107 protein-coding genes and 3 pseudogenes (2 of these 110 running past the window's edge) are annotated in these 113,811 nt (G+C 64.6%); 47 read left to right on the top strand and 63 right to left on the bottom strand.

Annotated elements, in window-relative coordinates; genetic code table 11:
* A protein-coding gene (locus PGN27_RS02330; RefSeq protein ID WP_335324642.1) for a fatty-acid--CoA ligase crosses the window boundary here: on the top strand, window positions 1–16 show its 3' portion. The gene continues 629 nt to the left of window position 1, outside the view; 16 of the gene's 645 nt are visible here — the last part of the coding sequence; the start codon falls outside the window, past its left edge; it ends in the stop codon at window positions 14–16.
* A gap of 30 nt (window positions 17–46) precedes the next feature.
* On the opposite strand, the gene PGN27_RS02325 is transcribed toward PGN27_RS02330, so the two are convergent.
* The 10 genes from PGN27_RS02325 to PGN27_RS02280 form a co-directional block, all read right to left on the bottom strand.
* Window positions 47–1,810: an ABC transporter substrate-binding protein gene (locus PGN27_RS02325; RefSeq protein ID WP_335324641.1), complete on the bottom strand. Its 1,764-nt coding sequence runs from the start codon at window positions 1,808–1,810 to the stop codon at window positions 47–49.
* Window positions 1,811–1,907: 97 nt separating this feature from the next.
* Entirely contained in the window at window positions 1,908–2,900 is a 993-nt protein-coding gene (locus PGN27_RS02320; protein WP_335324640.1) for an ABC transporter permease, read from the bottom strand.
* Window positions 2,897–4,414: a sugar ABC transporter ATP-binding protein gene (locus PGN27_RS02315; RefSeq protein WP_335324639.1), complete on the bottom strand. Its 1,518-nt coding sequence runs from the start codon at window positions 4,412–4,414 to the stop codon at window positions 2,897–2,899. The genes PGN27_RS02320 and PGN27_RS02315 overlap by 4 nt, the downstream gene beginning before the upstream one ends.
* An 8-nt stretch (window positions 4,415–4,422) precedes the next feature.
* The gene (locus PGN27_RS02310; RefSeq protein ID WP_335324638.1) at window positions 4,423–5,415 is read right to left on the bottom strand and encodes a sugar ABC transporter substrate-binding protein; all 993 of its coding nucleotides are present in this window, start codon (window positions 5,413–5,415) and stop codon (window positions 4,423–4,425) included.
* Window positions 5,416–5,484: 69 nt separating this feature from the next.
* On the bottom strand, window positions 5,485–6,324 hold the full coding sequence (locus PGN27_RS02305) for a polysaccharide deacetylase family protein (RefSeq protein WP_335324637.1): 840 nt from the start codon (window positions 6,322–6,324) through the stop codon (window positions 5,485–5,487).
* A gap of 47 nt (window positions 6,325–6,371) precedes the next feature.
* Window positions 6,372–7,259, bottom strand: a complete 888-nt coding sequence (locus PGN27_RS02300; protein WP_335324636.1) for a nitrilase-related carbon-nitrogen hydrolase — start codon at window positions 7,257–7,259, stop codon at window positions 6,372–6,374.
* 32 nt (window positions 7,260–7,291) lie between these two features.
* Entirely contained in the window at window positions 7,292–8,005 is a 714-nt protein-coding gene (locus PGN27_RS02295) for an SDR family NAD(P)-dependent oxidoreductase (RefSeq protein WP_335324635.1), read from the bottom strand.
* A gap of 23 nt (window positions 8,006–8,028) precedes the next feature.
* A complete protein-coding gene (locus tag PGN27_RS02290; protein WP_335324634.1) occupies window positions 8,029–8,745 on the bottom strand; it encodes an SDR family NAD(P)-dependent oxidoreductase in 717 nt (238 codons plus the stop codon).
* 215 nt (window positions 8,746–8,960) lie between these two features.
* Window positions 8,961–9,710 (bottom strand): HAD family hydrolase, encoded by a 750-nt coding sequence (locus tag PGN27_RS02285; RefSeq protein WP_335324633.1) that lies wholly within the window; start codon window positions 9,708–9,710, stop codon window positions 8,961–8,963.
* Between the two features lie 24 nt (window positions 9,711–9,734).
* A complete protein-coding gene (locus PGN27_RS02280) occupies window positions 9,735–10,811 on the bottom strand; it encodes an NAD(P)H-dependent amine dehydrogenase family protein (protein WP_335324632.1) in 1,077 nt (358 codons plus the stop codon).
* A gap of 103 nt (window positions 10,812–10,914) precedes the next feature.
* Here PGN27_RS02280 and PGN27_RS02275 point away from each other — a divergent pair, with 103 nt between their 5' ends.
* The 3 genes from PGN27_RS02275 (at window position 10,915) to PGN27_RS02265 (ending at window position 13,267) form a co-directional block, all read left to right on the top strand.
* The gene (locus tag PGN27_RS02275; RefSeq protein ID WP_335324631.1) at window positions 10,915–11,658 is read left to right on the top strand and encodes a glucose 1-dehydrogenase; all 744 of its coding nucleotides are present in this window, start codon (window positions 10,915–10,917) and stop codon (window positions 11,656–11,658) included.
* Window positions 11,659–11,736: 78 nt separating this feature from the next.
* Window positions 11,737–11,961, top strand: coding sequence for a hypothetical protein (locus tag PGN27_RS02270; protein WP_335324630.1), 225 nt, complete (start codon window positions 11,737–11,739; stop codon window positions 11,959–11,961).
* A 25-nt stretch (window positions 11,962–11,986) separates the two neighbouring features.
* On the top strand, window positions 11,987–13,267 hold the full coding sequence (locus PGN27_RS02265) for a competence/damage-inducible protein A (RefSeq protein WP_335324629.1): 1,281 nt from the start codon (window positions 11,987–11,989) through the stop codon (window positions 13,265–13,267).
* A gap of 17 nt (window positions 13,268–13,284) precedes the next feature.
* Here the strand turns inward: PGN27_RS02265 and PGN27_RS02260 are convergent, their stop codons facing one another.
* Genes PGN27_RS02260 through PGN27_RS02250 form a run of 3 tightly spaced genes read right to left on the bottom strand, consistent with a single transcriptional unit; the run spans window position 13,285 to window position 15,414 of the window.
* Entirely contained in the window at window positions 13,285–14,145 is an 861-nt protein-coding gene (locus tag PGN27_RS02260; RefSeq protein WP_335324628.1) for an LLM class F420-dependent oxidoreductase, read from the bottom strand.
* A 14-nt stretch (window positions 14,146–14,159) separates the two neighbouring features.
* A complete protein-coding gene (locus PGN27_RS02255; protein ID WP_335324627.1) occupies window positions 14,160–15,080 on the bottom strand; it encodes an alpha/beta fold hydrolase in 921 nt (306 codons plus the stop codon).
* Window positions 15,081–15,135: 55 nt separating this feature from the next.
* Window positions 15,136–15,414 carry a WhiB family transcriptional regulator gene (locus tag PGN27_RS02250; protein ID WP_141863561.1) on the bottom strand — a complete coding sequence of 93 codons (279 nt, stop codon included), beginning with the start codon at window positions 15,412–15,414 and terminating at the stop codon, window positions 15,136–15,138.
* Between the two features lie 102 nt (window positions 15,415–15,516).
* Between PGN27_RS02250 and PGN27_RS02245 the strand changes: the two genes are divergently transcribed.
* Window positions 15,517–16,143 carry a TetR/AcrR family transcriptional regulator gene (locus tag PGN27_RS02245; RefSeq protein ID WP_335324626.1) on the top strand — a complete coding sequence of 209 codons (627 nt, stop codon included), beginning with the start codon at window positions 15,517–15,519 and terminating at the stop codon, window positions 16,141–16,143.
* 77 nt (window positions 16,144–16,220) lie between these two features.
* On the top strand, window positions 16,221–16,886 hold the full coding sequence (locus tag PGN27_RS02240) for a GNAT family N-acetyltransferase (RefSeq protein WP_335324625.1): 666 nt from the start codon (window positions 16,221–16,223) through the stop codon (window positions 16,884–16,886).
* Between the two features lie 47 nt (window positions 16,887–16,933).
* On the opposite strand, the gene PGN27_RS02235 is transcribed toward PGN27_RS02240, so the two are convergent.
* The 4 genes and pseudogenes from PGN27_RS02235 to yaaA all read right to left on the bottom strand — a co-directional run bounded on the left by PGN27_RS02235 (window position 16,934) and on the right by yaaA (window position 21,597).
* Window positions 16,934–17,917: a hypothetical protein gene (locus tag PGN27_RS02235; protein ID WP_335324624.1), complete on the bottom strand. Its 984-nt coding sequence runs from the start codon at window positions 17,915–17,917 to the stop codon at window positions 16,934–16,936.
* Window positions 17,918–18,163: 246 nt separating this feature from the next.
* A pseudogene (locus PGN27_RS02230) lies at window positions 18,164–19,532 on the bottom strand (WS/DGAT/MGAT family O-acyltransferase).
* A 44-nt stretch (window positions 19,533–19,576) separates the two neighbouring features.
* Window positions 19,577–20,770, bottom strand: a complete 1,194-nt coding sequence (locus PGN27_RS02225; RefSeq protein ID WP_335324623.1) for an esterase family protein — start codon at window positions 20,768–20,770, stop codon at window positions 19,577–19,579.
* Window positions 20,771–20,850: 80 nt separating this feature from the next.
* On the bottom strand, window positions 20,851–21,597 hold the full coding sequence (yaaA, locus tag PGN27_RS02220) for a peroxide stress protein YaaA (RefSeq protein ID WP_335324622.1): 747 nt from the start codon (window positions 21,595–21,597) through the stop codon (window positions 20,851–20,853).
* Between the two features lie 515 nt (window positions 21,598–22,112).
* Here yaaA and PGN27_RS02215 point away from each other — a divergent pair.
* A complete protein-coding gene (locus tag PGN27_RS02215) occupies window positions 22,113–22,367 on the top strand; it encodes a hypothetical protein (protein WP_335324621.1) in 255 nt (84 codons plus the stop codon).
* Between the two features lie 4 nt (window positions 22,368–22,371).
* On the opposite strand, the gene PGN27_RS02210 is transcribed toward PGN27_RS02215, so the two are convergent.
* A complete protein-coding gene (locus PGN27_RS02210; RefSeq protein ID WP_335324620.1) occupies window positions 22,372–23,040 on the bottom strand; it encodes a FadR/GntR family transcriptional regulator in 669 nt (222 codons plus the stop codon).
* 48 nt (window positions 23,041–23,088) lie between these two features.
* On the opposite strand from PGN27_RS02210, the gene PGN27_RS02205 reads away from it, so the two are divergent.
* Window positions 23,089–24,336, top strand: a complete 1,248-nt coding sequence (locus PGN27_RS02205) for a CynX/NimT family MFS transporter (RefSeq protein ID WP_335324619.1) — start codon at window positions 23,089–23,091, stop codon at window positions 24,334–24,336.
* A gap of 7 nt (window positions 24,337–24,343) precedes the next feature.
* Here the strand turns inward: PGN27_RS02205 and PGN27_RS02200 are convergent, their stop codons facing one another.
* Window positions 24,344–24,865, bottom strand: coding sequence for a C40 family peptidase (locus tag PGN27_RS02200; protein ID WP_418888515.1), 522 nt, complete (start codon window positions 24,863–24,865; stop codon window positions 24,344–24,346).
* A gap of 318 nt (window positions 24,866–25,183) precedes the next feature.
* On the opposite strand from PGN27_RS02200, the gene PGN27_RS02195 reads away from it, so the two are divergent.
* The 3 genes from PGN27_RS02195 to PGN27_RS02185 all read left to right on the top strand — a co-directional run bounded on the left by PGN27_RS02195 (window position 25,184) and on the right by PGN27_RS02185 (window position 27,846).
* Window positions 25,184–25,720 (top strand): Rv1352/Rv1906c domain-containing protein, encoded by a 537-nt coding sequence (locus PGN27_RS02195; protein ID WP_335324618.1) that lies wholly within the window; start codon window positions 25,184–25,186, stop codon window positions 25,718–25,720.
* A 160-nt stretch (window positions 25,721–25,880) separates the two neighbouring features.
* Window positions 25,881–27,059 carry an acyltransferase family protein gene (locus tag PGN27_RS02190; RefSeq protein ID WP_335324617.1) on the top strand — a complete coding sequence of 393 codons (1,179 nt, stop codon included), beginning with the start codon at window positions 25,881–25,883 and terminating at the stop codon, window positions 27,057–27,059.
* Between the two features lie 109 nt (window positions 27,060–27,168).
* On the top strand, window positions 27,169–27,846 hold the full coding sequence (locus tag PGN27_RS02185; RefSeq protein ID WP_418888546.1) for an Rv0518 family GDSL lipase: 678 nt from the start codon (window positions 27,169–27,171) through the stop codon (window positions 27,844–27,846).
* A gap of 1 nt (window position 27,847) precedes the next feature.
* Here PGN27_RS02185 and PGN27_RS02180 read toward each other — a convergent pair whose 3' ends face one another.
* Window positions 27,848–28,507 carry an MOSC domain-containing protein gene (locus tag PGN27_RS02180; protein WP_335324616.1) on the bottom strand — a complete coding sequence of 220 codons (660 nt, stop codon included), beginning with the start codon at window positions 28,505–28,507 and terminating at the stop codon, window positions 27,848–27,850.
* 22 nt (window positions 28,508–28,529) lie between these two features.
* On the opposite strand from PGN27_RS02180, the gene PGN27_RS02175 reads away from it, so the two are divergent.
* The 3 genes from PGN27_RS02175 to PGN27_RS02165 are packed head-to-tail and all read left to right on the top strand — an operon-like array spanning window position 28,530 to window position 31,878.
* Window positions 28,530–29,684 (top strand): alkaline phosphatase family protein, encoded by a 1,155-nt coding sequence (locus PGN27_RS02175; protein ID WP_335324615.1) that lies wholly within the window; start codon window positions 28,530–28,532, stop codon window positions 29,682–29,684.
* Between the two features lie 12 nt (window positions 29,685–29,696).
* Window positions 29,697–30,623 (top strand): enolase C-terminal domain-like protein, encoded by a 927-nt coding sequence (locus PGN27_RS02170; protein WP_335324614.1) that lies wholly within the window; start codon window positions 29,697–29,699, stop codon window positions 30,621–30,623.
* Between the two features lie 4 nt (window positions 30,624–30,627).
* A complete protein-coding gene (locus PGN27_RS02165; protein ID WP_335324613.1) occupies window positions 30,628–31,878 on the top strand; it encodes a cytochrome P450 in 1,251 nt (416 codons plus the stop codon).
* Between the two features lie 13 nt (window positions 31,879–31,891).
* On the opposite strand, the gene PGN27_RS02160 is transcribed toward PGN27_RS02165, so the two are convergent.
* Window positions 31,892–33,454, bottom strand: coding sequence for a DUF222 domain-containing protein (locus tag PGN27_RS02160; RefSeq protein ID WP_335324612.1), 1,563 nt, complete (start codon window positions 33,452–33,454; stop codon window positions 31,892–31,894).
* Between the two features lie 143 nt (window positions 33,455–33,597).
* Window positions 33,598–34,491, bottom strand: a complete 894-nt coding sequence (locus PGN27_RS02155; RefSeq protein ID WP_335324611.1) for an aminoglycoside phosphotransferase family protein — start codon at window positions 34,489–34,491, stop codon at window positions 33,598–33,600.
* Between the two features lie 52 nt (window positions 34,492–34,543).
* Here PGN27_RS02155 and tpx point away from each other — a divergent pair, with 52 nt between their 5' ends.
* Both tpx and ripD read left to right on the top strand, forming a co-directional pair.
* Complete coding sequence (gene tpx, locus PGN27_RS02150; protein ID WP_335324610.1) at window positions 34,544–35,035, top strand: thiol peroxidase; 492 nt, start codon at window positions 34,544–34,546, stop codon at window positions 35,033–35,035.
* A gap of 261 nt (window positions 35,036–35,296) precedes the next feature.
* Window positions 35,297–35,926, top strand: a complete 630-nt coding sequence (ripD, locus tag PGN27_RS02145) for an NlpC/P60 family peptidoglycan-binding protein RipD (RefSeq protein ID WP_335324609.1) — start codon at window positions 35,297–35,299, stop codon at window positions 35,924–35,926.
* Window positions 35,927–35,944: 18 nt separating this feature from the next.
* Here ripD and PGN27_RS02140 read toward each other — a convergent pair whose 3' ends face one another.
* Entirely contained in the window at window positions 35,945–36,499 is a 555-nt protein-coding gene (locus PGN27_RS02140; protein ID WP_036460809.1) for a DUF4334 domain-containing protein, read from the bottom strand.
* A gap of 72 nt (window positions 36,500–36,571) precedes the next feature.
* On the opposite strand from PGN27_RS02140, the gene PGN27_RS02135 reads away from it, so the two are divergent.
* From PGN27_RS02135 to PGN27_RS02120, 4 genes are all read left to right on the top strand, one after another.
* Window positions 36,572–36,952, top strand: a complete 381-nt coding sequence (locus tag PGN27_RS02135) for an NYN domain-containing protein (RefSeq protein ID WP_335324608.1) — start codon at window positions 36,572–36,574, stop codon at window positions 36,950–36,952.
* Window positions 36,953–37,180: 228 nt separating this feature from the next.
* Window positions 37,181–37,384, top strand: coding sequence for a cold-shock protein (locus tag PGN27_RS02130; protein ID WP_030135345.1), 204 nt, complete (start codon window positions 37,181–37,183; stop codon window positions 37,382–37,384).
* Between the two features lie 169 nt (window positions 37,385–37,553).
* Entirely contained in the window at window positions 37,554–39,143 is a 1,590-nt protein-coding gene (locus tag PGN27_RS02125; RefSeq protein ID WP_335324607.1) for a threonine/serine exporter family protein, read from the top strand.
* Window positions 39,144–39,269: 126 nt separating this feature from the next.
* Window positions 39,270–39,899, top strand: coding sequence for a hypothetical protein (locus PGN27_RS02120; protein ID WP_335324606.1), 630 nt, complete (start codon window positions 39,270–39,272; stop codon window positions 39,897–39,899).
* 3 nt (window positions 39,900–39,902) lie between these two features.
* Here PGN27_RS02120 and PGN27_RS02115 read toward each other — a convergent pair whose 3' ends face one another.
* The 5 genes from PGN27_RS02115 to PGN27_RS02095 all read right to left on the bottom strand — a co-directional run bounded on the left by PGN27_RS02115 (window position 39,903) and on the right by PGN27_RS02095 (window position 43,475).
* A complete protein-coding gene (locus PGN27_RS02115; protein ID WP_335324605.1) occupies window positions 39,903–40,268 on the bottom strand; it encodes an Hsp15 family ribosome-associated heat shock protein in 366 nt (121 codons plus the stop codon).
* Between the two features lie 35 nt (window positions 40,269–40,303).
* On the bottom strand, window positions 40,304–41,026 hold the full coding sequence (locus PGN27_RS02110; RefSeq protein ID WP_335324604.1) for a cutinase family protein: 723 nt from the start codon (window positions 41,024–41,026) through the stop codon (window positions 40,304–40,306).
* 119 nt (window positions 41,027–41,145) lie between these two features.
* A complete protein-coding gene (locus tag PGN27_RS02105; RefSeq protein WP_335324603.1) occupies window positions 41,146–41,814 on the bottom strand; it encodes a cutinase family protein in 669 nt (222 codons plus the stop codon).
* Between the two features lie 78 nt (window positions 41,815–41,892).
* Window positions 41,893–42,627, bottom strand: a complete 735-nt coding sequence (locus PGN27_RS02100; RefSeq protein ID WP_418888514.1) for a cutinase family protein — start codon at window positions 42,625–42,627, stop codon at window positions 41,893–41,895.
* 128 nt (window positions 42,628–42,755) lie between these two features.
* Window positions 42,756–43,475, bottom strand: a complete 720-nt coding sequence (locus PGN27_RS02095; protein WP_335324602.1) for a cutinase family protein — start codon at window positions 43,473–43,475, stop codon at window positions 42,756–42,758.
* A 155-nt stretch (window positions 43,476–43,630) separates the two neighbouring features.
* On the opposite strand from PGN27_RS02095, the gene PGN27_RS02090 reads away from it, so the two are divergent.
* Window positions 43,631–44,305, top strand: coding sequence for a Crp/Fnr family transcriptional regulator (locus PGN27_RS02090; RefSeq protein ID WP_335324601.1), 675 nt, complete (start codon window positions 43,631–43,633; stop codon window positions 44,303–44,305).
* A gap of 9 nt (window positions 44,306–44,314) precedes the next feature.
* Here the strand turns inward: PGN27_RS02090 and PGN27_RS02085 are convergent, their stop codons facing one another.
* The gene (locus tag PGN27_RS02085) at window positions 44,315–44,950 is read right to left on the bottom strand and encodes an FKBP-type peptidyl-prolyl cis-trans isomerase (RefSeq protein WP_418888545.1); all 636 of its coding nucleotides are present in this window, start codon (window positions 44,948–44,950) and stop codon (window positions 44,315–44,317) included.
* A 139-nt stretch (window positions 44,951–45,089) separates the two neighbouring features.
* Between PGN27_RS02085 and PGN27_RS02080 the strand changes: the two genes are divergently transcribed.
* Both PGN27_RS02080 and PGN27_RS02075 read left to right on the top strand, forming a co-directional pair.
* Window positions 45,090–45,332, top strand: coding sequence for a hypothetical protein (locus PGN27_RS02080; RefSeq protein ID WP_335324600.1), 243 nt, complete (start codon window positions 45,090–45,092; stop codon window positions 45,330–45,332).
* A 75-nt stretch (window positions 45,333–45,407) separates the two neighbouring features.
* Window positions 45,408–45,836 (top strand): type II toxin-antitoxin system Rv0910 family toxin, encoded by a 429-nt coding sequence (locus tag PGN27_RS02075; protein ID WP_335324599.1) that lies wholly within the window; start codon window positions 45,408–45,410, stop codon window positions 45,834–45,836.
* 14 nt (window positions 45,837–45,850) lie between these two features.
* On the opposite strand, the gene PGN27_RS02070 is transcribed toward PGN27_RS02075, so the two are convergent.
* Window positions 45,851–46,702 carry a phosphotransferase gene (locus PGN27_RS02070; protein ID WP_335324598.1) on the bottom strand — a complete coding sequence of 284 codons (852 nt, stop codon included), beginning with the start codon at window positions 46,700–46,702 and terminating at the stop codon, window positions 45,851–45,853.
* Window positions 46,703–46,937: 235 nt separating this feature from the next.
* Here PGN27_RS02070 and PGN27_RS02065 point away from each other — a divergent pair, with 235 nt between their 5' ends.
* From PGN27_RS02065 to PGN27_RS02045, 5 genes are all read left to right on the top strand, one after another.
* Complete coding sequence (locus PGN27_RS02065) at window positions 46,938–47,831, top strand: manganese catalase family protein (protein ID WP_335324597.1); 894 nt, start codon at window positions 46,938–46,940, stop codon at window positions 47,829–47,831.
* A 24-nt stretch (window positions 47,832–47,855) separates the two neighbouring features.
* The gene (locus PGN27_RS02060; protein WP_335324596.1) at window positions 47,856–48,440 is read left to right on the top strand and encodes a hemerythrin domain-containing protein; all 585 of its coding nucleotides are present in this window, start codon (window positions 47,856–47,858) and stop codon (window positions 48,438–48,440) included.
* A 195-nt stretch (window positions 48,441–48,635) separates the two neighbouring features.
* Window positions 48,636–49,067 (top strand): Fur family transcriptional regulator, encoded by a 432-nt coding sequence (locus tag PGN27_RS02055; protein ID WP_335324595.1) that lies wholly within the window; start codon window positions 48,636–48,638, stop codon window positions 49,065–49,067.
* Window positions 49,068–49,119: 52 nt separating this feature from the next.
* Complete coding sequence (gene katG / locus PGN27_RS02050; protein WP_335324594.1) at window positions 49,120–51,360, top strand: catalase/peroxidase HPI; 2,241 nt, start codon at window positions 49,120–49,122, stop codon at window positions 51,358–51,360.
* 94 nt (window positions 51,361–51,454) lie between these two features.
* Entirely contained in the window at window positions 51,455–51,748 is a 294-nt protein-coding gene (locus PGN27_RS02045; protein WP_335324593.1) for a hypothetical protein, read from the top strand.
* A gap of 1 nt (window position 51,749) precedes the next feature.
* On the opposite strand, the gene PGN27_RS02040 is transcribed toward PGN27_RS02045, so the two are convergent.
* Window positions 51,750–52,631, bottom strand: coding sequence for a sialate O-acetylesterase (locus PGN27_RS02040; RefSeq protein WP_335324592.1), 882 nt, complete (start codon window positions 52,629–52,631; stop codon window positions 51,750–51,752).
* Between the two features lie 119 nt (window positions 52,632–52,750).
* Between PGN27_RS02040 and PGN27_RS02035 the strand changes: the two genes are divergently transcribed.
* Window positions 52,751–53,218, top strand: a complete 468-nt coding sequence (locus tag PGN27_RS02035) for an SRPBCC family protein (protein ID WP_335324591.1) — start codon at window positions 52,751–52,753, stop codon at window positions 53,216–53,218.
* 62 nt (window positions 53,219–53,280) lie between these two features.
* Here the strand turns inward: PGN27_RS02035 and PGN27_RS02030 are convergent, their stop codons facing one another.
* The 5 genes and pseudogenes from PGN27_RS02030 to PGN27_RS02010 form a co-directional block, all read right to left on the bottom strand.
* Window positions 53,281–53,490, bottom strand: coding sequence for a DUF3072 domain-containing protein (locus PGN27_RS02030; protein WP_335324590.1), 210 nt, complete (start codon window positions 53,488–53,490; stop codon window positions 53,281–53,283).
* A gap of 69 nt (window positions 53,491–53,559) precedes the next feature.
* On the bottom strand, window positions 53,560–53,985 hold the full coding sequence (locus PGN27_RS02025) for a hypothetical protein (RefSeq protein ID WP_335324589.1): 426 nt from the start codon (window positions 53,983–53,985) through the stop codon (window positions 53,560–53,562).
* Window positions 53,986–54,080: 95 nt separating this feature from the next.
* Complete coding sequence (gene thiD / locus PGN27_RS02020; RefSeq protein ID WP_335324588.1) at window positions 54,081–54,938, bottom strand: bifunctional hydroxymethylpyrimidine kinase/phosphomethylpyrimidine kinase; 858 nt, start codon at window positions 54,936–54,938, stop codon at window positions 54,081–54,083.
* Between the two features lie 71 nt (window positions 54,939–55,009).
* Window positions 55,010–55,573 (bottom strand): TetR/AcrR family transcriptional regulator, encoded by a 564-nt coding sequence (locus PGN27_RS02015; RefSeq protein WP_335324587.1) that lies wholly within the window; start codon window positions 55,571–55,573, stop codon window positions 55,010–55,012.
* Window positions 55,542–57,083: pseudogene (locus PGN27_RS02010) on the bottom strand (MFS transporter). The gene PGN27_RS02015 and the pseudogene PGN27_RS02010 overlap by 32 nt, the downstream one beginning before the upstream one ends.
* 99 nt (window positions 57,084–57,182) lie before the next feature.
* On the opposite strand from PGN27_RS02010, the gene PGN27_RS02005 reads away from it, so the two are divergent.
* Window positions 57,183–57,833, top strand: a complete 651-nt coding sequence (locus PGN27_RS02005) for a TetR/AcrR family transcriptional regulator (RefSeq protein WP_335324586.1) — start codon at window positions 57,183–57,185, stop codon at window positions 57,831–57,833.
* 53 nt (window positions 57,834–57,886) lie between these two features.
* Window positions 57,887–59,083, top strand: coding sequence for an acyl-CoA dehydrogenase family protein (locus PGN27_RS02000; RefSeq protein WP_335325195.1), 1,197 nt, complete (start codon window positions 57,887–57,889; stop codon window positions 59,081–59,083).
* Here PGN27_RS02000 and PGN27_RS01995 read toward each other — a convergent pair whose 3' ends face one another.
* On the bottom strand, window positions 59,084–60,784 hold the full coding sequence (locus tag PGN27_RS01995) for a sensor domain-containing diguanylate cyclase (RefSeq protein WP_335324585.1): 1,701 nt from the start codon (window positions 60,782–60,784) through the stop codon (window positions 59,084–59,086).
* Window positions 60,785–61,035: 251 nt separating this feature from the next.
* Here PGN27_RS01995 and PGN27_RS01990 point away from each other — a divergent pair, with 251 nt between their 5' ends.
* On the top strand, window positions 61,036–62,004 hold the full coding sequence (locus PGN27_RS01990) for an aldo/keto reductase (protein ID WP_335324584.1): 969 nt from the start codon (window positions 61,036–61,038) through the stop codon (window positions 62,002–62,004).
* Window positions 62,005–62,020: 16 nt separating this feature from the next.
* Here the strand turns inward: PGN27_RS01990 and PGN27_RS01985 are convergent, their stop codons facing one another.
* Genes PGN27_RS01985 through PGN27_RS01970 form a run of 4 tightly spaced genes read right to left on the bottom strand, consistent with a single transcriptional unit; the run spans window position 62,021 to window position 67,928 of the window.
* Window positions 62,021–62,830: an LLM class F420-dependent oxidoreductase gene (locus tag PGN27_RS01985; RefSeq protein ID WP_335324583.1), complete on the bottom strand. Its 810-nt coding sequence runs from the start codon at window positions 62,828–62,830 to the stop codon at window positions 62,021–62,023.
* A 56-nt stretch (window positions 62,831–62,886) separates the two neighbouring features.
* Window positions 62,887–64,572 (bottom strand): GMC family oxidoreductase, encoded by a 1,686-nt coding sequence (locus PGN27_RS01980; RefSeq protein ID WP_335324582.1) that lies wholly within the window; start codon window positions 64,570–64,572, stop codon window positions 62,887–62,889.
* Window positions 64,569–67,448, bottom strand: coding sequence for an MMPL/RND family transporter (locus PGN27_RS01975; protein ID WP_335324581.1), 2,880 nt, complete (start codon window positions 67,446–67,448; stop codon window positions 64,569–64,571). Before PGN27_RS01975 ends, PGN27_RS01980 begins: the two co-directional genes overlap by 4 nt.
* A 60-nt stretch (window positions 67,449–67,508) precedes the next feature.
* On the bottom strand, window positions 67,509–67,928 hold the full coding sequence (locus tag PGN27_RS01970) for an MmpS family transport accessory protein (RefSeq protein ID WP_335324580.1): 420 nt from the start codon (window positions 67,926–67,928) through the stop codon (window positions 67,509–67,511).
* Window positions 67,929–68,041: 113 nt separating this feature from the next.
* On the opposite strand from PGN27_RS01970, the gene PGN27_RS01965 reads away from it, so the two are divergent.
* Entirely contained in the window at window positions 68,042–68,605 is a 564-nt protein-coding gene (locus PGN27_RS01965; protein ID WP_335324579.1) for a TetR/AcrR family transcriptional regulator, read from the top strand.
* Between the two features lie 33 nt (window positions 68,606–68,638).
* On the opposite strand, the gene PGN27_RS01960 is transcribed toward PGN27_RS01965, so the two are convergent.
* Entirely contained in the window at window positions 68,639–69,553 is a 915-nt protein-coding gene (locus tag PGN27_RS01960) for a LysR family transcriptional regulator (protein WP_335324578.1), read from the bottom strand.
* An 87-nt stretch (window positions 69,554–69,640) separates the two neighbouring features.
* Here PGN27_RS01960 and PGN27_RS01955 point away from each other — a divergent pair, with 87 nt between their 5' ends.
* On the top strand, window positions 69,641–70,486 hold the full coding sequence (locus PGN27_RS01955) for an SDR family oxidoreductase (RefSeq protein WP_335324577.1): 846 nt from the start codon (window positions 69,641–69,643) through the stop codon (window positions 70,484–70,486).
* A gap of 49 nt (window positions 70,487–70,535) precedes the next feature.
* On the opposite strand, the gene PGN27_RS01950 is transcribed toward PGN27_RS01955, so the two are convergent.
* On the bottom strand, window positions 70,536–70,745 hold the full coding sequence (locus PGN27_RS01950; protein ID WP_335324576.1) for a hypothetical protein: 210 nt from the start codon (window positions 70,743–70,745) through the stop codon (window positions 70,536–70,538).
* Between the two features lie 137 nt (window positions 70,746–70,882).
* On the opposite strand from PGN27_RS01950, the gene PGN27_RS01945 reads away from it, so the two are divergent.
* Window positions 70,883–71,275 (top strand): VOC family protein, encoded by a 393-nt coding sequence (locus PGN27_RS01945; protein WP_335324575.1) that lies wholly within the window; start codon window positions 70,883–70,885, stop codon window positions 71,273–71,275.
* Window positions 71,276–71,304: 29 nt separating this feature from the next.
* On the opposite strand, the gene PGN27_RS01940 is transcribed toward PGN27_RS01945, so the two are convergent.
* Entirely contained in the window at window positions 71,305–72,252 is a 948-nt protein-coding gene (locus PGN27_RS01940) for a helix-turn-helix transcriptional regulator (protein WP_335324574.1), read from the bottom strand.
* 9 nt (window positions 72,253–72,261) lie between these two features.
* Between PGN27_RS01940 and PGN27_RS01935 the strand changes: the two genes are divergently transcribed.
* Window positions 72,262–72,987 (top strand): TIGR03086 family metal-binding protein, encoded by a 726-nt coding sequence (locus tag PGN27_RS01935; protein WP_335324573.1) that lies wholly within the window; start codon window positions 72,262–72,264, stop codon window positions 72,985–72,987.
* Between the two features lie 9 nt (window positions 72,988–72,996).
* On the opposite strand, the gene PGN27_RS01930 is transcribed toward PGN27_RS01935, so the two are convergent.
* Window positions 72,997–73,602 (bottom strand): TetR/AcrR family transcriptional regulator, encoded by a 606-nt coding sequence (locus PGN27_RS01930; protein ID WP_335324572.1) that lies wholly within the window; start codon window positions 73,600–73,602, stop codon window positions 72,997–72,999.
* 107 nt (window positions 73,603–73,709) lie between these two features.
* Here PGN27_RS01930 and PGN27_RS01925 point away from each other — a divergent pair, with 107 nt between their 5' ends.
* Complete coding sequence (locus PGN27_RS01925) at window positions 73,710–74,960, top strand: alpha/beta hydrolase family protein (protein ID WP_335324571.1); 1,251 nt, start codon at window positions 73,710–73,712, stop codon at window positions 74,958–74,960.
* Window position 74,961: 1 nt separating this feature from the next.
* Here the strand turns inward: PGN27_RS01925 and PGN27_RS01920 are convergent, their stop codons facing one another.
* Complete coding sequence (locus PGN27_RS01920) at window positions 74,962–75,522, bottom strand: PadR family transcriptional regulator (protein ID WP_036460780.1); 561 nt, start codon at window positions 75,520–75,522, stop codon at window positions 74,962–74,964.
* 119 nt (window positions 75,523–75,641) lie between these two features.
* Here PGN27_RS01920 and PGN27_RS01915 point away from each other — a divergent pair, with 119 nt between their 5' ends.
* From PGN27_RS01915 to PGN27_RS01885, 7 genes are all read left to right on the top strand, one after another.
* Complete coding sequence (locus PGN27_RS01915) at window positions 75,642–76,049, top strand: nuclear transport factor 2 family protein (RefSeq protein ID WP_030135388.1); 408 nt, start codon at window positions 75,642–75,644, stop codon at window positions 76,047–76,049.
* A gap of 29 nt (window positions 76,050–76,078) precedes the next feature.
* Window positions 76,079–77,290: an acyl-CoA dehydrogenase family protein gene (locus tag PGN27_RS01910; RefSeq protein ID WP_335324570.1), complete on the top strand. Its 1,212-nt coding sequence runs from the start codon at window positions 76,079–76,081 to the stop codon at window positions 77,288–77,290.
* Window positions 77,291–77,321: 31 nt separating this feature from the next.
* Window positions 77,322–77,846: a MarR family winged helix-turn-helix transcriptional regulator gene (locus PGN27_RS01905; RefSeq protein ID WP_335324569.1), complete on the top strand. Its 525-nt coding sequence runs from the start codon at window positions 77,322–77,324 to the stop codon at window positions 77,844–77,846.
* A gap of 102 nt (window positions 77,847–77,948) precedes the next feature.
* Window positions 77,949–78,611 (top strand): NAD(P)-dependent oxidoreductase, encoded by a 663-nt coding sequence (locus PGN27_RS01900; RefSeq protein WP_335324568.1) that lies wholly within the window; start codon window positions 77,949–77,951, stop codon window positions 78,609–78,611.
* Window positions 78,612–79,324: 713 nt separating this feature from the next.
* The gene (locus tag PGN27_RS01895) at window positions 79,325–80,401 is read left to right on the top strand and encodes a Shedu immune nuclease family protein (protein ID WP_335324567.1); all 1,077 of its coding nucleotides are present in this window, start codon (window positions 79,325–79,327) and stop codon (window positions 80,399–80,401) included.
* Window positions 80,402–80,488: 87 nt separating this feature from the next.
* Window positions 80,489–81,820: a serine/threonine protein kinase gene (locus PGN27_RS01890; protein WP_335324566.1), complete on the top strand. Its 1,332-nt coding sequence runs from the start codon at window positions 80,489–80,491 to the stop codon at window positions 81,818–81,820.
* 136 nt (window positions 81,821–81,956) lie between these two features.
* On the top strand, window positions 81,957–83,675 hold the full coding sequence (locus tag PGN27_RS01885; protein ID WP_335324565.1) for a macro domain-containing protein: 1,719 nt from the start codon (window positions 81,957–81,959) through the stop codon (window positions 83,673–83,675).
* A gap of 24 nt (window positions 83,676–83,699) precedes the next feature.
* Here PGN27_RS01885 and PGN27_RS01880 read toward each other — a convergent pair whose 3' ends face one another.
* The 5 genes from PGN27_RS01880 to PGN27_RS01860 are packed head-to-tail and all read right to left on the bottom strand — an operon-like array spanning window position 83,700 to window position 93,143.
* Entirely contained in the window at window positions 83,700–84,614 is a 915-nt protein-coding gene (locus PGN27_RS01880) for a S1C family serine protease (protein WP_335324564.1), read from the bottom strand.
* Window positions 84,607–85,122 carry a T3SS (YopN, CesT) and YbjN peptide-binding chaperone 1 gene (locus PGN27_RS01875; protein ID WP_335324563.1) on the bottom strand — a complete coding sequence of 172 codons (516 nt, stop codon included), beginning with the start codon at window positions 85,120–85,122 and terminating at the stop codon, window positions 84,607–84,609. The genes PGN27_RS01880 and PGN27_RS01875 overlap by 8 nt, the downstream gene beginning before the upstream one ends.
* Before the next feature lie 36 nt (window positions 85,123–85,158).
* On the bottom strand, window positions 85,159–88,500 hold the full coding sequence (locus PGN27_RS01870; protein WP_335324562.1) for a Swt1 family HEPN domain-containing protein: 3,342 nt from the start codon (window positions 88,498–88,500) through the stop codon (window positions 85,159–85,161).
* A gap of 1 nt (window position 88,501) precedes the next feature.
* Window positions 88,502–90,343 carry a GmrSD restriction endonuclease domain-containing protein gene (locus PGN27_RS01865; RefSeq protein ID WP_335324561.1) on the bottom strand — a complete coding sequence of 614 codons (1,842 nt, stop codon included), beginning with the start codon at window positions 90,341–90,343 and terminating at the stop codon, window positions 88,502–88,504.
* 1 nt (window position 90,344) lies between these two features.
* Window positions 90,345–93,143, bottom strand: a complete 2,799-nt coding sequence (locus tag PGN27_RS01860; protein WP_335324560.1) for a DUF1156 domain-containing protein — start codon at window positions 93,141–93,143, stop codon at window positions 90,345–90,347.
* A 137-nt stretch (window positions 93,144–93,280) separates the two neighbouring features.
* On the opposite strand from PGN27_RS01860, the gene PGN27_RS01855 reads away from it, so the two are divergent.
* A complete protein-coding gene (locus PGN27_RS01855) occupies window positions 93,281–94,240 on the top strand; it encodes a DUF6615 family protein (protein WP_335324559.1) in 960 nt (319 codons plus the stop codon).
* On the opposite strand, the gene PGN27_RS01850 is transcribed toward PGN27_RS01855, so the two are convergent.
* Window positions 94,228–97,638 carry a helicase-related protein gene (locus tag PGN27_RS01850; RefSeq protein WP_335324558.1) on the bottom strand — a complete coding sequence of 1,137 codons (3,411 nt, stop codon included), beginning with the start codon at window positions 97,636–97,638 and terminating at the stop codon, window positions 94,228–94,230. The genes PGN27_RS01855 and PGN27_RS01850 overlap by 13 nt on opposite strands.
* Before the next feature lie 126 nt (window positions 97,639–97,764).
* Between PGN27_RS01850 and PGN27_RS01845 the strand changes: the two genes are divergently transcribed.
* On the top strand, window positions 97,765–101,244 hold the full coding sequence (locus tag PGN27_RS01845) for a DEAD/DEAH box helicase (protein ID WP_335324557.1): 3,480 nt from the start codon (window positions 97,765–97,767) through the stop codon (window positions 101,242–101,244).
* Between the two features lie 13 nt (window positions 101,245–101,257).
* Here the strand turns inward: PGN27_RS01845 and PGN27_RS01840 are convergent, their stop codons facing one another.
* From PGN27_RS01840 to PGN27_RS01805, 8 genes are all read right to left on the bottom strand, one after another.
* Window positions 101,258–101,572 (bottom strand): hypothetical protein, encoded by a 315-nt coding sequence (locus PGN27_RS01840; protein WP_335324556.1) that lies wholly within the window; start codon window positions 101,570–101,572, stop codon window positions 101,258–101,260.
* Window positions 101,573–101,591: 19 nt separating this feature from the next.
* A complete protein-coding gene (locus tag PGN27_RS01835; RefSeq protein ID WP_335324555.1) occupies window positions 101,592–102,482 on the bottom strand; it encodes a TniQ family protein in 891 nt (296 codons plus the stop codon).
* Between the two features lie 9 nt (window positions 102,483–102,491).
* Window positions 102,492–103,523: a TniB family NTP-binding protein gene (locus PGN27_RS01830; RefSeq protein WP_335324554.1), complete on the bottom strand. Its 1,032-nt coding sequence runs from the start codon at window positions 103,521–103,523 to the stop codon at window positions 102,492–102,494.
* Window positions 103,524–103,530: 7 nt separating this feature from the next.
* Window positions 103,531–105,594: a Mu transposase C-terminal domain-containing protein gene (locus PGN27_RS01825; RefSeq protein ID WP_335324553.1), complete on the bottom strand. Its 2,064-nt coding sequence runs from the start codon at window positions 105,592–105,594 to the stop codon at window positions 103,531–103,533.
* Window positions 105,591–106,343, bottom strand: coding sequence for a TnsA-like heteromeric transposase endonuclease subunit (locus PGN27_RS01820; RefSeq protein ID WP_335324552.1), 753 nt, complete (start codon window positions 106,341–106,343; stop codon window positions 105,591–105,593). The genes PGN27_RS01825 and PGN27_RS01820 overlap by 4 nt, the downstream gene beginning before the upstream one ends.
* 137 nt (window positions 106,344–106,480) lie before the next feature.
* The gene (locus PGN27_RS01815) at window positions 106,481–107,626 is read right to left on the bottom strand and encodes a hypothetical protein (protein WP_335324551.1); all 1,146 of its coding nucleotides are present in this window, start codon (window positions 107,624–107,626) and stop codon (window positions 106,481–106,483) included.
* A 1,276-nt stretch (window positions 107,627–108,902) separates the two neighbouring features.
* Window positions 108,903–109,676: an HAD-IIA family hydrolase gene (locus tag PGN27_RS01810; RefSeq protein WP_335324550.1), complete on the bottom strand. Its 774-nt coding sequence runs from the start codon at window positions 109,674–109,676 to the stop codon at window positions 108,903–108,905.
* Between the two features lie 115 nt (window positions 109,677–109,791).
* Entirely contained in the window at window positions 109,792–111,237 is a 1,446-nt protein-coding gene (locus PGN27_RS01805; protein ID WP_335324549.1) for an alpha/beta hydrolase-fold protein, read from the bottom strand.
* Between the two features lie 320 nt (window positions 111,238–111,557).
* Here PGN27_RS01805 and PGN27_RS01800 point away from each other — a divergent pair.
* Window positions 111,558–111,835 (top strand): annotated as a pseudogene (locus PGN27_RS01800) (hypothetical protein).
* Between the two features lie 84 nt (window positions 111,836–111,919).
* Here the strand turns inward: PGN27_RS01800 and PGN27_RS01795 are convergent.
* From PGN27_RS01795 to PGN27_RS01785, 3 genes are all read right to left on the bottom strand, one after another.
* Window positions 111,920–112,687 carry an ABC transporter permease gene (locus PGN27_RS01795; RefSeq protein ID WP_335324548.1) on the bottom strand — a complete coding sequence of 256 codons (768 nt, stop codon included), beginning with the start codon at window positions 112,685–112,687 and terminating at the stop codon, window positions 111,920–111,922.
* Window positions 112,688–112,760: 73 nt separating this feature from the next.
* Window positions 112,761–113,486 (bottom strand): TIGR03620 family F420-dependent LLM class oxidoreductase, encoded by a 726-nt coding sequence (locus PGN27_RS01790; RefSeq protein ID WP_335325194.1) that lies wholly within the window; start codon window positions 113,484–113,486, stop codon window positions 112,761–112,763.
* A 294-nt stretch (window positions 113,487–113,780) separates the two neighbouring features.
* On the bottom strand, window positions 113,781–113,811 hold the 3' end of the coding sequence (locus tag PGN27_RS01785; protein WP_335324547.1) for a hypothetical protein. 503 nt of this gene lie beyond the right edge of the window; 31 of the gene's 534 nt are visible here — the last part of the coding sequence; the start codon falls outside the window, past its right edge — the gene reads right to left on this strand; its stop codon occupies window positions 113,781–113,783.

The following is a 113,811-nucleotide window of genomic DNA, read 5'->3' as shown; positions in this document are numbered from 1 at the left end:
TCCTCCTCGGAATTGACCCGCAGGATCGGCCGGCCGTTCCGGGTGATCAGCGAGCCTGGACACCGAACCACGGCGGTAGCCGGAATGTTCCGTCGGCTTGGCTGGCAGGACTGAGAATGCGGTGGCCGTTGCCCTGGATCTGGTACACCAGATGAGCTAGTGCAAGCGACCCGTCACCGTTGGATGCGGGGTACGCGCGTGCGGACTGATCGGCAGCTCCCATGTAGTACACCCCGTTGACTCCCCGGTGCACGCCCGAGCGCAGTTCCTCGGCGACCATCCGGTGATCGTGCGGTCGGGTGGTGCGCGACCACGCGTTGGCCAGGATCATCGCTCGGTCGTAGCTGATCCCGGCGTGTGACCGTCCAGGCGCCACCCCGTATGCCCGCCGGTAGGAGTCGGCGAACGTGGTGCCGACCGGATCGGAGTAGGTGCCCGTTGTGGTGGCCCAGATGATGCCCTCGGCCTGCTCGCCGAGACGCTGGCGAAACTCCGGTATCGAGGGCGCATACAGGCAGTAGATCAGGGCGTCGGGCGCGGCGGTGAGCAGCGCGCGGATGAATGCCAACGCTCCGTTGATGAAGTAATCGCCCACCATCACCGCGGCCGGGGCGAGATCTCGGATGCGATCGGCGCATCGCGCCCAGTCCCGTTCGGTGGGTCCCACCGGAATCACCAGGAGTTCCCAGCCAGAGGAAGCGGCGATGTCTGCGGCGTGCTCCAGGCCGAGATCGGTCACCTCCCAACCGCCCTGCAAGACGACCAAGGTGCGGCTTGACGGCCGCCACTGGTCACGAGTCCGTAGATCCTGCAGAAAGCTGACAAAGCCCGGTCCATAGTTGGTGTCGCTGGGGCACACCTGGAATATCCGGCCATAACGGGCTGGATTGTCGCGCACGCGATCTGCCATCACCTGCAGTGTCGCCGCATGTAGGTACGGCGCACCGTGATCGGCGGCAATTTCATGGGCAATGTCCTGCCAGGCGAAATACCCGGAGGTGAAGGCGTCGACATTGCGCTCGGCCAACGAGAGCATCGCCTGTTCGATACTGGTGCGGGAGGTGATATCCACGTCCGCGGTGGCCAATTCGACGCGTCGACCGTTAACGCCGCCGCGCGCGTTGATCTCACGCAGTGCCAGCTCGGTGCCTCGAACCATCTCGACCCCGTCGGAGCGTGCCTGGCCGGTGAGTGGGACAGCTGCTCCGATCACCAGTGGCTGCAATTTGATTCGGCGTGAAGGCTGGACCAGTCGAGGTGCTGGAAGGGCACAACTGGCCCGTATCAACGGCACGTGCTCCAGGCCCCTGGTGCCGCCTTGCACAGGTAGAAGCATCAGTCCGTGGTTCATGGCGATGATCGCCGCCGAAGTCCGCCCGGCCGCGCCCAGCTTGGTCAGCACCCGGTCGACGTGGGTGGTCACCGTGCGCGGACTGAGCATCAGCCGGGCCGCGATCTCTGCGTTGGTGAGGCCACCGCTGAGCAGCGTGAGCACCTCGAGTTCGCGCGTGGTCACCGGTAGCCCTGCGTCCGGTTCGACCACCACCTCGGCCTCTGCGTCGGCCACCGTCACGGTGATCCGATAGAGACGGTTGCCGCCGCGCCACCGAAAGGTGAGGGTGTCCAGATCGTCTCGCAGCGCACCGCGGGCCACCTGTATCAGGTCGGGGTGCAGATCAGCCCGATCGCCATCCGCCACCGTCGCCGGGTGAACGCATTCGCCGCGGAGTCTGCTCGTTGATCCGGTCGCGGTGACCACGGCGCAGAAGGGCCGAGCATCGTCGTGCGCGCGGGCCCCTGCTGATCCCATCGGTGCTCTCCCTTCGTGTATCGGTGTCCAATTGTCGCCTTGACGGTCGATATCGGTCTACCGCTGTGCCGCGGGCGGGCCGTTGCGCGCTGTCCGTTCACGACTTCCGGCGGACTGCGGCGTCCAGGGCCACCGCCGCGATCACGATCAGACCCTTGGCGATCAATTGCCAATGCTGGCTCACGTTGAGGCTGTAAAAGACGTTGGTCAGGGTCGCCAGAATCAGCAAACCCACGAAGGATCGCCACATCGCGCCCTCGCCGCCGCGTAGTGATGTGCCACCGACCACGACGATGGCGATGGCGTCCAGTGCCATGGTGGCGCCGACATCGGCCTGACCGACCGCCAGCCGCGATGCATCGATCATTCCCGCGAGTGCGGCGAGTGCACCGGTGAGCGCGTACACCCCTGCGGTCAGCGTCGGCACCCGCAGGCCGGACAGCCAGGCTGCCTCGACGTTGCCGCCCACCGCCTGAACGTTGCGGCCCACGGTTGTCTTGGACAGGACCAGGCCACCGACGGTGAACGTCACCAACAGAATGAGGATCGGTGTGGGTACGCCCAGCGTCCTGGAATTTGCCAGGGCCTGGAAGCTCCGGTCGGAGACGATGAACGGGGCGGAGTTCGAATAGATATAGGCGATGCCGGCGATCACCGACGCCGAGCCGAGGGTGGCCACGAAGGGATTGATCTTCAGTCGGGCGACCAGCAATCCGTTGGCCACACCGCACACCACGCCGGCGGTCAATGCGATCACTCCCGCCAGCGCGATGGAATTCGTCGAGATCATCACGCCGGCGAAAACTGTTGAGCCCAATGCATAGGTGGCGCCGACGGAGAGATCGAACCCGCCGGAGATGATGACGAATGTCATCCCGACCGCGATGATGCCGACAGATGCGTTCTGCACCAGGATGTCACGCAGGTTGTCCGGTGCCAGGAAGCCGTCGTAGAGGATGCTGGCCACCACGAACAGAATCGCCAGCACACCGAGCATGCTGTAGCGATAGGTCACAGCGACCAGGTTCCGGCTTTTCGGGCCACCAGGAGTTGCGGGGGACTGTTGGGTGGGTGCAGCGGGAGCGGTCATGCGACGTCCTCTTTGAAGCCGAGTCTGACGATCTCGGGAACCGTGAAATTCTCTGACGTGGAGTCGATCTCGCCGACGATGCGACCATGGGAGAACACCAGCAGGCGGTCTGCGATCGCCAGGACCTCCTCCAACTCGGAGGAGGTCACCACGACCGAGGCGCCTTGCTCGGCGAGTGCGACGAGTGAGGCAAGTACTTCGGATTTTGCGCCGATGTCGATCCCTCGCGTGGGCTCGTCGATGAACAACGTCGACGGTGCGTGGCCTGCCCACTTGGCCAGCAACACCTTCTGCTGATTGCCACCTGACAGGCGCGAGACGTGTTCGCCGAGGCGCTTGGGATCGAAGCCGAAGTATTCCGCCTGGGTGGTGGCCCCGGCGCGTTCTCTGGCGGGCCGCAGCCAACCACCGGAGCGCGACGGGCGTCCCAACCAGTAGTTGGTCGCCCCACTCATGTTCATGACCAGCCCACTGCGACGGCTTTCGGGTACGTGTGCCAGCCCGGCGGCGATGGCCGATCGCGGTGACGTAGGCCATGGAATCGTTTTGTTGCGCAGCGACATTTCGCCCGAGGATGAGGACTCCAGTCCACACACAGATCGCATGAATCGGGTGCGGCCGGAGCCCACCAAGCCCCACAGGCCGACAATCTCGCCCTCGCGGACGGTGAGCTCGAGCGGGGTCATCCCAGGGCGCGGAACCACATTGCGCACCTGCAGGACAACCGGACCCAGTGGCCGATGAGACGATCTCACGTTGACGGCCACGTCCCGGCCGACCATGGCCCTGATCAGCTTCTGCCGATCCCACTGCCGGCGCGGCGCGGTGCGGACGACCGCACCCTCGCGCAGCACCGTGATGTGGTCGGATAGCCCGAGCACCTCCTCGAGATTGTGGCTGACGAAGATGATGGTGGTGCCCGACTGTTTGAGCTGATTGAGGATCCGATAAAGCATGTCTCTTTCGGCTTCGGCGAGAGCGGCACTCGGCTCATCGAGCATCAGCACCCTGCTCTGCGCCTGTACGCCACGCATGATCTCAAGGACCTGCTGTGAAGACACCGACAGCTCACGCGTGGGTACGCCCGCCGGAATGTTGACGCCGAACTGCGCACACAGTTCGGTGTAACGCGCGCGCATACCGGCGGCGTGGAGAACCCCACCTCGATGCATTGGCTGGCCCAGAAAGACATTCGCCACCGCGTCCAGCGCGGGGACCATGGTCAGCTCCTGGTACACCGCCGCCAGCCCGAGCTCGCGGACATCTCGGGGATTGGCACCCCTCAGCGGGTTTCCGAAGACCGTCACCTGTCCGGACGATGCAGGCAACCTGCCGCTGATCATGCCGAGCAGGGTGGACTTACCTGCGCCGTTCTCACCGACGAGGGCATGGATGGTGCCACTGTCCACCTGAAGGTCGACATGCTTGACGGCCTTGTTGGCGCCGAAGGTCTTCGAGACGTCGCGACAACCGATGGCCACCGTATCCGGGGGAGTCTGGACTGCGGTTTGCATGGGTGTTCCTAATACTCCGCCGTGAAAAGGCCGACATTGTCCTTGGTCACGAATGGAGTGCCGGGCAGCGAGTCGGACTCGGCCAGGTTCACGAAGCGCGCCGTGTCGATTCCCTGGACCACTTCGGCGATACCTTCGATGGACTTCCGGGACTCCATTCTCGGCAGCATCATGACAGTGCTGGTAAGGGTTCCGGCGCGGACGCTGTCCAATGACCAAGCGTCGCCGCCGAAATCGTAGATGTCGACATCTCGTCCATTGACCGCCTGCACGACGCCGCGGCTCATGCCCGAAAAGTTCGACATGATGACATCGAGGTCGGGATTGGCCTGCAGAATGGTCTGGGCCGCCTGGAAGCCCTTCGGTGTTGTGTAGTCGGTGGTCTGCCTGGCCACCACCTGGTACTTGTCTTCGCTGTCGAAAGCCTTGGCTGCCTCGAAGAATGCGATGGTGTTCGCGTTGAGGTCGGGCCCCGAGATCAGCGCGATCTTTGCCCCGTCGGGATGATCCTTCTTGACCTGCTCGACCCACTGTTCGTACACGTCGATCGTCTGCCCGCCGACGTAGTTCACGGTTCCGGGCTCCCAGGTCTGGTCACCGGCATTGGTGGCGCGTCCACAGATGGGGAGGTTGAAGACGCTGACCATGATTTGCTTGGCCGATGCCTGCTGGGTCAGCAGATTGCAGACGAGATTGCCGTCGTTGGGCTCTACGGCAAAGGCGTTGTACTTGCCGCTGGTGATCGCCGACTGCATCTGGTCGAACTGTGTCTGCGCGCTGAATTGACCGTCGAAGATGTCGATCTGGGCGCCGAGCTCGGCAGCGGTGGTCTTGGCTTCGGCGATTCCCGCTTGCAGATACGAGTTGCTACTGCCTGCGGAGAAATAGGCGATCTTGAGATCTTTCGGATCGCTGACAGTTGGTTTCACCTGTGCCGCGGTGCCTTCTGGCGGACCGGTGTCATCAACGCTGCATGCCGGCAGGCCGGCCAGCAGCGCCACCGCGGCGATCGCGTGCAGCGGGTTCATTCTCATGGAAAGCTCCTTGGTGGTCGAGGCTGTGGCGGGATGTCAATCTGTCCAGGTGTCATAGATGTCGCTGAGGCTGGTGAACCACACACCGTCATGGCCACTCATGTAGTCGAGCAGCCGCTCGAACATGATGATGTGGTGGGCGCGTGCGATCGTCTGCGGATGGACGGTGATCGCCATGACCCCGCCCTCGATGTTCTGGTAGGCGTAGTCGAAGTGGTCTTTCCACCGCTGGTAGATCGTCTCGGTGGAACCGAGACCCTGGTTGATCCCTGGGATGTACTCGACGGCAGGAAAGTCGTCGAGATACCACGAAACCGGGAGTTCCAGGATCGGGGACGGGTCACCGAACACGCTCCCGTCCTCGTAGCCCACTGTGACCGGCCGCGGATGGTAGGGCTCGAAATCGCGACCCATCAACGACGAATCCCACTCGAAGCCATACTCTTCCAGCAAACCGAGCGTGTGCTCGGTGAAATCCCATGCAGGGGAGCGGTATCCACGCGGTCGCTTGCCTACGTACTTCTCATGCTCTTGAAGGGTGCGTTCCATCAACCTGCGTTCGGTGTCGTGATCGAGAGTGGGCACCGCCTCGTGGAAGCAGCCATGCGCGGCGATCTCGTGTCCCGCTTCCACTATCGAAGAGAAGCGCCGGGGGTAGGTTTGCATGCTGTGCGCGGGCGTGCACCAGGTGCCCTTGATGCTGTATTTCTCCATAAGGGCCAGCACCCTGGGCACCCCGACCTCTGCGCAGAATTCTCCGCGCGAAAGGTACGAGGGGCTGGACTTTCCGAACGTGCCCATCCAGACACTGTCGGCATCGAAGTCCGCGCCGATGTTGACGGCCAGCCTCATTCCTGCGGGAAGATTCAGGGGCATGATTTTCTCCTTGAGAGTGGGTGGGTGACGCAAGCGAACCGGAGCGATCAGGGCGCCGGCAGTAGATCCTCGTGGAAGCTGTTGCGGTACAGCCCGGCACGCCGCTGGCGGTCATGAAAGGTGGTTGCCGCACCGCTGCGGCGGTTCTCCGCCAATGCGTCGAGATCAAGTGTGGCGTGAATGACGCTCTCGACGTTTTGCGGTGCTTCGATCAGCACACCGTCGGCCGGAAAACCGGTGTCACAGGGTCCCAACACAGATGCGCGAGCCCAACCGGGGGACAGCGGTGACCCCAGGCTTCCGGTCACCGGTGCGTGCACCGCGTACACCTGGTTCTCGATGCAGCGCGCGGCCAGGCAGTGCCGGACGCGGTAGAAGCCGGCTTCGGTGAAGGTGTAGGAGGGGCTGAGGATCAGTTCCGCCCCGCGCCGCGACAAGACGGTGGCGACTTCCGGGACCTCGGCCTCGTAGCAGATCGCGATGCCGACGGTGACATGACCGAGGTCGATCGGTTCCAGGGTGTCGCCCTCGGTGGTGCCCCACTCGGCCTCCGCCGGGAAGATGTGGGTCTTCTCGTGGGTGTGCATCACCCCTGCCGGTGTGAACAGGTGGGCGACGTTGAGCAGAGCATCTCCTGGACCGCGCACGAGGTGGCTGCCCGCCAGGATCGTCTGTCCACGGCTGCGGGCCAAGTCGGCGAACAGCGCCCGGTAGTCGTCGGTGTAGTCGGCGATCCGGCCCAGCGCCGATACCGGATCGGATCGCCAGTCGGGGTCGATGGTGAACAGAGACTCGGTGAACAACTCGGGAAAGACCGTGACCTGGGCGCCCTCGGTCTGATCAACGAGTGTGGTCACCTGGGTGGCGAATTCGGCGAAGTTCGTGACCGGACGCATCTCGAACTGGACGGCGGCGACGGAGAGAGTTCTCGGCATCGTGGTTCCTATCTGGGATGTGGGTGGACGGGTCAGCGGGCGAGCATGCCGCCGTCGATCACCAGATCGCTTCCGGTGACGTAGGAGGCTTCGTCGCTGGCCAGGAACACGCACCCGTGCGCGATTTCCACCGGTTCTGCGCCCCGGCCCAAGGGCGTCGCCCCGATCACGTCCTGGTTGATGGCCGGGTCCTGCGCCTCTGCCAGCGGGGTGCGCACCCAGCCAGGGATGACCGAGTTGACCCGGATGTTGTGGGCGGCGTAGGTGATTGCAGCGTTTCGTGTCATGGACCGCACGGCTCCCTTTGCGGCCTGATAGGCGGCCACACCTGATCCGCCCACGACGCCCCAGGCCGAGGACAGGTTGATGATGGACCCACCTCGCTGCTTCATTCCGGGTATCACCGCACGCATCCCGAGCATGACGCCGGTTTGATCCACGGCGAGCACTCGCTCCCACTCGGCGTCGGTGACGGTGACGATGTCGGCATAGGCGATCACACCGGCGTTGTTGACCAGGACGTCGATCGTCCCGCTCAGGCGGGTTATGGTGTCCACCACCTGTGCCCACTGATCTGGGTCGGTGACGTCGAGGGGCATCGTCTGACTTCCGGACGGCAGTTGGCCGGTGGTGAGGTCGGTGGCATAGACGGTGGCGCCCTGGGCGGCGAACTGTTCGGCCACACTGCGGCCGATGCCTTGCGCTGCTCCGGTCACCAAGGCGACCTTGCCTGCGAGTCGGTTCATGATTCCTGTCTTCGGTCCGGGCCCTACCGGGCCAGATATCCACCATCGATGGGCAGTTCGATCCCGGTGACGAATTTTGCTTCGTCTGAGGCCAAAAACACTGCACCCCAGGCAATATCATCAGGATCTGCGATTCCCGCCAACGGTGTGTGGTCGAGGTAGCGGTTGTTGACCTCGTCGGTCTGCCCGAGGGTCATCGGTGTCGGGATCCAGCCAGGGAGAATGACGTTGGCCCGAATCCGCTCTGCGGCATACGTGATGGCGGCGTTCTTGGTCATGGTGATCACCGCGCCCTTACTGGCGTGGTACGCGCTGATTCCTGGCACGGCCGCGGCACCGCAGATCGACGAGACGTTCACGATTGCACCGCCTCCCGCGCGGCGCATCGCCGGGATGGCCGCGCGCATGCCGTAGAGCACTCCGGTCTGATTGACACCGATGATCCGCGACCACTCGCTCACCGATGAGTTCTCGATGTCCTGATAGCCGGCGACGCCGGCGTTGTTCACCAGGATATCGACTCGGCCGTAAGCACTTTCGGCGCTGCCGACGATCTCGTCCCACCGGTCGGGCGATGTCACGTCCTGTGTGAGCACCCGGATGGAGTCGATATCAGCGGGTCCCGACACATCGGTCGCGATGACCTCGGCGCCTTCGTCGGCGCAGCGTTTGGCTATCGCCAATCCGATTCCACCGGCAGCTCCGGTGACTATCGCGACCTTTCCGGCCAACCGGCCCATCGCATTACCTTCTCTCTGGCGGCGGGCACGCCCCGCGACCTTGCATGAGTGAAGATGTTCGAGTGTGGCTGCGTCATCCGTACTTCTACGTAGTGATGCGGATCGCCAGCTCTCAGCTGGGCATATGCGAAGCATCCAAAGGCAGGTTTGACACCTCGGAAACCGTGATTAACGCGGTGGAAACGCAATAGGCGGGTATCGGTTCGCCGATGCGGTCATCGGCTCCGGGGCCGCGCGGTTCGGAACCACCGGCGGTGGTCCTCCTCGGAACTGACCCGCAGGATCGGCCAGCCGTTTCGGGTGGCCGCCGCGGCCAGACCGGACCGTGGATTCACCGCATGGGGGTGCCCGACGGCGTCGAGCAGCGGCAGATCCTCGGTGCCGTCGGCGTAGCAGAAGCTCTGCCCGAGCTCGACGCCGTTGGCGATGCTGAACTCGGTGACCGCGCGGGCCTTGTTGCGGCCCCAGATGATGGGTCGCACTATCTCACCCGTCAGCCTGCCTGCGTCGTCGACGTCGAAGTGGTTGCACAGCACATGCTCGATCCCTAGATGGCGGGCCACCGGTCCGGCGTGCATGGTCAGCGCCGACGAGCTCATGGCCACGGTGTGCCCGCGCTCCTGATGTGCGGCGACCACCTTGGTCATCAGCGGGAACAGCCGGCCGATGATGCGCTCGTTGAACAACGTCTCGCCGAGGGCCTCGAGCTCGGCGAGGGAATCGCCCACCAGATAGCCGGCGGCCCGCTGCAGCAACCGGGCGAATTCCATGCGCCCGACCTTGTAGCGGACCGAGGCTTCCAGGATCCCGGTGAGTTCTCCGAAGCCCGACTGGCCGTTGCGGAAGCGGTGACCGGCATGCACGGTGGCGGTGAATCCGCGCACCAGCGTGCCGTCGAGGTCGAAGAATGCGCCGACCTGCGGCCCCGGCGGACTCGCAAGGACGGCGGCTAGCGGGTCGGTCACCACTCCATTGTGCGGATCGGTGGATCAGACCTGGTAGACCAGGCCCTTGCCGGTGCCCAGTGGCAGGTCGAGGGTGGTGCGGATGCCCGTGGGGGCAGCGATGACGTCCGGGATCGCGTTCACGATCCGCCCCGCTGCGGCCAGGATCGCTGCGTAGTTGTGGTCGCCGCGAGTGCTCGTCGGGCAGATGTCCACGACATATGACGGTTCGCCGGTGATCTCGACGCGGTAGGAGCCGCCGGGCTGGGCGGGCTGGGCCCAGTCCGGGCGTAGGTCCTCGCGCACCCTGGTGATGTGTTCGACGACGATCACCGGTCGGCCACCGACCATGCCGTTGATCTCGAACCGCATCGCGGCCACGGTGCCCTTGGCGATGGTTCCGGTGGCGACCTCGATATCCTCGGGGGCGGGCTCCAGCTCGTAGCTTTCGGTGATCTCCTCGACCTCGACGCCCAGTCCGGCCGCGAGCATCCTGATGGCCGTTCCCCACGCGGCACCGAGGACCCCCGGCAGGAACAGCAAGCCCGGTTGGTCGATCGGATTGCCGAATCCCATGACGATCGACATCACCTCGGTGCCGTCGTAGGTGGCGTAGTCGGCGATCTCCATGGTCTTGATCTGGTCGATGCGCTGACAGGTGCTGGCGATCGCGAAGGGCACCAGGTCGCTGGCGAAGCCGGGATCGACCCCGGTGATGTATACACTCGAATTGCCTTGGCGGGCAGCCTCTTCCACGCGGGCGATGGCCTTCTCCGGCATGGCTCCCCAGGGGAATTGCAGGCCACCCGGTGCCGACCCGACAACATTGATGCCTGCGGCAAGGGCAGCCATCACGTCCTTGGTCGCCTCCACCGGGCGGGTGTCACCCATCGCGCAGTACACGAGGCAGTCCGGCGCGGCGGCGATGGCGTCATCCATGCCGAGGGTGGCCGTCACGCCGGTGACGGTGTCCAGGCCGGCCAGTTCGCCGGCGTCGACGCCCACCTTTGCTTCGGTGGACGTGCCGACGGCGACGAGGTCGAACCGTGGATCCTCGATCAGCTGGATCAGGGCCAGCCGTCCACAGTTTCCGGTGCCGACGAGTGCCACGCGAATGGCCATACGAATCTCCTGACAGTGTGTGGTCTGATCGCAGTATGCGCGGTTCGGCCGCGAATTGGAACAGGTTCTAGTTCGGTCATGGCGTGCGGTAGCGTGTGCGCGCATGGGACGCGTGGACGACAAAGTTGTACTGATCAGCGGTGGGGCGCAGGGGATGGGCGCCGCGCACGCCCGGATGTTGGTGGCCGAGGGCGCCAAGGTGGTGATCGGCGACATCCTCGATGACAAGGGTGAGGCGCTGGCAGCCGAAATCGGCGATGCCGCACGGTACATCCACCTCGACGTCACCCAGGCCGATCAGTGGGATGCCGCGGTCAATCTTGCCGTCGAGACCTACGGCAAGGTCACCACACTGGTCAACAATGCCGGCATCGTCGCGCTGGGCAAGATCGGCCAGTTCGACATGACGAAATGGCAGAAGGTCATCGACGTCAACCTCACCGGCACCTTCCTGGGCATGCAGGCCGTCGTCGAGCAGATGAAGGCCGCCGGTGGCGGATCGATCATCAACGTTTCCTCGATCGAAGGCTTGCGCGGTGCACCCATGGTGCACCCGTATGTGGCCTCCAAGTGGGCCGTTCGCGGTCTGGCGAAATCTGCCGCGATCGAGCTCGGCAAGTTCAACATCCGGATCAACTCGGTGCACCCCGGGTTCATCCGTACGCCGATGACCAAGCATTTCCCCGATGACATGGTCACCTCGCCGCTGGGGCGCCCCGGTACTTCCGAAGAGGTGGCGACCTTCATCGTGTTCCTGACCAGCGACGAGTCGTCCTTTTCCACCGGCGCGGAATTCGTCGTCGACGGTGGCCTGGTGACCGACGTCCCGCACAAGGACCTCTTCTGATCCGGTGCCGACCGGCACCGCTCGAGGCGCCCGCCACCGCACAGGGCAGGATGGCGGGTAGCCGACAGAGGAGGACCCATGGCTGACGGAACGGAACGGCAGGCCCTCGCCGACTTCACCGCCGACAAGGGATGGAACCGGCGTACGGTCGACCGCGTCGACGTCTATCTGCGTGATGCGACCCGAATCCGGGTGATCTGGGCTGGTGACGACGCGCTCTCCGGTGGCTCGCGCTACCACGACGACATGATGGAGCAGTACACCCGCGAGCTCGACACGGTGAAGGGCTGGCTGTCCCGCTGAGTGTCGCGCTGCCTAGGCTTGAGATATGAGCGTGCGCGCCGGGATCGTGATCACCGGGACCGAAGTGCTGACCGGTCGGGTCCGTGATCTCAACGGTCCGTGGTTGGCCGACCGGCTGCTGGAGTTGGGTGTCGAGCTGGCGCACATCACGCAATGTGGTGACCGCGCCGAGGATCTCACCGCACAGCTGGTGTTCTTGGCGGGTCAGCATGTCGATCTCATCATCACCAGCGGTGGGCTCGGCCCGACCGCCGATGATCTGACGGTCGCGACCGTCGCCGGGTTCTACGGGCGCGATCTCGTCCTGGACGACGAGCTGGAACAACGCATCGCGGCCATCTTGCGCCGGCTCGGCGCGAGCAGACCTGGTGTGGATTTCGACGCCGTGATGGCGGCCAATCGCAAACAGGCGATGGTTCCGGTGGGTGCCCTGATCCTCGAGCCGGTCGGCACCGCCCCCGGTGTCGTCCTGCATTCCGAGCATCTGCCCACCGTGGTGGTGCTGCCCGGCCCGCCGCGGGAGTTGCAGCCGATGTGGTCGACCGCGGTCGCCACCGACGCTGTCCAGCAGGCGATAGCCGGACGCACCCGGTACTTACAGCAGACGGTGCGGATGTTCGGGCTGCCCGAGTCCGGGCTGGCAGAAACCCTGCGCGAGGCCCAGTCCCGGGTTGCCGGATTCGACGACCTGGAGATCACCACCTGCCTGCGGCGCGGGGAGTTGGAGATCGTCACCCGGTATGAGCCCGAGGCCGCCGACAGCTACACCGCGCTCGTCGATCTGCTGCGCGACCGCTATCCACGAGAGCTGTTCTCCGAGGACGGTTCCCTGATCGACGATCAGATCGCCGGATTGCTTGCCGGACGGACCATCGCCACCGCGGAATCGTGCACGGCCGGGCTGCTGGCGGCCCGACTGGCCGACCGAGCCGGTTCGTCTGCCTATCTCACAGGCGGGGTGGTGTCCTACTCCAACGAGGCCAAGATCGAGCTGCTCGGCGTCGACGAGGCCCTGATCGCCCAGCACGGCGCGGTGTCCGAACCGGTCGCTCGGGCGATGGCCGACGGTGCGCTCGCCAGGTTCGGCGTCGACACGGCGGTGGGCATCACCGGGATCGCCGGCCCCGGCGGGGGATCGGAGCTGAAACCGGTGGGCACGGTGTGCTTCGGGTTGGCCCTGGCCGGTCGCGACACCGTGGCGCGGACGCTGCACTTGCCGGGAGACCGCAGCGATGTCCGCGAACGGTCGACCACCGTCGCGATGCATCTACTGCGCGAGCACCTGGGGGGCACCACGCTGTCGTGACCTGAACCGGCGAGACGTCAGTTCAGAACCGGTGCCAGCCTGCGCCACTGCGCCATCGGCATTGCCGACGGGTCGGCGTCGAGGATCTGCACGCACACATGATCGGCACCAGCGGCTTTGTGCTCGTTGACCCGCGCCAGGATCGCCTCCTCGTCACCGGATACCACGATGGCGTCGACCAGCCGGTCGCTCACATTGTGGACATCGTCCTCGGTGAATCCGGACCGCAGCAGGTTGTTCGCGTAGTTGGGCATCGCCAGGTAATTTCGCACCCAGTCACGGGCGATACCGCGGGCGGCAGCTGCGTCGTCGCTGAGCACCGCGGTCTGCTCCGGCAGTAGCAGGGGCCCGGTTCCGAGGACCTCACGCGCTGTCGCGGTGTGCTCCGGGGTCACCAGGTAGGGGTGGGCGCCACGGGAGCGATCGGCGGCAAGGGTCAGCATCTTCGGACCCAGCGCGGCCAGCACGCGATCTTCGGGGGCCACCGGCTGCTCGGCGTTGTCGAGACCGTCCAAGAAGGCCGCGGTCGCTGCCAGTGGCTTGCGGTAGGTCCCGGGGGATTTCGAGTCGATCAGCGGGGCATGGCTGACACCGATGCCCAGCAGGAACCGCCGGCCGTGGGCTGCCTGCAGTCGCGCGTGTGCGGCAGCCACTTCCGCCGGGGCATGCATCCAGAGGTTCAGGATGCCGGTGGCCACGGTGATGCTCGTGGTCGCCGCCAGCAGGTTCTCCACCGATTCGAGCACCGGCCCGCCCACATCCGGGATCCAGACCGCCGGATAACCCAGCTGCTCCAGCTCGGCCACCGCCTCGGCGGCCTGCCCGGCGTCACCGTAGCGTAGGTGTGAGCTCCAGATGCCGGTGCCCGAAAGATCCACGTGCCGAACTCCTTTCAGCGAGAGTTGGGCCTCTCGCGATCCCAGATGTCCAACATCGTACGGAGGATCTCTTCGGCGCGACCGAGCCCCCCGAGATGGCTTTCCCCGGACAGCACCGTCATCTCGGCATCGGGGAGCCGCGACACCGCATGCGCGCCGTGGGCAAAGGGGACGATGTGATCCTTGTCGCCGTGCCACCAGCGCACCGGCACTTTTACCTCGTCGAGCCGGAAGCCCCAGTCTCTGACGAAGTCGACGATGTCGTAGAACGGTGCCGCCAACTGTTTGCGGCTGCCGTTGAGCAGATCGTCGAGGAACATGGCCTTGAACTCCGGGCGGCCGAGCAACTTGCGGTCGCCCTCGGGGGAGACGCGTGCGTAGAGGTCCAGCGCCGGTGAGCCGATCGGCGCGACGATCTTGATCACCGTCGCCGCAGCCAACCGGATGGGCGCCCCGGCGAGGTGCAGGACGGGAGCCACCGTCGAGCCCAGGTTCATCAGAGGGCTGGTGATGCCATCGGGTCCGACGTAGGGCGCCACGCCACCGAGCACACCGGCCGCGACCACCCGATCGGACATGGCCGCGGCGGCGGCCAGCGTGTACGGTCCGCCACCGGACAGTCCGACGACCGCGAACTCGTCGATGCCGAGGGTATCGGCGATCGTGCCCAGATCTGCGGCAAAGGCCAGCACGTTCGGGTATTGGTGTGGTGTCGAGGCGCCGATGCCGGGCCGGTCGACCCCGATCAACCGGATTTTCTCCAGTTCGGCATACGCCCGAGCCTCGGCAGGTATCTGGCGTCGTGCCCCGGGCGTGCCGTGCAACCAGAAGATCGCCCGGCCGTGTGGGTCACCGAACTCGGCGAATCCGAGTTGGCGGTCTGCGCTGACCGCCACATTGCCCTCCAGTTTGGGGCGTTCGATGGGTGGAACCATCAGCAGAGTGTGTCATGGCTAACAGTGCCGAAACACCCTGGCCTGCGGGTTGCGGTCAGCTCGATCGGCGCCGCACGGACACTCCATTGCGTTCAGCGAGCGAGCGCAGTTGTTTGAGGGCGAACTGCCGACTGCGACCGGCGGGCGGAAGCACGATCCCGGCCCACAGTCCCTCGGCGCCCGGTGTCACGCAGGCCTCCTTCGCGCACTGCCAGCGCCGTGGACAGGCGCGGCACAGCGCTTTGGCTCCCTCGTCGGCGGTCGTCGTCCAACGGTCGGGATCTTGCGTGCACGGTGCCGTCCACATCCCCTCGGCTGCCGTTATCGGATGCATGTTCCCCCCTTCCAAAACTCCGAACTCGACAATACGTTTGTATCGTAAATTCGTCTTTACCGTCGAGGCGGTGGAGGAGTGATGTTGACTACGGTTACTCATGTGAGCGCAGAGGGCGGCGGACCGGGCGTGGCAGAACCGCGCAGTATCGACAGAATTCGCCATGCGGCGCTGGCGAGCTTCGCCGCGCAGGGGGCTGCCGCGACGACGCTGCGCGGCGTGGCCGCGGCCGCGGGGGTGTCCCTGGGGTTGGTGCAGCATCACTTCGCGACGAAAGCCGGGCTGATCAAGGCCGTCGACGAGTACGTCATCGACGTGGTGATCACGCCGATGGCCCAGCCGATCGACGAGCGAACCTCCGATTCGATCTCCGAGGTGGGTCGCCGGGTGAATCGGATACTTGCCGAGCACCCGGACGTGGCGGCCTATCTCGGCCGCGCATTGGTCGACGGCAGTGCGCTGGGGCACGTGGTCTTCGACCGCCTCTTCGAGGTCGGCGTCGCACGCTGGCAGGCACGTGCCGACAGCGGCGAGGCGCGCCCCGATATCGACGTGGTGTGGGCGGCGACGAATGCGCTGGTGCTCGCCCTGGGGGCGGTGAGTCTGCGACCGCATATCGAGCGTCATCTGCCCGAACCGTTCACCGCCCCATCCCAACTCGACCGTTGGCAGACCTCGGTGGACACGCTGTTGCGGGAGGGTCTGTTCCCGCCCCCCGAGCAGAGCTGACCTTGCGCACCCGCCACACGTGTTCCATGGCGCGGCGATTCGACGAGAAGCGGATCGCTCGGGTCTAAGGTTGGGGCATGACCGATCTGGATCGTGCTGCCGCCCGTCGTGATATCACCGATGCCTTGCTCAAGGCTCTCGACCGCAGGCACGAGGTGCTCGACATCATCGTCGACTCCGATGACCGTGATGCCGCCGTCGCGGCGATCGCCGAGCTGCTCGGCACCACGCATGCGGGCAGTGAGGCGGTGTTCGGGCTGTCCTTCGACAAGCTGACCAAGGATTCGCGCCGCAGCATCGCGGCCGAGTTGGAGGATCTCAACAGCCAGCTGACCTTCACCCTCAACGACCGCCCCGCTTCAGGATCCGAGAGTCTGGTGCTGCGCACCTTCTCCGGCACCGAGGACCGCGATATCTTCGGTGCCCGCCTCGAAGACATGCACACCGCCGGCGACGGTAGGGGCGGTCCCGCGGGCAGCCTTGACGATGAGATCGACGCCGCGCTCGGCAGGGTCGACGCCGAAGAGGCGGCCTGGTTCGTCGCGCTGGAGGGGGATCGCAAGGTCGGCATGGTGCTCGGCGAGTTGATCGACCACGAAGTCGAGGTGCGCGTCTGGATCCATCCGGAATGTCGCAAGAAGGGCTATGCGACCGCCGCGCTGCGCAAGTGCCGATCGGAGATGGCGATCTACTTCCCCGCCGTTCCGGTGGTGGTGCGTGCCCCCGGCGTGCCTGCCCCCTGATCGCTCAAAACTGTTGACTCGCAGGTTATTTGCGACGTAGGTGTCGGCTACCAATCCGTTCGCGCCACATCGGGCGCGGAGGTGGTGTCGTCCTGGGTGGGTTGCGTGGTCGCCGACCAGGCGGTGCCCTCGCACACCAGATCGCCCGGGAACGGGATCGCGGCGGGCAGCTGGACCGGCAGGCCCGGCATTTCCGGTAGGGCCAGCGGTGGCGGCGGAGTCGCGGCCAAGACCGCGGGCGCCGAGGCGATGGCGGGCAGGACGGTATCGGTGGCCAGCGCGGCAGCAGTCGGGGCCGATATGGCCGCAGCCGACGCGGCCGCCGCGGAGTCGATGGGTGCAACGGCCGCCGGAATCGGAGCGGCAGCCTCGACCAGCGTGGCTGCTGCGGGTTCGACCGGAACCGGGACGGTCTCGACGACTTCGGGAATCGGCGCCGGCGCCGCGATTTCGGCCACCACCGGCACCGGGGGAGGTGCGGGAGCCGCTGCGGGTTCAGGTGCCGCGACCGCCGACTCGACGACGGGCGCCGCGGGAGGTACCGCGGCGGCGGCCTGCGACAACGGTGCGGCGGCCGGAGTGACCGCCGGCGCCGCGCCCGTCACTGGTACCGGTACCGGTGCCGCGGCGGGTAGCGCAGGAACCGGCACCACGGGTACCGCCTGTGCCGGCGGACCGATCGGCGCGCCCGACAATGGTTGTGCAGGAGGCGGTCCGGCCAGCGCAGGCGATATCAGGTCCAGTGTCTCGGTCGCGACAGGCGCTGGGGCCGGCAGTCCCGCGATGGGCTCGGGGACGGGTTCGGCGAACAGTTCGGGCGCCGGTGGTGCCGGAACGGGCGCCGGTTCGGGCGCCGGTGGCACGGCAGCGGCCTCGATCAACGGGGCTGCGGTGTCTTCGGACGCCGGCGCCGCAGCTGCGGCATGGACTGCTTCTGGGATGATCTCGGGATTGGTGGCGAGCTGCTGGACCATGTCCAGACAAGGCACGCCCGGACTCGTCGCCGGCTGGGCAGAAGCAACGGAACTCATGGCCAGCACGCCCAACCACATCCCTGCCGTAGCAACAGACGTGCTTGCGAGCCTGTTGGCGGTGGATGGCATCGATTTCCTGATTCGGCCGGCGACAAGCGACGTGGGAAACCTATCGCGGCTCAGGTCCCAGATACACCGCAGGTCGGAGCCGAAACCGATCCGATGCGAACTGGTGCCTGTCTCGTGACACCGGCTCTATCGCGAAAAGCGGTTCCTGCAAAGGGCATTGCGGCCGCGCCCGGCTCAGATGGCCGCGGCCGCCTTCTCCAGGTCGGTCAGCGAATCCTCCAGGTGCACGAGCAGCCGCTGTAGGTGCGGCACGCTGCGGCGGCAACCGACGAGTCCGAAATCGAGATTGTCTGCGTTGTTCGTCAGCGTGATGTTGAGGGCCTGACCATCCAGCGCGATCGACATGGGGTAATTGCCGTCGAGCCGGGCGCCGTTCCAGTACATCGGCTCTCGTGCTCCCGGCACGTTTGAAATGACGATGTTGAACGGCGGCGGCGTCGAGGACACGACGCCGGGGACCAGGCTCAGGCCCAGCCCAGCGATGAGGAACCCCGACAGGGCCAGCGCCTGGGTTCGCGGGAGCTCGCTGAAGACCCGCTTGTTGTCGCGTGTCGAGGAGCTGATGGCCTCCAGCCTGCGCAGCGGATCGGCGGTGTCGGTGGCCAGGTTGCACAGGATCGTGCCGACCATGTTCCCACCGGCATCCTGCTCGTGCTCACTGCGCAGACTCACCGGAACCATTGCCACCAGCGGAGTTTCGGGCAACGCGTTCTGCTCTTCGAGGTAGGTGCGCAGTGCACCGGCGCACATGGCCAGCACGACGTCGTTGACGGTGACACCGGTGGCCGCCTTGACCGCCCGGATGCGTGCCAGTGGCCAGGACTGCGCGGCGCACCGGCGGGCGCCGCCGATGGGCACGTTGAACATCGTCTTGGGAGCCCGGTACGGCAGGGTGAGTTGCTGCTCGAGTAGGGCGGCGCGGGCCAGCCCCAACGTGGTCGGAGCCAGCCCCGCGACGGCGGAGGCGGGTACCGGTCACCGAGCGCACCAGCGAGCCCGCCGTGCTCGAGCGCGATATGCTCCGCTTGGGCGCCAGCGTCCAGGGAACCCTGATCTCGCGATCGTGTGGGTCCGCCGACAGAGTCCTGATCATCAGCCGCTGCGCCGAGACGCCGTCGATGAGGGAATGGTGGATCTTGGTGTAGATCGCAAACCTGCCGTCGCTGAGACCCTCGACGAAGTACGCCTCCCACAGTGGCCGATGACGGTCCAGCAGGCTGCCATGGATGCGCGAGGTGAGCTCCAGCAGCTCTCTTACCCGCCCGGGCCGTGGCAGGCCCGAGCGCCGGAGGTGATAGTCGACGTCGACCTCGTCGTCCAAAGTCCAACCGATGTTGGTGATTCCGCCGAAGAACGTCGCCGGATGTTTGCGGAATGTCGGCTGGAAGTCGCCGAAGCCGGCAATCGCCCGATACATCTCCGCCACGAAGTCCGGTCCGGCATCGGCGGGTGGCTCGAAAAGCTGAAGACCTCCCACATGCATCGGATGCTCGCGGGACTCACCGACGAGGAACATCGCATCGGTCGGGGAAATCAGCTTCATGGGGTGAAACTACCCACCCCGATGCCCGTCGTACCGTGGAATTCTCAGGAGGACGGAAGTGCGGCCCTCGGTACCGCCGCCGGGATAGCCGCCGGAATCGCAGCGGGCGGTGCGATGGGTGCGGCGACGCGGGGTGCGGCGGCCAACGGCGGGACGGGTGAGCCCACTGCCGCGGCCGGTTGTCCCGCATCCACGGCCGGAGCGACGGCCGGTGGAAGGCCCGGTGGAAGACCACCGGGCACCGGTGCGGGTGCCGGCGGGGCGGGCGGGATGACTCCCAATACGCGTTGCAGATCCGGCTTCATCGCCTGGAGCTGGGATCCCCAGTAGCCCCAGCTGTGCGTGCCGTCCTTCGGGAAATTGAAGACGCCGTTTCGCCCTCCTGCGGCCAGATAGCGCTGCTGGAAGGTCTTGTTCGTGTTCAGGGTGATGTTCTCCAGGAACTGTGCGCTGAACATGCCTCCGAAATCACCGCCGGTGTCGAGGTCTGAGGGCGTGCCGTCCCCGCAGTAGATCCAGATCGCGGTGCGGTTGGCGGCCAGTGTCGCCACGTTGACCATCGGGTCGTTGCGCCGCCATGCCGGGTCGTTGGTTTGCCCCCACATGGCGGTGGCGTTGTATCCGCCGGCATCGCGCATCGCCAGGCCGATCAGGGTCGGCCAGAGGCCCAGCGACGGGTTGACGAAGCCGGAGAGCGAGGCGGCGAAGATGAACTTGGTGGGGTGCCAGACGGCGAGTGTCAGCGCGGAGCCACCCGACATCGACAGCCCCACAACGGCATTACCGACCGGGCTGATTCCGCGGTTTGCGGCCAGCCAGCCCGGCAACTCCTGGGTCAGGAAGGTCTCCCACTTGTAGGTGAGAGTGCCGTTGTTACCCGTTGCCGGCTGATACCAGTCGCTGTAGAAGCTCGACTGGCCGCCAACGGGCATCACGATGGACAGGCCGGAGTCGTGATACCACTCGAATGCCGCGGTGTTGATATCCCAGCCGCTGAAATCATCCTGGGCCCGCAGGCCGTCGAGGAGATACACCGCATGGGGTCCGCCGCCCTGGAACTCGACACGGATGTTGCGTCCCATCGATGCCGACGGGATGTCGAGTTGTTCGACCGGTAGCCCCGGTCGGGAGAACGCGGCGGCGTCGGGAATGCCGATCAGCGAGCTTGCGATGGCGGTGGCCAGGACTGTGGACACGCAACGACGCGCCCAGCGCCGCAGCCTTGTCGGTTGCGTCATGCACGGCAAGTTAGCAACGTACGGACCTGCTGCACCGGTGCGACGCCCGGTGTGATCACGTTGTTATATAACGATTTAACTCAGGCAGGCACGACGATCGTCAGGTCGTTGCCGTCGCGTTCGACACGCATCCCGGCCCGGCGCGCGATGCCGGCGACCTTGGCGGCATCGTCCGGTTCTGCACGGCTCGCGGCCAGTGCCCTGGCGAGCCTGCCCTTGTGCGCCTTGTTGAAATGGCTTACCACCGAACGATGCCCGTCCTCTCGCTCGGCGAGGACGTCCACCCGCACGGCCCCAGGGCGTCGTCCAAGCCCCACATAGGACCCCGAACGCAGATCGACGACGAGATCGTCTTCGGCGATCTCGGCCAGTAGCGGTTCCAACACCGGACGCCACCGCGCGGCCAGTGTGGGGCGATCGGGAAGCTTCGAACCTGCCGAAAGTCGGTAGGCCGGAACCGGGTCGTCGGCGCGCACCAGTCCGAACAGCGCGGACCCGACCGCCAGCCGGGCGCGCGCCCGCGCCGCAGCGGCGCCGCGCAACGAATCGATGTCGAGTGCGTCGTAGAGCACCCCGGTGTAGCGCTCGATCGCCGCGATGGTCGGAGCGGTCGTCAGCTCGGCATTCCGGGCGATCTCCCCATCCTGGGCGGCGGTCACACCGAGCGCCCGACGAGCGGCAGGGATGTCGGAGGCCAATGCGCCCACCTCGTCGATCAGCTCGGCGCGCACACCGTTGAGGGTGGGAAAGCTCAGCTCGTGCAACCGCAGGGCGGGGCCGTCGCCACCGGCGCGTTTGGTCTCCGAAGGGGGAAGCAGCACGATCACGGCACAGACGTTAGCTCAGGCCACACCGCGCCGTGCCGCCACTCCGGCGCGTCGCGGATGGCCGTCGGGTGCCTGCTGATGTATTTGCTGAAATTGCACGTGCGGGGATATTCGGTGCGTTCCGGCCATTCGTGGAATCGAATGGACCGGCTCGTGCTTTCCGGCCCTCGACATCAAATACGTCGGCATGCGTGGGCATTTTCGGGAGTTCTTTGCGGAGCTGTGGCCGAGCGGATTCGCGCGAACGGAGTTTACGATGGACACACTGGGTGCAATGCCCGCCCGGCGTTCTTTTCGTCTCGTTGCGGCAGACGGATTGACAACGTTCTATTCGGTAAATGAGGATCGGCGTGTTCGGTTGGGCGTCGATCGGTACGAGGGGATCGAACCGATGCTCGTCGGGGGCTGGACGTGCAATGAGAAACAACGCAGGGTCGGATCGCGGATCCGTTTCTGCGTCTCACTCGACTGGGCGACCGCGGATGGCGGTCGCCGCGGATGACTAGGGAGTTCTGGTGACTGCTCAGGGAATCGTCGGTGCCGGCCCCGACAACCAGGATCAGGGATTCGCGATCGATTCGCGGGTGCGCGTCCATGCCGGGACCGAGGAAGAGGCAGTCGGAGTGATCGTCGACGATTTCGGCGACACCGCCGGTCAATCCGTCGATATCGGTGAGCACCACATTGCGGATCCTGCGCGCCGGTGGGCAGTCCTGCTCGACAGTGGCTCGCTGACATTCGTCGATTCCGACGTACTGCAGCCCGAGTAGTCGGCTACTGCTCCGGGAGCCGGTCGAGTAACTCGTCGAGAAAGCCGCCGGCCTCCCTGCTCGCCAGTGCCTCGTCGCTGTCGGCGATGGCCTGGATCAGCCCGCGATGCTGTGGGCTCTCGCCGAGATTCCCGGTACTGGTGACCACACTTGCCAGGACGACTTCGGTCAGCCCGCGGTACAGCTCGGTCAGCACCGCGTTATGCGCGCTGCGCACGATCGCGAAGTGCAGGTCGGCATCCGCACGGGCGAACTCCTCGTACCGGTCTTCGCCGCGCAGCTGCTCGGTTTGCTCCCACAGCTGCCACAACGTGTCCAGATCCTCGGCCGTGCGCGCGGTGGCGGCCAGCCGGGCAGCCTCCACCTCCAGGCATCGCCGCACCTGGAGCACGTCGCGCAGTTCCGTACCGCACAACCTGTGCAGGGCTCCGGAGACCTCGCTGGTGGCCCGCACGTAGGTGCCGTCACCCTGGCGGACCTCGAAGATTCCACTGTGAGCAAGGGCACGGACGGCTTCCCGGACGGTGTTGCGTCCCACTCCGAGGGACTGTGCAAGCTCCGGCTCAGTAGGGATCTTCGCGTTCACCGGCCACTCGCCGGTGGCCACTGAGCTGCGCAGCTGCTCGATGGCCTGGTCGACCAGACCCGTCCGGCGCGTCGATGCCAGCGGCACGCGAAACCCCTTTCATCCAATCATCGGATGTATGGCAACCTAGTGCAGATGAACCACAGCCGCCACCCGCAGACCCTGGACGGCCGGGACGTGGACCTCGACGGTCCGGTCGACCCGCGTCCGGCCGAGGTGGTCGCCGGCGGCGTATTGCTGATGGCGGCGGTCGTGCTGACGGCGGCGAACCTGCGGCCGGCCATCACGAGTGTGGGGCCACTACTCGCGGACATGCGCGGCGAGCTGGGTACATCGGCGTTGTGGGCAGGGCTGCTCACGACGTTGCCAGGGTTGTGTTTTGCGCTGGCGGGGTTGACCGCGCCGCATCTGGCGCGTCGGATCGGATTGGGCCACGCCATCACCGCGGCACTCGGCGTTCTGATCGGCGGACTGGTGCTCCGTGTCGTCGACGGGCCGGCGGTGGTCATCGGCGGCACCCTGGTGGCCACGGCCGGGATCGCCTTGATCAACGTCTTGATCCCCGTCGTGATCAAAGAGTCCTTCCCCGCCCGGATCGGTCTGATGACCGGTATCTACACGGCGGCACTGCAGGGTGGTGGCGCTGCGGGTTCGGCCGTTACGCCGCCGCTGGACGACCTGTTCGGCGGCTGGCGGCCTGCGCTCGGTGCGTGGGCGGGCCTGGCCGCCGCGGCGCTGGTCTTCTGGGTGCTGGCCATCCGTGGGCATCATGCGCGGGCGGCTGCCGCTACACCGACCACCGCGGCGGCACGGCCGCGGTCGATGCTGCGGAACAGATTGGCCTGGACCATCACCGGATTCTTCGGGTGCCAGTCATGCCTGGCGTACATCGTGATGGGCTGGCTGCCCCAGGTCTTCATCGACCACGGGATGAGTAAATCCGATGCCGGACTGCTGCTGGGCCTCAACGCGGTGATCGCCGTACCGATCAGCATCGTGGTGGCACCGATGGCTGCCCGGCGGGCCAGTCAGAGCGGTTGGATCGTCGGCCTCGGATTGCTCGGTTTCGGTGGTGTGCTCGGACTGACCCTCGCGCCGATGGCGGCGCCACTGCTGTGGACGGTCCTGCTCGGCCTGGGGATGAGCGTGTTCTCACTTGCGCTCGCGGTGATCGGTCTGCGCTCGCGGACCGCCGCGGACACCGCTCGGTTGTCCGGGATGGTGCAGGGATTGGGCTATCTGCTGGCCGGGGTCGGTCCATTCCTCTTCGGGCTGCTCCACGAGACGAGCGGTGGGTGGACGGTGCCCTGGGTCATGGTCATGACGGTGTATGTCGTGCAGATGGTGTTGGGCGCATTGGCGGGCCGTCCCCGCTACGTCTGAGTCTTGCCTAGACCGGAACGCCGGGCGGCGGCGGCACCGCGGGCGGGGGTGCCACGGGAGGGAGCTGTCCTGGCGGAGGCGGCACGAAGGCTACCGGCGCGGGAGGCTGGGGCGCAGGCGGCGGCGGTGTGCCGGGCGCGGGCGGCGGCGGAGCGATCTCCTCGACCGGCAGATACATGTGCTTGGTGAATTGCGGCTGGTAGGCGCCACCGCCGCCGATCTTGACTCCGCCGCCTTCGCCGGAGGACACCGCGGTCCCGTCCGGCAGGGTCACGGCGGTGTGACCGCTGTTCCAGCCGATCACCAGGGCGCCGGGCTGAGTGCCGTACTTGAACCCGCGAGCCAGCAGCGCGCTCTCCTGGTTGCCGGTATCGAACCGATCGCCGAACACCGGCCGATTCGTCGCGGCATTACTCACCCACGATGCGAGTCCCGAGCAATCTGTACCGGCGGGGGAGTCCCCACCCACGATGTACGGCGTTCCCGACACCTGGCCAACGAGCGCCAAAAGTGAAGCTACAGCAAACATGGCGTCGGACGCTAACAGAGCATTTTGTAAGCAGGCAAAATCCTGTGACACCCAACACAGGCTTGAAAAGTCGCAGTTCACGTCACAATTGCGCGCCGTGTCGGTTCTCCAATGCACTGCTTGACGCCTTGTTTTTCGACTCCATGGCAACTTGTCGCAAACTCCACTACGCTGCTGCGGCCCGGGGGTCCGCGCTGTCGGGGGTAAGCCCGAAAATCGAAGAGCCACTGGCGATCTGCCGCATCCTGCAACGTCGACGGGCAGGTGCGTCGCGCCACGCGTTTCATCGGCTGCGTCTGCGCGCTTATTCTGGGTGTCATGGCTTTGAGGAACCCGGCGATGCTCGGTGCGGTCTTGGCGGTGGCTGCGATGGCCTCCGCCGGTATTGCGGCGGCCGAACCGCCGGCGCCGAACCCGGCCCCCGCGGACCCGGCCGCACCCGCCGCCGATCCCGCTCCGGCACCGGCGACCGTCATCGACAAGGACGGCTCTTATCGGGTCGGCGTCGATATCGTTCCCGGTGTGTACGCCTCGGCGGGACCCTTCCCCGACGGCACCTGTTCCTGGCGGCGGATGGCGCCGGCCGCCGAGGGTGCCGAACAGGGCGAGACCCTCGACCGTGCGTTCACCAAACAGCCCCAGGTCGTCCAGATCCTGCCGACCGATGGTGTGTTCAAGACCACCGAGTGCCAGGCGTGGACGCTGACCAATCAGCCGCCGCCGGCACCGGGCATGGGTCCGCTACTTGCCGGACTGCAGGTCCGCGGTTATCTCGACTCGCTCAACCGCAATGCCCAGCAGTACGAGGCCAACAAGCCCCCGGCTCCCGCACCAGCGCCAGCTCCAGCGCCATAGCCCGACACAGACTGCTGATCCCACGACGCGAATTCGCCCTACCGCACGGTGGCCCGAAGCGCTGTTATTCTGCGTGAGCCGGAAGTAGGGACCTCGGGGAGAACGGTCCGCCCGGGCAGTGCGCGGGAGCGCGAGGTAATCGGAACGCGAAAAGAGTGTCGTGCGTAGCGGAGAAATCAAGGCCCTCACCGGCCTTCGCCTCTTCGCCGCCATCTGGGTCGTGTTGTTCCATTTCCGCCCGCTGCTGGCCGAGTCGATACCCGACGTCAACACCGCATTGGCGCCGATACTCAACAGTGGCGCGCAGGGCGTCGACCTCTTCTTCATCCTCAGCGGTTTCGTCCTGGCCTGGAATTACCTGGATCGAATGGGGCCGACCTGGTCGACCCGCGACACTCTGCACTTCCTGTGGATGCGGTTGGCCAGGGTGTGGCCGGTCTATCTGGTCACCTTGCACCTGGCCGCCCTGTGGATCATCTTCACCCTTTACGTCGGGCGTTTCCCTTCCGAAGTGGCCGACACCCTGACCGCCACCAGTTATCTGCGCCAGCTGTTCCTCGTGCAGCTGTGGTATCAGCCGTACTTCGACGGCTCCAGCTGGAACGGCCCGGCGTGGTCGATCAGCGCCGAGTGGCTGGCCTACCTGATCTTCGGTTTCCTGGCGTTGGTGGTGTTCCGGATGGCCGCGGCCACCAGGGCGCGCAGCTTGCTGCTGTTGTCCTTTGCGGCCACCCTGCCGCCCGTGATGTTCCTGCTGGCCAGCGGACAGTTCTACACCCCGTGGAGCTGGTTGCCCCGCATCCTGATGCAGTTCACCGCCGGAGTCATCGCCTGCGCGGCGGTGCGCCGGCTGTACCCCAGCGACCGGGCCCGGACAGCGGCGGGGCTGGCATCCATCGCGCTGGTCGCCACGATCATCGGCAGCCTGTACTGGTTGGACGCGCATCCATTCCCCGGTGTGATCGACAGCGGGGGAGTCGTCGACCTGCTGTTCGTGCCGCTGGTGGTCACCCTGTCGATCGGTGCGGGCACGCTGCCATGGCTGCTCTCGCACCGCATCCTGATCTACGGCGGGCAGATCTCGTTCAGCCTGTACATGGTCCACGAGCTGGTCCACACCGCCTGGATCTGGGCGGCCAAGCAGTTCGAACTGACGATGGCCGGACCCGGTGGCGTGTGGTGGCTGGTCGCGGTGTTCGTCATCACGCTGATGGCATCGGCGGCGCTGTATCACGTGGTAGAGGAGCCGGCCAGGATATGGATGCGTCGGATGGTCGGCAGAAAGAAGGCTGCCGCCAGTGTGCACGCGGTGGACTCCGAGACCCGGCTGTCGGCATGACCCGCCAAGTGGCCCCAATGGCTGTGTGCGGCAGGGTTTCTCACGGGTTCGTCGAGTAAGCTCGCCGCCGATGATCATGACAGACGCGCCGCGGCGCCCCGGCCTGCCGTTGTCCGCCATGGCGGCGGTGATGGTGATGCTCGCATGCCTCGTGACGCCGGGCGCCCGCATCGACGCGCGACCGCTGTCGGTGGAAACACCGTTGAGCCGGGTTGCGGTCATCGGTGACTCGTACACCAACGGGACCGATTGGGGCGGGATAGGTGCGGCGGGGTGGCCGGCCCAGGCCTGGCAGTTGCTGGCTGCCCAGGGCAGGCCCGTCGTCGCCGATGTCGCGGCCGAGGGTCGGGCAGGCTATGGCGTGCGGGGCGACCGCGGCAGCCTGTTCTGGGATCTCACGACGCGCGCTGTCCAGCCAGATGATCGGTTGGTGGTGTTCTTCGGATCGCGCAACGACCAACCGGTGCCGGTCACCGATGTCGTCGATCAGGCACGCAATGCCTTCGCCCTGGTGCGCGGGATCGCACCGGCGGCCCGCCTCCTGGTCATCGGACCGCCCTGGCCGACTGCCGACGTGCCGGTGGAAGTGCTGCGCATCCGGGATGCACTGGCCGTGGTGGCCCGATCGGCAGGCGCGCGATTCGTCGATCCGATCGCCGAGGGCTGGTTCGTCGGCCGCCCCGATCTGATCGCCCCCGACGGCGTGCATCCCACCGATGCGGGACACCTTTACCTTGCCGACAAGATCGCCCGCCTGATGGGTGCGCAGCTGACGCCACGACGCTGATTCACACCCCGGCTCTGCGGCGGGCCTTTTCCTTCAGCGGATCCGGCAGGGCGTCGGCCGCGAGCAGGGCGGGCCACAGGCCGGGCTTCGTCGTCATCGCCCGAAAGACGGTCCCTATCGTCACGTCATGGTCCGGTCGATCGATGATCTCGATGGCGTCGCCCCCGCGTACCGCCCCCGGCGAGATGACGCGCAGATACGCCCCGGGCGCACCCTTGCGGGTGAATGTCTTGATCCAGCCCTCGATGTCCAGCCACGCCGAGAAGGTCCGGCACGGTGTGCGGGGACGAGTCACCTCCAGGACGAGACCGTCGGTGCCGATGCGCCAGCGTTCACCGACGAGCGCGTTGGTGACGTCGATGCCCGCCGTGGTGAGATTCTCGCCGAAGGCGCCGTTGCCGATATCGCGGCCGAGTTCGCGCTCCCAGAAGTCCAGATCTTCCCGGGCGTAGGCATACACCGCTTGGTCGTCACCGCCGTGATACTTCTGTTCGCTGACCAGATCGCCGACCAGGCCGCTGCCGAGACCGCCGCGCATCGGGCCGGGGGCTCGCACGGTGACCGCATCGTCGGTCGGGCGTTTGTCGATGCCGGTCGGCTTCTTCTTGTGATCGGGATTGGTCATGGGGTGGGCGATGTTGACCGTCAGCACGCTCGACATGGGGCAAGCCTAGTCTGGCGGCATGTTCGTCTCCCCGCGCTACGGCACCGGCGCCCTGGCAGACCTTCTTCCGTCCGTGCTCGGGGTTCTCGGTGTGGCCGGGGAGTACGACCGGATCGGTCTGGATCTGGGTGAGGTGCGACGGGTCGCCGTCCTGCTGATCGACGGCATGGGTAGCGAGTTGGTGGCGGCCCGCGGAGACGTCGCTCCGCTGCTGGCCACCCGGCCGGACCGTTCGCTGACCGCGGGCTTTCCCAGCACGACGGTCGCCAGCCTGGCGTCGCTGGGCACCGGCCTGCCGTCGGGGGAGCACGGTTTGGTCGGCTATCTGCTTTCCGTGCCCGGTCACGACCGCTTGATGAATCCGCTGAAGTGGGGGTTGATGGGTCAGGGGCCCAAGGTCGATCTGCTCAAAAGACTCGTCCCCGAGCAGTTCCAGCCATCGCGGACCGTCTTCGAGCGGGCGGCCGCAGACGGTGTGGTGGTGACCCAGGTGGCACCGACTTATCAGGCGGGCTCCGGGCTGACGCGGGCGGCGCTTCGCGGCGGAGACTTCCGGCCGACCTTCTCCTCGGGCGACCTCGTCGACGGGGTGCTGACGGCGCTGTCGGCTGCCGACCGGACGCTGGTCTACGCCTATCACGGCGACCTCGACATGACCGGCCATGTGCGTGGTCCACACTCGGAATCCTGGGCGCTGGAACTGCAGCAGATCGACCTCACGATCAGACTGATCGCCGAACGGCTGCCGGCCGGATCGGCGCTGATCGTCACCGCCGACCACGGCATGGTGCAGGTCGCCGACCCGGTCGACTTCGACAACACAGCCGTGCTGCAGACCGGTGTGCGCACGCTGGGCGGTGAGCCACGCGCCCGGCACGTCTACACCGAACCCGGCGCGGCCGACGAGGTAGCCGCGACCTGGCGCGAGACGTTGGGCCCCGACTTCACCGTGTTGACGCGCGCCGAGGTCACCGCGGCCGGTTGGTTCGGGCCGAACGTGCGCGAGGGCGTCGGGCCGCGCATCGGCGATGTCGTGGTGGTCTCCGATACCGACCGCGCCGTGATCCGCTCCGGTGCCGAACCCATGCAATCGAACCTGCTAGGCCATCACGGTTCGCTGACGCCGGCGGAAATGTTGGTGCCGTTGTACACCTTTGCGGCCGCGGGCAACTAGCGTCCACTGCTTGTGCAGACCCTCATCGACCTCGAGGCCGCCGTGGTGTTCGCCGTTCCGCTCCGTGACGGAGGCACCCACGAGGGCATGGTGCTCGAGGGACCGCAGGGCTGGGGCGAATTCAGCCCCCCTGTCGACTGTCCCGATCAGCTGCTCGGACGGTGGCTCACGGCCGCCACCGAGGTGGGCACGGTCGGCTGGCCGGACGCCGTGCGCGGTCGCGTCCCCGTCGCCGTCGGCATCGGTGCCGTCGACCCGGGTCGTGCCCACGCGCAAGTCGTCGAATCGGGATGCCGCACCGCCACGGTTGAGGTACACGGTGGGACGGGTGAGGACATCGATCGCGTGGCGGCGGTCCGTGCGGCGCTGGGGCCCGACGGGAAAATCCGGTGCGATGCGCGGGAGCGTTGGGACGCCGAAAGCGCGGTGAGTGCGATCAGGGCGCTGGACCGCGCCGCCGCCGGCCTGGAGTTCGTCGCGCGCCCGTGTGCCGACCACGAGCAGCTGCGCACCGTACGACGCCTGGTCGATGTGCCGATCGCCATCCCCGCTGCACCCGATCTGGAGATGCGCGGCCTTGCCGATATCGCGATCCTGCACTGTGGTCTTCTCGGCGGTGCACGGCGGGCACTGCGCGTCGCCGAGATCAGCGGCCTGCCCTGCGTGGTGACCTCGGGCGAGCAGACCAGCGTCGGTGCAGCGGTCGGGGTTGCTCTTGCCGGCGCGCTGCCGACGCTGCCGTATGCCTGCGAACTGGGTGCGGGCCTGGTGGTGGCTGCGGATCCCGTCGCGGAGTCACGAAGTCTGGTCCCCGTCGAGGGGTTCTTACCGGTCGCGCCGATGTCACCGGCGCCGCAATTACCTGCTGAGTACACGGTGACGGATCCGGAACGAATTCGGTGGTGGCGCAGACGTCTGCAGAACGCGATTGCACAATGAGGGCATGACCTCCGTGTCCACCCCGCAGGTTCTCCTGGGCCGCGCACTCGACCCGGCCAACCGGGTCGATCCCTATCCGGTGTATCGCCAGCTGCGTGAACACGGACCCCTCCAGATCCCTGAGATCAGCCTGACGGTGTTGTCCTCGTACGCACATTGCGATGCGGTGTTGCGGCATCCGGCATCGTCCAGCGACCGCATGAAGTCGGCCATCGCGCAGCGTCAGATCGCGGCAGGGGAGCAGCCCCGTCCGTTTGGTTTGGCTGGACTCGTCGACAAGCGGCGGACACCTGCCTTCCTGTTCCTCGACCCGCCTGATCACACCCGGCTGCGCAAACTGGTGGCCAAGGCGTTCGCGCCACGGGTGATCAACCAGTTGCGCGAGGAGATCGTCAGCACGGTCGATTCTTTGCTGGATACGGCGCACGAGCGTGGCGAGTTCGATGCGGTCAGCGGGCTGGCCTATCCGGTTGCGGTGGCGGTCATCTGCCGACTGCTCGGTGTTCCTGTCGAGGACGAACCGAAGTTCGGGATCGCTTCCACCCTGTTGGCGCAGACGGTCGATCCGTTCCTGTCGCCCACCGGCGAGGTACCCGAGGGGTTCACCGACCGCATCGAGGCCGGCAAGTGGTTGCGGCGCTATTTCCGCGACCTCATCAGCGCGCGGCGGCGCAATCCCGGTGACGACCTGATCTCCGCGCTGATCGCCGTCGAGGAGTCCGGGGACCAGTTGTCCGAGGACGAGATCATCTCGACCTGCAATCTGTTGCTCATCGCCGGTCATGAGTCGACGGTCAGCATGATGGCCACCGCGGTGTTGGCCATGCTTCGCGACAAGCGGCAATGGGCGGCGCTGGGTGCCGACCCGACGCGTGCATTGCGAGTCATCGAGGAGACGCTGCGTTTCGATCCGGCCGCGCAGCTGCTGGGCCGCGTCGCCGCTGAGGAGATCACCCTGGGGGATCTGCGTATTCCTAAGGGCGACACCATGATCGTGTTGTTGGCCGCTGCCCACCGCGACCCCGCGGCGAACCAGAACCCGGACGTCTTCGACCCGGACCGCGCAGTCATCCGCCATCTCGGCTTCGGCCATGGTGCGCATTTCTGTCTTGGCGCACCTTTGGTGCGGCTGGAAGCCTCGATCGTGCTGTCGGCAGTGACCAAGCGGTTTCCGAAGGCCGAGCTCGGCGGCGATCCCGTATACAAGCCCAATGTCACGCTGCGCGGCATGTTGTCGTTGCCGGTGACCGTGTAGGGCAGACAGACTTTCAGAAGGGCGGGTCGCCGTCGAGGGCGATGGCGGTGGCGTTGCGGGTGCGTTCGGCGTTGATGCGGTAGTTGCGGTCGTGTTGTCGGGTGCGTTGGCGGCGTGGGATGTCGGGGTCGCGGTCCCACTCACCGATCAGGGTGATGTGTCGCGCCCTGGGTATCGGGGTGTCGATGGTGGTGTGCGGGAACAGGATCGGTGCGAGCGGCATCGTCGTGTAGGTGTGCCCGGTGGGAGCAGTCCATTCGGTGGTGCCGCCGGGGTGTGCTTTGGGTGTCCAGCCGGTTTTCAGGGTTTTGAGTAGGTGGTGTTCGCGGCAGAGCGGGCGCAGGTTGCCCGGGTGGGTGGCTCCGGCCGGCCACGGGGTGAGGTGGTCGAGGTCGCAGCGCTGGGCGGGCTTCCCGCAACCGGGGAAGCAGCACGTCATCGATGTCATGCGGACGAAAGCCGCGAGCGCTGTCGAGGGTCGGTAGCGGGGTTCGGAACCCAACTCGGTCGTGTTGTTCAGGGGCCGGACTTTCGCCCCGGTGGCGATGAGTTCGGCGAGCAGGTGGGCGGGGATGATCGCACCATCGAGAGTGATGCCCGTGCTGGCGGCGGGAGCGTTCGGTGTCGCTGGTGTCGATGGTGGCTGCGGTTGAGCCTCGGGCTTTGTGGCCGGGGGTTGCTCGGGTGCTGCCTGTCCGGTTGTCGGGTCCTGCGTACCGCTGTCATCGGGTGTGGGCCCCGAGGCGGGCGTCTCCCCGTGCCCGCTGTCGGGTTCTTGTCCGGTGAGCACGTAAATGGTCACCGCACCCGCCCGAGGGTCTTTCCCCGACCCCACGCAGTCGCGGTCACCGCAGAGGCAGGTGAGCTGGTCGGCTCCGGCTAGGACGGCGGCGAGGGCGTCGGCGCGGCGTTGGGCCACGGTGCGTGGATCGCCGTCGCAGACACTGTGGGCGAGTTGGTTGAGGCGGGTGTCGCTGATCGTGGCGTCGGTGGCGCGCATCCGTCCCCAGAACGAGACGACCCCGTCGGGGTCATCGCTGTCGCCGAAGTCGATGTAGCGGTCGTTGGCTGCGGTCTTGGATCGGATGACCGCGATCGGGTCGAATTTGTGGACCCAGAAGTCGACCGCGGCGATCAGTGCGTTCTCCGACAGCGCGCCGTATTGGTGGGCGCTGCCGGAGATCCCGGCATCGATCAACGCCAATGCGTCGTCGTCACAGACGAGTTGGGTGCGCCAGGTGATCGCCGCGATCACCTTCGCCGACACCAACCCCTGCGCGAACGCCTCGGCGGTGCGGGGCAACCGATCACGCAGGGCCATCGCGATGCGCATCTGCGCACTGGCAGCGCGCGGACCGAGAGTGCACGCCGCACTGATCTCGGCCTTCGCCAGCGCCCATCCGTCGATCAACTTCAACGCCGACGACTCGTCCTCGTCCTCACAGTGCCGGGCCGTCACCTCAGCCACCAACGCCAGCCGCCGGGCCGCGGCGGCGGCTTCGGCACGTGTGGCATCGGTGACCGCGGCAATGAGCACCTCATCACTCAACCCAGACAACCCCGACAGTTCGAACATATGTGCTAGTTTACTCGCGACCCCGACATTTGATGATGAGCAACAAAAGGCCAGCTCAGACCGCTGCGAGAGGTGGGGCTGTCCGAGGATCCGACGATGTGCGCCGACGTCCTTCATGGGCCCAGCATCGGCCGGCCGAGCGTCTAGTCCTGCACCGCCTTGGCGATGGCTACACACCTGGTCACGTAGCGCTCGTCGGGGACGGTGTTCTCGGTGAGCTCCCACATTGCGTCGTGCATCATCCGGATGATCACCCAGGCCCTGGCTCGGTCGGTATCGAACCCGGCGGCATCGACCAGCGTGTAGAACCGCCGCCGCACCCCTTCTCGGACGTAACCCTCCAACTCGTCGAATCGGTTGGACAACATCGGCGCCAGCTCGTAGTGCGGGTCGCCGCTCATCGGTTTGGGGTCGATCACCAGCCACGGCTCGCGGTCGGCGCCCAGCACGTTCTCATAATGCAGATCGCCGTGGATGAGAGTGCCACTGCTGGCCGGGTCGCGCGCCAGATCGGCGCCCAGACTCAGCGCCTGTTCCACCAATCGGTGGGGCAACGCCGCGCTGCGCGGCAGCTCGGCCAACTCCGCGTTCCATTTCTCGATGAACCCGACCAGCGGACGCAGCTGGGGTAGGGCCGGCACATGTACATGCCGGTACAGTCCCGCCACGATCTCGCAGGCCTCGATGTCCCACACCTCGTTGAGATTCTGCTGCTTCAGCCGTTCCAGTAACAGTGCGCGCCGACGCGGGTCGGCGCTGAGCAGTCGCACCGTCCCGACACCGCCCCATCGACGCAACGCCAGATGCTCATGTTCGGACTCGTCGTCGGGGTATGCCACCTTGAGCATTGCCGGCACCCCATCGGCGGTCCGAACCGGCAGGACCAGGGAGCAGAAGCCGTGTAATCCCGACCCGTCGACAGTGAGGCTCCAGTCCTCTACTGCGCCCGCGGTCTGGGTGGGCAGATCATCGACCCAGCGCTGCCATTCCGGGCCACGGGCGGCCATCGCGCGGACCCCGTCGGGCAGGTCGATCACCCTGTCGATGCTGCCACGAAACCGAGGGAGCCACTGTGACAGACTGATCGCCATGGCACAGATAACGCTCAAGGGAAACCCCATCAACACCGCTGGTGAGCTGCCCGCCGTCGGCACCGCGGCGCCGGCGTTCAGCCTCACCGGTACCGATCTGGGAACAGTGAGCAACGACCAGTTCAGCGGCAAGGCGCTCGTGCTCAACATCTTCCCGTCCGTCGACACTCCGGTGTGCGCCACGAGCGTTCGCACCTTCAACGAGCGTGCTGCCGCCACCGGCGCCACGGTGCTCAATGTGTCCAAGGACCTCCCGTTCGCACAGAAGCGTTTCTGCGGCGCCGAGGGCATCGAGAATGTCGTGACCGCCTCGGCCTTCCGGGACAGCTTCGGTGAGGACTACGGCATCACCATCACCGACGGACCGATGGCCGGCCTGCTGGGTCGCGCGGTGGTCGTCGTGGGTGCCGACGGCAACGTCGCCTACACCGAACTGGTCCCCGAGATCGCCCAGGAGCCGGATTACGACGCAGCCCTCGCGGCGCTGTAAGCAGACGGAATCGTCAGTGGCGCCGGCGGGCCGAGCCCGCCGGCGCCGCTTGCTGTCCGGGCTCACCAGCCGGCATCGAAAGCGTTCCGGTTGTGTCACGAAGTTCCGCGCTGCATCACCGTCGGGTCACGGATTCGCATCTCATTGTCGTTGTGCCGCAGTTGGATTGGGCGCCGACATGGGACTCACCTAGATTGAGCGACAGTGGGCGTCAATTCGACGCCGATGTACGTGCCGTCCGGAAATGAGTTGACACTGGCGATGAGAAGCTTCTGTGCCTTCGTGCTCGGTCTGGCGATGCTGGCAGTGAGTCCGGGCGTCGCTTCCGCCGATACCTTCAACACGCGTCCGGCGCGTAACCAGCAGGCCGTGGACTACGTGATCGCCCGTGCGCTGTCGCAGCGGGGTGTGCCTTTTGCCTACGGCGGCGGCGACGCCAACGGGCCCACCCTCGGCGTCGTGCGGGAGACACCCCCCGACGCCGCCGATCCCGTTGCCAATCCCATTCCCGGTGGCGTTCCTGGGCTGAACTTCCCCGGTCTGGCACCGCCCGCCGCGGCGACGGTTCCCGGCATGCCGGCCACCCCGGCGGTGCCGGCGCCGGCCACCAATGTCGTGGGCTTCGATGCCTCCGGCATCATCGTCTACGCCTTCGCCGGTGTCGGTGTGAAGCTGCCGCGGTCATCGGGGGAGATGTACAAGGTCGGCCAGAAGGTGCTGCCAGCGCAGGCGCTGCCGGGAGATCTGATCTTCTTCGGGCCCGAAGGCACTCAGAGTGTCGCGTTGTTCGTCGGTAACGGCCAGATGCTGGAGACGGGGGATTCCGGTGTCACCGTGTCGCCGGTGCGTACCGCGGGCATGACGCCGTATCTCGTGCGCATCATCGCCTGAACTGGCCGTCGCGAGGTGTCAGTGCACCGGCAGAGCGTTGTTGCGGCGCAGAACGAAGAAGTACGGTCGGCGTCCGCCGCGATAATCCATTGCGCCGATGACGGTGTCCTCGTCGATCTTTCGGAAGACATCGTTGATCGGCAGGTTGTCGTAGATCATCGTCGCGCTGTCGACGCCGCGGTATCGGGTCGTGCGCAGCCGCGCCTTGGCTGATTTCGTGCGTAGCGCCGGTCGGAGGGCTGAGATCGGCTGTACCAGTGAGAGATTCCGGACGGCGGGAACCTTCGTTGCGAGACCGAGTCCGCCGAAAGCCAGCACCGGGTTGAGCGCCCACAGGGCCGTGCCACCGTCTTTGGGGAACAGTAGCGGGTGCACGTTCTCCTCATCGATGAACTGCTTGCCCCACCAGCCGCTCGCTTCCAGGAGTCCGTCCATCGGATGAGCCGTGGGCAATTCGGCACCCTCCCAGGTCCCGAACATGAAGTCCGGTTCGACCGCAGGGGCGGCATCGAAGAGGGCGGTCGCCTCGTCGGTGGAGGTCGGCACCGTGGTCAGAACGTCCTGAACAAGCATGCCGTCAGAGTACTTGACAGGTGTCAAGCACTCAATCGTCCAAGTGGCGTCCCCGAGCGTAATGTCACACCGGTGCGGTATCTCGTCGATGCGATGAACGTCGTCGGGGCTCGGCCCGATGGCTGGTGGCGTGACCGGCGGGGCGCGCTGACAGCGCTCGTGGGGCGACTCGAGATCTTTGCCGGCCGTGAGCGCGCCGAGGTGACCGTCGTGCTGGAGCGGCCGCTGCCCATTAGTTCCGCGGTGGTCTCGGTGACGAGTGCTCCGGCGGCAGCCGCCAACTCTGCCGACGACGAGATCATCCGCCTGCTGGATGCCGATGAGCATCCACAGGACATCGTCGTCATCACCTCGGATACAGCACTGGCGGCCCGGGTGCGCGCCGCCGGGGCGCAGACGTTGGCCGCGGGCCGGTTCCGCGCTGATCTGGAGCGAATGATCCGCGAAAATTAGGCGATGGCGGCGCGCACTGGGTACGCTGTCCTGGTACGTCGCACCTGTAAGGCGACGTGTCTGTGTTCGGCCGAGCCGCGGCCGGGTGTCAGTTCCGCCCCATTGCAGCCCTGTGCCGGAGATCGCACACTCCGTTTCGACCGTGACCAGAACAAGAATTCGGCGGTCGTACCCCCAATCTTGGCTGCATGACGGCAGCCAAAGTTCGAAGAAGAGAGAACAAACAGCATGACTGAAGGAACCGTCAAGTGGTTCAACGGCGAAAAGGGCTTCGGCTTCATCGCTCCTGACAACGGTGCAGCGGACGTGTTCGTCCACTACTCCGAGATCCAGTCCAGCGGATACCGCAGCCTGGAAGAGAACCAGCGGGTGAAGTTCGACATCACCCAGGGCGCCAAGGGCCCCCAGGCCGTCTCGGTCTCGGTTATCTAAGACCAACTCGTACAGAAACCCCGCGGTACCCGATCACCGGGCCGCGGGGTTTCTGGCGTTCGGTGCTCACGCGATCGGAAAGCCTTGCCGTCGACCGCATCCCATATCGTGTGCAAGGTACGGGCACGGGGTTTCCGCTGCGGCAGGCAACGTCAGTATGGTGTCGACAATGGCTCCCGATAACCCGGAAGACACCGCGCACAATCGTCTTCTGCGCCGCGGCCTACGCGGCGCACTGCGCGGACGGCGCGACCCGGCCCCGATCGCGGGCCAACGCCGACGCAGTACCAACAGGGTGGGTGACGTCCACACCCGTAAGGTCCTCGACCTCACCATCCGGCTGGCCGAGGTCATGCTGTCGTCGGGCTCTGGAACCGCCGACATCGTGGCGACTGCCCAGGATGTCGCCCAGGCGTATCAGCTCACCGACTGCGTCGTCGACATCACCTTCACGACCATCATCGTCTCGGCATTGCCCACCGCGGACAGCCCGCCGTTGACCATCGTCAGGTCGGTGCGGCACCGCGCGACCGACTACACACGGCTCGCCGAACTCGACAACTTGGTCCGGCGGATCACCTCCGGCGGCGTCACCGTCGAACAGGCACATGATGCAATGGACGAGCTGAGCGAACGACCGCATCCGTATCCGCGGTGGATGGCCACCGCATGCTGGTCAGGATTCGCCCTCGGTATCGCAATGCTGCTCGGCGGCACCTGGCAGATCTGTCTTTTGGCGGCGGCCACTTCGGCGGTCATCGACCGGATCGGTCGGCTACTGAACCGGGTGGGCACCCCGTTCTTCTTCCAGCACGCCGTCGGCGCCGCCATCGCCACCTTGGTCGCGGTGGCCGCCTACCGGTTCGCCGATCAGAACCCGACCGCGCTGGTGGCCACCGGCATCGTGATGCTGTTGTCCGGTATGACGCTCGTCGGTTCGGTCCAGGACGCACTGACCGGGCACATGGTGACCGCCGTCGGCCGGCTGGGCGATGCGCTGTTCCTCACTGCCGGAATCGTGGCCGGCATCGTCGCGGGTCTGCAGATCGCCAGTTTCGCCGGTATCCAGATCGAATTGCACATCGATGCAACACAATCGATCATCGTGCCGAGCGGCCCACTGAAGATCGGGATCGCGGTACTGGGTGCGGCACTGGCCGGCGTGTTCCTCACTTTGGCGTCCTACGCGCCACTGCGGTCGGTGCTCACGGCCGGGGCCGCCGCCGGTACCGCGCAAGCAGTGCTGATCGGCCTCGGGCATGCGCAGTTCGGTGTCGTCTTCGCCACCGGCATCGCCTCGGTGGGCGTGGGTCTGCTGGCCACGCTCATCTCCATCCGGCGGCAGGCGCCGGCCTTGGTCATCGCGACCGCGGGCATCACCCCGATGCTGCCGGGCCTGGCTGTCTTCCGGTCGGTGTTCTTCTTCGCGGTGGACGAGCGCTATATCGACGGCATCGCGCAGTTACTGTCCGCGGTGGCCATTGCCCTGGCCATCGGCAGTGGGGTGGTCATGGGTGAATTGCTGGGGTCGCCGTTGCGCTATCGCGCCGGCCGCGTGGGTGATTTCGTCCGCATCGAAGGACCTCCCGGTCTGCGTCGGGCGGTCGGTCGGGTGGTGCGGCTGCAGCCCGCCGACAGTGCGTCGCCTGGTGGAAATGTCGTCCGCGCGCGCAGTGTGGCGCTGGAACCCGAGACCGCGGACCGTGCCGACGACGCGGCCGACGGAAACGTCGATCCGGACCCACGCGAACCGCGATGACCCCGCCCGGCTGTTGGCACCTTTGCGCATCGTGTGACGCGTGAGCCTGGAGACGCTAGCCTTCTCGCAGGCATGCCCAACGACATCACGACAGGGCCGAGGCATGACCGGAGAGGACGAACAGCGGTGATCACCGAACGAGGGCTATCGGCCCTGCGACTCGCGGTTGCGGGCGCACTGGCCGGGTTGGCGCTGACCACGGCGGGTCTCGCCGGCGCCGAACCCGCGCCAGTCCCGCCCGGCCAGCCGCTGCCGCCCGGGCAGCCGGTGGTTCTCGGTCCCGGCGAAATGCCGGTGGCTGCGCCGGCCCCGCCGCCTGTCGGTGCACCGCCGGTTCCCGAGATCAGCAACCCGGTCTACGGCCAAGGGCAGACGCCGGGAGCCCGTGGCTACATCAGGGATCTTTGGCGGGCCTTCCAGACCGGCAATCCGATGAACGCCCTCGTGGCCGACCCGAGCGCCGCGCCCGGCGGGGCACCGCCCGGAGCCGGACCGGCGCCCAAGCTGCCGCCCGGCTACACGTCGCTGACCGATCCGGCGTCCTCGACCCCAGCCCTCGAACGCGCGCCCGGGGTGGGCGGTCCGCCGCTGCCACCGGGGTTCGTGTCCTTGTCCGATCCCGCACCGCCCGCGGACGTTCTGCCCATCGGCGCCCCGGGCGCCGCGCCCGCCGAGGTGCCGCACCCGGCGGCCCCGCCGCCGCCCGCTGCCCCGGTCGGACCGCCACCGCCGCCGATCATCATCGCCAACCAGTAACGCTCACCGCAGGCCCGCGCGCCATTTCTCCAGCGCTCGCCGTTCCCGTTTGGTGGGCCTGCCCGCACCGCGGTCCCGTACGGCTACGGCAGGTTCGACGACTGTCGGGGCCGGCGGGGTGTGGTCCAGGTAGCAGGTGATGGCGTCCGGCGCGCCCACACGTTTCTGTATCACCCTGGCGACCTCGACGACGCGTTCGCGGTCACCCAATCGCGCCTGTACCCGGTCGCCGGGCACCACGGGGGTAGACGGCTTGGCGACACGACCATTGACCCGGACGTGCCCACCCCGGCAGGCCGTTGCCGCGTCGGGCCGGGTCTTGGTCAGCCGGACCGCCCAGAGCCATCGGTCGATCCTCGTCGATTCCACCGAACGATGATCGCACCATCGGGCCGATCCACCGATCAGGCAGCAGGCATGACCCGTGCGGCGACGTAGGAGGCTGCCTCGTTGGTCATCCCGTTGATGCCATACATGGCATGCGCCATCGACGGCATCGCGCCGGGGGTGCCATCGCAGATGGTGTCACCGGGGGCACACAACTCGATGGTCTTGGGTGCGTAGCGCGGGCCGATGGTCCCGATGGGTGCGCCGAACTGGTTGAGGAAAGCCTGCGACGGATTGCCCAGGAGCACAACCGCAGCCACATGGTCGGATACCTCATCGGGTAGCGGACTCGGGAGGTAGGAGAGGTACTCGCTCGGAACACCTTGCGGCACTGCATCGGCGGTGACGTATCCGGCGACCACCGCGCCCTGTGAGAAGCCGCCGAGCACGATCTTGGTGTCGGGGCAGGCGGCTGCGGTCGCCTGGATATGCGACCCCGCGTCGCGCACACCATCGACGACGTTCTGCGCGAACGGAATTCGGTCCGTGAAGTTGCTACTTGCCGGATAGTTGACCGCGTATACCGCGACCGACTTGCCGGGGGTCTGGGCGCGCACGGAGTCGACGAATGCCTGCCCCGTCCCGCCGACACCCGGTGCTTCGGACGTACCGCGGGCGAACACGATCTCGACATCGGGGCAGGCCGGTTCCGCGCTTGCCACGGGCGCCGCGCCGACCGCCAATCCCGCTGTCAGCAACGCGCCTGCGCCGAGAATTCGCAATGACTGACCAACGATCATCGGGCACTCCTTCGGTGATTCGCCGTGCCCGCCTGCCGGCAGATGGCGACCTGCCCCTCTGTACCCCCGCTGTTTGCTACCGAAACAGTGCCCGCGGGTCGGCCGGCAGCAGCACCCGGTCAGGCCAGTCGACCAGCGGCGGCGGCAGCAGCGGCGGCCACCAGTCCATTGACCGGATAGGTGACGTGCACCAGTGACCCGAGCAGCGATGCGGGTGATGACCCGTCGCAGATGTTGTCGCCGGGTGCACACAGGTCCAGCGATCGCCCCGCATATTGCGATCCGATGTTCGCCGCCGGCGCGCCGTACCGGGACAGCAGCCCTGCGGACGGCTTGCCGAACAACACCACGCCGGCGATGCGGTCGGTCACCGCCGCCGGGATGTCGGAGGTGCTGACATACGCCGCGACCGCGGCGCCCTGGGAGTAGCCGCCGAGGATGAACCGGGTGTTCGGGCAGTTCGCTGCCGTCGCCTTGATCCGGGCACCGGCGTCGGCGACACCGTCGAACATCGTGGACGGGAAGACCGCGCGGTTGTCGAAATCGCCGGTCGCCGGGTAATTGACAGCATAGGAGTCGATCGTCTTGCCAGGGGACTGGGCGCGAAGCGCGTCGACGAACGCCTGCCCGGTACTCCCGAGGCCCGGTGGCTCGTCGCTGCCGCGGGCGAACACGACTTCGGCATCAGGACAGGATGCCGCCACCGCAACCGCCGTCGGGCCTGTTACCAACGCCGACGCGACGAGCGCGCAGGCTGACGAGATCCGGAGCCCTCGGCCAATCACCATGAGCGGCATGCTACTCGCGAAGCTCGCTGAGGACACGCCGGTGAGCAAACGCCAATCAAGACGCCGCACCGCGGGTTCTCAATCCGACGATGGTGTTCTGGCCACCGCCGAGGCGACGAAATCGGCTGCCTGAAGGGCCATTCCGTTGCTCTTGTAGGCACTGTGGGCGGCGCGGTCCAGGCCGCCGGGCGCGCACACCGGATCGCCGGGCGCACACAGCTGAATGGTCTTGGCGGCATACAGCGGACCCACGGTGATCGGTGGCGCATTGCGGTCCACCAGATTCAGGAACCAATTGTCGGGAGTGCCGAACAGCGCCACGGCGGCCACATGCGGCGCCACGGTCGGCGGCATCGGGCCGGCAAGTCCGGGCGGAAGGGTCAGACCCGCGGGAACCGCGTCGAACGTCGTGTAACCGGCGACCGCGGCGCCCTGGGAGTAACCGCCCAGCACGATCTTGGTTGCCGGACAACTGTTCGCGATGTACTGGATGCGATTGCCGGCATCGGTGATGCCGTTGGCCGCAGCCTGGAAGTCCAGGGACGCCGGATAGTTGACCGGGTAGACATCGACTGACGCACCGCCGAGGAGTGGGGTGAGTGCGTCGACGAAAGCTTGCCCGGTCGCACCGATGCCGGGCGCTTCGAAAGTGCCCCGCGCGAAGACGATCTCGACATCAGAGCAGCCCGGTGGGGCCGCGGCCGCCCGCGCCGCCACCAGTGGGCTGATCGCCACCGCCCACAGCACCATGACGGTGAGGGCCAGATGATGGATGCGGTGTGATCGGACGCGTTCGAACAGTGTGGAGGTCATGGCGGTCCTTCGGGAGCGGGTTCGTGGTGGATCAAGGATCCCGTATCAGAGCCCGATGCACATTGCCGCAGGCGCGCATCGCCGATACCGGCTAGCACCACCTCGTTGGAGCCTTGGACGTGATCTGATCAGACGCGCGCTGCGGCGTACGTCGCCGCTTCGGTCACCATGCCGTTGGCGATGTAGGTCTGGTGGGCCACCGGATCGAGTCCGTCGGAACAGACCGCATCGTTGATTGCGCACAGGTCAAGAGTTTTCGACACGAAGTCGGCGCCGATCGGCACGTTGGGTTGGCCGATGAGGAAGAGCATCCGGTCGTTGGGCTTGCCGAAGAGCAACACCGCGTCCACATGCTGGGCGACATCGGCGCTCAACCCTGTGGTGGTTCCGTGGGCGAACGAATTGGGCGGGATTGCCGGCGGGTCGGCGGTGACCAACTGCGCGACGGCCGCACCCTGTGAATAACCCCCGAGCACGATGCTGGTGTCCGGGCAGTCGGCCGCGACCGCGCGGACACGGTCGGCCGCATCGTTGACGCCGAGGACGACGGTGGGCCAATTTTTGCTGGCCGGGTAGTTCACCGCATAGCTGTCCACTGTCTTACCGGTCAGTTGTGCCCGCAACGCGTCGACGAACGCGGTGCCGACGCTGCCCGCTCCCGGCAATTCGTCGGTCCCACGGGCAAAGACCACCTCGACATCGGAGCAGCTCGGCGCTGCCGCCGCGTGCGGCGCGACACCGGGAGCCAGCGCCATCGCGGCCAACGCGCCGAGGACCGATGTGGTGACCGGAATCAGGCGGCGCCCGATTGCCATGGCGCGGGTGCACTGGAACATGAATATGATCATGCCATCACCTCGCGGGTCGACCAGACGTTCCGGGCCGCGCCGCACCTGAGCACTCGGAGCTAAGAATTGACCCGGACCTGCAGTAATTCTCGACGGATCGCACGGAATGCCTTCCCCGATGCCCTCTACCGAACCCGGGCCGCGGGTACCCGCCGATGAACGCGATACTGGCGCGCACCGCAATCTTCGCCGACGTCGATGCCGAGGCGATGGAAACCCTGAGCGAAGAGCTGGAGTGGATGAGCTTTCCGCGCAACCACACCGTCTTCGTCGAGGGCGAGCCCGGAGACCGGTTGTACGTGCTCGTCGAGGGCAAGGTGAAGGTCGGCCGGCGCACCGCCGACGGCCGGGAGAGCCTGATAGCGGTGATGGGTCCCGGCGACACGTTCGGTGAGTTGGCACTGTTCGATCCCGGCCCGCGGACCGCGACCGTGGCCACCTTGACCGAGGTGCGGGTCGCCGCGGTACCGCGCCAGGCGCTCGGCGCATGGATCGCCGAGCGACCGCAGATAGCCGAACAGCTGCTGCGGGTGCTCGCTCGTCGCCTCCGGCGTACCAACGACGACCTGTGCGACATGATCTTCACCGATGTGCCGGGCCGGGTGGCCAAGCAACTGCTCGATCTGACGAAGCGGTTCGGACGGCCCGACAGCGACGGTCTACGCGTCGATCACGAACTCACCCAACTTGAGCTGGCGCAGCTGGTCGGGTCATCGCGCGAGACCATCAACAAAGCGTTGTCCGAATTCGCCAACCGCGGTTGGATCCGTCAGCAGGGCAAGACGATCTACGTCATGGAACCGGCCAAGCTGGCCAAACGCGCCCGCTGACCGCTCTGGTCAGTTCATCGCGTCCAGGATCTTGATCGCGAACACCAACGTGTCGCCCTTCTGGATGCCGGCCGCCGGCTGGCCCTCGGGGTAGCCGTCCTGCGGTGTCATGGCGACCGCGACGGTCGATCCGACCTTCTGGCCGGCGATGGCTTTCTGGAATCCGGTGACGACGCCGTCGAGGGGGAAATCCACCGGCCTGCCCGACTGGTAGCTGCTATCGAACACAGATCCGTCGCGGCCGTTGACACCCATGTAGCAGACGAGCACCTTGGCGTCCGGCGCGACAACCGGACCGTCACCGGGCTTGAGCGTCTGCACCTGAGTTTCGGTCACGCTGAACGGTCCGTCGACGGTCACCGCGGGCGCGGCAGTCTCGGTCGACCCGATGACCGCGATGTTGCCCGTGGTGCCCGACAGCGTCCACTCGGGGGTGCCGCCGGCCGGTGCCGGCGTGCTCGGACAACCCTCGGATGTCGCCGTCGGCTGGACGGCGGGAGCGCTCGGCGGGCTGAACACGTCCGATGCCGTCGACGAACTCGCCGCGGGCGCGTCGGCATCTGAGCTGCAGGCGGCCAGGGTCATGGCGGCGGCCGCGGCGCATGCGGCCAAGGTGACAACGGAGGGCAGACGAGTGGCGTTCACCCCGGTCACGCTACCTGCCGCGGCCTGGAAGCCTGGCGTGGGCACACCAATGATGCTCGCGGGGAACGTTAATCGGTTGCGCCAGACGCCGCGTGCGGCCAACCTTTAGGTGGGGATACACAGTCGAGGGGGGACTTTCATGGTGGGTTTTCGCGAGGGCGATACGGTGGCGGCGTGCCGCCGACTGGAGGGTATCGACGTGCCGGTCGTCCCGGAGGGCACGATCGGCACGGTCGCGTCGACCACGGTCTTCGGTAATCCGAAACGGGTGCATTTCACTGTGTCGGACACCTGGGGCACCAAGCGCTTCCGGGTGAGAGTTCGCCGTGGGGATGTCGAGCCCGTGGATGTCGATGAGCCGGATGCCCAGCAGCAGATGTGATTCAAGTCACGGTGGTGTCGATTCGGTAGATCGGGTAATCCGGGGTTTCTACGTCCTCAACACCGCGGAGTCGAAATGGCGAAAGTAGATGTGTCGGTCTCGTCGGACCTGACACCACAGCAGGCCTGGAAACTGGCCTCCGATCTGCAGCGTTTCGACGAATGGTTGACCATATTCGGTGGCTGGCGCAGTCCTCCGCCCGCCGTCATCGAGGTGGGAACGCAGGTCTCGTCGTTGATCAAGGTGAAGGGTTTCCGAAACACCATTCATTGGCAGGTCACCGAGTACGACGAACCGCGGTTGATCGGAATGCGCGGAACCGGGCGCGGCGGGGTGCATATCGCGCTGACCATGACGGTCGCCGACAATGACCCGGGATCTGACCTGCACCTGCAGGCCGAGCTGTCCGGCGGTCTCCTCAACGGACCGATCGGGGCGCTGGTGGCCAAAATGTTGACCTCCGACGTGCGCAAGTCGGTCCAGAATCTGAGTGCGCTGCGCTAACCGGTGGGCGCATTTCAGAAAGCGGACAGCGAATCGTCGATCATGCGGTGCCCTTGCTGCTCGAAATCGCTGTCTCCGACCTCGTGTGCCCAGACCGCGGTCCCGATCGCTTGGTGCAGTGCCATCATGTGCCAACGGTCGGGCTCACGCGGGTCGGCGCCATAACCGGTGAGAAAGGCGGACTCCAGGGCTGGATCGGCTCGCCACTGTTGGGCGGCCAGTCGAGCGAAGTCGGTGGCGGCGGGTCGCCACGCGAATCTGCCGAAGTCGATGACCCGCACGACGCCGGAGTCGATCAGCCAGTTCCTGGGTTGCCAATCACCGTGGGTGGGCACCACCGTCACCGGGAGACAGCGGTGTTGGCCCAGGATCTTCCTGAGCGCCGATTCGGTGCGTGCCGGTATCCGGTGCGGCTTATCCAACCACGCAAGCGATTTCGCCACCTCGGCCCGCTCCCAGTCCGGGTCGACGCGTTGTCCCGCGCCGTGGAGGACGCGCAGGAGCTGACCGGCATGGTGGTAGGTATCGGCAGCAAACTCCGCCGTCGATCCTTGCACGAGTTCGCCCGCCAGGTGATCGACGATGATCAGCTTTTCGGCGCTGTCTCGGTAGCGCAGTCGCGGAGCATGCCCGGTTCGGGACAGCGCACCGGTCACCGTGCGGTAGGCGGTGATCTCTCGATCGATGTGATGGTCGGCGGTTCCGGCGGCCTTGATCACGAACCGGCCCTGTGCGCACTCGACATCGAGCACGGCCGTGCCGCGCTGGTCCCAGCTCATGTCGGCGATCATGCGCGGTTCGGAAAGCCGGTATTCGACCAGTTCGGTTTGCCTCCGACTGAGCCTGCCGCCGTGCCAAGAATGCACGTGATCACAGTATTCTTCGACGGGCTCCATTTGCAAAGCAGCCCAGCCCTTGGCGCACAACGTCTTTGAATCCATGCGTTGGTAACTCCGATGTGGGTGTTTGGGCATCCCGGCCTCGGGTACACCCGGCTACCGCGATCTACAGCCCCGTTGGATCTGTGGCCCAGTCAACCAGTGATATCCGTGACCGCTCCGTTTCGGTCGCGGATCGCGATCGACCGTGCCGGGAGGCGATATGTTCACCCACAACAAAGACCTACAGTTCGAAGTCCGGGTCAGTGAGCCGGATCCGCGTTTCGCGTCGTTGCTGATGGAGCAGTTCGGTGGCGCCAACGGTGAACTCACCGCCGCGCTGCAGTACTTCACGCAGGCGTTCGTCCTGCGCGAGAAGAACCCGAAGATGTACGACCTGTTCATGGACATCGCGACCGAGGAACTCAGTCACCTGGAGATCGTCGGGACCACCATCACCATGCTGCTCGACGGACTGAACGACAATCTCAAGGTCGCCCACGAGCGCTGTGACTGGATGCCTGCGGTGGCCAGCAAGACCGGCAAGGAACAGGCCATCCACCAGGTCGCCGTGAATCCGATGTTCCTCGTGCTCAGCGGGGGTGGGCCGGATGTCAAAGATTCCGCGGGCAACAACTGGACCGGAGCGTTCATCGACGCCAACGGAGATCCCACCGTGGATCTGCGCAACAACCTCGCAGCCGAGTCCAGGGCCAAGGTCGTCTACGAGTACCTGAAGCAGTTCACCGATGATCCCGGTGTCCAGGACACGCTCACGTTCCTGATGACCCGAGAGATCGCGCACTATCAACAGTTCACCGCCGCGCTCAACGAATTGCCGGTGAACTTCCCGCCAGGTCAGTTGCCGGGTGATCCCCGGTTCCAGAACGTCGCCTTCAACATGAGCAACGGTGACGGATCAGTGCGCGGACCCTGGAACGAAGGTCAGGGTCCATGGCCAGACGGTATCGAGTGGGATTACGTCGAAGACCCCGAGCGGCAGTGGCTGGGAACATCGCTGCGCGGCAACACCGGGGCCGAACGTAACCCGGATGGCGAACCCGCAGTCGAGGGCGACAAGCCGTTCACCCACGAGCAGCACGCCGCCACGAGCTGAGCCACCGATCGACAAGGAGTGGACATGGATGCGTTGACATTTCTGCGCGAGGACCACAAGAGCGTGCTGGGCATGCTGGAGGTGCTCGACGGGGCGCCCTCGGGCGAAGGGGCGCAGCGTAGTGGCCAGGAGACGATGGTGACCAACTTGGTCATCGCCGAGTCCCAACACGAGGCGATCGAAGAACAGTATTTCTGGCCGGTGGTTCGAGAAGTGCTCGAGGACGGCGACGAGCTGGCCGACCGCGCCGTGGAGCAGGAGCAGGAGGGTAAGCAGCTACTCCAGCAGCTGGAAGATGGTGTGCCTGGTGAACCTGAGTATCAGGATGCGTTGCAGAAGTTCGTCGCCCTCGGTCGCGAGCACATCGCGTTCGAGCAGGACGTGGTGTGGCCCCGGTTCGAAGCCGCTGTCTCGCATGAGCGGCTCGTGGAGCTGGGGGAGAAGCTGGAGCGGGCGAAGAAGATCGCCCCGACCCGGCCGCATCCCGACACCCCGCCGAGCGCTGGTGTTCTCAAGACGGTCGGGATGGTGACCGCGACCATGGACCACATTCGCGATGCGGCTACCGGACGTGCCGCGGACAACCCGCCCGACCCGCAGGTGCACTGACTGGCGAGCCGCGAAAATCCTTATCGGACAGCGTTTTAGCCGACTCACGCAGGGCGGCGACCATCACTGCGATGGTCGCCGCCCGGACCTGTGTGTTCGTTCAGTGTCTTGACTGAAGACCTGTCTCACTTGCTACGGCAACGTTTTTCGCCGATTTCTTGATTGCTTCCACATAAGGGGTCACACTGAAACATGATGGCTGAGGCGGGAGAATGCGCGACGATGCTGCGGGCGGCCGGACTTCGGGTCACGCGGCCCCGGCTGGTGGTCATGGACGCTGTGCAAGAGAATCCGCACGCGGATACGGACACGATTTTCCTTGCTGCCCGTCGCGTCCTTTCCGACATATCCCGTCAGACCGTGTACGACGCCCTCGGTGCGCTGACCACCGTGGGGATGGTGCGCCGAATTCAACCGGCGGGCGCGACCGCCAGGTATGAGTCCAGGGTTGGCGACAACCACCACCACCTGGTGTGCCGGTCCTGCGGGACCATTGCCGACGTCGATTGCGCGGTCGGCGAGGCGGCATGCCTTTCGGCCTCCGATGATCTCGGGTTCGAGATCGACGAGGCCGAGGTCATCTACTGGGGACTTTGTCCCGAGTGTGTACGAAAGCGATCTTCCTGATCGATGCCACGACGTTGTGCAGCCCGCACGAAAACCGACGAAAGGCGAATCCATGTCCGATACCTCTGATGCCCGGCCTCCGCACTCCGACACCAAGACCCACAGCGGCAGTGAGTCCGAGAATCCCGTCATCGATTCGCCGAAGCCGAAATCCCATGCACCGCTGACCAACCAGGACTGGTGGCCAGGGCAGGTTGATGTCTCGGTGCTGCACAAGCAGAACCCCAAGGGGAATCCGCTCGGCGCCGACTTCTCCTACAGCGAGGCGTTCGCGACGCTCGACCTCGAGGCGCTGCGCGCCGACATGCTGGCGTTGATGACCTCATCGCAGGATTGGTGGCCGGCTGACTACGGTAGCTACGCAGGGCTGTTCATCCGGATGAGCTGGCATGCGGCAGGTACGTACCGCATCTATGACGGTCGCGGCGGCGGTGGTCAGGGTGCGCAACGCTTCGCACCGCTGAACAGCTGGCCCGACAATGCCAACCTGGACAAGGCACGGCGACTGCTGTGGCCGATCAAGCAGAAGTACGGCAATGCGTTGTCCTGGGCCGATCTGATCGTGTACGCCGGGAACGTCGCGCTTGAGTCGGCGGGGTTCGAAACCTTCGGTTTCGGGTTCGGCCGTGAGGACATCTGGGAGCCCGAGGAGGTGCTCTACGGGCAGGAGGACACCTGGCTGGGCACCGACAAGCGTTATGGCGGAAGCAACGACAGCGATCGCAACCTGGCCGAGCCGTTCGGTGCCACCACGATGGGCCTCATCTACGTCAATCCCGAAGGTCCTGAGGGTAAGCCCGATCCACTGGCGGCGGCTCACGACATCCGTGAGACCTTCGGCCGGATGGCGATGAACGACGAGGAGACCGCGGCGCTCATCGTCGGCGGTCACACCCTCGGCAAGACTCACGGTGCGGCCGATGTCAACGTCGGCCCGGAACCCGAGGGCGCGCCCATCGAGCAGCAGGGACTCGGCTGGAAGTGCCCGTTCGGTTCAGGCAATGCCAACGACACGGTGACCAGTGGACTCGAGGTGGTCTGGACAGCGACCCCCACCCAATGGAGCAACGGATACCTGGAGATCCTGTACGGCAACGAATGGGAGTTGACCAAGAGTCCGGCCGGCGCGTGGCAGTTCGAGGCCAAGGACGCCGAGGCCACCATTCCCGACCCATTCGGTGGGCCGCCGCGCAAGCCCACGATGTTGGTCACTGATGTGTCGATGCGCGTCGACCCCATCTACGGCCAGATCACCCGGCGCTGGCTGGATCATCCGGAAGAGATGAATGCCGCGTTCGCCAAGGCCTGGTACAAGCTGCTGCATCGCGATATGGGCCCGGTGAGCCGTTATCTCGGCCCCTGGATTCCCGAGCCGCAGCTGTGGCAGGACCCGGTACCCGCTGTCGATCATCCGTTGGTCGACGAGTCCGATATCGCGGCCTTGAAGACCAAGGTGCTCGAATCCGGGCTGTCGGTGCCCCAGTTGGTGAAGACCGCGTGGGGCGCAGCCTCGAGCTTCCGCGGCACCGATAAGCGCGGTGGCGCCAACGGTGCACGTATCCGACTTGAGCCACAACGTAACTGGGAAGCAAACGAGCCTTCCGAACTGGACAAGGTGTTGCCGGTGCTGGAGAAGATCCAGCAGGATTTCAACGGTTCCGCCGAAGGAGGTAAGAAGATCTCGCTGGCCGATCTCATCGTGCTGGCCGGCTCGGCCGCCATCGAGAAGGCGGCCAAGGACGGCGGGTTCGACGTGACGGTGCATTTCGCGCCCGGTCGTACCGACGCCACCCAGGAGAACACCGATGTGGAGTCGTTTGCGGTGTTGGAGCCGCAGGCCGACGGCTTCCGTAACTTCGTTCGGCCGGGGGAGAAGACCGCGCTGGAGCAGTTGCTGGTCGACAAGGCCTACTTCCTGGATCTGACCGCCCCGGAGATGGCCGTGCTGATCGGTGGACTTCGCGCCATCGGCGCCAATCATGGCGGCACCAAGCACGGTGTGTTCACCAGCCGGCCGGGAGCGTTGACGACGGATTTCTTTGTCAACCTGCTCGACATGGGCACCGAGTGGAAGGGCTCGGAGTCGGCTGAGAACGTCTACACCGGATACGACCGCGCGACCGGTGAGGTGAAGTGGACGGCGACCGCCAACGATCTGGTGTTCGGCTCCAATTCTGTGCTGCGGGCGATCGCCGAGGTGTACGCCCAGCAGGACAACCAGGCGAAGTTCGTCGAGGACTTCGTCAAGGCGTGGGTGAAGGTCATGAACAACGACCGGTTCGATCTGGACTGATCCTGTCCTCAGCTGAATGTGAATCCCCGGCGGCCGCGGGGCATCGTGGCCGCCGGGGATTTCCACTCGTGGCAGCATTGCCTACCATCGGGTGATGAGGGAGCCGGAGACCACACCAGACGGACACCATGTGGTGATCAACGGGCGTCGATGGCGGGCGACAGATCCGGCGATACCGGAGGGTCGACGATCCGAACTGGTCTCGATCCTGATGGCGTGGCGCCGGGAGGTGCGCCGTACCAAAGGCACTGAGGCGGAGGCCTCTTCGCGGGCGGGCGTGCAGGCGGTCAAGGTGGCCTTGGGCGAACGTGGTCAGCCGCCGTGGTGGGAACAGTCGCTTGAGCAACGCCGTACCCGGTGGCAGCGGGCGGTGCCGGCGCCGTCGTGACTCAGCGACGGTACTCGGCGAGTGCGTCGGTGGCGATGCGCTGATAGGCCAGCCACATGTCGTGACCCATGGCGCGAATTCCCGCGGCGTTGTAGTGCCGGTCGACATCGCTGTTGAACATGCCGCGATTACCCGGCACGAAGGCCGTCCGTCGGATGCGGTTGGGTGTGTCGCGGTGCACGGCGTCGATGGGCGGATAGTCCTTTCCGCTGCGTTCCATCTCCTCGGGAACCATACCGCCGAGAATTATCGGGGTGTCCTGGCCGTACCGGACACGCAGATCATCGAACAGCGCATCCAGATGCTGCTGGTACTGCGAAGCGGATATCAGGGGCACATCGGATTCGCCCTGGTGCCAGAGTACGGCCGCGACCGTGTTGCCGGGGCGTTGGGCCAGCGCGGCGTCGATGGAGCGCACCGCCTCGCGGTACAGGTTTCGTCGGGTGGAGGTGTCGGTGATGTCCCAGGTGTAACCGTTCTTCGGATGAAATGAGGTGTCTCCGCGGGCACACGGGACCAGCAGCACTGTCCTGTTGGTCGCGTCGGCGAGAGCTTTACCGAATGTGACTCCGAAACCGACTCGCCGGGAGGGTGTTTCGTGGAACAGGGGATCGGCGCCGAGTACGACAGTGTTCTTCGACGGACCGCTGTTGGCCCACTGGTGCACTCGAGGGTGCGGCCGGTCTGCACCGTCACGGTCGAGCGGCAGACCCATTCCGAAGGCGTTGGATTGACCGAGGATGGCGACGATCAGGTAGGGCTGGTCCGGCGGGGCGACGGGCACCCCTTTCGGGGCGATCCGGCGTTTGACGGCGCACTTGAGTTCGAAAGCGAGGCGCTTCCACAGTGGTGCGTCACCGTCCGGATTCCTGGGTGTGCGCATGGCCAGCACAGTACAACTCACCCGTGCCGAACACCTGCGACGGTGCGGATCGTTCGGCATTTGCACTGACGGGATCCATCCGGCGTTTCCGATCGGTCGAGTTTGGGCAGTGTGAAGCTATGACCGACAACGAAAAAGTGACTGTGGAACGAACCATCGCCGCACCGGTGGCGGCGGTTTTCGATGTGTTGTCCAATCCGCACCGTCATCCCGCTCTCGACGGTTCGGGATTCGTGCGCAGCGTGGATCATGCCGATCGGATTCAGAAGGTCGGCGAGGTGTTCACGATGAACATGCAGGGTGATCACATGGGCGGGGAGTATCAGACCGACAACCACGTCACCGGATATGCCAAGGATAAGCTGCTCGCCTGGCAGACCGCACCGGCCGGTACCGAACCTCCCGGCTGGGAATGGTTGTGGGAGTTGGAGTCTCAGGGGCCAAACGAGACCCTGGTGCGCCACACCTATGACTGGTCGAAAGTGACGGACAAGAAGCTACTGGAGAAGGTGAAGTTTCCCTTGGTGACGCAGGGGCAGCTCGATGACACACTGTCACGCCTGGCGACCGAGGTCGCGTCGTCCTGAGACAGTCAGACCAATGTGCTCCACCACCGTTCGGTGGTGGAGCACATTCGTGTTGATTGCTGTCATCCACGCCCGGTCTTGGCTTGAAGCTCCTCGATGAGGTCTGATGCCTGGGCCTTGGTGGCGTCGTCTGGCACCTCCGCCCCTGCCTCCTGAGCCAGGGTGTTCAGATAGCTGCGCTGCGGGCCTGTCATCGGCTCATCCCCGGTGACCCAATCCGAGGTGTCCTTTTCGGCGTTCTCCTGCGGTGCTGATGTGGTGTGTTCGCTCATGCGCACCGGATGCCCATCGCACATATATTCGAAACGTGGCGGCCCGAGGGCCGCCACGTTCCGACTGTGCTACGGGGTGCCGACGCAGAGCGAGCCGACGCACGCTCCGGCGCCATCGGGTCCCGCTCCGGCTCCGGCACCAGGAACGCCTGCAGAGGCGCCTCCGGGGCCTGCTTCGGCTCCGGCACCGGGAACGCCGGCGTTGGCACCGCCCGGGCCCGCGCCCGCGCTGGCCCCCGGCACGCTGGCGGTTGCTCCGCCCGGGCCTGCATCGGCGCCACCGCCGGCGGGCGGCATGGGCGAGGACGGCGCGAGGGTGGTCGTGGCCGCGCCGGTCGACGGCGTCGTCGACATGGTCGATTCGGTGGTCGAGGTCGTGGTCGTGGTGTCCGGTGACTCACTGTCGGAACTGCAGGCGGTCAATCCGCCGAAGAGGACTGCACCCGACACGGCGGCCGCGAGCGGGAGAGTCCGGGCGATTCGAAGGACGGTCATCTGACGGCTCGATTCTGCTAGTACGGCCGCTGGGCGGGATCAGATGTCGAGCCCAGCGAAATTGGCGTCGGTGATTTACCCGGTTTGTCCGGTTCCTAAGCGCCGCCGTTGCCCAACAGTCTTGCCAGGCCGTTGACCGTCCCGAGGCCGTGACCGAGCGGATAGGCGGCTCGGATGCAGTCGGTGACCCACCGCTTCGCGAAACCGACGGCCTCGGGGACCGTGTGGCCGTGCGCCAGTGCTGCGGTGATAGCCGCGGCCAGCGTGTCGCCTGCGCCGTGATCGTCACGGGTGTCGACTCGCGTCGCGGCGTACTCGTGGAAATCAGCACCGTCGAACAGCAGATCGGAACTGATTCGGGAGGTACGCAGATGGCCCCCTTTGACCAGTGTCCACTGCGGGCCCAGCGCATGCAGTGCACGTGCGGCTTCGCGTTGGGTGGCATCGTCGACGACATCGACGCCGACGAGAAGCCGGACCTCGTCCAGGTTGGGCGTGATCAGCGTGGCGGCGGGGATGAGCTCGGTTCGCATGGCGTCCAGCGCGCTCGGATGCAGTAGGGGTTCGCCCACATTGGACGCACACACCGGGTCGACCAGAAGTGGCACCGATCCGGTGAGGCCCGCGCTTCGCCACGTCGCGACGATCGCCCGGATGATCTCGGTCGAGGCCAGCATGCCGGTCTTGGCTGCCTCGATCCCGATATCACCGGCCACCGCGGTGATCTGTCCGGCCACGACATCGGTGGGCACCTCGTGGAAGGCGCTCACGCCGAGGGTGTTCTGCACCGTCACGGCGGTCACCGCCGCGCACCCGTGCACACCCAGCATGGCGAAGGTGCGCATATCGGCCTGCAGGCCCGCGCTCCCACCGGAATCGGAACCCGCGATGGTCATGACTTTGCGCGGCGTGTGGCCGGGCTCGGCCAGCGGTAGCTCGGTGGGGGCAGTCATCCGTCGTGTTCGTTGATGGGGTCGGGGCGAGGATGACACTAGCCGCCCGTCAGATAAGCAGCCGAGAATGGTCAGACATCTTCGGTCATCGCGAGCAATTTGTTTCGGGCGGACTGCAGATCCGTCTCGGTCAGATACGGACTCTTCCTGGCCATGGCCAGACCCTCGGCGGCATGTTGGATGACCAGGACCACATCCATCGGCAAACCATCGGCGGCCAGCGCGGCCCGCCAACGTTCGGCGTCTCGGGTGAACAGATCTTCGAAGATCTTCGGGTGCCCGAGAGCGGCGCTGAGGGCCGCGGGGTCCAGCAGTGTCGAGAGCAGATCGTCGGCGCCGGTCAGTGCGCGGATATACGCCCGCATCAGCTTCCCCGGCCGATTCTCGGAGAGATCGACCATGTTGTGGATCTCGGTCCAGTAGCGCTGCACGATGTTCTCGGCAACGCCGAAGAGCAGCGCTTCCCTGCTGTGAAAGTGGTGTCGAAGGCCGCTCTGGGTCACCCCGGCCGTCGACGCGATATCGGCGAGACTGGCCTTGGATCCCCGTTCGGCGAACATCTTCTCGGCTGCGACGAGGATCGCCCGTCGAGTCCGCTCCTTGTCACGGGTGACCGTCGGCTCGTTCGCTGCCATGGCTGTCCTTTCGCTGGGTGCGGTCCGACGGGATCACCCGCCATGCTGCCACGGCGGCAAGGACGAGCAGGCCCGCCGCGGTGAAGGACGTCGTCTGGACGGCGGTGGCAAACGCGTCACGTGCGTGCTCGACGACCACCGGGTCCGATACCGTAGTGATCGTCTCGGCAAGAGAGGAATTCGCGGCCTCGGCATCGTTCGCGGCGGTTCCCCCGGGCAGGTCCAGATGGCTTCGATACATCAGGAAATGCACCGAACCCAGCACCGCGATACCGAGTGCGGTACCGAGCTCGTAGGCGGTCTCGGCAATCGCCGATGCCGCTCCCGCGCGTTCCTTGGGTACCGCCGACACGACCGCGTCGGTAGACAACGTCATGGCGATACCGATACCGAATCCGATGACCACGAGCGCAAGAGCCAACGGCCAGTAGTCGGCGTGGAAGACGCTCACGCCGATGCCCGCCAATCCGAGCGCACCGATTCCCAGCCCGAACCCGATCGCGTTTCCCGCACCGAACCGCGCGCTCACGGTGCCGACGACGGCGATCACCGCGAGCGAGGCCAGCGTGCCGGGCAGTTCGGCCAACCCGGCCTGCAGTGGACTGAACGCTCGAACGAGTTGCAGGTACTGAGAATAGAAGTAGAGAAGCCCGATGAACGCGAAAATGGCCAGCCCGTTGGAGGCGACGGCACCGGTGAACGCCGGAACCCGGAACAGCGTGATGTCCAGGAGCGGATGGGGCAGCGTGCGTTGCCGTCGGATGAAAAGCCAGCCGCTCGTGATGCCGATGAGCGCGGCCACCGGAACGCCTGCGTCCCAGCCGCTGCCCACCCAGTGCTTGACCGCATACACGATCGGCACGATGGCCGCCATCGACATCAGCGAGGACCACACGTCGATCTTCTTCGCCACACCGCTGTGTGATTCCGGGATCAGGACTGGCCCGGCGGTCAACACCAGTGCCATGATCGGCAGGTTGATCAGGAAGACCGACCCCCACTAATAGTGCTCCAGGAGCAGGCCTCCGACCAGCGGGCCGGCGGCCGCGCCGGCCATCGCACCGCCCGACCAGATCGCGATGGCGGTCGTGCGCTGTTTCGCGTCGGCGAACATCGCCCGCACTATCGACAACGTGGAGGGCATCAGGGTGGCTCCTGCGATGCCGAGTAACGCACGAGCAACGATGAGCGTGCTGGCATCCGGTGCACATGCGGCAAGTGTCGACGCGATCCCGAAGGCGCCGGCTCCGATCAACAGCAGCCGTTTGCGACCGATGCGGTCGGCGATATTGCCCATCGTGATCAGCAGACCGGCCAAGACGAAGGAGTAGATGTCCCCGATCCACAGCAGCTCCGTGGCGCTGGGCCCGATATCGGCCGTCAGTGCGGGAACTGCCAGATAGAGGACAGTTCCGTCGATCGCGAGCAGCGTCACCACGAGCACCAGTACTCCGAGCGCGGACCACTCGCGGCGTCCGGCCTTGATCGCGTCGGGCGTCTCAGAAACCATGAGTCGACCGTAACAGCTCAAATGAGCGGTTAATAAACTCAACTGAGTGGTGATGACGCCATTGCGGTCAAAGTTGACCGTTTCGCCTAGGCTGTGGTCGTGGTGACACAGTCCAAGGCGGAACGCGTTTCGCGCCCGGATCGGCGGGCCGACAGCCGCGCATTGATCCTCGATGCGGCGGTGCGCGCTCTGGTTGAGCACGGCTACAGCGGTGCCACCACCGTCGTCATCCAACAGATGGCTGGGGTGTCCCGGGGCAGGCTGCTGCATTACTTCCCATCGAGGGACGCTCTGCTCGTCGGCGCCGCCCAGCACCTGGCCATCGAACGGATCGCTGAGATGGAACGGTGGTTCGACGCGGCTGTGCCCGACGGTGCCGCAGGCGGTTCCGCTCGGATCGAGTACGCGATCAGCCTGCTCTGGAGGACGTTTCGGCAACCCTACTTCTGGGCCGCAATGGAGCTCTGGATCGCAGCCCGGACGGATCCGGGGCTGCGGGCCGGACTGGTGGAAGCCGAGCGCAGGTTGGGTCGGGCCATCGAACACGTCATCGCGACGATGTTCGGGCCGGTGCATAGTAGCCACCCCGGGTTCTCCGACCTGCGGGAGCTGCTGTTCAGCAGCATGCGTGGGGTGGCGCTGACCTACTCGCTGGGCGAGCGCGGTGCCGATACCGATCCGCACCTTCGATTGTGGAACGACATGGCCGTCCGGTGGTTGTTAGGACCTGGGGATCCGGAACCGCAATGACCGTCAGGGCTGACTGTTATTGTGAGTCGGTGATCGAACGCACTCAGGACCGCATGACCCATGACGTCTGGTTGCCCGAAGAGATCGTGCGGGTACGCCAGCTCGCGCGCGAGGCCGTGGGTCGCGCCGTCGTGCCGTACGCCCGCGAGATCGGGCAACGCGAGGAGTCGGCGGAGAGCTTCCCATGGACGGCCTTCCGAGGTCTGGCCGACAAGGGTCTGTTCGGGGTGCCGTTCGGTGCGGATTTCGGTATGGGCCTTCAGCATCCGATGCTCGGCACGTGCACCGTCACCGAGGAGATCGCCTATCATTCGTCGTCGTTGGCGGGGGTCTTCGACGGCCAGTGCATCCTGGTACCGCAGACGCTGACGTTCGCCTCGCCCGAATTACGGGCCCGACTGATTCCCGAATTGGTCAGCGGCCGGGTTGCATTCGCGTTCGCCACCACCGAACCTGACACCAGTTCGGACCTGACCGCCGCGCGTCTGCAGACCGTGGCAGAGGAGACATCGGACGGCTTCATCGTCAACGGCCGCAAGCGATGGATCACCAACAGCGTCGCCAGGGGATGGGTGTCGGTGTTGGTGCGGGCCGGCGCCGGCAGTGATCGGGCCACCATGCTGCTGGTCGACCTCGCCTCACCTGGCGTCCGTATCGGCACGCCGGATCTGAAGATGGGCCACCGTGGCCAGATCACCGCGGACATCGAGTTCACCGATGTGCACGTCCCGCGATCCCAGCTGCTGGGTGAAGCGGGTGGCGGGATGGCGGTCGCCCTGTCGGCGTTGGTGCGTGGGCGGATCGGAATCGGTGCCGCCGGCGTGGGTGTGGCTCAGGCGGCGGTGGACCTGGCCGTCGATCGATTGCGCACCCGCGAGGTATTCGGTGCTCCGCTGGGCGCGATGCAGCATTGGCAATTCGTCATGGCCCAGCGCGCCACCGAACTAGAGTGTGCGCGAACGTTGTACCAGAAGGCTGCAACCTTGGTCGACCGTGGCGACCGGACCGCCGAGCCGGAGGCTGCGATGGCCAAGGCCTACGGGACTCGGTTGGCCAACGACGTGGTGCGAGAGGCGATCCAGATATATGGCGCGCTCGGATTCGCGCGGCAGGTCGGTGAGACGGGCGAGTCGGTGCGGCTCGAGGAAATGTACCGCGATGCCAAGATCTTGGAGATATTCGAGGGCGCAAACGAGTTGCAGCAGTGGATCATTGCGCGGCGGTTGATCGGCCGGGATATCACCGGGTAGCTACGACTCCGGTTCGGCGGGCAAGCCGATGATGCGGTTTCTGCCGGCGTTCTTTGCGGCGTAGAGGGCCTTGTCGGCTCTGTTGATGCAGGTGTCCAGGTCGTCGTGTTCAGTCCAGGCCGTGTACCCGATGGAGCAGGTCTGCGGTGTCGGCATGGCGGTCTTGAGCCGGTGCAGGATTCCGAGCGCATCGGCTGTGGTGGGGCAGGGGAGTGCGATTACGAATTCCTCTCCGCCCCAGCGCGCGAGGACGTCATCGGGGCGGACGTTTGCTTGGAATACCTGTGCAATGTGACGGAGCAGATCGTCCCCGGCGGGGTGACCGTACGTGTCGTTGTAGACCTTGAAGTGGTCGATGTCGATCATCACGATCACGAGCACGCCCGATTGTGAAGCTGCTGAACGCTCGTCGATGATGGCTTGTACACGTAGTGTCCAGGCTCGGCGATTCAGGAGCTGGGTCAGGGCATCGGTGTTGGCGGCGAGTTCGAGATGCTCACGATCGCTGAGGTCGGCGGTGATATCGCGGACCTCGGCCTGCAGCGCGGGGCCCCCGGAGTACTGGATGCGGCTTATCGTGAACTCGACCGGCACCATCCGATTGTCCAGGCGCAGGAGCTGGGTCCGGCCGCTCTTGGTCGTCGGCTCGCCCGCGAGCACCGAAGTCATGAGCGCGGCGATGCCGTCGCGCTGATCGGAGACCACCAGATCCAACGCGAGTCTGCCATGCAGATCACTACTATGCGCCGCCCCGCACAGTGCGACTGCCGCCGGGTTCACATAGACGAGGACACCTGTCTCGGCGATGACGCTGATCGCCACCGGTGACTGTTCCACCACGGTGCGTAGCCGCATCTCCGCATCTTCGTGCGCGGCCCTGGCGGTTTCGAGGTCGGTGACATCGGTTGAGACACCGGCCATGCCGATGACGACACCGGCGTCGTCGTAGACGGGAAACTTGGTCGACTGATAACTGCGGTGCGTTCCGTCCTCGTGCACGATCCGCTCGGTGAACACCTGGCGCTGACCGGCAGACATGATGCGCCTGTCATTACGGCGATACTCGTCGGCGATCTCATGGGCGAACAGGTCGTGATCGGTCCGACCGACCATGTCCTCGGTAATCCGTGTCGCCTGCTGGACCGCAGGATTGACCATGACATACCGGCCGGCCACATCCTTGGCATAGATCAGCACATCGGTGTGCCGCAGCACGCCGTCGAGCATCCGCTTGGTTTCCTGCATCTCGCGCACCACCGCGGCGAGCGCGGCGGCCTGACGACGGATTTCCAGCTGGGCGATCACCTGGGCCGCGAGCACCGCCAAATGTCTGCGTTGGGTCGCCTCGAGATTGCGCGGCTTGGTATCGACGACACACAACGTGCCGAGTACTGCACCGTCGGCGGCGATCAACGGTGCGCCGGCGTAGAAGCGATAATGCGGCTCCTCCCGCACGCACAGATAGTCGGCTACCCGGGGATCGCGCGACGCATCCGGAATGACCAGCACCTCATGGGATGCCAGCGCGTGCACACAGAACGATTCCCCTCGAGGGGTCTCTTGGGCGTCGATCCCGCGCCGAGATTTGAACCATTGCCGGTCGGAGTCGACGAGCGAGATGAGTGCTGTCGGGGCCGCACACAACTCGGCGGCCAGCTCGGTCAGGTCGTCGAAGGCCGGTTCGGCCGGTGTATCGAGCACGGCGTACGAATGGAGCGTCCGAAGCCGGCGTTCCTCACTGGCAGCAGAGCCGATACCTGCGCTCAACGGACCAACGTCCTCACGTCGTCAACGGTAACTGCTGGATGCGGCTTCCGACCAGCATCCGAGTCCATTTTTCGGTACGCAGGACCGTCCCGGGAGTGGGCGTGCCTGGGTGTGATGCACCCATTGTCCCGGTGCCCCCGGCGGCCGATCCTGGAGTCGGTACAGGCGACCGCGGAAGGATCGACATGAAAAGAGCAGTTCTCGGTGGTCTCGATGTGTCCGCACAAGGCCTTGGCTGCATGGGGATGAGCGAGTACTACGGGGCCACCGACTGGGATGCCAACCTCGCGACCATCGGTCACGCGATCGACGTGGGAGTCACGCTTTTCGACACCGCCGATCAGTACGGGGCCGGCCATGATGAGGTGTTGTTGGGGCGCGGGATCGTCGGTAGGCGCGACGCCGTGCAGATTGCCACCAAGTTCGGGATCGATCGCAGCAGTGGTGACGACAGGCGCGTGCACCGCGGCGATGCACCCTACGTCAAGCGCTCATGCGAGGCGTCGCTGCTGCGTCTCGGCGTCGACCATGTCGATCTGCTCTATCTGCATCGACCTCCGCAGAATGCCGAGATCGAGGAAACTGTCGGCGCGATGGCGGAGCTTGTGCAAAAAGGCAAAGTCAGGTATCTCGGTCTCAGCGAGGTCGACTCCGATCTGTTGCGGCGTGCGCACCGCATCCACCCGATCGCCGCCGTCCAGAGTGAATACTCGTTGTGGACAAGGGACGTCGAGCAGGTCACTCCGACCATGGCCGAGCTGGGTGTGGGATTGGTGCCCTACGCCCCGTTGGGGCGCGGTTTCCTCACCGGCTCGGTGCGCAGAGAGGCACTGGATCCCAACGATTTCCGGGCGCGCAATCCACGATTCAACGGCGCTGCTGGCCGACAGAATCAAGCGATCGCCGACACCGTCGGGGCGGTCGCGGCGCGCCTCGGTGTCCTGCCGGCGCAAGTCGCACTGGCATGGGTGTACGCCCAAGCGCGGCGGTTGAGCGTGTCCGTTGTGCCCATCCCTGGAACGCGCAACGCCGGTCGACTCGACCAGAATGTGGCCGCCGTGGACGTCGAACTGGACGTCGAGGCGCTGGCCGAACTTCAGCCACTCAGTGACATGGTCGCAGGCGGGCGCTATGGCGATCGGGGGGTTCGTTGACGTCGATGCCGGTTGCTCACCTGTTATCGCGCCAGGCGAGCACCTGCTTGAGCGATGTCAGGTCGTAGCCGTCATCGGCGGTGAGTTCGGTCTGGAACAAGGTGACGCCTGCCTCGCGGAAAGCATCGGCGCTGTCCGGGTCCTGCCATAGCGTCGATCGTTCGATATCGGTACCGTCGCGGCCGAATGTCGCCGCCAGTTCGTCGACACGGTCGCTGGACCGGCGAAAGCCGTCCAGGTCCTGGAATGCGTGCCAGATGTCGGCATGTCGGGCGACGGCCGGGAGCGAACGCTTGGGGCCGGTTCCGCCGATGAGGATGGGAAGCTCGCGCACCGGCGGCGGCACCAAGGCCGCCAGCCTGTTCTCGATGCGGATCAGGCTCTCGTCGAACAGGTCGAAGCGTGAACCGAAGGTGCCGAACTCGTAACCGTAGGTGGTGTAATCCTTTTCGTACCATCCCGCACCAAGACCCAGGATGAGGCGACCGCCGCTGATGTGGTCGACGGTGCGGGCCATATCGGCGAGCAGATCGGCATTGCGGTATCCGACGCCGGTGACCAGCAGCCCGATCTCGGCATGCGAGGTGATTTCGCCCCATGATGCCAGCGCGGTCCAGCCCTCGAAGTTCGCGACGTCGGGCTGTTCGTCGAACATCACGGGTTTGCCGTCGACGATGCCCTTCATGGCCGGCCGGTGGAAGTGGTCATAGCCGAAGATCACGTCGACGCCGAGGTCGTCGGCGGCCAAGACGGCGTCTCGCCACGTGCGGTAGTCGGGTGTGCCGCCGGGCTGTACCTGGACAGCGACGCGGACAGGTCGATTCATGGACACTCCAGAGTCGGGGAGCAGGACTCTTGAGCCAAGTACGGTCGTGGCCCTGTTTATTCCAGGATGGCTCTCGCGGCGCGTTCGGCGATCAACATGACCGGTGCGTTGGTGTTCCCGGACGTGATGGTCGGCATCGCCGAGGCATCGACAACCCGAAGACCGGCGACCCGGTATACCCGACAATCGGTGTCCAGCACCGTGGAGCTCGACCGCGGCCGGCCATGGGTGTCGAAGGCGCCCATGGCACAGGTGCCGACCGGGTGAAAGATGGTGGTGCCCAGTTCTCTGGCCGCCTGCTGCAGGTCGTCATCGCTGATCAGGTGTCCGCTGGGTAGCAACTCTTCCGGCCGGTAGGGCGCCAGCGCCGGTGCCGCCATGATGGTGCGTGTCATCCGCAAGCCCTGCACGGCGGTGCGAAGATCGTCGTCGGTGGACAGATAGTTGCACGAGATCGTCGGATAGGTCAGGGGATCGGCGCTCCTCAGTCGGACGTGGCCGCGTGAACTGGGTCGTAGATTGCATACCGAGGGAGTGATGGCTCCGAACCGGTGCAGCGGCTCGCCGAACTTGGACAGCGACAGCGGCTGCACATGCCACTCAAGATCCGGACTGGTGCGGCCGGGGTCGCTGGCTGCGAAGGCACCCAGGGTGGACGGCGGCATGGTCATCGGACCCGACCGGGTCAGTAGATACTGCAATCCCATACCGGCCCGGGTGAACAGGTTGCGATACAGCGTGTTGACGGTGCGTGCGCCCTGGACCCGGTAGACCGTTCGGAGCTGAAGATGGTCCTGCAGGTTCTCGCCTACGCCCTGGAGGTCGACGCGCACCGGCACCTGATGCGCCGCGAGTAGCCCAGCGGGACCCAGACCGGAAGCCTGCATCAAGTGGGGCGATCCGATGGCACCGGCGCTAAGGATCACCTCCCGCCGGGCCCGTACGTCGAGGTACCGTCCATCCCTGATCACCCGCACACCGGTGGCGCGGTGTGCGGCGGTGGTCCAGGCGCCACGTCGTTGACTATCGGCTACCTGCTCATCTGTCAACAGCTGTACCGCTTGCGTTTTGGTGTAAACGGTGAGGTTCGACCGGTGGGCGATCGGATGGAGGAATGCGTCGGCCATCGACCAGCGCCGTCCCCGGCGTTGGTTGACGTGGAAGTACGCGCTGCCCGCATTGTCCCCGCGGTTGAACTCCTCGATCGGGGAGATGCCCACCTGGGCGGCAGCGGCCTGCCAGGCGTCGAGTATCTTCCAGCGCACCCGCGGTCGCTCGACACGGATCTCGCCATCGGTGCCGTGCCATTCGTCGGCGCCGCCGAAGTAGTCCTCCAGCTGCTTGTAGATGGACAGCGTCTGACCGGCAGATTCCGGACCGCCCCACAGCCATCGGTCGTCACCGGTCGCCTGCGCCCACGAGACGTAATCGCTGGCCTGTCCCCGCATGTGGATCATCGCGTTGATCGACGAACAACCGCCGATCACCCGGCCGCGCGCGTAGATGATGCTGCGGTCCGCCAGGCCAGGATCCGCCTCGGTCGTGTAGCACCAATCGGTCCGCGGGTTGGCGATGGTGTAGAGGTAACCGACCGGGATCTTGATCCAGAACCAGTCGTCCTTGCCACCGGCCTCGACCAACAGCACACGATGATCGGGGTTGGCGCTGAGCCTGTTCGCCAGCAGGCAGCCGGCGCTGCCCGCACCCACGATGACGTAGTCGAATTCGGCGGCGCCGGTCATGTGTGTAGTCGTTCCTCCCGTGCATTTCTCGTCGGGTCCAGTGTGGGTGATGCGGACCCGGCGTGCGCAGGCATTCTGACGAATACCGTCGGCCACCAGAACCATCGGCCACACAACCGCGCGATGGCCGGAACCATCAGGGAACGAACGATCAGTGTGTCGATCACCAACCCGAACGCGACTGTCGTGCCGATCTGGGCGATATTGGTGGCCGAACTGCCGAGCATCGCGAACATGGTGGCCCCAAAGGTAAGGCCGGCGGTGGTGACCACGCTGCCGGTACCCACCATTGCGCGGATCAGCCCGGTGCTCGTACCGGCGGCCATCTCCTCCTTCATCCGGCTCACCAGCAACATGTTGTAGTCGGCGCCGACAGCCACCAGGAAGGAGAATGCGACCGGCGCCACTGCCCAGTGCAAGGGGTTGCCCACGAGGGTCTGCCAGACGAACACGCCCAGCCCCAACGCCGCCAGATACGAGATCCCGACTGTCGCGATCACCACCACCGCGGCGACGAGACTGCGCAACAGCACCAGCACGACGCAGAAGACGAACGCGAATGCCGCGACAGCGATGGCGATGAAGTCCTCATGTGCGAAGGATTCGATGTTCAGTAGTGTCCCGCCGGGGCCACCGATGCTGACGGTCGCGCCCTGCAACGAGGTTCCCTTGATCGCACCCAGTGCAGCAGGTATCACGCGCTCGCTCAAATCCATTGCCTGACGGCTGAATCCCTCGATCTCGGGCGTCACCACCATGCGGGTCACGGTGCCGTCGGAGGAGAAGAAATAGGGAACCGCGCTACGGAACAGCGGGCTGTTGATGGCTTGGGCGGGTAGGAAGAACCCGGTGGACGGTGCGCCCTCGGCGTAGGAACGGCTCACCTCGTCAAGAAATGCTGTGATCTCGGTGGTCTGCGGGATGAGCGCCTGCAGACTGCTCTTGAGCGGTTGGATCACTTGGCGCACTTGGGCGATCGCCGAGGTGATGGCCGGGATCTGCGATGCTGCGTGCGGAAGTGCTGCGGCGGCTGCGGCGGTTCCCTGTTCAACCTTCGCGGACAGCTCGTCGAGTCCGCGGACGTCATCGATCAGTGAGAATCCGGTCAACGCGCCCTGACAGACTTCGATCGACTGACACTGTGGAAGACCCCTGAGAACATCGACAGCGGGCTGACTGGCATTCTGCACGACGGCCAGCTTCGAGGTCAGGTTCACGGCTTCGGATTTCAGGACGGTCATGGCGGAGACCACGTCGCCGGCACCGTTCTGCCCTTGGGACAGAGCGCCCGAGAGTGCCCTGGCAGATCCGTCGAGGCCGTCGAGGGCGGATTCGACGGCCTCGATGTCACCCAACCGAGCATTCAGCAGGGCCGCGCTCTGCTCGATCCGGCTTCCTATGTAACCGGCCTGGCTTGCCAAAGTGCCCTGCGCTATCGGCGCTTTCAACGGCCTGGTCATGCCTTGCACCGCGTCGATACCGTCAAGGCCTGCGATGGCGGCGGTCAACCGTTCCAGGGCGATCAGGTCGGCCGGATTGCGCATGTCGTGGTCGGCTTCGATGATGACCACGCTCGGGGCCATGACATTGGGCGGCAGGTGGCGGTCGGCCGCCGCAAACCCCACATTGGCGGGGGAATCGGTGGGCTGGGCGCGCCGTTCGTCGTAGCTGGGCTGGTACATCGGCACGAAGGCGATCGCCACCAGCAAGATGGCCGAGGCTCCGGTCAGCACCGGCCCCGGCCACCGCACGACGGCCGTGGCGATGCGTCGCCACCGGCGGGCGGAGCCGTCGCCGCGGGGCTCGACGTATCCCATTCGGATCAGTATCGCGAGTAGGGCTGGTCCCAATGTCAAAGCCGCACAGAGTGTTACGACAATCGCGATGGTGCAGGGAAGTCCCGACGTGCTGAAGATCGACAGCCTGGTGAGCGTGAGACACGCCATGGCACCGGCCACCGTCAGTGCCGAGGCGATGATGATGTGTGCGACACCGCTGAGTGCCGCGTAGAAGGCGGTCTCGGAGTCCAGTCCGCGGCGGCGGCCCTCCTGGTAGCGCCCCACCAGGAAAATTCCGTAGTTGGTACCGGCGCCCAGCACCACCACGGCCGATAGTGCCGCGGCGAAGATCGACACGCCGATCCATTCCATCTGACTGAAGAGGGCGATCAGCGCCCGGGCGCCGCCGAGGCTGGCAGCGACCGTGATCAGCGGCACCAAAGCTGTTACCGGCGAACGATAGACCGCCAGCAGCACGGCGGTCACCAAGACGGAGCACAGAATGATGAGCCGCAGTATCGAATCCGAGATGGCCACCAACTCGTCGTTGACCACGGCCGATGGACCGGTGATGTGTGCCGAGACGCCCTCGGGTGCCGGCACCGCGGCGATGATCTCGCGCGCGGCGCGGGTGGACTCCATTGCGGCTGCGGTGCCCATGTTTCCGGTGAGATTCACCAGCGCGTAGGCCGCTCTGCCGTCTGCGCTCTGGGCGGCGGGTGCGAGATCGGGATCCGACCACAGGTTCATGATCGAACTCACGTGCTGCTCATCGGCAGCGAGTCTATGGACAACCGCGTCGTAGTAGTCACGTGCCGGCCCGTCGAGGGGCTGTTGGCCCTCGACGAGCAGATACACGAAGTTGTTACTACCGCCGCCGCCGAAGTGATCGCCCATCTTGACCAGCGCCTGCACCGCGGACGCCTCGTCGGGGAGAAATGACTTCGCGTGCTGGTCGATCACCGTTTCCAGTTGTGGCACGGCGATGTTGAGGGCGCCCACGACGATGAGCCAGCCGAGCACGATGGGCAGTGAGGCCCCGTAGAGCGCTCGTGCCCACCACGGACGGCCACGTGCGGGGGTGCGGATGTCATTCATGCGCAGGGGGTTTCGTAATTCGCTGGCGAGACTGCGGAGGGTCTTGGGCATCATCACGGGTCAGACCGCCGGCACCGAGCAGTTGACCACGGCGGCGTTCGCCGAGGCCTCTCGGAGAATTCGCGAGTGTCCGTCGACGGCGATCTCGCAACGCAGACGGCTGCCGCTGGTCTGAGCAGCCAGGCCGACGGCGGCGGTCAGTGTGCTGGTGGGTGCCTGGGTGCGCCACGGCAGGACCACATCGGCATCAACGACGTGCCCGTCCGGGGTGAGGTAGGACACCACGGCATGGCGTCCAGGATCACCGTCCAGCCGGTATTCGATGAGTCGCTCGCGCGGATCGGCCACCGCATGCGGGGGAGGGGAATGCCCGATGGCACGGTCCGGAATATCGCGCAATCGCAGCGAGCCGATGACCGCTGCCGAGACGGCAATGACTCCCACGATGGTGACCACCAGCCATCGTTGACCATTCAGCATCGTCGCGCCTCCGTTGGTAGAACGATTGGTTTACCGGACGCTAGTACACCGATTGGTATAGTGACAACGACCTGTCACGTGTGATGGCCATCACGAAAGGGGCGTCACGGCGAATGGCCGCGAGCGACAAGCTCATTGAGAGCACCATCCACATGATCCAGCGCTTCGGTGTTGCCGGGACGGGGATCGCCGCCGTCCTCGAGCGTGCCGGTGTCTCTCGGCGTTCCATCTACCTGGCCTTCCCGGGCGGCAAGGCCGAGATGGTGTCGGCGGCGACCGCTCGCGCCGGCGCTGCGATCGGGTCCTATATTGCCGCGCTCAACGGTGTCGCCGATCCGTTGTCTGCGTTCGTGAACCAATGGAAGGCCATGCTGGTGGCTGCGGACTTTGCGGCGGGGTGCCCCATCGTCGCTGCGGCGTTGGGGCGCAGCGACTCGCCCGAGGCTGCCGAGGTTGCCGCGACGGTGTTCGGCGAGTGGGCTCAGTTGCTGTCGGCAACTCTGCGGGATAACGGGATCCCTGAGGAGGCACGGGCCAGCCTGGCGACCATGGCCATTGCGTCCATCGAAGGTGCGGTGGTCATCGCTATCGCGAAGCGCTCCACCGCGCCCTTGGACGATGTGCACCGACATCTCGTCGAACTCATCGATCTGCACCGTGACGAATCATCGAGATGAGCCGGGCGCCGTCGAAAGGCTGACCGTGGTGTCTCAGTCTGGAGGCAGGGCATCGAGCACGTCTCGCAAGACTGCACGCAGGCCCGCGATGCCGGGGTCGTTGTCGACCCGGTCATGCCAGAACAATCTCACCTCGTAGGGCGGCAGCGTCAACGGCAGCTCGAAAAGCGTTATTGCCGAGCGCTGTGCATGGTGACGGGCAAGGCGTCGTGGCGCGACGGCGATGCACCGACCGTTCTCGACAATCGGAAACAGCGAGCTGTAGTGCGAGACCGTGAAGCATATGCGTCGTGCGTGTCCCAACCGATCCAGGGCATCGTCGACCTCTCGGCCCCGGCCTGGGCTGATCTGGACGTGTGCATGCGGCAGATCGACGAAGCGTTCGAGGGTCATGCCGATGCCTGCATCGGGACGGTGTGCAGACATCACGCCCACCATGTCGTCGACGAAGGCGGGTTCTGAATGCCACGCCGACGGGATCGTCGTAGGTATTCCGAGGTAGAGGTCGATCTCGCCGGTGGCCAGAGCATCGACCACGCTGATCCGGTCCAGCGGTGCCACCCTGATTCTGGGCCGAGGGGCCCGCTGCTCGAGCAGGCGGTCCAGGCCCGGTAGCACCAGTGGTCCGTACAGGTCGGCAAACGCGATGACCCATTCACGGGTCATCGTCATCAACTCGAAATCGTCGAGGTCGCGCACGATGGTCTCCACCAACTGCAGTGCGGCGTCGAGTCGGGGCAAGATTGCCAGCGCCGCCGGGGTGGGGCTCAGCCCTCGACCGGAGCGCACAACCAATGGATCACCGAGGAGCGCCCGCAACCGTGCCAGTGCATTCGAGACCGCGGGTTGGGTCAGATGTAGCCGAGTCGCCGCCTTGGTCGCACTGCGCTCCTCCAGAACCGCGTGCAAGACGACGAGCAAGTTGAGGTCGACGCCAGAAAGATTCACCGGATGAATCTCTCATATCAAAGATCATTATTGGCGTTGATGAACTGTCCTTCCTACTGTCGAGTCCACCGGGAAAGAAAGGACACCATGATGCGAGTGCTCATCACCGGCGCCAGCGGCGGAGTCGGTTCGGCCATCATCGACCAACTGCACGGCAGCGGAGTGGAGGTGCGGGCAACGTGCCGCCATCCGCACTCGGATCAGATACCTTGTGCGCAAATAGTTTCCAGTGATCTCGATCGGCCGACGACGATGCGACCGGCCCTCGAAGGCGTCGATTGTGTGTTCTTGTTCAGCTTCACCCGGCAGGAGGTGCTACCCGAACTGGTCGAGGAATTGAGGGCGGCCGGTGTGACGAAGGTGGTGGTGCTTTCCACCATCGACACCACCCGGCACGAGCCGTTCGTCGAATACAACAAGCAACGGCACCTCGCCGTGGAGAACGCCATCAGCGGCGGCGGCTTCACCACCGTCTCTTTGCGCCCGGGTGCCTTCGCGCGCAACGCCATCCGCTTCTGGGCGTCGCAGATTCGCCATGATCGCACGGTCGGGTTGCCCTTCCCGGATTCCCAGCAGGCGCCGATCGCCGACGAGGACATCGCTGCGGTCGCTGTTCGGGCGATCACCACACCACTTCTCGATGGTGAGAAGCTCGTGCTCACCGGGCCGGACTCGTTGACCATGCGCGACCAGGTCAGGATCATCGGCGAGGCGATTGGTGAGCCCATTGGGATCACGGTGCTCTCCGAACGTGACGCGCGCTCGCTCTACGGCAAGGTGCTACCACCGGAGTACCTCGACCTGCTCATGGACCAGTGGGAGTTCGAAACCACCGAGCAAGCCGTCGTCACGCAGGTAGTCCACGAGGTCACCGGCCGGCATGCAATTACCTATCGCGAATGGGCGGTGGCCCACCGTGACGCATTTGTGTAAGCGCACCGGTGCGCATACGTGTTCTCCTGGAAGCGTGGCACGGGTGTGCTCACGCGATGCTGCTCACGATGGCCATGACCAAGCCGCCAACGGTGAGGATCCCGACCAACACCGCGGTGGCGATCGCCGGCCGTCGTCGTTGCCTTCGGGCGTAGTAGACGGCGACCGCGATGCTGGTCAGAATCAATGCCGCGTAGACCGTCAGCCCTGCTGTCAGCGCCGCGGCCACCGCCGGGCTGGCCAGAGTCACGTTGTCCATCCGCTGAGCCTACGGGTGTCCTCTGGGCCCAGCACTGTCAGCTTGTCGCTGTGATCAGAGCTGTTGCTGTGCAGTCGACTTGGGCTGATCGCGGATTCTGCTCCGCACTGATCCAGGGGTCGGCTGTAGCGTGGGGTATGACTTTCGCCATCGATCGAATAGACCATGTGGTGATCAATTGCCGCGATATCGAGGTCACTGCCGAGTGGTATGAGCGGGCGCTGGGCGTTCGGCGCGAGATCTTTCGTGGCGATCGTACCGCGTTGGTGTTCGGCGGCCAGAAGTTCAACCTGCGACCCACCGGTTCGCACGGCTGGCCGACCGGGGCGGTGGATGCTCCCGGCTCGCTGGATCTGTGCGTGATCGCCGATGTGGTACCGGCGCAGATTGCGGCCCATCTGGCTGACGTAGGAGTGGCTGTCACCGAAGGCCCGGTTCATCGGGTAGGCGCACAAGGTGACATGACGTCGTACTACTGCACCGATCCGGATGGGAATCTGGTCGAGATCGCTACCTACCGTTCTGCGTGAGTGCTTGTGCGCCAAGCGGTATGAAGCTGTCACCCATACCGTGCCACGAGCGCATGGCCGATCCGGGCAAGGTGTTCGCGAACACCCCGCGGACCGGTGATCTCGAGCCATTCGCCAAGCCAGGCGAGCTCACCGGCCAGAACGAATTCGTCTGCGCCGCGGATCACCACCTCGATTCGGCCATCGGGCATGCGGTGCCCCACGTTCAGCCGTTCCCCGAGCATCCTGCGCAATGCCGCGAGCCCAGCAGGTGAGCACAAAGCGTGCGCTTCCAGGGGCGTACGACGGCGGTCGACCTCATCGGCGATGTCGCGCCAGCTCTGGGCAAGGTCGAATCCCGGCGGCCTCCGAACGGGATCATCGGTGAGTTTGACGGCGCAGACGCGGTCGACTCGGAATGTGCGTGGACCGGTTTCGGTATCGCACACCAGATACCACGTCGGCCTTTTGGCCACGATGCCCAGCGGGTGCACGATCCGACTTGTCTCTGCGCCCTGACGGTCGACGTAGCCGAGTTGCACCTGCACGCCGCGGATCACCGCCTCGTGCAACTCGTCGAGGAAGCGGGGCGGCCGAGGCTCGGGATGGCTGGATCCCCAGTGCCGTGGATCGACGATCAACGACGACGCCGCCGCTTCGGCCTGTGCCCGGAAGGGCTCGGGCAGCGCACGAACGAGTTTGCGCAGCGCGCTCTTCACTTCGGGGGTGGCGGTCGAGGCCGGGCCTGCCACCAAGAACAATGCGCGTGCCTCCTGTGCGGTGAGCCCGGACAGGTCGGTGCGCGCGCCGCCGACGAGGCGCCACCCACCCCCTCGTCCCGGTACGGAGTACACAGGGACCCCTGCCGCGCACAACGCCTCAAGGTCGCGTCGCGCGGTGCGTTCCGACACCTCCAGCTCCTGGGCGACCTGAGTCGCGGTGACCTGCTCGCGTTGTTGCAGCAGGAGCAGGATGGCGATCAGCCGGTCAGCTCGCATGCCATCACAATGGCACATGAAACCGGTCATGAGATGACCGGTTTAGGTCCGCACAATGGCGCCGTGAACATCCCAAGCTCCCGCAAGAATGACCTCATCGATCCCCGGCGCGTCCTCGACCGCGCCATTGCCACGGCTGGGGGAGTCGTCGCCGACGTACCGCCTCAGCGAATCAGTGGTCCGACACCCTGCGTGGGTGTGGACGTGCGAGCGCTGCTGGCGCACCTCATCGGTGTGCTGGACAGAATCGCCGCACTTGGTGACGGCGCAAATCCGCTGGCCGTCAACGATCGTGCGGTGGACGATGATCGCTGGCTCGACGCCTGGCGCGTGTCGGCGGAGCGAGCCACCGGCGCCTGGATCGACGGCGCCGCGCTCCACCGACACATGGCCTTACCGTGGATCGAAGGTCCTGGGGCGAAGGTGTTGGCCTCTTACGTCAGCGAGTTGACCGTCCATACGTGGGACTTGGCCGTAGCCACGGGTCAGCGGCCCGAATGGGATGACGTGGTGGTGGCGGCGGCTTTCGACGCGATGCGCGGCATGCTGCCGGTGGAGAACCGGCTGACCCGCTACGAGGAGATCTCGGCGGCGAGGGGGTTCGACGAGGTCACCGTACCGTTCGCCGAGGCTGTCCCGATCGCGCAGGATGCTCCTGTCATCGAGCGGCTGGTTGCTTGGACGGGCCGCGATCCGCGGCGCTGGCGGAAAACCTTTGGGGAGCTCGATATCTGATCAGAAACGTCATCCCGCGTAGTGGTCGACGAGGGGCAGGAACAGGTCGTCGACGATGGACCGGATGCGTTCGTGCGCAACGGGTTCGACATCCATGAGCAGATCGTGGCGCACCAGATCGAAAGGCATGGTGAGCAATGCGGCGGGGATCTGGTCCACGTCGATCTCACCTCGATCGTGGGCCTGCTGGTAGATGGCCCTGATCCGTTCCGTCGGTTGGTCGCCCAGGATTCGATCGCGCACCTCGGCGGGGGTGAGCTCGCTGGCGGCCATCAGTCCGGAGAATGCCGCCGCTGCGGCCATGGCGAAAAAGGCTGCGCGAGTGCGGCTCATGCCCGTCAGCGCGGCCAGCAGATCCCCGCGCAGGCTGCCTGTGTCGGGGAGTTCAACGGGATTGCTGTCGCGATGATGCGCGAGCGCGGCAAGCGTCAGGTCATCCTTGTTGGCCCAGCGACGGTACAGCACCGCCACGCCCGTGCGGGCTCGTGCGGCCACGGACTCCATGGTCAACTTTGCGAATCCCACCTCGACGAGTTCGTCCCATGCCGCCTGCAGCAACGCCGACTCGAGTTCGGGTCCGCGCCGTCGTTGCGTGCCGGTTTTTGGCTGAGCCACCTGCTCATTATAGGAGAGCTTTCCATTCCTTAAAGTGTATTGTCGTTAAGAAATGGATTGATCTCTTGAGTTGGCCGGTGTGGCGGCCACGGCGATGCGGAGAAAACATGGACAGGGCACCCGAGGCGGGGCAGCGCACGATCTTCTTCGCCGACCCGGTGATGAACTCGATGACCCGGGCAATGCTCGGGCGGGTCTACACCCGTGCGGCGGACACCGGTGAAACGTTGACGACCGTCGACCGCATCACCGACGGCGACCTCGCATCATGGGCACGCGAATGGGAGTCCACCGCCGACCGGGTCGCTGCGATCGGAGACGACTGCGTGCGAAATGGCCATCGGCTCAGTGGCCGGAATGCACTACTGCGCGCGGCGACGTACTACGCAACATGCGTCGTGGTGGCCGACGGATGCGCGGAGCCCGATCAGGTGCGATTACGCACGTTCTCCGCCTACCGCCGTTGCTGGGAGCGATATCTGCGCTTACTGGACAACCCACCCGAGCCGTTGGAGATCCCGTACGAGGACACCACTTTGCCTGGCTGGTTCTTCCGGGCTGCGGGCGGAGGTCAGAAGCCGACCCTGGTGATGGTCAATGGAGCCGACGGCGCGACGAGTTATCTGTGGCCCGGTTACGGTTCTGAGGCATCCGAGCGCGGCTACCACGTCGTGCTCTTCGACGGGCCCGGGCAGCAACGGATGCTCTTCGAACGAGGTGTCGGGTTCCGGCCAGATTTCGAGAAGGTCCTTTCTCCGGTTGTCGATGTCACACTGCGATTGCCGGAGGTGGACCCACGGCGGGTGGCTCTCTACGCGGTCAGCCAGGGCGGGTATTGGGCGCCGCGGGCCTTGGCGTTCGAGCACCGCTTCGCCGCCGCCGTCATCGACGACGGGGTGGTCGACGTGTCCGAAGCGTGGCACGCGATGCTCTCGCCCGAGCTGAAGGAGCTGCTGCGCTGCGGTGATCGGGCCGGCTTCGACGCCGCGGTCGAGCGGCTTCCGGCCCACGCCAGGCGGACCTTCGCATGGCGAGCCAAACCCTATGGTTGCGCGAGCTTTTTCGACACCTTCGGCGAGGCCGCGCGTTATCGCATCACGCCAGAACTCGCTGCCCGGATCACCACACCGGTGCTGATCGGCGACCCCGATGATGAGGGTTACTTCGCGGGGCAGCCCCAGCGGCTCTACGACATGATCCCGGGGGAGAAGACCCTCGTCCGCTTCACCAGGGCGGAGGGGGCGGCCGGTCATTGCGAGCCGATGGCGCGGGCACTGGCAGCCCAACGGTTCTTCGACTATCTCGACGATCGCCTCGAGGTCACGGACCAGGGGAGTGGCTGCCGACGGCCTCGGTGAATCAGGGGCTTTCGTTGCGATCGATCACCGCCAGGGCACGTTCGGCCCAGCGAATGTTCTCCTGTTCGAAGGTAATCCCCCGCAGCAGAGTCAGATAGGGACCCACTGCGGCGTCGGTGCTCGCCAGGTAGTCGTCCTCGGAACGGTCGCCGAGCATGCGCGCCTGGAGGTTCTGTAGAACGGTGAGTTTCTCGCTTGCCCAATGAATTTGCTTGGCAATGGCATCGCGGATCGTCGTCACGTCACCGGCTTCCAGGCCCTGCACCATGACCAGCAGATCATCACGGATCGCAATGGGCGTGGGCTGGTCGCGGGTGAAGGAGCGAAATGCTTCGCGGCCGGCCGCGGTGAGGCGGTAGAGCCGTTTGGCGGGCCGGCGGCCTTCGGCGACGACGCGTGCCTCGATAAGGCCTTGATCGTCCATGCGTTCAAGCTCACGGTAGAGCTGCTGTGGGGTCGCGGTCCAGAAGTTGGCCACCGAGCGGTTGAAGCGTTTGGCCAAGTCATAGCCCGATGCCTCACCTTCCAGGAGTGAGGCAAGTACCGCATCGCGAAGAGCCATGGCTGGACCTTACAGCACTTAGTCAACAAGTTGATTAGTCGCTTGTGAACATCTCGTCGACAGTGCGGTTACTGTCATGGGCGATTACTCAACTTGGTGACTATTGAAGGGTGGTCCGCATGCAGCGGTTCCGTCAGGCTGTCGAGGCGCGCGATGAACAGGCGATCGCGGATCTGCTCGCCGACGATGTGGTGTTCACCAGTCCGGTCGCCTTTGCGCCGTATCCGGGGAAAGCGATCACCGCGGCGATCCTGCGCGCGGTACTGCGGGTGTTTGAAGACTTTCACTACGTCCGAGAGATCAACGACGCCGGCGGCCGTGACTCGGCGCTGGTGTTCAACGCCGTCGTCGACGGAAAGCAGATCGCCGGTTGCGATTTTCTGCACGTCAACGATGACGGTCTCATCGACGACTTCACCGTGATGGTGCGACCGCTCTCGGCGGCCAAAGCGCTCTCGGCGGCTATGGCCGAGCAGTTCGACCGCATCACACGCGAGGCGCTGGCCGACGAGGCAGCCTCCAACTGACCACCCACCTTCGACGATTGGAACAGCACATGGGCTTCAACTTGGATCTCACCGAGGAACAACGCGATCTGCAGAAGTGGGTGCACGGCTTCGCCGCCGACGTGCTGCGCCCGGCCGCCGCGGAATGGGATGAGCGCGAGGAACTTCCGTGGCCGGTGCTCAAAGAGGCAGCCGATATCGGACTGTACAGCTGGGATGCGCTCAACCAGTTCTTCGCCGACCCCACGGGCTTGCTGTTGTGTCTGGTTGCCGAGGAACTCTTCTGGGGGGACGCCGGCGCGGCGATGGTGCTGTTCGGGACCAACCTCGCACTGGGGGGACTGCTGTCCGCGGGAACTCCCGAGCAGTTCGCCGAGTGGGGCCCGCAGTGTCTCGGCGACAAGTCCGACCCGAAGGTCGGGGCGTTCTGCGTGTCCGAGCCCGACGCCGGCTCGGATGTGTCGAAGCTGCGCACCAGGGCCCGCTATGACGAGGCCACCGACGAATGGGTGCTCAACGGGCAAAAAGCCTGGATCACCAACGGGGGTGTGGCGGCGGTCCACGTCGTGGTCGCCTCGGTGGATCCCGAGCTGGGGTCCCGCGGACAGGCCACCTTCGTGATCCCCGAGGGCACCAAGGGGCTGGTCGGCAATCGCAAGATCCTCAAGCTGGGGCTGCGGTCCTCGCATACCGCTGACGTGTTCCTCGACGATGTCCGGGTGCCCGGACACTGCCTGCTGGGCGGAAAGGATCGGCTCGACGAGCGGCTGGCGCGTGCGCGGGAAGGCACGCGCACCGGCACTCAGAACGCGTTGAGCACCTTTGAGTTCACTCGTCCCATCGTCGGTGCCCAAGCGCTGGGCATCGCGCGGGCCGCCTACGAATACGCTCTCGACTACGCCAAAGAACGAAATGCCTTCGGCCGTCCGATCATCGACAACCAGGCCATCGCCTTTGCGTTGGCCGACATGCGTACCGAGATCGACGCCGCTCGGCTGTTGGTGTGGCGCGCAGCGTGGATGGCCGCTTCCGGCAGAGCCTTTGAGGCCGGTGAAGGTTCGATGTCGAAGCTCAAGGCCAGCGAAGTGGCCGTGTGGGCGACCGAACGGGCTGTGCAGATCCTGGGTGGCGCTGGTTACAGCCGTGAGCATCCTGTCGAGCGATGGTTCCGAGATGCCAAGATCTACACCATCTTCGAGGGAACCTCCGAGATTCAGCGGCTGGTGATCTCTCGAGCCATCTCCGGTATCAGAATTCGCTGACAGCACGGCGTATTCGACGCCGACAGGACGCGTGATCACCGCGCCATCCACTCTTCACGAGAATATACATAGCACCATGATGTATATTGAGGACATGGCAGCAGGCGACGGTATCGATAGGCTTGCCGAAGCCGTTCGGCAGTCTGCACTGTTGGCGACTCGGCATCTGCTCAATCGCGAAGAACTCAGCGTGTCCGCGATGGAGGTGCTGCACACGTTGAGCGTCGAGGGCCCGACCCGGCTCACGGTGCTCACCGAGGTCATCCGCATAAGCCAGCCGGCGATGACGCAGCTGATTCAGCGTCTCGAACGCCGCGAGTTGGTAACTCGTGCAGCCGACCCCGACGATGGCCGCGCAACCATCGTCGCCGTCACCGATCATGCGCGAGAGCTGCTGAATCGGTTACGCGACGAGGACAACGGAAAGCTCGAAGTTCTTCTGTCCACATTGACGGCGAGCGATCGAGAAGCGTTACGGCTTGCGCTGTATGTCGCCGGACCGATCTTCGAGCAACTCAACGCCAACGCCGCGCGGCTGGCACGGGCCAGCACCTGATATGGCTCCACCTCAGCCATATGCATTCGTCCATTAAGTAAAAGGTTGGGACGCTGCTGCGTCTCGCATGACTGGCGCGCGACCCATCGAAACGGAGAACACATGACTAATCTGCTTGTCCTCGGCGGCAGCGGTCGCACCGGCGTCCATGTGCTCGCGCATGCCGTGACACGTGGCCATCATGTGCGGGCCCTGGTGCGTAACCCCGACGCCGTTCGCGCCCCGGACGGCGTCGAACTGATCGCGGGCTCACCGTCGAACATCGACGACATCCGCCAGGCCGCTCAGGGTGCGGACGCGGTGATCAGCACGCTCAACAACTCGCGCGCATCCGACAACCCGTGGGCCAAGGCCGTCAGCCCGCCGATGTTCATGACCGATGCGATTCGTAACGTCCTGGCGGTGATGACCGAGCAGAACATCCGCCGGATCGTCGTCAACTCCTCAATGGGTGCCGGCGACGATTGGAATCGGATCAGCCCGTTCGCCAGATTCTTCGTGAACATCTCGAATATCAAGGCCGGCTTCATCGACCACAACGGAGTCGATGAGGTTGTGCGTGCCTCCGGCACCGACTGGACTCTGGTCAGGGCGGTCGCGCTCACCGACAAGCCGGCCGGTGGACCTGTCCGGGCCGCGGTGCGCGGAACTGACAAACCAGGCTCGCGCATCAACCGTGCCGATCTTGCTGCCTTCCTCGTCGACACCGTCGATGATCCCAGGTGGATCCACCAGGCACCGCTCGTCTGGAACGCCAGAGGCTGAGATAACCATGCACGGTTGATGGGCGCCGTTGCGCCGCAGCTGATTCCGCTTCCCTAAAACGTCACAGTGACGAATAGGCTGGGTGCGGTCGGACAGGGGTGAGTGCCGCGCCTTTGGCCGGTCCGGCCGCCGGCAAGGCTCAGGCGCGGCGAACGGTCGCGCAATGTCACGGAGCTGTCCTTTGAAGGATGGCAGGTGCGCTAGGTGCGCCTCGGTCAGAAGTCTGGGGCGGCTGTCGCTCGCCAGCTAGTGCTGGAGTGAGGATCAATAATCGGTGGCAGTCTTGCGGTCTGGCTCGACGGCCCGTTGTTAAGTGCGGATGCTGTCAGTTTGCAAAGGACTAACGCCATTGGAGGGCGCTGAACTGCAGCGCAGCGATCAACTGAAAAGGTGCATCGCCGCCGATTTCGGTTTACCTCCGTCGACGAGCCGTCTTGATCTCAGGACTATGTCTCGACGGTTACAGAATTAGATAGATCCCGCAGCACCCTACGAATCCCTCGCGGTGGGTCGCCACGACGGTAGAGTTGCCGACGAACTGGTCCGAAAAATGCTCGGGGAGCGGGGTGCCTACGTTCGAGTTTGACGTTCCGGCCGAGCCGAACGAAGTGACCTACGCCGAGGGGCGATTGACAACGCGTACGTATGCGACTCGGAGCTTCCTCGCACAGTTTGGGCGGGATGCTGGCCATCCATCCCGCTACATCTACCGCGTGTTTGACGAGGTGCAGCAAGCTGACGACGAACATTGTGAATGGACAAGGGAAGTGGTGTACGAAACGCCCGGCGGGCGAAAGCAACTACAACTTCAAATTGCTCGTGAACAGGGCGCGGTTCGAAAGCTGCGCCTCCAAAAGGTTCCGACAAGCGGCGATGCCACGCGGTTGGAAACCGTGCTCGAACTCGATCGGGATCAAGCCACTCGTCTCATCGACATGCTGCGTGCGATCGAGATGGTCCCCATTGAGGGTGACAGTTCGGTATACGTCGACGACCAACTTCTTCGTGACCTCTTCGACGACCCGACTGCCTTCCACAACCTATATTCACGAGACCCAGAACGGTTCCGCGCGCTCATCGAAACCGATGCCGAAGCCGACGATGTTATTGCTCTCCAGCGTCGAAAGCACGTGGCCGAAACAATGCGGCGCTGGTTAACCGACGATGCCGCTTTCGATGCGGCGGCAGGGGCAGCCGGCGGTCCCGAACGCGCGTGGCAGAGCCTCCTCGAGGAAAATCCTTGGGTTCTCGGGATCGGGTTGGGCGGCCAACTTCTGACTTCATGGGACAACGACCGACTAGAACAAACCGTAGTCGGCCGAAGCGTCAGTGGCGTCGGTAAGAGGGTTGACGCATTGCTCCGCACGGCCGGCGTCATCCGGGCGCTGGCGTTTGCTGAGATCAAACACCATCGCACTCCGTTACTTGAAGGCGAGTATCGATCCGGATGTTGGTCTCCAGCAAAAGAACTTGCAGGAGCTGTCGTGCAAGTCCAACAGTCTGTACACCTGGCGTGCCGCGATATAGGTGAATACCTTCGGGACACATCAGCCGACGGTGAGCTACTGCCCTCGGGCACCTTCCTTCTCCGCCCGCGATCATTCGTGATCGCAGGAACGCTCGCGCAACTCACTGGTGCTGCGGGAGGGCCGATTCCCGACCAATTTCGAAGTTTCGAGCTATTCCGGCGAAACCTTCATGACCCTGAAATCATCACGTTCGACGAACTCGTCGCTCGCGCGGAATGGCACGTCGAGGTTGCAGTTCGCTCAGCGGGAGACGTCACTTAATCGTCTGGACCGAATTTGCTCGAATAGCTGCGCGGCTGCTGACAAGCCCGGCACCCCAGCCGTCGTGAGCGCGAGAGGATAGTCCACATGGCAAAGCGATATGGACGATGGGAGACAATCGAGACCTTAGGGGAGGGTGGCCAGGCGCATACATTCCTGGTCCGTAATAGCGACGACAGGTCTACAGGGTGGGTACTCAAGCGACTCAAAAACCCCAAGCGGATCGACCGGTTCAAACGCGAGATCGAAATGTTGACGCGGTTGAAGTCGCCTCATATCCCCGCCGTCGTGGACGCCGACATCGGTGAAAAGGCCTCTTACCTCGTGACGGCCTACGTAGGTGAGAATCTCACCGCGCTTCCGGATCTTGTTGAACCCCGGGCCATCTTCGAACGATTCCAAGGAGTGGTAACCGCCGTCCATGATGCGCACGCGCAGGGGGTGGTACACCGCGATATAAAGCCCGACAACATCGTTGTCGATCAGAACGGCAAGCCGTACTTGGTCGACTTCGGGATCTGCGCGGATATGGGATCTGGCGTGATGCTCACGACAGTGGAAGGGTTCGGCAATGCGGCCTTCGCAGCGCCAGAGTGCGGTGCGGGAAGCCTCGACGCGGCTCAGGAAGCGAGTGATGTTTACAGCCTCGGAAAAGTTCTCCACTGGATGACAAGCAGTAGAACGGTTTTCGTGAGAGAGCGGTTTGAACGCGATTCGTTAACTGTCGCAGACCAGCATGTTGCACACTATATTTCGGTTATTGTCAACCACACCGTTCGCGAGGATCCAGGCTCACGCTGGACTTCAACGGATCTGTTGCGGGGCATCGAATGGGTGTTGGCGAAGATTGGTGAGCATTCCGCCTTTATATCGAGTGGCATGGAAGTAATCACTGACGGCTTCGGACCCCGCGACGAGTGTGATCCGGGCGGATCGCGCTCTGCGACGGGAGCCAAGCGTGGCAACCCGGCCGCGGAACACCTCGTCGCCCAATCCTTCTATGTCCGCGACCCGGTCGACCTTGATGGGATCGACATCGGCTTGAGACTTCGGAACGGCAGCACCGGTATGGCCGAGGTCCGTCTGTCGAAGGGTGACCTTGCGACTCCTTACGACCATGACAGTGATGTACTCGAACGCTGGCCCGTCAGTGTTCGCGGCTCGAACACCGTGGAGGTGATTCGGCTGCAATCAGTTGGCACGCCGACGCTGGGACCGCACGAGATCTACTGGGTCATCCTTTCGGCGACAGATGAGAATAGTGACGTCGAGTGGATCTCCGCATCGCCGGAACTCCGACCCCGCGACGTTTGGATCGCAGAGCGACACGGCGCTGATGACTGGGAGGGCGTTGAGTCCGTCGGCGGGCCCGGCATGGCATTCCGCGTTTTGGCCAGACCCACCAAGCTGGGCCATTAGGTCGAGATTCGTCAGCGCAGTCGTCCCCTCGAATTTACCGTTCAGCAGTGTTTGGGGGTTCGGCCCGATCCCGAGCGCATCGTCCGCTGGAGGCGAAGGCTGCATCGACGTCGGTGTACAGATGCATACTAGCTGCGTGCTGAAGATCACCGCGGTATGTGGCGACATCACCAAGCAGGAGGTAGACGCCGTCATTAACCCCGCGAACACCGGCATGCGCGGGGGTGGCGGTGCCGATGGCGCAATTCATCGTGCAGGAGGTCCCGCAATCCTCCGCGACTGCATCGAGAGGTTCCCGAACGGACTGGCCACAGGTGACGCCGGATGGACGACAGCTGGCGACCTACCGGCTGAGTGGGTCATCCACACGGTCGGACCGAACTACAACGCTGGCCAGCGAGACCGATCGCTGTTGGAGTCCTGCTATCGCCGAGCCATGGAAGTTGCTGACGAGCTCGGCGCTCGAGTCGTTGCCTCTCCGCTCATCAGCACCGGCGCCTTCGGCTGGCCGCGCCAAGATGCAATCGCCGCCGCGATCGAAAGCATTGCCGCGGCCAATTCTCGTGTCGAGGAGATGCGCCTGGTGGCTTTCGACGCCGAGATGCACGAGCAAGTGAGCGCCGAATTGGCGTCGTCGACACCGATCCGGATCTTGCAAGGCGTCCGCGTGCTGCATCAACGCGGCTACCATCGGCTGCGCATCCTGCCGGGAGTCAGCCCTTCAGGGATGTATTGGCGAGTTGCAATCACACTCAGCGACAATCTAATTGACGATGCGGCTTACCCGAACGTCACCGACTGGGACATCGCACTGCTGTACTCGACCGGCGGGCTCACCGAGTTCGCCGGCGGAGAGGTAACGGTGACGACGACACCCGAGAGGGTCGCTGATCTCATTTTGAGCGCCTTGCGCGACGTCACTCCAACCTACGACGACCCCGAATACATGGCCTGGTTCGCCGAGCTCCTTCGTGTTGTTGAGCGAACCAAGGCACTACCTGTCGCGTACGCCGACTACTTCGACGCCAGCGAGGGGTGGGAGGTCGGCTGGGGCAGTGGCGTCAAGCATCCGCGACCACCGCGGCCGCCGGCTTCTGCCCAAAAAGGATCCAGTTCGATGCCATCGACGTCAGATGCCGGTGACACTCTAATCGTTCTCGACCGGCTCGGTACGGTCCTGCAGTGGGCGACAGGGCTTTCCCCGAAGGCCAGCGCAGTGGAAGGAACCCTTCTTCCGCGCGGGGACACGCTGTCACCCGGCGTCACAACAAAATTCGTTGCCAAGGACGTCCGGGGTGCCGACCGGGCTGCACTCTTTGCCGATGGGCAGTTCGTTCATTTGGGCGTCTGGCCGGCTGAACTCCAATCTCAGTACACGTACTTGTATTCCGATCGGGACATAGTCGAATCGGTGCTTGAACTCGAGGCTCTCACCGGTTTCACCGTTGAACCCAACTTCCAGCTGGCCCATCGATTCGCCCAACCTCTTCAACGCTGGTTTCCGACCAGACTGCTATCCGCGGAAGAATACCTAGGCCAGTGGATCGACGACTTCCAAAGCGGTCGCGCCGGCGGCCGAACCCGCGATGAGATAGCAGATCCGGACTTCTTCGGCTGGCTGGTAGAGCGCCGCTACGCTCTTGCCGCGGAGCAGGAAAGCCTTCACCATTGGTTAGACGGCAAGAAGGCTGGCATACAGATTCATATACGCCCCGGCATCCAGATCCGCAGAACCTGGTCGTACGCAGAAGCATTCGCGGTTGACAACCAGCATGAGTTCGCCGCACAGGTGCGGAAAGCAGTGGATCAGGTATTGATCGCACTCGGCCAGACGAACCCGAGCTCCGCACGTTGAACTGCGCCTTCCCCCGCGGGTGTTTCAGCTGAATGTTCGCACGCTCCGCGGCAGGCATTCAATCGAGACTTCGTGGTCACCACGCAAGACCACGACTGCTACTCTGCGATTGGCGACGTCGCGTCGCAACGCGCGCAATAGGTCGTTCTGGGAGTGGATGTCGCGATCCCCGACAGTGACGATCGCATCGCCAGTCTCAAAGGGGCCTGCTGAGTTATCGCGAACAGCCGTCACTACAAGAGCATGCCCTCCCGGTGCTCTATCGACGGATCGGCGTGCGACGCTGACCCCCAATGACGCGCGTTCAACCGCACCGTAGGTGATGAGTTCCTGGACTACCTCCGCGACGGTGTCGGCCGGGACCGCGAAGCCAATGCCATCGGCCTCAGGGATAGCTGCCGTATTCACTCCTATGACAAGACCGTCGACGTTCACCAATGGCCCGCCGGAGTTTCCGGGGTTGATTGCGGCATCCGTCTGGATCACGTCGAAGATCGCTTGCTTATCCCCGGTGGGAAGGCTTCGCTTCAAACCGCTCACGATGCCAATGCTGATGCTCTCCGGGAACTCACCCAGGGGGCTACCGAATGCAAAGCAGAGTTCTCCGAGCCGCGCCCCGCGGGCCGAAATCAAGAGCGGCTCAGCGGGTTGCGGATCAACTCGCAGGACAGCGAGGTCGGTCAAGGGATCTCGTCCCACGACGCGTGCCTCGGTCTGTCGAGCGCCGGGTAGCTGGACGTGGATCGGGTCGACCATTCCTTCGACCACATGATTGTTCGTGACGAGGTGCTCGACGTCGTAGAGGAACGCTGATCCGCTACCTTCGTCGAAATCACGCGTCTGTGCTCTGACAATGGCAGTAGAAAGCACAACGCGTTCGGCCAGTCCGATAATCTCGTCGCTGAACTGCCGAAGCAACCGTCCCGATGTATTAGACATCGAACTCGTCACCATCATCGTCGTCGAGCATGGTCTGTCCGCCAAATCGCTTCTGCAGCCGAGTGTCATAGTGGTCCGCGCGGTCTGCGATGTGATCAATGGTCGCCATGAGCTGCTCGGGCGAAAGTCCATCGAAAATGTAGAGCTCCGCCGAAAGCACTATCTGTGGTCCATCTGGGTCGACGGTTGCCTTCGCGTTCGGCGTATTCCGATTGATCGCATTAACCGCCTCGTACACCTCGGGGCGCATGGCGAAGCCCTCAAGCAGCGGAGAGAAAACTGCGATCCATGGCGTTCCGTCGTCGCTCGTACTGACGTACACGACGGCGCTGCCTGATACCAGCGCGATGTCGCCGTCATCGTCACGCTCGATCGAGTCGAGTTTGAGCTCACGCTTGAGCGTGCTCTCCAGCCACTCATCGAGCTGGTGCGCGCTGCTGTCACCAGAGGAGCCGAACACTCTGTCGAAGAACGAGGTCGACTGCGGTCGTGGAGTGAATCGCGACACTTCACGGTCTCCTGTGTGGGGTCAGGCTGTAATCGATCATTCCGACTCGAACCCCGACTGGTCGAATTTCAGCGTCTTTGCGTTCTCGGACAGCGTCCGAATCTTGTTCTCGTCGAATCCATTTGTGTCAACGGCCTCGATCTCGATCTTGACGACGAGGTCGATGCCCTGCTCCCGCAGGTTAGCGATGATCTCATCGGCGACGTTCTTGAAGTCGAGCGCGATTTTGTCCGAACTGAGGGTCTTCACCCCGTAAAAGCGCGTCTTCGATGGGGGGAATGCGACGTCTACCTTGGGGGAATCAGCTGGGATACCAGGCTTGGTCTCCTGCTGCGGAGCATCGTTTGGCTCATTGGATGGCGTCTCCTCGTCACGTTGCTTTACGGCAATGTCGGGACGTACGAGCAGAAGTGCGTCGGTGGCCGATGGCGCGGCGTTTGTGTCGGTCGGAATCCACAGCCCGATGTACCGGCCGGTGCCCTCGTCGAAGCCTGTAGCAAGTGCGAAGGCATCGGTCTGCCAGATCATCGGCAGATCGAGTACCCCGTCCTGCAACACCTTTCGGTCTCGCAAGCGCGGCATATACGGGTACTGGCAGTACAGCGACCACAACGCACCGAGCGCGACGTGCCCGCCGTTCCAGATTTGCGGCACCTTGTTGATGGCGAGTCGAACATTGACTGCGGCCTGACGGATGGACAGGTCACCGTCGTTGCCAAGTCGGCGCGAAACCCGCTCCGCCAACGATTCGGACTGTCCTTCCACCTTGGTCTCGCGGACGATGAACGGAGCGCCTGCGTCAGGTTGCGCCGGGACCAGGGCCCAGGTGAAGGTCTGCATCAGCCGGGAGATGACGGTTTGGTCTGCTTGCGACTGTCGTTGGGTGGCCTGGTTCTTCTGATTCTGAGTGAGGTCCAGGTCGGCCTCGTTTGCCAAGACGTGCGTCCAACCCAGATAGTCGCGGGTGGCGTTGTCGAGTTCTTCGAGCCGGGCTTCGTCTGCGGCGAGGTACACCAGCATGTTGCGGTTGGCGCGGTTGGCGGTGCCGCGCTGCTCGGTGGACTGTCGGGCGAATTCCTTAGCAAAGGAGTCAGTTCCGCGCTTGTGAGCGACCTTCGGGTGCAGGATCACCAGGCGTGCTTCGTCTGTGTCGGGGATGTCCGCGTTCGTTTCGGGGCAGACGTGGACTCCGGCGAAGTCGCCTCGTGTGCGGGCCTGGGCCTGTAGGCGGCGGACGATCTCGGCCCACACATCCTCTTTGTGCAGGCGCTCGGCCTGGTCCTTGGCGGTGCGGGTGATGTTGGCTTGAAGGTCGTACCAGTACTTGCCGGAGCCGGAGTAGAAGTAGGTGGCCCGGTCGCCGAGTTGGGTGAGCGCGGAGTGGAAGTTGCCGGGCACATCACCGGGCACGGCGGTGCCCAGGAACACCCGCTGGGTTTCGAGGCCTTTGTGGGCCGAGCCGATGGTCGGCGCGGCGCCGAAGAAGACGGTGCGGGCTAGGCGCTTGGTCAGCGAGCGCTGACCGAACAGCGGCTTGTCCTTATCGATGCGTGCGGGTTCGGAGGTTGGGCCGTCGACGTCGGCGTCGATGATCGCCTTCCACGAATCCTGAAGGTATTGCGTGAGTTCAGAATTGACGTTGGCGGTCGCCAGTGGGACCGAGCCTGGCATAATCAGCGGTGAGGCGTCTTCACCGGTCCATAGGGCGTGGATCACCGTACTCATCAGGCGCAGCACGCCGCGGGTGCGTTGGAACCGTTCCAGGGACGACCATTCTTCGTACAGTCGGTCGAACAGTTCGGGGTGAATGGGGTAGGTCCGCTTGATCCGGTCTTCGTAGGCGCCGTCGCGGGCTTCGCGGGGAAAGTCGTCGCTGTACTTGCGATACATCTCGACGTAGCCGCGCGCGGTTGCACTGATCGATGCGAGGGCTGCCGCATCGGGTTGCTTGAATAGCCGCTGCCGCACGATCTGGTAAGCCTCGACCGATGAAGCCGGTCGCCATTGGTCGGCGACGCGACGCACGACGTTCTGCAACCGCTTGAGCGCCTCCAGGCCGTGGGCACCACCAACTTCCTCAGCGTTACCGGCGGCGATCTTGTCGGGGGCGTCTCCGGTCTCGGAGGCGGGAATCGAGATCACCAGCAGCACACCCGAAGTGCCCTTGGCAGCCTCGGTCAGCGACTGCGCGAAGGTGAACTGGTCGTCAAAGGTGCCGCCAGCAAGGTCGTCACGGCCAACGAGCGAGCGTGCGTAGGCCACCCATTCGTCGATCAGAATGACGGCAGGGGAGTGCTTCTGCAGCAGGTCGTGCAACGCTTCGCCGGGGGTGGTGCGTTCGGCGTCGGCCTTGGCGACCAGTGCGTAGGCTTCGGGCCCGCCGAGTTGCCAGGCCAGCTCGCCCCACAGGGTATTGACGTGCGTGCCGTCGTCCTTGGTTTCACCGGCGGGGCTGAAGTGGTTGCCGACGATTGCGACGCGATTTATCTTCGCGCCGGAGTATCCGTTGGCGGACAGTAGCTCCTGGGTGTCTTGAGGAAACTCGCCGATGGGCAGTCCGGCGGCGACGTGCCACAGCGCCAGCATGGAGTGGGTCTTGCCGCCACCAAAATTGGTCTGCAGGTTGATCACCGGTGGCGCGTTATCGTCGCCGGAGATACGACGGACAGCGCGGCCAACGAGATCGGTCAACCCCTCGGTGAGGTAAGTGCGTCTGAAGAACTCGACCGCATCCGCGTAGCCAGAATCCTGTTCGCCGCCGAATGCGACTTTGTATAAGTCGGCGGCGAACTCGGAGGCGGCGAAGTTCCCGGTGGCGACGTCATCGTGGGGCGGAAGCACATCTCGCCAAGGCTTGAGACCGGACGCCTCCGGGTTGTCGACCGCCGCCTTCAGAGTCTTTTTGTCCTCTTTGTCGGCGGTGACGCGACGCAGGTTGAGCCGGATCGCGTGCACCTCGTCGGCTTCCTTGGTGGCACCAACCAGCTTGAGCAGTCGCTCGCCGGTGTCCAGTGCGCGGTAGGCGTCGTCGTCGGAGAAGGTTCCGTTGTGCGCCCAGTTGTTTCGGACCTCGCGCAGTTCGATCGCGAAGGACTCGCCGGCCTTGCCGAAAGACTTGTTGAACGGATACCAGCCGGCCTTGAAACTGCTGGTGATGCTGCTCTCAGTGAGGATGCGGAACTGCACTTGGGGATCGTGGGGATTGTAGGTCTTATCTGCTGGGGCGCCCTTCTTGCCGTCTTTGATTTGGACAAGCTTGGTCCACGCGGCGCCGAGCGCAGGGTCGCCTTGACCGATCACCGATGCGATGAAGTCATCTAGCGCCGGGGCCATCACCTCAAACATTCGGTTGATGCGGTCGCGGTTACTCAAAGCCATATCAATCGTCCCCTAAGCTCATATCGTCGTTCAGATCGTCGGGCTCGAACTGTGCAGAGTCTTCATTGGCGAAGCCTTGGTCGATATCGCGTTGGACGGCTTTGCCGATCGCCGATTCGACCAACTGGCAAAGCGACTCGCGTCGGAAGCTGAAGTAGGCGTCGAAGTCATCTGCGCGCAGGAACTCGGCCGGAATGAGGTGAGTTGCGACCAGCTCGTCGAGTCGTTGCTCCGCGATCTGCGCACGGGCTTCGATAACCGACAGATAGGAGGATGGCGCCGCGCCACCGATGGTGCGGTTCGTGCGAGCGCTGATCGTCGTCTTGTTGACGATGCTTTCGCGGCGCTCGGGGTCAATGCCGTTGTCGTCACACCACTTCTGCGGAAACACGTGGTGGATGTCGACAGCGAGGTCGACGTACTGCACTTTGTCGAGAGCCTTGTCCTCCATCCAGTCCCGTGCACCTCTGGCGAGGATGAGCGCCGCAATACCCTTATAGGCCGCCGCGTTTCGGGTCCGCAGGGAGTGCAGACGCGACTCCGTGAAGCTGGCGTCTTGGATGGTCCGCGGTATCGGGGCGGACTCGTCGATCGCCCACGCGGGGACCGCTTCGATATCGCGGGCGAAGCGTGTTTCACTCGCCGAGCCGTAGAGTTCGCCGAGTACCCCGCACCAAAACCAGCGGACTAGACGCTCGCTGACGCTGACCAGATCCGCGTCCTTGCCCAGCGCCACCTTGACGGTCGCCAGTGGAACGAGTTGCTTGGGGTACGGCACGTCGCGCGGGGCGAAGATATGGCGGTCCGCCAGGAACGTCGCGGCCCAGACGAATGCCTCCCGCAGCGGGTCACGCCACTGCAGGTAGTCGGTCAGCGTCAGCTTCAGCACGTCCTCACGCTTCGCCGAGATCGCCGGTGGTCGGTCGGAGGTGTCGGCGAGATGTCGCTGCCGGGTGGTGAGCATTGTAACGGCCTGCAGGAAGTCGGTGTTTTCGACGGCGTTCAGCACTGGGGAGGACGCCCACTTGAGCTGGGTCTCCTTCCAGTCGTCGTTCAAGCGGAAGTCTTCCCCCGCCGACTCAAAGTAGTGCGCATCGCCGGCGAAGACGGCGGTCAGCAACTCGAATACATTGAGCGGCAGACCACCGATGTTGACTTTCTCGAAGACAGTCGCCACGGCCGCCTTGTCGGTGTTCTCATCGAGGATGATCGCCGGGATATCGTAGGTAGCGGCGGGTTTGATGAATCCTTCGTGGAACTTCTTGCCGAGTTCTCGGTCCTGCAGTTCAAGGATCCAGCTCATGTAGTCCCCGTAGAGCAGGTGCAGCGGGAAGTAGCCATGTTCGCGCTGTTTTTCGGGCTCGCTCAGGTCGAGGACGACGTCCTTGCCGAAGTTGGTGCGGATGACACCATCGGCGGGAATCGAGATGATCGCTTCATCGACACGGTTGGAGTCACTCAGTGCCGTCTGCATGTGGACGAGGTAGCGGCGGTCGAGCAGCTTGCCTCGGCTGTCCTTCGTCGCAACGACGCCGTTACCGCTGAGCGCCTGGGTAAGTGAGGTGAGGCGCTGTTGTCCGTCCAGTAGTAGAAACTTCGCTTCGACACCCGCTGCCAGATCGACGCCTTCGATTGCGCGAGGCTTGAATCGCACGTGAGAATTGCCGGTTTTCAGGAGCATCACGGCGCCTAAGGGGTGTCCGCGCAGCACCGTGACCAGGAGTTGACGGATGCGTTCATCTTCCCACTTGTAACCGCGCTGAAAGTCCGGCAACTGGATTTCGCCCGAGCGAGTCCACGCCAGGTACTCACCCAACTCGTGCATCGGCGTCAGGAATCCCACGTCAGTCCTCCTCAGTGAAGTCGAATGCACTCTGCGAGCTCCCCGCCGGTGCATCGGACCTGGCGACGTCGTGAATCTCCGGCCAGCTAGTAACCAAGGTGTTGAAGTTCAGCGCATCTTTGGTCCAGCCGTTGGCCTCGGCGATTCGGAACAGCAAATGCGCAAGCTCCTTGACAAGATCGGCGTCGATGGCTCCGTCGGGGCGTCTCAACGCGGTGCGCAGGAACTCCCCGGCGGGCGTGACGCCTTCGCCTTCCATGACCCTGATGAGGTGGTGCAGGGCTTCCCAATTGCTGGCGTGCAGGTCAGTGAGCATGTCGTAGTCCGCGCTCAAATCCGACGGCTTGATCAGCTGGACTTTCCCCGCCCGGCTAGTGAGGATGCCGCCGCGGTCCATCGTGTCGACAGTGGTGTTGCGGGCATTGGCGAGGTTGTTAGCGTCACCGAAAGTTCCTGTGTTGTATCCGTGTTGGCGGTACCAGGCGATCGCAAATCGCGTCGTCGAGTCGAAATCGCCTTCTTGTTCGTTGAGCACTTGGTCGAGGATCTCGTTGATCCGGGCCAACGCAGAACGCACCGACATCTTCGACCCGTCGGGTTCCAGCACTGCCGAATAGCGGGAGAACACGGCCATACCCGGCCCTATGGCTGCCTGCGGCAGATCAACCGGTGCGATCGCGCCGTGCTGGAGTTCTTTCAGTGCCGAAGGAAGCTCGGCTTTGAGGGTCTCGACGAACTGGCGGCGATCTGTCGGCGTGGCATCCTGCGGCCGCGGGCGGAGGGCTAGGACGATCGATGACGCTAGAGCGTTGGTACCCACGCTGATCATCCGACCACCTCGCTCACTTCGCAACGGCCAGGTTGCGGTGACTTCCCACCCGGATCGGATCATCCCTTCCAACAGAGTTTCCCAGCCTGTAGACGCTTCACCAGTTTCCGTTGTTTCGGACTGCTTAAATGCGTAATAGACAGTGATCGGGAAATCCGGTAGCGCCGACTCGCGTGCTTGCCGGAAGACCTCCCGGAACCCGTCTTCGAAAAACTCCCGCGCACCATCCTTCCCACCGTGCCGGTAGGGATTGGCGACGAGTTCTTCAGCCTTTGGTACCAGCATGGTGCTCAGCAGCTCCGGATGAATAGTCCGCAGGGATCGGCGAAGCCACACGTAGAAATAGTCGGATAAATCTGAGTAGCCGATGTTGTCGTAATAGGGCGGGTCGGTTGATACCAGGACATCGTTCCTTGGTCTCGAAGCAGCATCGCTCTGGACCGCTATTCCAGCCGACGACGCCGCAGGAACCGTGTCGAGCGCTCTGCCGATACCGCGCAGCATGAACCAGAAGTTTCCTGACGCCGCGCTCAGCGGATTTGCTTCAGCGAAGTCCCATGTCATGGGAATTGCTTGGCGAGCGAACGTGTTTCGGATTCCTTCGTTCTTTGGATCCGGCATCCATGTCGAAATGGATGATCCATAGTCGGCCAAACGGCTCACGGCAAAACCCAAGTAGGTTGCAATCGCATCGGCGTATGCCGCAGCTCCGGTGCCGCCGACTTCAAGGCGATCGCCTTCGGCCATGCCGGCGGCGAGGGCGTCGGCCAGCACTTCTCTACGGGCTTCGGCGACAAGGTCGCTAAACGTAGTAAGGGCCGTCAGTTGCCGCGCCGTAAAGAGATCAGCGAACGTGGTCACGCCGAAACCCGGTGGTGAGAACCAACGGGGATTCGTTGCAATATCACCGCCCGGCGCGTCAGTGGGGCGCTCAATCTCGGACGCCGCCTCATGTTCGCGTGTGGGTTCAACGTAGATACGGGTGCGGTTGCCTTCGGCCACGGTGGCTATGAGCTGTTCACCCATCCGTCCGGCCCGTCCCTCAGCGCGGACGTAGTTGAGTTCTGTGGCAGATCGACACCCGATGCAGATGGCGCCGGTGCGGCCCACGGTTCCGTCGGTGTCCTTGCCGGGAGCTCGTTTTGGGTCATGCCCGATGGTGAAGCGAACTTCGCCTTCGACGACGGACGGCAACACGTAAGCCTCTTTGCCCTTCTTCTTTCCTAGCCACCAGGAGCGCACCAGCGGCATGGCGATGCCGCAGGCGGGGTTGGGGCAGGTGACGGTGCGTGCCCAGATCCATGCGATCACGGTCGCCTGCGAGCCGTCGGACAAGGTGGCCATGGGGTAGAGGTGTCCAATGCGCCTCTCGGCTTCGTCGCGCATCCATTGGCCGTAGCGGCGGACGTCCTCAGCCAGTCCGGTTGCGGCCGGCCACGGATGGGCGAGTTGGTCCTTGGCGACGTCCGGGGATACCGGCGCGTTGCCAGCAAACCTAGGCGGAATCTCGATTAGCGCCTTGTTTATCAGCACTGCAACGGGATTCAGGTCCGATGCGTGTGCCTCCAGCCCGAGTCGCTGTGCCTCCAGCGGAATGGTTCCACCGCCGGCGAAGGGGTCGAGGATCGGCGGTGGATTGCCGCCGGTGGATTTGAGGATCTCGGCGTGGGCTTCAGCGAACAGCTTCTCGTCGCGAATATTCTCCCAGACGACGAGCCGCTCGATAAGCTTGTGTAGCCGTTCGCGCTCCTTGCGTTGCAACTCCTCAGTCGGGAACTCCTCGAGATTCGACGACGGGTCGTCGACGAGCTGCGCGAACAGCACCGCACGGGCCGCAGCGAGGGGGCGTCGGGCCCACCACAGGTGCAGCGTGGAGGGATGACCGTGCCGAATCGACTTCTCACGGGCCGACTCTCGGTTGATCACCTCGAGAGGAAGTGCCACCTCGATCAACTTGCGCTTCTGAACCACAATGACCCTTCTGCCCAGCTCTCGGGCATGACCACGCGGCGCCGCGGCGCCACTGCCTGCTGAAACCCATCGAAATTGCGTGACGACACCCGGCTCATCCCACAGACTCGACCTATCGCATATGCGAGTATTCGGCCGTGGCGACGGTGGAGGCGGCGTTCAGGCGGGCGCGAGAGCATTCCGTGCAGCACATGGCGGCCTGTGAGCGAGCGTTTCTGCGGTGGGGTGAAACGGCTGTCACCGAGATCGTGATCTCCCGCTCCGCTACAGCCGTCAGCGTGGTTCCGTTCACTCAGCCCGCAGAGGCCACCAGTGGCGCCGACTGGATCTGGTGGTGGGTGGACGCCGACTCCGCTTACGGGATGCTTGTGCAGGCAAAGCGTCTGAACGTCCACCGAGGCAAATGGCGATTCGACTTCGGATACGGCAGCTCCGCGGGCAGTCAGCAGTCGAGTCTGAGGGCGACAGCGGCGAATCTGGATCTGGTACCGGTGTGCGCGTTGTACCTGGGTACGGGCGACTACCGGAACTGGGAGCGGTGTTCCGACGATCACCGAGTGAGGCGCTGTCCGTCGTGTGTGAAACGCTCTGTTTCCCTGATGCCGGCTCTGCTGGCCGACCCGGTGATCGTCAACGATTCCGCGACCACGTACGAACGTTCGGTTGCACTCGAAGAAATGTGGCTGCCTGGCCCGAGCAGTCCTTTGTTCATACCCGGGTTGAGTCGACAGCTCGATCCTGAACTCGTCAACTTTCTGCTGACGCCTCAGCGAGGTGTCCGGGCAGTGGCGAAGTCGACGATCGACCGGATCCTGAGGGTGCGTGCGGGGCAGTTCAGCGCAGATTCGCCAGTTGTACCGAGCACGATGCACGACGGTAGCCATGACCGCCTTGGACCCGTCTTCCCGGACCTGCCCTCTGACACCGGCCACTTTGGTGTTCCCTACTTCAAGCACGTGCTCGGCCCTCTGCGTCGCGTTCCACCCGATTACGTCCTCGAAATCGAGTCGCGGGAGTTCGGCGTCGGTGAAGTGTCGTCGAACATGCCCGGCGATGTGGCAGGGGTTGTCGTTGTGCGGTTGCCTCAAAATGGCTGAGTCCCCTTCGCCCACATCTTCGCCCAATCGCCGCGGATGCCGGTCGAGTGAAAATCACCCAGATCCGTTGATGCGAAGGGGTTGTCGAGGTAGCGAACCTCATCATGGTCCGACCCTCGCGGATCAACCCTGACCAATGCCAGCCGGTATCGCGGGACCGCGTTCTTGCCGACCATCACCTCGTTGTGGGTGACGAAGAAGTCCTTGGCTCCGTCTAGCCTGGCTTTGACCTCGATACGGTAGGTGTCGCCCCCTGAGTCCGACGATAGGATGTCGAATCCTTTGTTATTGAAAGGCTGTTCGACTGGTATGCGGCCAAGTGCTCGTTCCGTCGACATCACTAGATCAACACCACGGCGTTCGACCTCTTTGGTTTCCTTGGCGTGGATTGGCGCCGACGCGGGAAGTTCACCGTCAACCATCGCTACGGGCAGTACGAGTGCCGCGGTGACGATGCGCGGTGGCTTGGTCGACATCAGTGATTGCTTGTCGAGCAGTTCAAGCCGGTTGCGTAGGCGCGCGTCGAGCTCGACTGCCTTGCGGTTGAGGCTCTCGGCGGACTCCTTCGGCTTTTCGCCGGCCTGCTCCTTTTCGGCGGCCACAGCAGCGTCGAGAAGCATCCGATCGCGTTCACCTTCAAGGCGTTTCACCACTAGATCGCGACACTTCGCGAGCTCTGCGGCACGACGCGGTTGCACCTCGGATAGGTATTCAGGGAGTTGGGTCGTGATGATCCAGCTGTTGGCGCGGTCTTCGGCGTCGGCCAGCCAGGGGAGTTGGCGCGCGGTGGCGACGGCTGGTGTGTCGGGTGCGGCGACGCAATCGAGATAGGGTGCCGGACCCGCAGGCGTAACGGTGCCGAGGCTGTCGACGTAGGCGTAGCCGAAACGTCGGGACACCGCAGCACCGGTGGCATCGGCGACCTCTTCGACAACGCCGACGAGCAGGTGAGGCTCCTCCAGCGTCGCTGACACCAGCACGGTGCCGCTGTTGAGGGTGCCGCCAAAGTGTCGTATCGCTTCGTCCATCACTGCGTCGTGCAGCGGGTGTCCCGGTGCGAGCAGGTCGGCGCGTGCCCGCTCTTCGGAGTGCACATGTTCAAGGTCGAAGGTGACGCGGTCATACTTTGTCGCGATCGGCTGGTACTTGCTGGCTCTGATTTGTGCCGGCACGTTGGCGATTTCGTAGCGGCCTCGCTCGCGTTTGGCGATGCGGCCACCGAGTCGGGTGAACGCTGCCTTGAATGCCAGCTCGATGTAGTGCGGCTGGAGTCGGCGTGCGCGGGCCTCGTCCATGGCGGCGCGGAGCTTGGCGAGGTCGGCGTCGGCGAGATGGTCCGAAGCGAGTGCTCGTTCGTCGAGCAGTTCTTTGAGCCCGTCGGACACTTTGTGGTCGATGACTTCGTGCATCTTGGCGCGAACTTCGGGAAGTTCGCCGTACCGGATCGCGTCCAGAAGCAGTTCCCGCAGGGGAGTTTCCGAGAATGCTTCGCCGAGGACGTCGAAGACTTTGCCGCCGTAAGCTTTCCGCTGTTCCTCAATCTTGGCAAGCAGCCGGACAAAGACGTCACCTTCGCGGGTATTGCTGGCGACGATGTTCCAGAGGCGGCAGACTTCCTCTTGGCCGATGCGGTGGATACGGCCGAAGCGCTGCTCGATCCGGTTGGGGTTCCACGGCAGGTCGTAGTTGACCATGAGGTGGGCAGCTTGCAGGTTGAGGCCCTCGCCGGCGGCATCGGTGGCCAGTAGGATCTGGCAGTCCCTGTTCTTGGTGAATTCCTCGGTGATCATGCGGCGCTCTCTGCGGCGCACTCCGCCGTGGATCGCCTGCACGGCGTTGGGCTTGCCGATTAGCGTCCGGATGCGACCGGCCAGGTAGTCGAGGGTGTCGCGGTGCTCAGTGAAGATGATCAGTTTGCGCGGCCAGCCGTTCGCGTCGACGGTCAGCGCCTCGTCCTGGAGGATGTGGCTGAGCTCGGTCCACTTGCGGTCGGTGCCGGAATCGCGAACTTGCTTGGCGACCGTCGTCAGCTCGGCTAGTTCGAGCAGTTCGGCATCAAGTTCTTCGACTGTCTGCGCGGCGGTGGCGGCGTCGAGGAGCTCCTCTTCGAGTTCCTCGATCTGCTCGGAGCTGTAGTCATCGGCGTCGAGTCCTTCGACATCGACGGTCGGCTCCCTGTCGGTGTAGGTGCCGTTGAGGATTTCGAGCTTCTTGCGCTCGAGCCGTTCAGTGCGGCGCACGAGGCTCTTGTAGATGGCTTCGGGGCTCGATGCCAGGCGGCGCTGCAGCACGGTCAGGGCGAAGCCGACGGTGTTCTTGCGTTTGCCGCCCACCCGGTCGGCACGATTCATGCCCTCGCGGACGTAGGCGGTCACCTGTTCGTAGAGCGAGTACTCCAGTTCGGTGAGTTCGTAGGGCACGGTCTCGGCGCGGCGCTCCGGAAAGAGCTTCTTCCCGTCGAAGGTCAGCAGGTCTTCTTTGACCATGCGGCGCATGATGCCGTCAGTGTTGGCGGTCTTGGTGTGCTTACCTTCGAAGCGGTCGCGGTCCAGCAGGGTGAGGAAGAGCTGGAAGTCCTCTTCCTTGCCGGAGTGAGGAGTGGCGGTCATCAGCAACAGGTGGCGGGTGATGCGGCCGAGCATCTCCCCGAGCAGGAAGCGCTTTGTCTTCTCCAGCTTGCCCCCGAAGTAGTGGGCGCCCATCCGGTGGGCTTCGTCGACGATGATCAGGTCCCACTCGGTCTCCTTGAGTTGGGCCTGCAGCTCCTCATTGCGCGACAGCTGATCCATCCGCGCGATCAGCAGTGGGTTGCTTTCGAAGACGTTGAGGTTGACGTTGGCGTCGATGAGCTGGTTGGTCAGTAGGTCGAACCGCAGCCCGAACTTGAAGAACAGTTCGTCCTGCCACTGCTCGACCAACCCGCCGGGGGCGACGATCAAGCATTGGCGCACGTCGTCGCGCAGCAGCAGCTCTTTGATGTACAGGCCGGCCATGATGGTCTTGCCGGCGCCGGGGTCGTCGGCGAGCAGAAATCTCAGTGGAGTTCGGGGAAGAAGCTCGCCGTAGACGGCCCTGATCTGATGGGGGAGCGGCCTGACGTCGCTGGTGGCCACGGCCAACATCGGGTCGAACAACCCGGCCAGGGTAATCCGTTGGGCCTCGGCGACCATCTTGAAGTCGGTGGCGTTGGCATCGAACGCCCGGCTGCCGGTCTGGGCGACGGTGAGGTTGTCCTGATCCTTGCGGAACACCACCTGCTGGCCGAGCGCACCGTCGTTGGTCTTGTAGGTCAGCTCCAGAGCGTCGGTGCCGTGCCACTGGGCAAAGATCACCGTGATCACCTGGGCTGGAATCAAGCCGTCGATGCGCAGGCCAGGCTTCAACTCTTCCAGCAGCACTTCTTGTCCTCCCCTGTAGACAGCTGAACGACGCTAGTCCACCCCTCCGACAATATCCGGGGTAGTCCGCGAATCGTCGCTAGGTCCGCTAATCTCCCGCAGGAAGCAAGTCGATCAACGGGGACCATGAGCAGCGACGCACAGCCGTCAACAGCGGCGATTGGTGATGAAGTACGAGGCTGGGTAGATGCGGCCAAGGCGGTGGCAGCTGCACGCCATGAGATTGCTGGCACGGCCGGCACCCAATCCGCCGCGCTACGAGCACGCACCGCGAAGGCGCTGCGCAACAACCGCTACCTCTGGCACGTCATCCCGCTACGCGCCGACGATCTGCCGCTTGTCCACGCCATGGCCAGGGCATCCTGCCTCCCGTCAATTCATCCGGACTTCCAGCGAGAACTTGACCGGCTCACCACCGAAGTCGCCGCGGCCACGGAGGACCTGAGGAAGGTCACGGGGTTCGGCCGCCTGCTGCTGTTCGGCGGAACCCGAGACAAAGCAAATCAAGCGGCGCAATTCCTCACCGACTACAGACGGTGGTTCCTGACTAGTGGTGTTGGACAGGCGATCGACCAGGCCAAGCCGGTCGATAATCCCCGGATCCGCGCCCTCACTGTCCGCGACATCCTGACCGACTGGGTGGGCTTCAAACAGCAGCTACCCGACCACGGCCAAACTGCCGAGCTGGTCGACTCGACGACCTTCGCGATCCTCCCGAACGCCACCGCCGTCATCCACCGTGCGGCTACCGAAGAGTCCAAGCTGCGCAAAGCTGCGGTCGACGCCGGTAACGCCGTCCGCGCCAAAGAGACCGATCGCATGCTGGCCGACATGTCAGTGGAACGGCTTCGCGAAGCCACCCGCGACAAGATCCGCGTCGGCGCTCTCACCGACAACGGCATCACCACTGTCCTCGAGGTCTTGGTGAACGAAGCAATCCTCGAGCACTTCGACGGCATTGGGCAGACGTCTGCAACCCGCATCCGCGGAGCCGCCCGGACACTGCGGCAGAACACCTACGACGAGATGCCGATGCGCATCGACATCAAGAATCGCACCCCGGAGCACACCGAGTTCCTTCGCCACCTGCGCGCGTGGGATGCGGCACGCCGGGCATCCGCGTCGACGGCCGACATGGCAATTGTCGAAGAGTTGGCGCCTGTCGCGGCCGCGATCGACAACACGGTCACCCACGCCATCATCATCCCCACCGCCTTGTCGACTGTCGCGGACTTCCGGGACGCCGTTCAGATCGTGGCCCGGGCAGCCCGAGCGATCGCCGACGCCCGAGACGCTGCGACAACCGGCGACCCCTGGGAAGACTTCCTCACCCGTCCCGCGGACTACTTCGCGCTCCTCGCTGAACTCGGATTCATCACTGAGGACGACGAGAAAACTCACGGTGACCTGCCTACCGAAATCATCGAAGCAGTACGTGATTTCGAGTTGAAGGGCGACTACCTCACTGCATCGCTACGCGGCTACCAGAGCTTTGCGGCACGTTTCGCACTGGTCCAGCGCAAGGTCATCATTGGAGACGAGATGGGCCTGGGCAAGACCGTCGAGGCTATCGCCACGCTGGCGCACCTGCGAGCAAAGGGTGACAACAACTTCCTGGTCGTGTGCCCCGCCGCCGTGGTGACCAACTGGGTTCGCGAGGTCAGCGCGAAGTCGAATCTGCCCGTACACCGTCTGCACGGCCCCGACCGGCAATGGGCGGCGAAGAACTGGCAACGCAACGGCGGCGTGGGCGTCACGACCTTCGATACGCTGCGATGGCTCAACGATGAGGTGTCGGTTCCGGCGCTCAGTTGCGTGGTCGTCGACGAAGCGCACTACATCAAGAATCCCGACGCCCTTCGCACGCAACGAACCGCACAGCTCATCGACTCGTGTGAACGGGCGATTCTGCTCACCGGCACGCCACTGGAGAATCGACTCGACGAGTTCCGCAACCTCGTCGGTTACCTCCGCCCGGACCTCGTGTTGGATGCGAACGAATTCGCGCCTAAGAAGTTTCGCCACCAGGTAGCGCCGGCATACCTACGCCGCAACCAAGAAGATGTCCTCACCGAGCTTCCCGAACTGGTGGAGGTCGATGAGTGGATGCCGATGTCAGGAGACGACGCCGCGGCGTACCGCTCCGCCGTGCAGCAGCGCAACTTCATGGCGATGCGCCAGGCCACGATGAAGCAGGGAATCAAATCGACCAAGATGCAACGCCTGGTCGAGATCGTTCAAGAGGCAGAGGCCAGCGGCCGCCGCATCGTCGTCTTTTCGCACTTCCTCGATATCTTGAGCGACGTTGCACGGCATATGCCGGGCCGGGTCTTTGGACCACTGACCGGCTCGGTCGCCGCCAGCCAACGCCAGGTAATGGTCGACGACTTCTCAGCTGCCAACAAGGGCGCCGTGCTGGTGGCCCAAATCGTTGCTGGCGGAGTGGGTCTCAACATCCAGGCGGCTTCGGTCGTTGTGATCTGCGAACCGCAGCTCAAACCAACCACCGAGTGGCAAGCTATCGCACGCGCGCATCGCATGGGCCAGCTCGAATCCGTTCAAGTCCACCGACTTCTGTCCGACGAAGGAGTCGACCAGAGGCTTCGTGAGATTCTGGCCACCAAGAAGGAACTCTTCGAAAGCTTTGCCCGCGAAAGCGAAACCGCAGCAAGCGCCCCGGAAGCCTACGACGTCACCGAGGCCGAGCTCGCACGCGACATCATCGCTGCCGAACGCGAGCGACTTTTCGGTCAATCGGTGAAGACCGCGCCCTCGACAGCGCCAGGTGAGCCACCGAAGACGTCGCCCCCGACTGAGAAGCCCACCGTATCTCGACCGGCAACGACCACGACAGAATCCGTCAGACCGATTGCGCCAGCGACTCGGCACCGCGTTGTGAGACCTGCACCGCCAGTGCAGAATTCGACCCGGTCAGAGAGCCTCCAGGACCGACCGCGTCGCGTGGTTCCAGAACGCCTTCAATCACCGGTTCCGATCAGCGATGCGCGGCCGCAGACCTCCAGCTCTGCACCTCCCGCGCTGCGGGCGTATCCCGTCTTCTCTGAGCCTTTATCGCCGATCTCCCAAACACCGGCCGACCGCATCATCGAGAATATCGTTCGCATCGTGGGTGCGGAAGGTCCTCTGACTGGGTGGCGGCTGCACCAGGTCTACCGAAAGTGCGCGACGGGCCGAGAGTCTCACGATGAGTTCTCGCGTCTGCTCAATCGGGCTATTTCAGCTGCAGACCGGCAGCAGCGCATCGTCTCGGAAAACCCATTGAACCAGTCCGGCAACAAACCACGGACTTTCAGACTGCGGAACCAGTCATCAACCGTCGCACGTGAACTCGGCCCGAGGACCATCGATATTGTGCCTCCGAGGGAGGTGCAGCAGTACTGCCGCACCGTGTCCGCCGGCCAATCGCTATCGGCTGGCGAACTTGTGGAACGGGTGGGCAGGCTGCTCCGCAACGAGCACGTCATAAGCGAGCTTCAGAAAGCGGTGCTCGCGGCCCAGCGCATAGATCAGAAGTCCGCTGGCACACGCTCAGGTGACGCGGTGTGTCCGTCGTGCTTTACGATCCATGCCGGCGAGTGCGCTTGACTACCTTGAAATCTCAGCGCGCCAGCACTGTCGCCCAATGCTCGGCTTGTTCGGCGGCGTCGAGCAGTATTCGAGCCAGCGCTCGTGATTGCTCCGCGGACAGCGGACCATTACCAGCGATGTCAAGGTAGATCTCGACGAAGTCATGCGAGCTGAGTTCTCCGGTGGGGTGTTGAATGGCGGACAGGTGTACGCCGACGTCGTAACCCTCGACGCTTTCCTCGTCGGTGTAGACGATCCTGTATAGCTCGTCGCCATCCAGCTGCCAGTCGGTGCATCCTGCTGCGCCGTGGGGCAGCGCAGGTCCAACCTGATCGACTGTCGTCATCATCATCCCTCGTGTTCTTTTAACTGCCCCTGCGCTCAAGCTTCTTGACATCCGCTGCCGCCAATTGGCGCAGCCTCCATTCGTAGATCGGATCCGCGGCACGGTAGGGTGCGTCGCCATCCAGGACGAGTTCAAAAAGGTCGAGCATGGCCTTGCCGCGTCTTGCTCTGTCTTTCGCGAGCAGCCGCCTGCGCCACGCCGAGTCGCTGAGCACGGTGGCCAGCCGAATGATCTCGGGATACATGGCTGCGTTGCGGCTCGCACTGCCCGCGCCTCGTTGGGCTTCATCGGGTTGGATTTCGGAGAGTCGGAATCCGATCGCTTCCAGCGGTCGCCAGTAGTTCCACTGCTCCACGATGTCGTAGGCGTCGGTGACAGATTGCAGAATCGCGGGCCGGCCGTGTTGATGGATGAGACGTTGATGCCGCCGGTGTGCAAGCAGAATATCGGCACGTGAGGCGCCAACGATTTTGACGATCGGGCGGGTTGGGTCGGCACGAAAGGCCGTGCCGTTGAGCCATATGCTGTGGTTGACGCACACCACGTTGTCGTGGGTGGACCAGACGCGCGGGAAAGAAATTCGTTGCCCGTGCCTGGACGCGCACAATGGACATCCGGGCCCGACCGATTCCACTTCGTGTTGCAGCAACTCAGGATAGGCGTCGATATCGCCCGCAATTCGTAGTTCGGGCAGCGCGAAGGCGAGGGCTCGATCGCTCATCGACACGCTGGTGGCGAGAGCAGCTCTTATCGTTGGTCCTCGGCGGGTTAGAAGTGCTTCCAGGCGAGCACGGCTGATGCCGTTCGCCTTCGCCAGACGGGCGAGGTATTCGGCAAGGACTTCGTTGGGCAGCGGTCTCACCGGGCGGGGAAGTGTTGGGTTGCCGATGCTGGAGGTGAGCGTTGTCATGATCGTGACCTACCCGGCCTTGGGGGCGATCGGGTGGCTGGTTGCGGACTCCGCTGCGTGGTCGATAATGGCTGCGTCGAGTGCCTCCCGTGTGATCGCATCGTCTCCGCTGAGGATGGCCGTGATCGCGGAGACCCGGATGAGATGACTCAGACTGCTGATCGACCCACCCGTTCGTTGGTGTAGGTATTTCGAGTTGCGAGTCAAAGTGCCCTCTCGGTGCCTGTAGAGGCGCAATGCTGATTCCATTGATGCAACAAGTGATTTCCATTCGTCGTTGAATGGAAAGTTGCCCGTCTTGATCAGAACGGACCGACCCGAGATTTGCCGGCCGCGGACTCCGGTGAACAGCCCGGAGCGCTCCACGTTGATGCCCGCGTAGACGAATGTGGCGGGCATGTGCTCGCTGAAGTACTTCAGATGATCGGACATGTCCTCGCCGGCGGCACTGGCAAGGTTCAGGTTGTGGATCTCGTCGACAATGACGAGCTCGGTCCGGGCCTCGGTGAGCACGTGGCACACGGCATCGGCGATGTCTGTGGTGTTGTGACGTTGCCGCGTAGGAAGTCCGAGGAAGTTGGCGAACTCTGAAGCGAGCTTGCGGGGCGAGCCTTTCGGCGGTGTCGTGATGTAGACAACAGGTATCCGGTCCTGGCCGGGGTACCGGCGGCGTACGTTCTGCTCGTGGATCTTTCCGAGCAACTTGATGGTGGTGGTCTTCCCACTCGCCCACGGCCCTGACACGATCATGGATCGGCGGGCGCCGCATTCACGTTGATTGAGCAGAGTCAGCAGCCGGCCCTGGCGGGTGATGTGGCGGACCGTTGAAGTCTCGATGATGACCAACTCCGAATGGTAGGCCATGCGTCGGTCATCGAAGGCGAGCTTCTCCGCACCGGTGAGCGTGCTGTAGTAATCGTGATCGGGTAGGTCAAATACTGCGGGTTTGGCATCGACGAATCTGCGCCAACCATCAAGCGTTACTGACGGCAGCTGACGGGGGTCGAGGTCGGGCTCGGCCGCCTGCTCATCGACAGTCATCTTCGAATCACCATGTGTCGGATTCCTTCTCGGCGTCGAATACGGGTAGTGGGATGACGTCGGCGATATCGTCGTCTTCCTCCGGGCACAACTGAGCCGTAGGCTGGTTCGCTGCTGGCGGCACTGTGGGTGGTAGTGCCGCCGCCGCCCGCGTCCGGGCGATGGCCCGGCGGTCCTTTGCGGTGCGGCGACGCCGAGTCGGCGGCTCGGGTGCCACGGACGCACGTCCCAAGAGGTCCTCGACTGCGGCCGTGATCGCCTCTTGCGAGGTTCGTCGCTCTCCTCGACTTGTCTCGAGTTGACGTGCATGCTCCCACAGTGACGACCCAAACGGCTGCGGTGCGGTGTGGAGCTGCGTCCAGCAGGCCATCAGGAAACCCTCGCCGTGGTGGTTGCGAACCCAGATGCGACTGACGTCGTAGGGGTCGTAGTGGACCTGCCACTGCGTGCCCTTGCCGGGTACCCCGGAGATCTCACCCCGCGCAGCGTCCAAGTCGTCGCTGTCGTAGGTCCGGTAGTCGATGGTGATGCCCGCGGCTGTCACCGTCCGGTACAGGCTGGGTAGGAGTGCGATGTATTGGTCGGAGGTCAATGGCGCGGGGATGTATCCGCTGACGGCGAGCATGGACGCGTACTTCTCGTTCGGGGTCAGCTTTCGTTGCGGGTTCAAGGGGTCCCGCAGTCCATCGTGGGGTCTGTTCTGCCAGGCGACGACGATCCATTCGTCCAGCAGATCCTGAAGCTCTTGCAGCGAGAAAACTGCATTCTGCTCGGCGTTCTTCCCTCGGTTCTCGACCGAGGATCCGAGGTAGCCTGTGACGTATTGTGCGAAAAGGGTTTTGACCGATCCCAGGGTGCGTTCCACGATCGGCTTATCGGTGGGCTCATCCTTGTGTGCTGGCTGCATGCTGATCCCGAGCGATCGGCATGCAGAGCGGAAAGTGCTCGACAGATAGACGGCGCCATTGTCGTACACGATGTTCTCGGGAACGATGACGGGGCGGGCAGCAGCGTGCTCAAGTCTGTCATCGACAGGCCGCATTGCGTGGTAGGGCAGGACCGAGTTCGACATTCGGACGGCATCGATCCACCCTGGCCGCATCGGTTCCGGCGTCATCGATTTCGCGACAAGAAGGGATGCGTCTACTGCCTTCGTTGTAGGTCGGAGAACCGCCGCAACGATTGTGCGCGTCGCAGCGTCGACGAGGCCCGTCAGCTCCACCCTGCCCCTCACCGACTCATCGAGCCGGATGCCGACATCGAACGGCGTGGTGTCGATCTGCATCCACTCACCGGGACGGCTCGCGACGACCTTACCGAACACGCCCTCCGGCTGATGGCACTTCGTCTGCCGGGTTCGAGCGGATCCAGTTGCGTGCCGCGCCTGGGGGAGCTGCTTCATCAGCCGATGAAACGTGCTGTGAGAAGGTAGTTTCACTCCGTCGCCGAACTTATCGACCACGCGCCGGTCCACATGCCATTTCAAGGCGATCTCTGTGCGCGTCGACTGCAGTTCGTTCTCGTTCAGCACCTCCAACAGCACGCCCACGTAGCGACTATCGACCCGCCGGGTTGGCGAGCGCCTGCGGTGAAGACGGCCGTCAACCAGCCCGGCAACGCCGGATCGTTCGTAACGACGACGGAGTTCTTGAAGGTACTTCAGGCCCAATGGGGTTCCAGCGGCATCAAGTTCGGAGCATTTGTTGCGTTCTCGCTGGCCGAGTGCTGTCGATCGAATGTCGTATCCGTTGCGCGGAGTGGTCTGCGGCGGTGAGCCGACTGGTATCCCGTCGACCACTTCGGAGATGTGGTGCTCGAGCCAGAGGACGCGCTCCTGGACCCGCCTCGGCAGCGCGGAGAAGTAGTCGGGTGGGATTGGGCGGCGACGAACGCTGGGGGATAGGACGTCGAATGAACTGTCCGCGAACAAGTCCGCAATCTTGACTGCTGCCAGCTGACCGTCCTCGCGACGTAGCTTCGCTATCATTCCGTCGATCGCCACCAGCTCGCAGAACTTGCCGTCGTAGCGACAAAAGTCGCCGATGGCGATTTTGGCGGGCTCAGCAGTCATCGTGTGGCCAACCGGATCAGCGTATGTTCACCGATCGGCGCCGAGTCGACATCGACGTCGATCTCGTGTGTCCAGAGCAGGTGATAGAGAGTGGGTAGTACCAATATCGGTTCGCCCGCCGCGAGGGCGGCTGCGCCGATTGTCTTCGGGTTGTGGGCCAGTAGCGAGGTCAGGTTGGTAACGACGTCCTGCCGTCGATTTCGCGGGTTCCGGTAGCCGGCGAGCCAACGCAAGTTCGCGGCTCGGATCGGAGGCTGATCTCCAACACGGCGGTAGGTCCACCCAGTACGCATGCACAGCGCAATGGTCGATTCGAATGCCTCGCGTGCGTCACCGTCCACGAGTCGGTCTGGTCGAACATCCACGACGACGCCGTCGCCGGATCTCGTTCGGAGGAACACATCAGGTGTGTGCCGCCGCTGTTTGCCTGCGGCCGAAACGAAGCGAAAAGCGAAGGGCTGTACTGATATTCCAATGATATCTGGATCGAAGTCGGCCGCGATCAGAAAATCACGTTCAACCCACGATTCGAATGAGATGTGCGACTCTGTGGCCGAGCACCACCACTCGCCGGTGAAGTTCTTCTGACCCTTGTACGTCGAGGCTTTGCGGACCGGCGCACATTTCTCGAACTGTACCGACCACAGCTCGTCGACCGGAATTTGAGCGACAGGTTCACCCTCAGCGGGCCGATAGTCAATCAGCTCGCTGTTTCGAATCTGCGCCGCCGCGCGCCCATGGGTGGGCACGTCTCTGATCGTATGGCCGAGATCGGCGAACTACTCGTCCGACACGCCTGAATCGCCCGATATGGAGAGCCGCATCCAAATGACCGGCGATGCCCATCCACTGTCATGCTCCGCTGCCGCGGTGGCCGTCACCGGGCTCAGTCGGCGTTCTCCGCGAACCGATAAAGCGGAGCCAGTACCTCTACGGCGTCTGCCACACCGTCGGGATAGTTGCGAGCTCGCTTGGGGTCTGGACGGGGGCCAACCGACTGTGCCTCGTATAGCGACACTGCAGCCTCAGTCATGCGAATTGCGTTTCCAAAGGAGTCGAGAGTGATCGCCAGCAGTGGCGTGTCGTCGAGTTCTTCGTCGTTGAGCACGTATCCCATCAGCCACTTGAATCCGTGAACGAACCCCGAGCCCAGTGAGTAGAAGCTCTTGGCGCTACGTGGGTGCATCACGGCGTCCAACTCGGCGTCAGCCTTGCGTGGCAGTTGCTCGTCCATCCAAATCTCCGCGCCTTCAACCAATTTGAGCGGTCCGCCACTTGGCCCAGTTATATGCTCGGCGGATAACGCCGCGATCTTGGCCTGCCGAGCAGCCACCCGTTCGCGCCGCTTCTCAAAGTTGGTCAGATCGACTTCCGCCAGTGGGTCTGTTCGTGCTGCCAGAGCCTCAGCCTCAAGCCTCTCGAACTCTTCTTGCCGGCCACGCTCAGCCTTGAGGAATCCGTAGCAGCGGCGAATTCGTTCTTCCGTGTCCGTCTCGGAAATCAGCCAGATGGTCTTGGCCGACGATTCCATCGCAATACGGCACAGCGCCGCCGTTGCCGACGTTCGGATTTGCCCCTGTGTGAGTGCCAGCGCAATGACCTCGGCCGCCGCCGCGAGATTTTCGCACGCGTTCATGGTCGGATAGAGCGCCGTGGAGCTAACCAGATTCGTTTCATCCTCGAGTGTGACTGCCACATCGTCGAATGCGAGGCGGCTCTCGCGATGGATCGGATTGGGCCGCAGACCCCACGACAGAAGATCTTTCGCTCGCTTGGCGCGTTCACCGATGAGCCCAAGAAACATCGCTCGCATGAGCCCGTGCGCGCCGTCCGGGTACGCAGCCTTGAGCTTGTCCCAATCCACCTCCGAGAAGTCAGGCCGCGAGGCGGGGCCGCCTGGAGCGGCCGGCGATGGCATTTTGATGCCGAAGGCCTCCGGACCGGGATCGGTCTCGGGAACCGTATGACGACGTTGCTTCTCGCGCTCTTGCCGGCGCCGCTTCGCCGCCATACGGTCACCACGCTTGGCCATCTGCCCGTCCTTCACCTATTCCGCCGCACAACAAGCCCTCACAATAGGTCTCGGCTCCGACAAGGCCACCGGCTAATACGACCCAAACCGTCACAGTGACTAAACGCGAGGGTGGCGGTGGATGTCATCATTGACAACGTGGTTAGACGCGTCAGCCTGATCCTGAGGGACGCCGACGAAGCGGTGATATCCCCATACCTCAGTCAGGATTCGCCCGCGGCGGAAGCTCTGCGACGATGGACCAGGCAGCAAGGGTGGGTCCCAGCCGAAATTCCAACGGAAGCCGACGTGCTTCGTGCGCTGCTCAGGGCCGGGGCAGACGCACTGCATGAACAAGCCCTTGATGTTGGCTATGCCCAACTGGCCTCGGACTTTGATGATCTCTCTGCTGATGCGGATAGGCGTGCCGCCCGGGACCGCCCTGCGCAAAGGATCCAAGACAGCAATGAGGGTGGAGCGTAACCGCCATACGAGGGCCTAATGGAGAAGCCCGAACCGACTAATACGTCACAGTGACGAATTAGTCGGGTCCCGCGGCCGCAGCGATCGAGGACGGTGCGGGGCGGACCGCGGGCGAAAGCTGATCACGCCATCGGCGCGGAAGCGTCACGAGATGCGACATCCAGTAGGCGAAGGAGTGGAAAGGATCATGCGCTGGTCCTCGAACGATTGAAAAAGTCAGAGATCAACTGCAAAACGACAGGGGCAGACGCACTGCATGAACAAGCCCTTGATGTTGGCTATGCCCAACTGGCCTCGGACTTTGATGATCTCTCTGCTGATGCGGATAGGCGTGCCGCCCGGGACCGCCCTGCGCAAAGGATCCAAGACAGCAATGAGGGTGGAGCGTAACCGCCATACGAGGGCCTAATGGAGAAGCCCGAACCGACTAATACGTCACAGTGACGAATTAGTCGGGTCCCGCGGCCGCAGCGATCGAGGACGGTGCGGGGCGGACCGCGGGCGAAAGCTGATCACGCCATCGGCGCGGAAGCGTCACGAGATGCGACATCCAGTAGGCGAAGGAGTGGAAAGGATCATGCGCTGGTCCTCGAACGATTGAAAAAGTCAGAGATCAACTGCAAAACGACAGATGCGCGGCGGCGAAGGCAGGTGGGCCGTACCGCTTGTATGCAGTAGCAATATCATTTCGCCGATAATCCACATTATGTCAACTTAAGCGTTCCGTATCGCGCAGCGACCCAACCTGCTCTCACTCGTCGCGCAAGGCCCGAGGAATGCCCACCAGTAACCCACCGCGACCGCGGACGTCGCGTCAGACGAGTTCGATCACGTCGGCGATGGATTCGAAGACCCGGCTGGGCCGGAACGGATAGCGTTCGATCTCCTCGCGCGTCGTCGAGCCGGTGAGCACCAGGATCGTCTCCAGCCCGGCCTCGATGCCCGCAACCACGTCGGTATCCATCCGGTCGCCGATCATCACGGTGCCTTCCGAATGGGCGTCGATACGGTTCATCGCGCTGCGGAACATCATCGGATTCGGCTTGCCTACGAAGTAGGGCTCTCGGCCGGTCGCCTTGGTGATGAGGGCGGCGACCGAGCCGGTGGCAGGCAGCGGACCCTCCGCCGACGGACCGCTCACATCGGGGTTGGTGGCGATGAAACGCGCCCCGCCGAGAATCAAGCGGATTGCCTTGGTGATGGCCTCGAACGAGTAGGTCCGCGTCTCCCCCAGCACGACGAAATCCGGACCGACGTCGGTCAACGTGTAGCCCACATGGTGCAGCGCCGTGGTCAGGCCGGCCTCGCCGATCACATAGGCCGAACCGCCGGGCAGCTGGTCATGCAGGAAGGCCGCCGTCGCAAGGGCCGAGGTCCAGATCGACTCCTCGGGCACGACCAGGCCCGACCGCGCCAACCGGGCCGCCAGGTCACGTGGTGTGAAGATCGAGTTGTTGGTGAGTACCAGGAAAGGCCGCTGCCGCTCGCTGAGCGCCTGGAGGAACTCCGCGGCCCCTGGCAGGGCGTGCTCCTCCCGGACCAAGACGCCATCCATGTCGGTCAGCCAACACTGTGGTGTGGTGCTCATGCGTCCAGTCTTGCAGTTGTTGCCGACGCTTCACATGGAAGTCGCCGACCAAAGGCGCCCGCTGGTTTTGGCGGACCCGAGTTGAGGTGCTGCTACTCCTCCATGATGCAAGAGTTCACGCGTGCGAGCCCTCGACGTCGTGCGCGGTGGGCGTGATCCGCTGGACCAGCCAGGGCAATGCGTCGGCGAATGCTGTGGACGCAAACTGCCACGAGTGGAAGCCGACGGTTTTGTGCACGCTACAGGTGATATCAACTTTCTGGGCTGCATCGCAGAGGAGGTCGGCGGCGGCCTCGGCTTCGGGACCCTGTGGCCCCATCTCGTCGCGGCCGCCGAGACCCTCACCGCCCGAATGATGTCCGCCCGACCGGAAGTCCTTCATCACCGACTCGGCGTTGGCCGGTTTTATGGTGGCCGCGAAGTACCCCGAAACGCCGCTGTAGGGGCCATGTTTGGCCATCACGGTCCGGGGGTCGAAGGCATCGTAGGCGGACCTGTCCCCGCCGTAGAGCCGCTGGACGGTCTGCGCCTCGGTGCCCGACACCGGACCCGCGTCACCACCGATGTCGACGAACGCCGAGAAGAGGTCCGGGTGCATGACGGTCAGATCGACAGCGCACGTCCCGCCCATCGACCACCCGACCACTCCCCAATTCGCGGCGGCCGCCGACGCCCCGAATGTCGAGATGACATAAGGCCGGACGTCCTCGGTCAGATGATTTGCCGAGTTACCGCGCGGACCGTTGACACACTCGGTGTCGTTGTTGAAGCTGCCGCCGGTGTCGACGAACACGAAGATGGGAAGCTGCCCGCCGTGTGCGGCGCCGTAGCCTTCCGCCGTGGGCACGAAGTTGCCACTGCGTATCCAGTCGGCGGGGGTGTTGAACTCGCCGCCGATCATCATCACCACCGGCAGGGCCGGCGGTGTATCGCCGGCGAACCACGCCGGCGGCAGATAGACGTATTCGCTTCGGTGTTTGAATCCACTGGCAGCGTCGGAGATGTCAACCTCGACCAGCTTGCCGGTGGTGGGTGCGGTGTTGCGCAGCGCCGGCAGATCCGAGGCCGCTACCTCGTTGGGCAGCGGGCCCGCGGTCAGGGCTCCCCACGCGGACTGTAGTGAAGGGTAGTAGCCCACCCACTGGTTGAGGGCCAGCGCCGAGGTCAGCAGCGTCAGCGGGACCGCCAGCACCGAGATGATCCGTCGCCACCAGCGTGCACTGCGCCAGCCGAGCACACCAACCGCCGCGGCCAGCCCGAAGACCGCGATCCACACCCACAGTGCGAACGGCGCTGGATCCGAAGCCAGGCCCTCGTCGTTCATGTAACTGCGGGCCGCCAATGCCACCAGCACGCCCACCGCGGCGGACACCGGAAGCCATACCAACCGCCACCGCCTTGTCCGCCACCCGATGGCCAGGATCAGTACCACGATGACTGCGATCTCGATGGTCAGAGGCAACCAACCCTCCAGCAGCGAGATGCCGTTCCTCGTCGCCAGTAGATCTTTGGGGAGCTCGACGGGGCTAGGCGCCGGAGTCGGCGTTGGAGAGGGCGGCACTTGTCCATGCTTCCCGGCGATCCTGTGCGGTCCGCAGGTCTCGGCTGTGAACATCGTATGGAACCGGTCGCGCCTCCTCCCCTGGTGCAACTCGACCGGTCCACCCCGCCGCACCGTCCGAGCAATAGTCTGCGTACGAGCTAGGGAAGAAAAGTTACAGAATTCGTTGCAGCAGAGCGACCCGACACCACACCTGAGTGCTGATCGGCGCCAAACACCTGATCCAAGAATGCGACCTGCACGCCATCAGCCAGGAGATCCGCGACTTCGAACACAACCCGCCTCAGGCCCCCAGTACACCACCACGACCTAGGAATCCCATGACCACGCTGCAAGAAGCAGTCAAACTCGCAGAAGCCGACCGCGGACTCGCCGTCGTCTCAACACTACGAGCCGATGCCTCCACGCCGAGATCGCCGGGCCCGATGACCCTCGCACGTGGTTGGACGCCGAACGATCACGACTCCTGCTTCGCGAGATCTTCATCGCCGCCGGCGGTAGCCACGACAACTGGGGCGATTACGACCACACAATGCTCACCGAACGCCGAGCTGCCATCTTCTTCCGGCCCACCCGCATCTGTGCCGTAGGCCCATAGTCCGTGCGCCAATCCACACGAGGCGACTACGCGGACCGTCATTTTCGCCAGACATACTTGAAAGGCGCAGTTCGACGGTCAACACTACCGGGCCTGATCGGGCGCCGGTCCCGAGCGCGTGATCGATCCGCGGGCGACGAGTTCACCCACCACTGCCACCCCGCAGACCTGCGCCAGCAGTAGGGCAATCACTACGAGGACTTGGACTGCGCCGGCTTGGGCAGCGGACCCCGTTGCCAGCAAGACGCCGACGAAGGCGCCCGGAAGGGTGACCAATCCAGCGGTCCGCGCCTGGTCGAGATTGGGGATGAGCGCATCCGAGAGGGGGCGTTGGATCACCATCATCCTCGAGAAGCGTTCCGAGAGGCCAAGGCTGAGAGCAGCCTCTACCTCGCCATGGCGCTCCCCCAACGTGTCCAGCGCCCGTCGGGCCGCAACAGCCGATGCGGTCATGGTGCCGCCCAGCACGATGCCGAAGACCGGAACCAGGGCGACACCGGCGAGTGGGACGATCCCGGTCAGCAGTAATAGTGGAATGACGGTGACCATTCCGGCTGCCAGGGCGGCAGCCAACCACCCCGCTCCATGCCGCGCCTGGCTGCGGCGCGCCGCGGTGAACGAAGCGACGGTGAACATCACCGCAAGCACCACGAGCGATGACCACAGCTGCTGCAGTGCGACCGTCAGGACGGTGGACACGGCGGCCAACTGCGCTGCGGCCCGCAGCGCTGCAATAGGCGCGGCCCAGGGCGACCCATGCAAGACCACGCGATTCACCGCGGCAGCCAGTAAAGCCATCAGCACGCAGACGGCGACGAGTGTCGGGGTCAGCAGCGGTTCGTGGAGGCTCACCTAGTCAAGTGTGCATCCGGTGACGACCGGGCCCATCCCCCCAGTGGCGACCCGAAACCCGAGTCGAAGTGTCCTACTGAGCCGGTCGGTGCTCGGCCAGCGTACGGAAAGCCTGCATCGGTGAGGCGGTCAGATCCGCGGCGAGGACCTGGATACCCACGTGGTCCGCCCCCGCCGAGAAGTGTTTGTCGAGCTCGGCGTAGATGGCCTCCGGTGAACCGTGCGCAACGAGAGCATCGATGAGTGCGTCGCTGCCGGGACGGTCGATATCGGCTTGGGTGAACCCGTGCCGTAGCAGGTCGTTGGTGTAATTACGCAGGCCGAGATAGGGGTCGTCTACCAGCGACCGGCCGATCGTCCGAGCCTCATCGGGGTCCTGACACAGCACCACCTTGTGCTCTGGTGCGAGAAAGGCGCTGCTGCCCAGCAGTTCTCGCGCGCAGCGGGTATGCGCAGGCACAGTGAGATAGGGATGTGCGCCTAGTGTCTTCTCGCCGGACAGCGTGAGTGTGTTCCTGCCCAGGGCGGCGATGATGATCGCCTCGGCCGGCACGCCGCATTCCAGGAGCGTATCGACAAATGTGGTCATCCGCGCGAGAGGCCGTTCGTAGTTGTCCCAGCCCTCGGGGTGGCCGAGACCGATGCCCAGCAACAACCGGAGCCCGTAACGGTCCACGATCCGGTGGTAGTGATCGGCGATACTGCGGGAGTCGTCGTCCCACATGTTGATGATCGCTGTCTTGGTCTCGGCGATCATCTGTACGAGCAGAGCCAGGTCACCCATGGGGCCCGCGCCGATTCCTACCCAGATCGTCTGATAGCCGAGTTCTTCGAGCTCTGCGGCGTACTCGATCCGGGGGTATCACCGAGCGCTGGATTGAGCCAAGCGCCGTACTTGCCGAACTGTTCGTACACGTCAGGCGTCTCCTTCGGAATGCCGCGGGCGGCCCGCGCCGATTTCGTCGCACTCACCGTGCGGCCTCCCCTAAGGGCAAGGTCAATACCGCAGTGTGCGTGGGAGATCGGTGATCGAGCCCGGGGCTGCTCCCCGGCCCGGGGTCCCAGGGTTCAGGTGGGAGCGCGTGCAGACGGCCTAGTCGCCTGGCGTCGGGTCAGTGACGTCG

Source organism: Mycolicibacterium neoaurum (genome assembly GCF_036946495.1).
Lineage (GTDB): Bacteria > Actinomycetota > Actinomycetes > Mycobacteriales > Mycobacteriaceae > Mycobacterium > Mycobacterium neoaurum_B.
This window is presented reverse-complemented; position numbering and strand designations above follow the sequence as displayed.

Excerpts from the sequence above, each read along its gene's own strand:
- PGN27_RS02325 (WP_335324641.1), bottom strand. The coding sequence starts at position 1,810 with ATGGGATCAGCAGGGGCCCGCGCGCACGACGATGCTCGGCCCTTCTGC.
- PGN27_RS02320 (WP_335324640.1), bottom strand. The coding sequence starts at position 2,900 with ATGACCGCTCCCGCTGCACCCACCCAACAGTCCCCCGCAACTCCTGGT.
- PGN27_RS02315 (WP_335324639.1), bottom strand. The coding sequence starts at position 4,414 with ATGCAAACCGCAGTCCAGACTCCCCCGGATACGGTGGCCATCGGTTGT.
- PGN27_RS02305 (WP_335324637.1), bottom strand. The coding sequence starts at position 6,324 with ATGCCCCTGAATCTTCCCGCAGGAATGAGGCTGGCCGTCAACATCGGC.
- PGN27_RS02300 (WP_335324636.1), bottom strand. The coding sequence starts at position 7,259 with ATGCCGAGAACTCTCTCCGTCGCCGCCGTCCAGTTCGAGATGCGTCCG.
- PGN27_RS02295 (WP_335324635.1), bottom strand. The coding sequence starts at position 8,005 with ATGAACCGACTCGCAGGCAAGGTCGCCTTGGTGACCGGAGCAGCGCAA.
- PGN27_RS02290 (WP_335324634.1), bottom strand. The coding sequence starts at position 8,745 with ATGGGCCGGTTGGCCGGAAAGGTCGCGATAGTCACCGGAGCTGCCGGT.
- PGN27_RS02280 (WP_335324632.1), bottom strand. The coding sequence starts at position 10,811 with ATGGCCATTCGCGTGGCACTCGTCGGCACCGGAAACTGTGGACGGCTG.
- PGN27_RS02275 (WP_335324631.1), top strand. The coding sequence starts at position 10,915 with ATGGGACGCGTGGACGACAAAGTTGTACTGATCAGCGGTGGGGCGCAG.
- PGN27_RS02270 (WP_335324630.1), top strand. The coding sequence starts at position 11,737 with ATGGCTGACGGAACGGAACGGCAGGCCCTCGCCGACTTCACCGCCGAC.
- PGN27_RS02265 (WP_335324629.1), top strand. The coding sequence starts at position 11,987 with ATGAGCGTGCGCGCCGGGATCGTGATCACCGGGACCGAAGTGCTGACC.
- PGN27_RS02255 (WP_335324627.1), bottom strand. The coding sequence starts at position 15,080 with ATGGTTCCACCCATCGAACGCCCCAAACTGGAGGGCAATGTGGCGGTC.
- PGN27_RS02250 (WP_141863561.1), bottom strand. The coding sequence starts at position 15,414 with ATGCATCCGATAACGGCAGCCGAGGGGATGTGGACGGCACCGTGCACG.
- PGN27_RS02240 (WP_335324625.1), top strand. The coding sequence starts at position 16,221 with ATGACCGATCTGGATCGTGCTGCCGCCCGTCGTGATATCACCGATGCC.
- PGN27_RS02235 (WP_335324624.1), bottom strand. The coding sequence starts at position 17,917 with ATGAGTTCCGTTGCTTCTGCCCAGCCGGCGACGAGTCCGGGCGTGCCT.
- PGN27_RS02225 (WP_335324623.1), bottom strand. The coding sequence starts at position 20,770 with ATGACGCAACCGACAAGGCTGCGGCGCTGGGCGCGTCGTTGCGTGTCC.
- PGN27_RS02205 (WP_335324619.1), top strand. The coding sequence starts at position 23,089 with ATGAACCACAGCCGCCACCCGCAGACCCTGGACGGCCGGGACGTGGAC.
- PGN27_RS02200 (WP_418888515.1), bottom strand. The coding sequence starts at position 24,865 with ATGTTTGCTGTAGCTTCACTTTTGGCGCTCGTTGGCCAGGTGTCGGGA.
- PGN27_RS02195 (WP_335324618.1), top strand. The coding sequence starts at position 25,184 with ATGGCTTTGAGGAACCCGGCGATGCTCGGTGCGGTCTTGGCGGTGGCT.
- PGN27_RS02180 (WP_335324616.1), bottom strand. The coding sequence starts at position 28,507 with ATGTCGAGCGTGCTGACGGTCAACATCGCCCACCCCATGACCAATCCC.
- PGN27_RS02175 (WP_335324615.1), top strand. The coding sequence starts at position 28,530 with ATGTTCGTCTCCCCGCGCTACGGCACCGGCGCCCTGGCAGACCTTCTT.
- PGN27_RS02165 (WP_335324613.1), top strand. The coding sequence starts at position 30,628 with ATGACCTCCGTGTCCACCCCGCAGGTTCTCCTGGGCCGCGCACTCGAC.
- PGN27_RS02160 (WP_335324612.1), bottom strand. The coding sequence starts at position 33,454 with ATGTTCGAACTGTCGGGGTTGTCTGGGTTGAGTGATGAGGTGCTCATT.
- tpx (WP_335324610.1), top strand. The coding sequence starts at position 34,544 with ATGGCACAGATAACGCTCAAGGGAAACCCCATCAACACCGCTGGTGAG.
- ripD (WP_335324609.1), top strand. The coding sequence starts at position 35,297 with ATGAGAAGCTTCTGTGCCTTCGTGCTCGGTCTGGCGATGCTGGCAGTG.
- PGN27_RS02140 (WP_036460809.1), bottom strand. The coding sequence starts at position 36,499 with ATGCTTGTTCAGGACGTTCTGACCACGGTGCCGACCTCCACCGACGAG.
- PGN27_RS02130 (WP_030135345.1), top strand. The coding sequence starts at position 37,181 with ATGACTGAAGGAACCGTCAAGTGGTTCAACGGCGAAAAGGGCTTCGGC.
- PGN27_RS02125 (WP_335324607.1), top strand. The coding sequence starts at position 37,554 with ATGGCTCCCGATAACCCGGAAGACACCGCGCACAATCGTCTTCTGCGC.
- PGN27_RS02110 (WP_335324604.1), bottom strand. The coding sequence starts at position 41,026 with ATGATCGTTGGTCAGTCATTGCGAATTCTCGGCGCAGGCGCGTTGCTG.
- PGN27_RS02105 (WP_335324603.1), bottom strand. The coding sequence starts at position 41,814 with ATGGTGATTGGCCGAGGGCTCCGGATCTCGTCAGCCTGCGCGCTCGTC.
- PGN27_RS02100 (WP_418888514.1), bottom strand. The coding sequence starts at position 42,627 with ATGACCTCCACACTGTTCGAACGCGTCCGATCACACCGCATCCATCAT.
- PGN27_RS02095 (WP_335324602.1), bottom strand. The coding sequence starts at position 43,475 with ATGATCATATTCATGTTCCAGTGCACCCGCGCCATGGCAATCGGGCGC.
- PGN27_RS02090 (WP_335324601.1), top strand. The coding sequence starts at position 43,631 with ATGAACGCGATACTGGCGCGCACCGCAATCTTCGCCGACGTCGATGCC.
- PGN27_RS02080 (WP_335324600.1), top strand. The coding sequence starts at position 45,090 with ATGGTGGGTTTTCGCGAGGGCGATACGGTGGCGGCGTGCCGCCGACTG.
- PGN27_RS02075 (WP_335324599.1), top strand. The coding sequence starts at position 45,408 with ATGGCGAAAGTAGATGTGTCGGTCTCGTCGGACCTGACACCACAGCAG.
- PGN27_RS02065 (WP_335324597.1), top strand. The coding sequence starts at position 46,938 with ATGTTCACCCACAACAAAGACCTACAGTTCGAAGTCCGGGTCAGTGAG.
- PGN27_RS02060 (WP_335324596.1), top strand. The coding sequence starts at position 47,856 with ATGGATGCGTTGACATTTCTGCGCGAGGACCACAAGAGCGTGCTGGGC.
- PGN27_RS02055 (WP_335324595.1), top strand. The coding sequence starts at position 48,636 with ATGGCTGAGGCGGGAGAATGCGCGACGATGCTGCGGGCGGCCGGACTT.
- katG (WP_335324594.1), top strand. The coding sequence starts at position 49,120 with ATGTCCGATACCTCTGATGCCCGGCCTCCGCACTCCGACACCAAGACC.
- PGN27_RS02045 (WP_335324593.1), top strand. The coding sequence starts at position 51,455 with ATGAGGGAGCCGGAGACCACACCAGACGGACACCATGTGGTGATCAAC.
- PGN27_RS02040 (WP_335324592.1), bottom strand. The coding sequence starts at position 52,631 with ATGCGCACACCCAGGAATCCGGACGGTGACGCACCACTGTGGAAGCGC.
- PGN27_RS02035 (WP_335324591.1), top strand. The coding sequence starts at position 52,751 with ATGACCGACAACGAAAAAGTGACTGTGGAACGAACCATCGCCGCACCG.
- PGN27_RS02030 (WP_335324590.1), bottom strand. The coding sequence starts at position 53,490 with ATGAGCGAACACACCACATCAGCACCGCAGGAGAACGCCGAAAAGGAC.
- PGN27_RS02025 (WP_335324589.1), bottom strand. The coding sequence starts at position 53,985 with ATGACCGTCCTTCGAATCGCCCGGACTCTCCCGCTCGCGGCCGCCGTG.
- thiD (WP_335324588.1), bottom strand. The coding sequence starts at position 54,938 with ATGACTGCCCCCACCGAGCTACCGCTGGCCGAGCCCGGCCACACGCCG.
- PGN27_RS02015 (WP_335324587.1), bottom strand. The coding sequence starts at position 55,573 with ATGGCAGCGAACGAGCCGACGGTCACCCGTGACAAGGAGCGGACTCGA.
- PGN27_RS02000 (WP_335325195.1), top strand. The coding sequence starts at position 57,887 with ATGACCCATGACGTCTGGTTGCCCGAAGAGATCGTGCGGGTACGCCAG.
- PGN27_RS01990 (WP_335324584.1), top strand. The coding sequence starts at position 61,036 with ATGAAAAGAGCAGTTCTCGGTGGTCTCGATGTGTCCGCACAAGGCCTT.
- PGN27_RS01985 (WP_335324583.1), bottom strand. The coding sequence starts at position 62,830 with ATGAATCGACCTGTCCGCGTCGCTGTCCAGGTACAGCCCGGCGGCACA.
- PGN27_RS01980 (WP_335324582.1), bottom strand. The coding sequence starts at position 64,572 with ATGACCGGCGCCGCCGAATTCGACTACGTCATCGTGGGTGCGGGCAGC.
- PGN27_RS01975 (WP_335324581.1), bottom strand. The coding sequence starts at position 67,448 with ATGAATGACATCCGCACCCCCGCACGTGGCCGTCCGTGGTGGGCACGA.
- PGN27_RS01970 (WP_335324580.1), bottom strand. The coding sequence starts at position 67,928 with ATGCTGAATGGTCAACGATGGCTGGTGGTCACCATCGTGGGAGTCATT.
- PGN27_RS01965 (WP_335324579.1), top strand. The coding sequence starts at position 68,042 with ATGGCCGCGAGCGACAAGCTCATTGAGAGCACCATCCACATGATCCAG.
- PGN27_RS01955 (WP_335324577.1), top strand. The coding sequence starts at position 69,641 with ATGATGCGAGTGCTCATCACCGGCGCCAGCGGCGGAGTCGGTTCGGCC.
- PGN27_RS01950 (WP_335324576.1), bottom strand. The coding sequence starts at position 70,745 with ATGGACAACGTGACTCTGGCCAGCCCGGCGGTGGCCGCGGCGCTGACA.
- PGN27_RS01945 (WP_335324575.1), top strand. The coding sequence starts at position 70,883 with ATGACTTTCGCCATCGATCGAATAGACCATGTGGTGATCAATTGCCGC.
- PGN27_RS01940 (WP_335324574.1), bottom strand. The coding sequence starts at position 72,252 with ATGCGAGCTGACCGGCTGATCGCCATCCTGCTCCTGCTGCAACAACGC.
- PGN27_RS01935 (WP_335324573.1), top strand. The coding sequence starts at position 72,262 with ATGGCACATGAAACCGGTCATGAGATGACCGGTTTAGGTCCGCACAAT.
- PGN27_RS01925 (WP_335324571.1), top strand. The coding sequence starts at position 73,710 with ATGGACAGGGCACCCGAGGCGGGGCAGCGCACGATCTTCTTCGCCGAC.
- PGN27_RS01920 (WP_036460780.1), bottom strand. The coding sequence starts at position 75,522 with ATGGCTCTTCGCGATGCGGTACTTGCCTCACTCCTGGAAGGTGAGGCA.
- PGN27_RS01915 (WP_030135388.1), top strand. The coding sequence starts at position 75,642 with ATGCAGCGGTTCCGTCAGGCTGTCGAGGCGCGCGATGAACAGGCGATC.
- PGN27_RS01910 (WP_335324570.1), top strand. The coding sequence starts at position 76,079 with ATGGGCTTCAACTTGGATCTCACCGAGGAACAACGCGATCTGCAGAAG.
- PGN27_RS01900 (WP_335324568.1), top strand. The coding sequence starts at position 77,949 with ATGACTAATCTGCTTGTCCTCGGCGGCAGCGGTCGCACCGGCGTCCAT.
- PGN27_RS01890 (WP_335324566.1), top strand. The coding sequence starts at position 80,489 with ATGGCAAAGCGATATGGACGATGGGAGACAATCGAGACCTTAGGGGAG.
- PGN27_RS01880 (WP_335324564.1), bottom strand. The coding sequence starts at position 84,614 with ATGTCTAATACATCGGGACGGTTGCTTCGGCAGTTCAGCGACGAGATT.
- PGN27_RS01870 (WP_335324562.1), bottom strand. The coding sequence starts at position 88,500 with ATGGCTTTGAGTAACCGCGACCGCATCAACCGAATGTTTGAGGTGATG.
- PGN27_RS01845 (WP_335324557.1), top strand. The coding sequence starts at position 97,765 with ATGAGCAGCGACGCACAGCCGTCAACAGCGGCGATTGGTGATGAAGTA.
- PGN27_RS01840 (WP_335324556.1), bottom strand. The coding sequence starts at position 101,572 with ATGACGACAGTCGATCAGGTTGGACCTGCGCTGCCCCACGGCGCAGCA.
- PGN27_RS01835 (WP_335324555.1), bottom strand. The coding sequence starts at position 102,482 with ATGACAACGCTCACCTCCAGCATCGGCAACCCAACACTTCCCCGCCCG.
- PGN27_RS01830 (WP_335324554.1), bottom strand. The coding sequence starts at position 103,523 with ATGACTGTCGATGAGCAGGCGGCCGAGCCCGACCTCGACCCCCGTCAG.
- PGN27_RS01825 (WP_335324553.1), bottom strand. The coding sequence starts at position 105,594 with ATGACTGCTGAGCCCGCCAAAATCGCCATCGGCGACTTTTGTCGCTAC.
- PGN27_RS01815 (WP_335324551.1), bottom strand. The coding sequence starts at position 107,626 with ATGGCCAAGCGTGGTGACCGTATGGCGGCGAAGCGGCGCCGGCAAGAG.
- PGN27_RS01810 (WP_335324550.1), bottom strand. The coding sequence starts at position 109,676 with ATGAGCACCACACCACAGTGTTGGCTGACCGACATGGATGGCGTCTTG.